Source organism: Pedobacter cryoconitis (assembly GCF_014200605.1).
Classification (GTDB): domain Bacteria; phylum Bacteroidota; class Bacteroidia; order Sphingobacteriales; family Sphingobacteriaceae; genus Pedobacter; species Pedobacter cryoconitis_B.
The window spans coordinates 173,014-288,356 of sequence record NZ_JACHCE010000007.1; the positions used below are offsets into that span (position 1 = coordinate 173,014).

Annotated in this window: 106 protein-coding genes, 1 tRNA gene and 1 riboswitch (1 of these 108 running past the window's edge); of the genes, 55 read left to right on the forward strand and 52 right to left on the reverse strand. The window is 38.7% G+C overall.

The window, feature by feature from the left end; all coding sequences use genetic code 11:
* Positions 1 to 87 precede the first annotated feature (87 nt).
* The 3 genes from HDE68_RS19770 to HDE68_RS19780 all read right to left on the reverse strand — a co-directional run bounded on the left by HDE68_RS19770 (position 88) and on the right by HDE68_RS19780 (position 1,665).
* Positions 88 to 630 (reverse strand): hypothetical protein, encoded by a 543-nt coding sequence (locus tag HDE68_RS19770; RefSeq protein WP_183883961.1) that lies wholly within the window; start codon positions 628 to 630, stop codon positions 88 to 90.
* Positions 631 to 697: 67 nt separating this feature from the next.
* Complete coding sequence (locus HDE68_RS19775) at positions 698 to 1,249, reverse strand: AAA family ATPase (RefSeq protein ID WP_221300824.1); 552 nt, start codon at positions 1,247 to 1,249, stop codon at positions 698 to 700.
* A gap of 11 nt (positions 1,250 to 1,260) precedes the next feature.
* A complete protein-coding gene (locus HDE68_RS19780; protein WP_183883962.1) occupies positions 1,261 to 1,665 on the reverse strand; it encodes a hypothetical protein in 405 nt (134 codons plus the stop codon).
* A gap of 121 nt (positions 1,666 to 1,786) precedes the next feature.
* Here HDE68_RS19780 and HDE68_RS19785 point away from each other — a divergent pair, with 121 nt between their 5' ends.
* Positions 1,787 to 2,767, forward strand: a complete 981-nt coding sequence (locus HDE68_RS19785) for a helix-turn-helix transcriptional regulator (protein ID WP_183883963.1) — start codon at positions 1,787 to 1,789, stop codon at positions 2,765 to 2,767.
* A 2-nt stretch (positions 2,768 to 2,769) separates the two neighbouring features.
* Positions 2,770 to 3,792: a helix-turn-helix domain-containing protein gene (locus tag HDE68_RS19790; RefSeq protein WP_183883964.1), complete on the forward strand. Its 1,023-nt coding sequence runs from the start codon at positions 2,770 to 2,772 to the stop codon at positions 3,790 to 3,792.
* A gap of 58 nt (positions 3,793 to 3,850) precedes the next feature.
* Here the strand turns inward: HDE68_RS19790 and HDE68_RS19795 are convergent, their stop codons facing one another.
* Positions 3,851 to 4,306 (reverse strand): hypothetical protein, encoded by a 456-nt coding sequence (locus HDE68_RS19795; RefSeq protein ID WP_183883965.1) that lies wholly within the window; start codon positions 4,304 to 4,306, stop codon positions 3,851 to 3,853.
* Between the two features lie 209 nt (positions 4,307 to 4,515).
* Between HDE68_RS19795 and HDE68_RS19800 the strand changes: the two genes are divergently transcribed.
* Complete coding sequence (locus HDE68_RS19800; RefSeq protein ID WP_260171815.1) at positions 4,516 to 4,965, forward strand: VOC family protein; 450 nt, start codon at positions 4,516 to 4,518, stop codon at positions 4,963 to 4,965.
* Here HDE68_RS19800 and HDE68_RS19805 read toward each other — a convergent pair.
* Positions 4,960 to 5,484 (reverse strand): GNAT family N-acetyltransferase, encoded by a 525-nt coding sequence (locus HDE68_RS19805; RefSeq protein WP_183883966.1) that lies wholly within the window; start codon positions 5,482 to 5,484, stop codon positions 4,960 to 4,962. The two genes, HDE68_RS19800 and HDE68_RS19805, sit on opposite strands and share 6 nt — an antisense overlap.
* A 111-nt stretch (positions 5,485 to 5,595) precedes the next feature.
* Here HDE68_RS19805 and HDE68_RS19810 point away from each other — a divergent pair, with 111 nt between their 5' ends.
* Both HDE68_RS19810 and HDE68_RS19815 read left to right on the forward strand, forming a co-directional pair.
* A complete protein-coding gene (locus tag HDE68_RS19810) occupies positions 5,596 to 6,288 on the forward strand; it encodes an alpha/beta fold hydrolase (protein ID WP_183883967.1) in 693 nt (230 codons plus the stop codon).
* Positions 6,289 to 6,432: 144 nt separating this feature from the next.
* Positions 6,433 to 6,897, forward strand: a complete 465-nt coding sequence (locus tag HDE68_RS19815) for a ferritin-like domain-containing protein (RefSeq protein WP_183883968.1) — start codon at positions 6,433 to 6,435, stop codon at positions 6,895 to 6,897.
* Positions 6,898 to 7,261: 364 nt separating this feature from the next.
* Here the strand turns inward: HDE68_RS19815 and HDE68_RS19820 are convergent, their stop codons facing one another.
* Together HDE68_RS19820 and HDE68_RS19825 are read right to left on the reverse strand one after the other, a co-directional pair.
* Positions 7,262 to 8,989 (reverse strand): FAD/NAD(P)-binding protein, encoded by a 1,728-nt coding sequence (locus HDE68_RS19820; RefSeq protein ID WP_183883969.1) that lies wholly within the window; start codon positions 8,987 to 8,989, stop codon positions 7,262 to 7,264.
* A gap of 72 nt (positions 8,990 to 9,061) precedes the next feature.
* Positions 9,062 to 9,556, reverse strand: coding sequence for a DUF1003 domain-containing protein (locus HDE68_RS19825; RefSeq protein WP_183883970.1), 495 nt, complete (start codon positions 9,554 to 9,556; stop codon positions 9,062 to 9,064).
* Between the two features lie 113 nt (positions 9,557 to 9,669).
* On the opposite strand from HDE68_RS19825, the gene HDE68_RS19830 reads away from it, so the two are divergent.
* Positions 9,670 to 12,261: an ATP-binding protein gene (locus HDE68_RS19830; RefSeq protein WP_183883971.1), complete on the forward strand. Its 2,592-nt coding sequence runs from the start codon at positions 9,670 to 9,672 to the stop codon at positions 12,259 to 12,261.
* 1 nt (position 12,262) lies between these two features.
* Here HDE68_RS19830 and HDE68_RS19835 read toward each other — a convergent pair whose 3' ends face one another.
* The 6 genes from HDE68_RS19835 to HDE68_RS19860 form a co-directional block, all read right to left on the reverse strand.
* Positions 12,263 to 13,162, reverse strand: a complete 900-nt coding sequence (locus tag HDE68_RS19835; RefSeq protein ID WP_183883972.1) for a helix-turn-helix domain-containing protein — start codon at positions 13,160 to 13,162, stop codon at positions 12,263 to 12,265.
* 67 nt (positions 13,163 to 13,229) lie between these two features.
* Positions 13,230 to 13,979 (reverse strand): SDR family oxidoreductase, encoded by a 750-nt coding sequence (locus HDE68_RS19840; RefSeq protein WP_183883973.1) that lies wholly within the window; start codon positions 13,977 to 13,979, stop codon positions 13,230 to 13,232.
* A 6-nt stretch (positions 13,980 to 13,985) separates the two neighbouring features.
* Positions 13,986 to 14,816, reverse strand: coding sequence for an SDR family oxidoreductase (locus tag HDE68_RS19845; protein ID WP_183883974.1), 831 nt, complete (start codon positions 14,814 to 14,816; stop codon positions 13,986 to 13,988).
* A gap of 25 nt (positions 14,817 to 14,841) precedes the next feature.
* Positions 14,842 to 15,132, reverse strand: coding sequence for a putative quinol monooxygenase (locus HDE68_RS19850; protein WP_183883975.1), 291 nt, complete (start codon positions 15,130 to 15,132; stop codon positions 14,842 to 14,844).
* Positions 15,133 to 15,660: 528 nt separating this feature from the next.
* Positions 15,661 to 16,608, reverse strand: coding sequence for a ketopantoate reductase family protein (locus tag HDE68_RS19855; protein WP_183883976.1), 948 nt, complete (start codon positions 16,606 to 16,608; stop codon positions 15,661 to 15,663).
* A gap of 31 nt (positions 16,609 to 16,639) precedes the next feature.
* On the reverse strand, positions 16,640 to 17,149 hold the full coding sequence (locus HDE68_RS19860; RefSeq protein ID WP_183883977.1) for a MarR family winged helix-turn-helix transcriptional regulator: 510 nt from the start codon (positions 17,147 to 17,149) through the stop codon (positions 16,640 to 16,642).
* 180 nt (positions 17,150 to 17,329) lie between these two features.
* Between HDE68_RS19860 and HDE68_RS19865 the strand changes: the two genes are divergently transcribed.
* Together HDE68_RS19865 and HDE68_RS19870 are read left to right on the forward strand one after the other, a co-directional pair.
* On the forward strand, positions 17,330 to 18,079 hold the full coding sequence (locus tag HDE68_RS19865; protein WP_183883978.1) for an SDR family oxidoreductase: 750 nt from the start codon (positions 17,330 to 17,332) through the stop codon (positions 18,077 to 18,079).
* Positions 18,080 to 18,111: 32 nt separating this feature from the next.
* A complete protein-coding gene (locus tag HDE68_RS19870) occupies positions 18,112 to 19,029 on the forward strand; it encodes a helix-turn-helix domain-containing protein (RefSeq protein WP_183883979.1) in 918 nt (305 codons plus the stop codon).
* A 9-nt stretch (positions 19,030 to 19,038) separates the two neighbouring features.
* Here HDE68_RS19870 and HDE68_RS19875 read toward each other — a convergent pair whose 3' ends face one another.
* Positions 19,039 to 21,426, reverse strand: coding sequence for an outer membrane beta-barrel family protein (locus HDE68_RS19875; protein WP_183883980.1), 2,388 nt, complete (start codon positions 21,424 to 21,426; stop codon positions 19,039 to 19,041).
* Between the two features lie 107 nt (positions 21,427 to 21,533).
* Here HDE68_RS19875 and HDE68_RS19880 point away from each other — a divergent pair, with 107 nt between their 5' ends.
* Both HDE68_RS19880 and HDE68_RS19885 read left to right on the forward strand, forming a co-directional pair.
* Positions 21,534 to 22,991 carry a sensor histidine kinase gene (locus HDE68_RS19880; protein WP_183883981.1) on the forward strand — a complete coding sequence of 486 codons (1,458 nt, stop codon included), beginning with the start codon at positions 21,534 to 21,536 and terminating at the stop codon, positions 22,989 to 22,991.
* Positions 22,988 to 23,680: a response regulator transcription factor gene (locus HDE68_RS19885; protein WP_221300828.1), complete on the forward strand. Its 693-nt coding sequence runs from the start codon at positions 22,988 to 22,990 to the stop codon at positions 23,678 to 23,680. The genes HDE68_RS19880 and HDE68_RS19885 overlap by 4 nt, the downstream gene beginning before the upstream one ends.
* Here HDE68_RS19885 and HDE68_RS19890 read toward each other — a convergent pair.
* The 3 genes from HDE68_RS19890 to HDE68_RS19900 all read right to left on the reverse strand — a co-directional run bounded on the left by HDE68_RS19890 (position 23,669) and on the right by HDE68_RS19900 (position 26,430).
* The gene (locus HDE68_RS19890; protein WP_183883982.1) at positions 23,669 to 24,580 is read right to left on the reverse strand and encodes a helix-turn-helix domain-containing protein; all 912 of its coding nucleotides are present in this window, start codon (positions 24,578 to 24,580) and stop codon (positions 23,669 to 23,671) included. The two genes, HDE68_RS19885 and HDE68_RS19890, sit on opposite strands and share 12 nt — an antisense overlap.
* A gap of 59 nt (positions 24,581 to 24,639) precedes the next feature.
* The gene (locus tag HDE68_RS19895) at positions 24,640 to 25,461 is read right to left on the reverse strand and encodes an SDR family NAD(P)-dependent oxidoreductase (RefSeq protein ID WP_183883983.1); all 822 of its coding nucleotides are present in this window, start codon (positions 25,459 to 25,461) and stop codon (positions 24,640 to 24,642) included.
* A 114-nt stretch (positions 25,462 to 25,575) separates the two neighbouring features.
* Complete coding sequence (locus HDE68_RS19900; protein ID WP_183883984.1) at positions 25,576 to 26,430, reverse strand: enoyl-CoA hydratase/isomerase family protein; 855 nt, start codon at positions 26,428 to 26,430, stop codon at positions 25,576 to 25,578.
* A 101-nt stretch (positions 26,431 to 26,531) separates the two neighbouring features.
* Between HDE68_RS19900 and HDE68_RS19905 the strand changes: the two genes are divergently transcribed.
* On the forward strand, positions 26,532 to 26,954 hold the full coding sequence (locus tag HDE68_RS19905; RefSeq protein ID WP_183883985.1) for a winged helix-turn-helix transcriptional regulator: 423 nt from the start codon (positions 26,532 to 26,534) through the stop codon (positions 26,952 to 26,954).
* Between the two features lie 16 nt (positions 26,955 to 26,970).
* On the opposite strand, the gene HDE68_RS19910 is transcribed toward HDE68_RS19905, so the two are convergent.
* From HDE68_RS19910 to HDE68_RS19920, 3 genes are all read right to left on the reverse strand, one after another.
* A tRNA-Arg gene (locus HDE68_RS19910) sits at positions 26,971 to 27,044 on the reverse strand.
* A 134-nt stretch (positions 27,045 to 27,178) separates the two neighbouring features.
* The gene (locus HDE68_RS19915; RefSeq protein ID WP_183883986.1) at positions 27,179 to 27,793 is read right to left on the reverse strand and encodes an SMI1/KNR4 family protein; all 615 of its coding nucleotides are present in this window, start codon (positions 27,791 to 27,793) and stop codon (positions 27,179 to 27,181) included.
* Positions 27,794 to 27,847: 54 nt separating this feature from the next.
* Complete coding sequence (locus tag HDE68_RS19920) at positions 27,848 to 28,216, reverse strand: YccF domain-containing protein (protein WP_183883987.1); 369 nt, start codon at positions 28,214 to 28,216, stop codon at positions 27,848 to 27,850.
* 180 nt (positions 28,217 to 28,396) lie between these two features.
* Between HDE68_RS19920 and HDE68_RS19925 the strand changes: the two genes are divergently transcribed.
* Positions 28,397 to 29,668, forward strand: coding sequence for an OmpA family protein (locus tag HDE68_RS19925; protein WP_183883988.1), 1,272 nt, complete (start codon positions 28,397 to 28,399; stop codon positions 29,666 to 29,668).
* A 52-nt stretch (positions 29,669 to 29,720) separates the two neighbouring features.
* Here HDE68_RS19925 and HDE68_RS19930 read toward each other — a convergent pair whose 3' ends face one another.
* The 6 genes from HDE68_RS19930 to HDE68_RS19955 form a co-directional block, all read right to left on the reverse strand.
* Positions 29,721 to 30,257, reverse strand: coding sequence for a MepB family protein (locus HDE68_RS19930; RefSeq protein ID WP_183883989.1), 537 nt, complete (start codon positions 30,255 to 30,257; stop codon positions 29,721 to 29,723).
* 14 nt (positions 30,258 to 30,271) lie between these two features.
* Positions 30,272 to 31,612: a TIGR00341 family protein gene (locus HDE68_RS19935; protein ID WP_183883990.1), complete on the reverse strand. Its 1,341-nt coding sequence runs from the start codon at positions 31,610 to 31,612 to the stop codon at positions 30,272 to 30,274.
* 152 nt (positions 31,613 to 31,764) lie between these two features.
* On the reverse strand, positions 31,765 to 33,639 hold the full coding sequence (locus HDE68_RS19940) for a sensor histidine kinase (RefSeq protein WP_183883991.1): 1,875 nt from the start codon (positions 33,637 to 33,639) through the stop codon (positions 31,765 to 31,767).
* Between the two features lie 67 nt (positions 33,640 to 33,706).
* Positions 33,707 to 34,219 (reverse strand): hypothetical protein, encoded by a 513-nt coding sequence (locus HDE68_RS19945; RefSeq protein ID WP_183883992.1) that lies wholly within the window; start codon positions 34,217 to 34,219, stop codon positions 33,707 to 33,709.
* Positions 34,195 to 36,756, reverse strand: a complete 2,562-nt coding sequence (uvrA, locus tag HDE68_RS19950) for an excinuclease ABC subunit UvrA (RefSeq protein ID WP_183883993.1) — start codon at positions 36,754 to 36,756, stop codon at positions 34,195 to 34,197. Before uvrA ends, HDE68_RS19945 begins: the two co-directional genes overlap by 25 nt.
* Positions 36,757 to 36,815: 59 nt before the next feature.
* The gene (locus HDE68_RS19955; protein ID WP_183883994.1) at positions 36,816 to 39,254 is read right to left on the reverse strand and encodes an outer membrane beta-barrel family protein; all 2,439 of its coding nucleotides are present in this window, start codon (positions 39,252 to 39,254) and stop codon (positions 36,816 to 36,818) included.
* A 461-nt stretch (positions 39,255 to 39,715) separates the two neighbouring features.
* On the opposite strand from HDE68_RS19955, the gene HDE68_RS19960 reads away from it, so the two are divergent.
* The 4 genes from HDE68_RS19960 to HDE68_RS19975 all read left to right on the forward strand — a co-directional run bounded on the left by HDE68_RS19960 (position 39,716) and on the right by HDE68_RS19975 (position 44,052).
* Entirely contained in the window at positions 39,716 to 41,563 is a 1,848-nt protein-coding gene (locus HDE68_RS19960; RefSeq protein ID WP_183883995.1) for a glycoside hydrolase family 30 beta sandwich domain-containing protein, read from the forward strand.
* A 29-nt stretch (positions 41,564 to 41,592) separates the two neighbouring features.
* On the forward strand, positions 41,593 to 42,414 hold the full coding sequence (locus HDE68_RS19965; protein WP_221300830.1) for a family 16 glycosylhydrolase: 822 nt from the start codon (positions 41,593 to 41,595) through the stop codon (positions 42,412 to 42,414).
* Positions 42,415 to 42,540: 126 nt separating this feature from the next.
* A complete protein-coding gene (locus HDE68_RS19970; protein WP_183883996.1) occupies positions 42,541 to 43,386 on the forward strand; it encodes a hypothetical protein in 846 nt (281 codons plus the stop codon).
* A 54-nt stretch (positions 43,387 to 43,440) separates the two neighbouring features.
* Positions 43,441 to 44,052, forward strand: a complete 612-nt coding sequence (locus HDE68_RS19975) for a class I SAM-dependent methyltransferase (protein ID WP_183883997.1) — start codon at positions 43,441 to 43,443, stop codon at positions 44,050 to 44,052.
* 52 nt (positions 44,053 to 44,104) lie between these two features.
* On the opposite strand, the gene HDE68_RS19980 is transcribed toward HDE68_RS19975, so the two are convergent.
* On the reverse strand, positions 44,105 to 44,686 hold the full coding sequence (locus HDE68_RS19980) for a hypothetical protein (RefSeq protein ID WP_183883998.1): 582 nt from the start codon (positions 44,684 to 44,686) through the stop codon (positions 44,105 to 44,107).
* A 522-nt stretch (positions 44,687 to 45,208) separates the two neighbouring features.
* Here HDE68_RS19980 and HDE68_RS19985 point away from each other — a divergent pair.
* The 4 genes from HDE68_RS19985 to HDE68_RS20000 are packed head-to-tail and all read left to right on the forward strand — an operon-like array spanning position 45,209 to position 48,601.
* Positions 45,209 to 45,574, forward strand: a complete 366-nt coding sequence (locus HDE68_RS19985) for a hypothetical protein (protein WP_183883999.1) — start codon at positions 45,209 to 45,211, stop codon at positions 45,572 to 45,574.
* A gap of 4 nt (positions 45,575 to 45,578) precedes the next feature.
* A complete protein-coding gene (locus HDE68_RS19990) occupies positions 45,579 to 46,655 on the forward strand; it encodes a hypothetical protein (RefSeq protein WP_183884000.1) in 1,077 nt (358 codons plus the stop codon).
* A gap of 32 nt (positions 46,656 to 46,687) precedes the next feature.
* Entirely contained in the window at positions 46,688 to 47,062 is a 375-nt protein-coding gene (locus HDE68_RS19995) for a hypothetical protein (RefSeq protein ID WP_183884001.1), read from the forward strand.
* 30 nt (positions 47,063 to 47,092) lie between these two features.
* On the forward strand, positions 47,093 to 48,601 hold the full coding sequence (locus tag HDE68_RS20000) for a S8 family peptidase (RefSeq protein WP_183884002.1): 1,509 nt from the start codon (positions 47,093 to 47,095) through the stop codon (positions 48,599 to 48,601).
* Positions 48,602 to 48,647: 46 nt separating this feature from the next.
* On the opposite strand, the gene HDE68_RS20005 is transcribed toward HDE68_RS20000, so the two are convergent.
* The gene (locus HDE68_RS20005; RefSeq protein ID WP_183884003.1) at positions 48,648 to 48,884 is read right to left on the reverse strand and encodes a hypothetical protein; all 237 of its coding nucleotides are present in this window, start codon (positions 48,882 to 48,884) and stop codon (positions 48,648 to 48,650) included.
* A gap of 216 nt (positions 48,885 to 49,100) precedes the next feature.
* On the opposite strand from HDE68_RS20005, the gene HDE68_RS20010 reads away from it, so the two are divergent.
* Positions 49,101 to 49,340: a hypothetical protein gene (locus HDE68_RS20010; RefSeq protein ID WP_183884004.1), complete on the forward strand. Its 240-nt coding sequence runs from the start codon at positions 49,101 to 49,103 to the stop codon at positions 49,338 to 49,340.
* Positions 49,341 to 49,442: 102 nt separating this feature from the next.
* Positions 49,443 to 49,745, forward strand: a complete 303-nt coding sequence (locus HDE68_RS20015) for a hypothetical protein (RefSeq protein ID WP_183884005.1) — start codon at positions 49,443 to 49,445, stop codon at positions 49,743 to 49,745.
* A 66-nt stretch (positions 49,746 to 49,811) separates the two neighbouring features.
* On the opposite strand, the gene HDE68_RS20020 is transcribed toward HDE68_RS20015, so the two are convergent.
* The 11 genes from HDE68_RS20020 to HDE68_RS20070 all read right to left on the reverse strand — a co-directional run bounded on the left by HDE68_RS20020 (position 49,812) and on the right by HDE68_RS20070 (position 64,595).
* Positions 49,812 to 50,612, reverse strand: a complete 801-nt coding sequence (locus HDE68_RS20020) for a DUF475 domain-containing protein (protein ID WP_183884006.1) — start codon at positions 50,610 to 50,612, stop codon at positions 49,812 to 49,814.
* Positions 50,613 to 50,718: 106 nt separating this feature from the next.
* On the reverse strand, positions 50,719 to 51,648 hold the full coding sequence (locus HDE68_RS20025) for a hydroxypyruvate isomerase family protein (protein ID WP_183884007.1): 930 nt from the start codon (positions 51,646 to 51,648) through the stop codon (positions 50,719 to 50,721).
* Between the two features lie 42 nt (positions 51,649 to 51,690).
* Positions 51,691 to 52,701 carry an FAD:protein FMN transferase gene (locus tag HDE68_RS20030; protein ID WP_317617715.1) on the reverse strand — a complete coding sequence of 337 codons (1,011 nt, stop codon included), beginning with the start codon at positions 52,699 to 52,701 and terminating at the stop codon, positions 51,691 to 51,693.
* A 10-nt stretch (positions 52,702 to 52,711) separates the two neighbouring features.
* The gene (locus HDE68_RS20035; protein ID WP_183884008.1) at positions 52,712 to 54,034 is read right to left on the reverse strand and encodes a Gfo/Idh/MocA family protein; all 1,323 of its coding nucleotides are present in this window, start codon (positions 54,032 to 54,034) and stop codon (positions 52,712 to 52,714) included.
* A gap of 77 nt (positions 54,035 to 54,111) precedes the next feature.
* Positions 54,112 to 55,071 (reverse strand): formylglycine-generating enzyme family protein, encoded by a 960-nt coding sequence (locus HDE68_RS20040; RefSeq protein ID WP_183884009.1) that lies wholly within the window; start codon positions 55,069 to 55,071, stop codon positions 54,112 to 54,114.
* 6 nt (positions 55,072 to 55,077) lie between these two features.
* The gene (locus HDE68_RS20045; RefSeq protein ID WP_183884010.1) at positions 55,078 to 56,964 is read right to left on the reverse strand and encodes a RagB/SusD family nutrient uptake outer membrane protein; all 1,887 of its coding nucleotides are present in this window, start codon (positions 56,962 to 56,964) and stop codon (positions 55,078 to 55,080) included.
* A 33-nt stretch (positions 56,965 to 56,997) separates the two neighbouring features.
* Entirely contained in the window at positions 56,998 to 60,444 is a 3,447-nt protein-coding gene (locus HDE68_RS20050) for a SusC/RagA family TonB-linked outer membrane protein (RefSeq protein WP_183884011.1), read from the reverse strand.
* A gap of 169 nt (positions 60,445 to 60,613) precedes the next feature.
* On the reverse strand, positions 60,614 to 61,666 hold the full coding sequence (locus tag HDE68_RS20055) for a FecR family protein (protein WP_183884012.1): 1,053 nt from the start codon (positions 61,664 to 61,666) through the stop codon (positions 60,614 to 60,616).
* A gap of 95 nt (positions 61,667 to 61,761) precedes the next feature.
* A complete protein-coding gene (locus tag HDE68_RS20060) occupies positions 61,762 to 62,328 on the reverse strand; it encodes an RNA polymerase sigma factor (protein WP_183884013.1) in 567 nt (188 codons plus the stop codon).
* 156 nt (positions 62,329 to 62,484) lie between these two features.
* Complete coding sequence (locus HDE68_RS20065) at positions 62,485 to 63,003, reverse strand: hypothetical protein (protein WP_183884014.1); 519 nt, start codon at positions 63,001 to 63,003, stop codon at positions 62,485 to 62,487.
* Between the two features lie 170 nt (positions 63,004 to 63,173).
* Complete coding sequence (locus HDE68_RS20070; RefSeq protein ID WP_183884015.1) at positions 63,174 to 64,595, reverse strand: MFS transporter; 1,422 nt, start codon at positions 64,593 to 64,595, stop codon at positions 63,174 to 63,176.
* Positions 64,596 to 64,708: 113 nt separating this feature from the next.
* Here HDE68_RS20070 and HDE68_RS20075 point away from each other — a divergent pair, with 113 nt between their 5' ends.
* From HDE68_RS20075 to HDE68_RS20110, 8 genes are all read left to right on the forward strand, one after another.
* Complete coding sequence (locus HDE68_RS20075) at positions 64,709 to 65,086, forward strand: winged helix-turn-helix transcriptional regulator (protein WP_183884016.1); 378 nt, start codon at positions 64,709 to 64,711, stop codon at positions 65,084 to 65,086.
* A gap of 71 nt (positions 65,087 to 65,157) precedes the next feature.
* Positions 65,158 to 66,411, forward strand: coding sequence for an MFS transporter (locus HDE68_RS20080; protein WP_183884017.1), 1,254 nt, complete (start codon positions 65,158 to 65,160; stop codon positions 66,409 to 66,411).
* A 121-nt stretch (positions 66,412 to 66,532) separates the two neighbouring features.
* Positions 66,533 to 67,924 carry a DNA/RNA non-specific endonuclease gene (locus tag HDE68_RS20085; protein ID WP_183884018.1) on the forward strand — a complete coding sequence of 464 codons (1,392 nt, stop codon included), beginning with the start codon at positions 66,533 to 66,535 and terminating at the stop codon, positions 67,922 to 67,924.
* A gap of 158 nt (positions 67,925 to 68,082) precedes the next feature.
* Positions 68,083 to 69,237, forward strand: a complete 1,155-nt coding sequence (gene dinB / locus HDE68_RS20090; RefSeq protein ID WP_183884019.1) for a DNA polymerase IV — start codon at positions 68,083 to 68,085, stop codon at positions 69,235 to 69,237.
* 2 nt (positions 69,238 to 69,239) lie between these two features.
* Entirely contained in the window at positions 69,240 to 72,185 is a 2,946-nt protein-coding gene (locus HDE68_RS20095) for a DNA polymerase III subunit alpha (protein WP_183884020.1), read from the forward strand.
* A 58-nt stretch (positions 72,186 to 72,243) separates the two neighbouring features.
* A complete protein-coding gene (locus tag HDE68_RS20100; protein WP_183884021.1) occupies positions 72,244 to 72,921 on the forward strand; it encodes a hypothetical protein in 678 nt (225 codons plus the stop codon).
* Between the two features lie 28 nt (positions 72,922 to 72,949).
* Entirely contained in the window at positions 72,950 to 74,977 is a 2,028-nt protein-coding gene (locus tag HDE68_RS20105; RefSeq protein ID WP_183884022.1) for a hypothetical protein, read from the forward strand.
* Between the two features lie 2 nt (positions 74,978 to 74,979).
* Positions 74,980 to 76,245, forward strand: coding sequence for a hypothetical protein (locus HDE68_RS20110; protein ID WP_183884023.1), 1,266 nt, complete (start codon positions 74,980 to 74,982; stop codon positions 76,243 to 76,245).
* On the opposite strand, the gene HDE68_RS20115 is transcribed toward HDE68_RS20110, so the two are convergent.
* Positions 76,240 to 77,706, reverse strand: a complete 1,467-nt coding sequence (locus HDE68_RS20115) for a PLP-dependent aminotransferase family protein (RefSeq protein ID WP_221300833.1) — start codon at positions 77,704 to 77,706, stop codon at positions 76,240 to 76,242. The two genes, HDE68_RS20110 and HDE68_RS20115, sit on opposite strands and share 6 nt — an antisense overlap.
* A 90-nt stretch (positions 77,707 to 77,796) precedes the next feature.
* Here HDE68_RS20115 and HDE68_RS20120 point away from each other — a divergent pair, with 90 nt between their 5' ends.
* From HDE68_RS20120 to HDE68_RS20165, 10 genes are all read left to right on the forward strand, one after another.
* Complete coding sequence (locus HDE68_RS20120; protein ID WP_183884024.1) at positions 77,797 to 78,267, forward strand: cupin domain-containing protein; 471 nt, start codon at positions 77,797 to 77,799, stop codon at positions 78,265 to 78,267.
* A gap of 57 nt (positions 78,268 to 78,324) precedes the next feature.
* A complete protein-coding gene (locus HDE68_RS20125; protein WP_183884025.1) occupies positions 78,325 to 79,218 on the forward strand; it encodes a dihydrodipicolinate synthase family protein in 894 nt (297 codons plus the stop codon).
* A 102-nt stretch (positions 79,219 to 79,320) separates the two neighbouring features.
* On the forward strand, positions 79,321 to 79,869 hold the full coding sequence (locus HDE68_RS20130) for an NADPH-dependent FMN reductase (RefSeq protein WP_221300834.1): 549 nt from the start codon (positions 79,321 to 79,323) through the stop codon (positions 79,867 to 79,869).
* Positions 79,870 to 80,160: 291 nt separating this feature from the next.
* Positions 80,161 to 80,430: a hypothetical protein gene (locus HDE68_RS20135; RefSeq protein WP_183884027.1), complete on the forward strand. Its 270-nt coding sequence runs from the start codon at positions 80,161 to 80,163 to the stop codon at positions 80,428 to 80,430.
* 666 nt (positions 80,431 to 81,096) lie between these two features.
* Entirely contained in the window at positions 81,097 to 81,903 is an 807-nt protein-coding gene (locus HDE68_RS20140; protein WP_183884028.1) for a sensor histidine kinase, read from the forward strand.
* Positions 81,896 to 82,543 carry a response regulator transcription factor gene (locus tag HDE68_RS20145; protein WP_183884029.1) on the forward strand — a complete coding sequence of 216 codons (648 nt, stop codon included), beginning with the start codon at positions 81,896 to 81,898 and terminating at the stop codon, positions 82,541 to 82,543. The genes HDE68_RS20140 and HDE68_RS20145 overlap by 8 nt, the downstream gene beginning before the upstream one ends.
* A gap of 147 nt (positions 82,544 to 82,690) precedes the next feature.
* A complete protein-coding gene (locus HDE68_RS20150) occupies positions 82,691 to 83,005 on the forward strand; it encodes a hypothetical protein (protein ID WP_183884030.1) in 315 nt (104 codons plus the stop codon).
* Between the two features lie 57 nt (positions 83,006 to 83,062).
* Positions 83,063 to 83,611 carry a hypothetical protein gene (locus tag HDE68_RS20155; RefSeq protein WP_183884031.1) on the forward strand — a complete coding sequence of 183 codons (549 nt, stop codon included), beginning with the start codon at positions 83,063 to 83,065 and terminating at the stop codon, positions 83,609 to 83,611.
* Between the two features lie 9 nt (positions 83,612 to 83,620).
* Positions 83,621 to 84,439 (forward strand): hypothetical protein, encoded by an 819-nt coding sequence (locus HDE68_RS20160; protein ID WP_183884032.1) that lies wholly within the window; start codon positions 83,621 to 83,623, stop codon positions 84,437 to 84,439.
* A gap of 16 nt (positions 84,440 to 84,455) precedes the next feature.
* Positions 84,456 to 84,866: a thiol-disulfide oxidoreductase DCC family protein gene (locus HDE68_RS20165; protein WP_183884033.1), complete on the forward strand. Its 411-nt coding sequence runs from the start codon at positions 84,456 to 84,458 to the stop codon at positions 84,864 to 84,866.
* Position 84,867: 1 nt separating this feature from the next.
* Here the strand turns inward: HDE68_RS20165 and HDE68_RS20170 are convergent, their stop codons facing one another.
* A complete protein-coding gene (locus HDE68_RS20170) occupies positions 84,868 to 85,014 on the reverse strand; it encodes a hypothetical protein (protein WP_183884034.1) in 147 nt (48 codons plus the stop codon).
* A gap of 10 nt (positions 85,015 to 85,024) precedes the next feature.
* Positions 85,025 to 85,708 carry a pseudouridine synthase gene (locus HDE68_RS20175; RefSeq protein WP_183884035.1) on the reverse strand — a complete coding sequence of 228 codons (684 nt, stop codon included), beginning with the start codon at positions 85,706 to 85,708 and terminating at the stop codon, positions 85,025 to 85,027.
* A 412-nt stretch (positions 85,709 to 86,120) separates the two neighbouring features.
* On the opposite strand from HDE68_RS20175, the gene HDE68_RS20180 reads away from it, so the two are divergent.
* Positions 86,121 to 86,858 (forward strand): NUDIX hydrolase, encoded by a 738-nt coding sequence (locus HDE68_RS20180; RefSeq protein WP_183884036.1) that lies wholly within the window; start codon positions 86,121 to 86,123, stop codon positions 86,856 to 86,858.
* 3 nt (positions 86,859 to 86,861) lie between these two features.
* On the opposite strand, the gene HDE68_RS20185 is transcribed toward HDE68_RS20180, so the two are convergent.
* From HDE68_RS20185 to HDE68_RS20205, 5 genes are all read right to left on the reverse strand, one after another.
* The gene (locus HDE68_RS20185; protein ID WP_183884037.1) at positions 86,862 to 88,268 is read right to left on the reverse strand and encodes an efflux transporter outer membrane subunit; all 1,407 of its coding nucleotides are present in this window, start codon (positions 88,266 to 88,268) and stop codon (positions 86,862 to 86,864) included.
* 28 nt (positions 88,269 to 88,296) lie between these two features.
* A complete protein-coding gene (locus tag HDE68_RS20190) occupies positions 88,297 to 91,509 on the reverse strand; it encodes an efflux RND transporter permease subunit (protein ID WP_183884038.1) in 3,213 nt (1,070 codons plus the stop codon).
* A gap of 6 nt (positions 91,510 to 91,515) precedes the next feature.
* Positions 91,516 to 92,679 (reverse strand): efflux RND transporter periplasmic adaptor subunit, encoded by a 1,164-nt coding sequence (locus tag HDE68_RS20195; RefSeq protein ID WP_183884039.1) that lies wholly within the window; start codon positions 92,677 to 92,679, stop codon positions 91,516 to 91,518.
* Positions 92,680 to 92,735: 56 nt separating this feature from the next.
* Positions 92,736 to 93,326, reverse strand: a complete 591-nt coding sequence (locus HDE68_RS20200) for a TetR/AcrR family transcriptional regulator (RefSeq protein WP_183884040.1) — start codon at positions 93,324 to 93,326, stop codon at positions 92,736 to 92,738.
* Between the two features lie 218 nt (positions 93,327 to 93,544).
* Entirely contained in the window at positions 93,545 to 94,342 is a 798-nt protein-coding gene (locus HDE68_RS20205; protein WP_183884041.1) for an AraC family ligand binding domain-containing protein, read from the reverse strand.
* A 70-nt stretch (positions 94,343 to 94,412) separates the two neighbouring features.
* Here HDE68_RS20205 and HDE68_RS20210 point away from each other — a divergent pair, with 70 nt between their 5' ends.
* Both HDE68_RS20210 and HDE68_RS20215 read left to right on the forward strand, forming a co-directional pair.
* The gene (locus HDE68_RS20210; protein ID WP_183884042.1) at positions 94,413 to 94,814 is read left to right on the forward strand and encodes a DoxX family membrane protein; all 402 of its coding nucleotides are present in this window, start codon (positions 94,413 to 94,415) and stop codon (positions 94,812 to 94,814) included.
* A 1-nt stretch (position 94,815) separates the two neighbouring features.
* The gene (locus HDE68_RS20215; protein WP_183884043.1) at positions 94,816 to 95,790 is read left to right on the forward strand and encodes a polysaccharide deacetylase family protein; all 975 of its coding nucleotides are present in this window, start codon (positions 94,816 to 94,818) and stop codon (positions 95,788 to 95,790) included.
* Between the two features lie 79 nt (positions 95,791 to 95,869).
* Here HDE68_RS20215 and HDE68_RS20220 read toward each other — a convergent pair whose 3' ends face one another.
* Both HDE68_RS20220 and HDE68_RS20225 read right to left on the reverse strand, forming a co-directional pair.
* Entirely contained in the window at positions 95,870 to 96,541 is a 672-nt protein-coding gene (locus HDE68_RS20220) for a GDSL-type esterase/lipase family protein (protein ID WP_183884044.1), read from the reverse strand.
* Positions 96,542 to 96,582: 41 nt separating this feature from the next.
* Positions 96,583 to 97,473 carry a LysR family transcriptional regulator gene (locus tag HDE68_RS20225; RefSeq protein WP_183884045.1) on the reverse strand — a complete coding sequence of 297 codons (891 nt, stop codon included), beginning with the start codon at positions 97,471 to 97,473 and terminating at the stop codon, positions 96,583 to 96,585.
* A 75-nt stretch (positions 97,474 to 97,548) separates the two neighbouring features.
* On the opposite strand from HDE68_RS20225, the gene HDE68_RS20230 reads away from it, so the two are divergent.
* The 7 genes from HDE68_RS20230 to HDE68_RS20260 all read left to right on the forward strand — a co-directional run bounded on the left by HDE68_RS20230 (position 97,549) and on the right by HDE68_RS20260 (position 106,863).
* Positions 97,549 to 98,652, forward strand: a complete 1,104-nt coding sequence (locus HDE68_RS20230; RefSeq protein ID WP_183884046.1) for a saccharopine dehydrogenase family protein — start codon at positions 97,549 to 97,551, stop codon at positions 98,650 to 98,652.
* Positions 98,636 to 99,541, forward strand: a complete 906-nt coding sequence (locus HDE68_RS20235; RefSeq protein ID WP_183884047.1) for a DUF1338 domain-containing protein — start codon at positions 98,636 to 98,638, stop codon at positions 99,539 to 99,541. Before HDE68_RS20230 ends, HDE68_RS20235 begins: the two co-directional genes overlap by 17 nt.
* Before the next feature lie 13 nt (positions 99,542 to 99,554).
* Positions 99,555 to 101,084 carry an aldehyde dehydrogenase family protein gene (locus tag HDE68_RS20240; protein ID WP_183884048.1) on the forward strand — a complete coding sequence of 510 codons (1,530 nt, stop codon included), beginning with the start codon at positions 99,555 to 99,557 and terminating at the stop codon, positions 101,082 to 101,084.
* 12 nt (positions 101,085 to 101,096) lie between these two features.
* Positions 101,097 to 104,036, forward strand: coding sequence for an FAD-binding and (Fe-S)-binding domain-containing protein (locus tag HDE68_RS20245; protein ID WP_183884049.1), 2,940 nt, complete (start codon positions 101,097 to 101,099; stop codon positions 104,034 to 104,036).
* Positions 104,037 to 104,275: 239 nt separating this feature from the next.
* Positions 104,276 to 105,082 (forward strand): MlaE family ABC transporter permease, encoded by an 807-nt coding sequence (locus tag HDE68_RS20250; protein WP_183884050.1) that lies wholly within the window; start codon positions 104,276 to 104,278, stop codon positions 105,080 to 105,082.
* A gap of 2 nt (positions 105,083 to 105,084) precedes the next feature.
* Positions 105,085 to 105,858: an ABC transporter ATP-binding protein gene (locus tag HDE68_RS20255; protein ID WP_183884051.1), complete on the forward strand. Its 774-nt coding sequence runs from the start codon at positions 105,085 to 105,087 to the stop codon at positions 105,856 to 105,858.
* On the forward strand, positions 105,859 to 106,863 hold the full coding sequence (locus HDE68_RS20260) for an MlaD family protein (protein ID WP_183884052.1): 1,005 nt from the start codon (positions 105,859 to 105,861) through the stop codon (positions 106,861 to 106,863).
* A gap of 51 nt (positions 106,864 to 106,914) precedes the next feature.
* Here the strand turns inward: HDE68_RS20260 and HDE68_RS20265 are convergent, their stop codons facing one another.
* Complete coding sequence (locus HDE68_RS20265) at positions 106,915 to 108,387, reverse strand: PLP-dependent aminotransferase family protein (protein WP_183884053.1); 1,473 nt, start codon at positions 108,385 to 108,387, stop codon at positions 106,915 to 106,917.
* A 227-nt stretch (positions 108,388 to 108,614) separates the two neighbouring features.
* On the opposite strand from HDE68_RS20265, the gene HDE68_RS20270 reads away from it, so the two are divergent.
* Positions 108,615 to 109,061, forward strand: a complete 447-nt coding sequence (locus HDE68_RS20270; RefSeq protein WP_183884054.1) for a DoxX family protein — start codon at positions 108,615 to 108,617, stop codon at positions 109,059 to 109,061.
* 38 nt (positions 109,062 to 109,099) lie between these two features.
* The gene (locus HDE68_RS20275; protein WP_221300835.1) at positions 109,100 to 109,522 is read left to right on the forward strand and encodes a GNAT family N-acetyltransferase; all 423 of its coding nucleotides are present in this window, start codon (positions 109,100 to 109,102) and stop codon (positions 109,520 to 109,522) included.
* A gap of 80 nt (positions 109,523 to 109,602) precedes the next feature.
* Here the strand turns inward: HDE68_RS20275 and msrB are convergent, their stop codons facing one another.
* Together msrB and HDE68_RS20285 are read right to left on the reverse strand one after the other, a co-directional pair.
* Positions 109,603 to 110,106: a peptide-methionine (R)-S-oxide reductase MsrB gene (gene msrB / locus HDE68_RS20280; RefSeq protein WP_183884055.1), complete on the reverse strand. Its 504-nt coding sequence runs from the start codon at positions 110,104 to 110,106 to the stop codon at positions 109,603 to 109,605.
* Positions 110,107 to 110,224: 118 nt separating this feature from the next.
* Positions 110,225 to 110,803 carry a fasciclin domain-containing protein gene (locus tag HDE68_RS20285; RefSeq protein ID WP_183884056.1) on the reverse strand — a complete coding sequence of 193 codons (579 nt, stop codon included), beginning with the start codon at positions 110,801 to 110,803 and terminating at the stop codon, positions 110,225 to 110,227.
* A 382-nt stretch (positions 110,804 to 111,185) separates the two neighbouring features.
* Here HDE68_RS20285 and HDE68_RS20290 point away from each other — a divergent pair, with 382 nt between their 5' ends.
* From HDE68_RS20290 to HDE68_RS20300, 3 genes are all read left to right on the forward strand, one after another.
* On the forward strand, positions 111,186 to 111,722 hold the full coding sequence (locus HDE68_RS20290) for a DUF4303 domain-containing protein (RefSeq protein ID WP_183884057.1): 537 nt from the start codon (positions 111,186 to 111,188) through the stop codon (positions 111,720 to 111,722).
* 68 nt (positions 111,723 to 111,790) lie between these two features.
* On the forward strand, positions 111,791 to 112,921 hold the full coding sequence (locus HDE68_RS20295) for a TlpA disulfide reductase family protein (RefSeq protein WP_183884058.1): 1,131 nt from the start codon (positions 111,791 to 111,793) through the stop codon (positions 112,919 to 112,921).
* 150 nt (positions 112,922 to 113,071) lie between these two features.
* Positions 113,072 to 113,171, forward strand: a riboswitch (SAM riboswitch).
* Positions 113,172 to 113,609: 438 nt separating this feature from the next.
* Positions 113,610 to 115,343: the 5' portion of a SusC/RagA family TonB-linked outer membrane protein gene (locus HDE68_RS20300; protein ID WP_183884059.1), read on the forward strand. 1,365 nt of this gene lie beyond the right edge of the window; only the first 1,734 of its 3,099 coding nucleotides appear in the window; its start codon is at positions 113,610 to 113,612; its stop codon lies beyond the right edge, outside the window.

Here is a 115,343-nt window from a genome sequence, read left to right on the forward strand (position 1 = left end):
GGCAGGCACACTGCTATGTACCTACCCTATCTGCCTATTTAAAACACTGAATGAATTCTTCTTTTAAAAGCGGGCCCTATCCGGAAACTAATCTCCTGTCATATCCTTGATTACGGTATCCAGCTCTTCTGCTGATTTGCCTAAAAAGGGTATCATTTCCTTTAAGTTCTTTACTGAAATATGATCATCTCCCATAATCTCTACGATTTTAACAATATTGGCCACCGGGTTTCTGACTCTGTGTGAAGTGACGAAGATTACCTCTTCCAGCGTCTCTGTATATTCTATTCTCTCTTTTAATAGTTTCTCCTGTAGAATTTTATAATTTAAGGCTACTGTTGTCGTTACCCATAGTCCAATAATGGATATCAGGCGGTTAACAGGGAATACCCAATGAGAAAAAGCCGCAATAGCATTAAAGTATACGAAATTGATAATGATTAACAGCGTTGCTATAATCGTGAGCAAAAGGATAGTTTTCTTAGTTTCCCTAAGTGCAATAAGTATAATTGAAGTATATAAAATACCTATTGCAACATCTAACGGTGTGAAGTAATCCAGGACACAAACAAATAAAAGGCAAAATATTGCAAGGAGCAAATACTTAGATTTTTCTACTGATTTTATCATGGTATGAATCTCGGGGTAAAATTCAATACTGCATATCTCTATCAGACATTTTGATAGTCTTATCAGACTAAATGCTATAGTCCAGTTTTTCCAGTACAAATGCTGTACGTTCTTCAACCGAAACCAGCGGAAGAATGATCAGTGTATAGCCATAGGATGAATAAGTCTCAAACATGAATTCGAAAGTCTGAAGGGCTTCTTCAAAAGTTTGTTTTCGCTCGGCATCCCGCTCAAATATCTCCGGCCAGGGTGGTGCAATAAAAACTTTTCTGTTATAGCGCAAATTTCTGGCAGCATAGTCCATATAACCGGGAACCGGTAAATTCATCAGGCGCAGATAACCGGTTACATCTGGTATCCCGCGGTCAAAGATGATAACTTCATTGGCTTCAATGGCTTTGTAATATTCAAGTTTTTCAAGGTTAAACATCAACCCGGCAAAAGCAGCCGGATCTAACCAGGGCAAGGCATTGCCGTTACCGGATACCTGGTCCTGTATAATTTTACGCCCGGATTCTGCAGTGGTTTTTATTCCATGGCTATTCAATGCATTAATTAAGGTCGTTTTGCCAGATCCGGGACCCCCGGTGATGACAGATAAGAGATTGGTATGATTCACAATAATTTAAATTATAAGTCTAAAATGGATAGGTCTTCCTCTTTACCAGGTTGTTTTTCTGCTTTGCTTAGTCTTTTACTGTCATCAAATTTATCCTTTTCTATTTTGTATTTGAAAATTACGAATGTGGTGGTGCCTATTCCAAAAAGGACAATGATAGAATTGATGAGATAAAGAGGGCAAAAAGAGGCGTGTTTTTGAGTAAAGTAAATAAAATTTGCAATACTCATCAGGCAGGCGATAATTAAAAAGAAGAGAATGGTTTTCCTGGTTTCATGGATCACCAGTATAATTGCTGGAATATATAAGATACCTGTAATGATATCTGGCGGGGTTAAAAAATCCAGGACACAAACTATTAAAAGACAGGCTATAGCGGAGAGCAAAAATCTGATGTTTTTAATATATTTTATCATGTTGCGAAAAACGCTTAATTTCTGTAAAACATGTTACTCCAATCAGACCTTTGATTACTCCCTTCAGATCTGATTTTTTATTACATTTGATATACACGAAAATTTAATTACAACATAAACTATGAGAGAAGTGATTCATCAATATGGTGTTGAGCTGGACTGGGTTGCAGATATTGCACCTAAACTGGGTGGCTATGTGGATGGAAATCATATTATTGTTCCCGGAGAAGAACGTCCGGGAACGCGGTATGTGCTTCGGGTTAATGACAATATATCTGTATTTGTGATTGATGTAAGCTATACTGAAGATGTTGTTTACAGATTGAGAAATACCCGGGACGATTTTGTTGGGATCTATTTTAACCTGACTGAAGGTGATGCCGTGCATGTTTATGACAATGTGACCAGGCTAGTAGGCCGATGGGCCAGTAACCTTGCTGTATTTGATGCAGATTTAAAAGGGGATTATTTTGTTAAAAGGGGTTCTACAACTTTCAAAATGGCAGTTTTTGTCAAGAAGACCGCGCTTAAAGATTATTTTTCTAAAGAAGAGCATTATGCTCAGGTACTGGATGCAGTTTTCGATCCGGCACAAAATACGATTGTTAAATATGACCGGATGAGTAATCATGCCTGGTGGCTGATGAATGAATTGAAAAATACAACAGCTACAGGCCTGCTTTACGAAGTCATGGTGAGGGGCACTGTCTATGGTATTTTAAGTGACTACCTGGATCAGACAATGAACCAGGAGATTATACTTGAAAAGGTTGTTCAGGAAGATATAGTCAGTATTATTGGCTCTCAATATCATTTAATAGAACATATTACTGAACCTTTTCCCGGAATATCTACGCTGGCTGCTGCCGCTTTAATGTCCGAAACTAAATATAAAAAGCTTTTTAAAAAAATTACGGGAACTACCCCGAATGCTTTCTTTCTGACAAACAAACTTTCTTTTGCTAAAGAGAAAATAGCAACAGGCAATTTTACGGTTGGAGAGATAGCGGATCAGTTCAATTTCACTGATGCCTCACATCTGATCGAACAATTCAAAACAGCCTATGGGATTACCCCTAAAGAGTACTTAACGTTATTATAATAATGACCAGCACAAAGATTAAATCTCTCTATTATTATTATACTTTAACGCCGCAGTGGCAGGAACAGATCGTTAAAAATTTAGGTGCCAGGTTAATTGATAATAAGTTATTAATTCTTCCTGAGGATATTGCATCAGGAGGTTCTATCTTTCTGGAGGTTGCTCCCGGACTATCGGTACACCTGCTGGATATGACATTCCATGTACAGGTTGCGATTACAAGGGTTCCGAAAGATCATAATTATTATATGATCTATTATGATATCGGCGATGAGATAACGACTCATATTTTAGGTGATACCATCCATAAAGCCGGCTATCATTCAAAATTAGGTATGGGTTTTATGGATTGCGGAATCAAAGGGGTGATCATCCCTCCTGTTGGTGAGCGCACTTTTAGTTTAAGATTGCTGGTTGATAAAACTTATTATAAATCACTGGCGGCTACCAACAGAAGTGCTGATGTGACCGATATGCTTTTTGATGAGTCGAAAAATACGCTGTTTTTTTACAGCCATATCGATAGCAGAAGCAAGGTGTTATTAAACGAGTTAAAAGAAGCGCATCACTTTTCGGGTACTTCTTTTGAATTGAAGCTGAAACATACTGCGTTGTATCTTTTAAATTATGTGGTGGAGCGTACTGCACGTTTTGAACCGATTATCAATAAGTTATCGCAGTCTGATATTGATAATGTATTAAAAACATCAGCATATATGCTGGCTAATCTTTTAACTGAATTTCCGGGTTTACCTGCAATGGCCGAAATGGCCGGGATGTCTGGTACAAAGTATAAGGGGCTCTTTAAAAAGATTTTGAAAGAAAGCCCTCTTAATTTTTTCTCGAATGAGAAATTGCTGCTTGGTCAGAAACTATTGCAAAGCGGCAATTTTCAAAATGTGAATGAGGTAGCTTATGAACTGGGGTATAGTAATCCGGGTTATTTTACTAAAATGTATAAGAAACTTTTTGAGGTATCTCCCGGCGAAGTATTAGTGAAAAAGAATTCATCTTCTAAAGAATGAACACTACCTGGCATAAAACCAGTGTAGTGTTTCATCAGCTTGTGGTGTGTAATTGGGTTTACTTTTGTGCACTGAATACTAAAAAGCCTTTGTCTTTAGCTTTTATAGTTACCGTTGCTCCTTTGGCTTCATAAGAATCGCCTGTTTTTAAAAGATTCAATACTACAGCATCATTTGCTGTTGGAGGGGCGATTCCAGGAGTTGTAAAAACGGCATCTGTTAATACATTATTTGCTTTAACGTTATAACCGCCTGTGATTTGAATTGATTCTGGTTTGCCTGCAATGTTTGCTGTTTGTTTTGCCTGATCAAATGACAGGCTAAGATCACTTAATGGGAATTTAAGGGTATCTGCTTTACCTGTGCTGTCATAATTAATAGATTGTACCAGTTTGTAAGTTCCAATTGGAAGTTGCGTATCACCCGGGTTTGGTGCCGGAGCATCTTTATCTTTTTTACATGCTGCTAATGATGTCGCTCCGGCTAATAATAATACTAAAAATTTGATTTTCATTTTTGTGTGTTTTAATGAGTTTAAAATATACTTCACTTGTTTTGAAGTTGATGATACAAATTTATGTGCTGCGAAAATTGCCGGATGGTCGGATAAGACTTTATAATATCCGAATAAGACCAAAGCTGTGTTTTTATGTCTTATTGGGTTAGTTATAAGTCTTTTATGCAGTGATATTAAAAAAGAAGATTTGTAAAACAGATTTGCTAATGTCCGGAAATAGATGGAAATTGTTTAAAAGACTGAGCAATATGAAAAAAGTAACGGGCATTGGCGGTGTGTTTTTTAAATGCGATAATCCGCAGAATATGAACGAATGGTATGCTAAAAACCTTGGATTGGCTACTACTGCATATGGAACAACGTTTGAGTGGCGTGAGGCCGGTGATCCGGCTAAAAAAGGGTCTACAACCTGGTCAGCGTTTCCGAAAGATACGACCTATTTCAATCCTTCTGCCAAACCATTTATGATTAATTACCGGGTAGAAAATCTGGTTTTACTGGTAGAGGAACTCAAAAAAGAAAACGTAACCATTGTTGATGAGATTGCGGAATATGAATATGGCAAATTTGTCCATATACTCGATCCTGAAGGAAATATCATTGAGCTGTGGGAACCAATAGATGAGGTGGACCAGGAAAACGCCTCTTCACTATGATGCGGAAAACTCCTTTTTCATTTCAACCAGTATAATTTCTTTTAAGGGTTTACCGTATTTATGGTATTCTATGGGAAAGGGAAAGGATTCACCCGTCAGACTATATCCTCTTCTTTGATAATAGGCAATCAATTCAACTCTGTCCCTGATTACAGTCATGTCAATTCTATGACAGTTGATTTGTTTTGCATGCTCTTCTGCAGCCTGGAGCAAAAGCCGCCCGATACCACCAGATTGATATTCAGGATTGACTGCAAGCATCCCTAAATAGAGTTTTTCTTCTTTTTGCTCTAAATAAACGCAACCAATAAGCTGATCTGCTGAATTCGTATATTTTAATACAGTTATTGCCGGGTTGGTCAGATAAGCTGTCAGCATTTCTTCATCTATGCGGATATCTCCTGCTAATAATAAAATTTCGGACGTCCAGCCCTTTGCAGAGGTCTCTCCTCTGTAGGTAGTATTGACCAGGGTGAGTAATTCTGATAGATCAGAAAGGCTTGCTTTTGAAACTGACATGATAGGATAAAAATCAAAGATACCTGAAATTCTGAACAGCAAACAATCGGGTTTATATAACTGTTGTCAAAATAAGCTCTTAAATTTAAGAAACCTATTTATTTAAACAAGATGGCAAACAAAGATTTAACTATTATCCTTGTTCATGGAGCATGGGGTGACGGATCACACTGGAGGCATGTTATTCCTGCCTTAACTAAAGCAGGATACCGGGTAAGAGCAGTTCAGAATCCATTAACCTCTCTGCAGGATGATGTGAACAGAACCCTGGATTTAATTGACGCGCAGGATGGAAATGTTTTACTGGTAGGACATTCTTATGGAGGTGCAGTAATTACTAATGCTGGTAACCACGAAAAAGTGGTTGGTTTAGTATATATCGCTGCTTTTGCTCCTGATGAGGGTGAAAATGTAGGTGGCATATTTGCCAGAAGGCAGCCACCGCTTGGGGCAGGCAGTATTTATCCGGATGCAAAAGGACTCTTATGGATTAAGTATGATGAGTTCCATAAATCCTTCTGTGAAGATCTTGACGCAGAAGAGGCACTGGTTATGTCTTTAGCTCAAAAACCAATAAGTCCAAAAATATTTTCTGATCAAACTACCGAACCTGCCTGGAAGACTAAACCAAGCTGGTACCAGGTATCAGATCGTGACAACATGATTCCGCCAGAGACACAAAAAGAAATGGCTGCACATATTAATGCAAAAGGAATAATTCATCTGGATACAGGTCATGCATCAATGGCTTCTCATCCGGTAGAAATTACTGCATTGATTTTAGAGGCAGCGCAATCGGTATAGCAACTTATTATGCGGTAGAATCTGCTGCTACATCAAACCATTCTGGAAATAATCCAGAATGGTTTTTTTATTTCAGATTAAAATTATTTTTTCAAAACTACTTCTGTTTCTGGTTGTTCTTCCAGCTCAAAAACAACTATTATTATGAGTGTATCAGAAAAATCAATATCAATTTTAAACGATCTTACAGAAATTAACAATGACCGCGTAGCGGGATTTGAAAAAGCAATTGCGGATATTAATGATGAAAATATTGACTTGAAAGCCATCTTTCAGCAATATAGCGCACAAAGCCGCAAATTTAGTCAGGAGCTGACTGCGATTGTTGCCGGTTACGGAGAAGATGTAGAAACAGGTACCAGTGTGTCAGGAACGCTGCACCGTGCCTGGATTGATGTCAAATCATTATTTGGCGGCAGCGATCGTGTCAGCATCCTTTCTGAAGCAGAGCGTGGTGAAGATGCCATAAAAGCGGCCTATAAATTGGCGCTTGAAGATGGAAACCTGAGTACTGATGCATTAGAAACAGTAAGCAAACAAGCTCAGGAAATTAAATCTGCACATGATGCTATCAAAGCTTTACGTGATGCCGCGAAAATTGCGAATTAATAATTAATCAAAGAAATCGTTAATGTAAGTCCTCAAAAATCTACACAATTTTTGGGGCATTTTAATGGATATACAGTACTTCTTATGTTGTTATATTCTAAATGTTTTTCTAAATTTGGTTAAACCAGAAGAATTTATAGCTTATGAAACTTCGTTTTGGAAAATATTTCTATTTGATCCCATTAGGATTACTAGTAAGTTCTGTAAGTCAAATACTTTTTAGGTTTATAGAAGTATCTGATTCAGTTAAGGGTTTATCTATAGGGGCAGGTATTGGAATAACGCTTTTGGCTTTTATCAAAAGATATAATTACTCAAAAAATTAAGCCGCTTCCAGATGAAATGAGCCCAATTTATACCGGACTCATTCGTCTGAATAATTTATACGCTTCATTACTTCCAGTGATGCGGCTTCACTAAAATCTATACCTGAATAATCAGGATTATAACCTCCTATATAAGGTACTGCCATAATATAGATTCGCTCATTGGCAATTCCATCCTGATTAGTTACCTGAAAACTATCGTTAATAGTGATACCCGGAACTTTCATAAAATACTGCCCGTTTCTATCTTTCCCAACTAATTCATTACCCTTTTTGATTTCATCCTCACCCTTTTCCTTTGAACGAAATCTGAGAACTGCCGGACTAACTGTACCATGATCAATCAATCCCTGGAAAGGAAATTCTGTAAATGACAGGTGTGGCTGTCCAACACAGTCAATAAAAGTCTGAAAATACTGACTCACTTTCTTGTTATCCTCATCGGTATAGTTGTACTCCGCTCCTCCTGCCTTTACAGGAACAACTTCGCTCTCATCTCCTACAGCTAATAAAGACAATAATCCAGCATCATGCAATGCCATTAAATCTCTGCAGGATCTTTGAGGTACAAATGCAATTACAATCGAAATAAGTGGCATCAGGACTTTCTGCAAACGCTGCATATCCTCAGCAGAAAGATACTTGGCAGGATAATTCATAGCGAAGCTGAGTACTGCGAGCATTTCTTTCCAGTAAATTGACTCTCTTTTTTTAATAGACTTTTCTGCTTCTTCATACTCCTTTTTAAACAAGTCAAAGGCATCTGCTTTTTCCCGTTTATTCATCATCGCTTCTACAAAAGTTTCCAGGCTCATATCTTTAATTTGCGCGTAGAATTCCGGTTCTTTTTCAACGAACATCTCTTTAAAGTTTTTCTCAAATACAAAGTCTAAAGAGATAAATCCGCCATTTTCTTTAAGATGACAGCTTAGTTCAGTTTTGCTCAGTAAACCATTTTTGCCTAAATGAGAATCTTCCAGATGAAACCTTACTGCTGGTAATAAACCATTTCTGGAATGCATCACAATTTTAAAATCAGGGCTGTCTGCATTCAATGTAAATATTAATTTTCCGTTGGTATTTTCTGTGAATTTTCCATTGTTTCTTGCCAGTGTTCTGATCGCATCAATTGCTGTAAGTGAAGATCCTTTAATGGCAATAGCATGGTTTAATTTTTGGGCAAGCTTAGCAGGTGGATATGGGGAATCATAATATCCGGGGATTTCTCCTTCAAATTTCTTTGGCCAGTTGTGACCTGTACAGATAATCACATGGTCAAAGCTGCTTAAATTTTTGTGCGCAGTTTCGACCTTAACTTCACATTTTTCAGGATGATCGAATAAATTGGTCACTTCCGTATCCAGGTGTATATAGGTTAAAATACCCTCTTTTTTTGCCTTTTCACGCAGTAACTTAAACTGTGCAGATAAATAGGCACCAAAAAAAAGTCTTGGAAGGACTTTATATTCATTGAATTTTTCAGGAATAATTTTAAACCTGCTTAGCAAATCTTCTGGCGCGGTTTTAACCCATTCTGAAATAGAATTAAAGATCTCGGGTATTTCATTGTCCGAAACGTTGGTAATGTGTTCATCATTAGCGCCTTCAGGGCTATATGGCATACCTGCTCCAAGATAGCCTTTACGTTCAAAAATATGGATTTCCAGGTCTTTATTTTCCGATTCGATTAATCTTTTATACATAAAAAGGCCACCCGGCCCTCCGCCAAGGATGGCAATTCTCTTCTTTGCTGTTTTGTTTTTCATATAAGGCATTCAGGATAGCGTGCAGCTATAACAGGTATAAATGCTTAAAACAGGAAATTGTTTTGAATGAAATTAATCTTTGCCACCTTGTTTTGCCTGTTCATGGAGTTTCTCAATGTCCAGCTCTTCTTTCATCCGTTCAAGCTGTTCGGTATCATTGTGATCAATACCTAACTTTTTCTGAATGTCATGAAGCATTTCCAGCATTTTGGTGATCTCTTTTTCTGCATGTATATTCACTTCGAATTCTACCTGTTGCCGGATGCTTTCCATTCTTGCCTGCCTTTTCTGACTAATTAAAACGGTTACAGAAAGTATAACGGCGAAGATAGATACAACCATTTCCAGGGCCTGAAAGGGAAAAGGATCAAAGACTTTCAGAGAAGGTAAAAGACCCAGATTCCAGCAAATCCAGATGACGAAAAATAAGATACATATAAACAGAAAAACAATACTCCCAAAGGTATTGGTGATCAAAAAGGAGAATCTGTCGCTTTTCTTTTTGGATATCATCTGATCATTCTGGAAGTTTTTCAGATCAGGTTTTTCTTTAGTTAATTTATCCATTGTTTTCAGACTGATGTATTTAGCAGTATAATAACAATGATAATGCCGGAATTCGGGTAAAGGTTCTGCGAATAGTTTATATTTACAGGCTGCTCCTATCTTTGAGGTTACCTATGATTGAAAATACTTTTGGAATAAATATCATCCCGGATAATGATTCCGGGAGACTGCTTGCATTGAAACGTTACCGGATTATGGATACCCCTTCTGAGGCGTCCTTTGATAATATAGCAGATCTATGCACCAAAATATTTAAAGTCCCAATTTCTCTGATATCACTTGTGGATGCGGAAAGGGTCTTCTTTAAGGCTAATGTTGGGATGGGAAAAGTTAAAGAAGCCAACCGCGGTAAGAGCCTTTGTGCACTGGCGGTCTTAGATCCTGAAGTTACAATTTTCGAAGATGCATTGAAAGAACCTTGTTTAATTGCAAATCCAAATGTTGCAGGAGAGTTTGGTTTAAGATTTTATGCAGGAGCCCCATTGATTACCTATGATGGCTTTTTAATAGGTACTTTATGTATTATTGATCAGCAGCCGCGTGTATTTTCTAAAGAAGAAGAAATCATCTTAAAAGGTTTGGCAACAGCCGTTATGGATCAGATTGAACTCCGGTTATCAGCTTTGGAAGAGATTGGTAAACAGCAGACAACTAATGAAGAGCTGATTCAGCAAAAGGAAGAAGTACAAAGCATTAATGAAGAATTGACGGTAATTAATGAAGAGCTGAACGAGTCAAGGCAAAACCTGCAGGTGTTGAATGAGAATTTAAAGAAAAGTGAAAAACGCTTTCGTGAACTCATAGAACAGGCCCCGGTAGCAATTTCAATTTATAGTGGAGAAGAACTGATTATTGAAGCAGCCAATGCACGTATGCTTGATTTGCTTGGCAGAACTGCAGAAATTATTGGCCAGCCTTTATTAAAAGCCAGACCTGAACTGATCACTCATCCCTATCTGCAAGTGATCCGTGGGGTATTGGGATCAGGAAAAGATCATATGGGTTTAGCGGTAAAAGCTCCTGTTTTGCGCCTGGGCAAAGTTGTTGAACGATATTATGATGTGAATTACAGGGCTATTAAAGATGAATGGGGAAAAGTAACCGGAGTGATTGCTGTAGGGATAGATGTTAGCGAAAAGATAGCAAGCAGTCTGCGTGAAACAGAAATGGCTGAGGAACTGGCAGTAATGAATGAAGAGTTGCTGGCTACAAATGAAGACCTGATCAGTTCTAAGGATTACCTGATGCTCATTAATGAGCACCTGAATAAAAGTGAATCCAGGTTCCGCGGGATATTGCAGCAGGCTACAGCTGGAATTATGGTTTGTTATGGAAAGGCACTAATTATTGAGTCGGTGAATGATATGATGCTGACTATCATTAGTAAATCAAAAGATATAATTCAAAGACCTTTTGCAGATGCAATGCCCGAATTGAAGGGACAGCCCTTTTTAAAATTACTGGATGACGTATATACCTCTGGCTTAACTTATATTGCTAATGAAACTAAAGCAATTGTAAATAGAAATGGTGAGCTTGTTGAAGGGTATTTTAATATATCTTATCAGGCAATTAAAAGTGACAATGAACTCATTACGGGAATTTTAATTGTAGCTACTGATGTTACACAACAGGTGGCTTCAAAAAAAGCAGTGCAAAAAGCTGAAGATATGCTCCGGTTCTCTATAGAGGCGGCCAATATTGGTACTTTTATAATCAACCAGACTACCCGTGTAATGGTAGCCTCTCCCCGGCTGAAAGAAATATTTGGTTACTATCCTGATGAGGAGATGCCTTATGATGCTGCGGTAGTACAAATTTCTGAAGAGCACCGGGAACGCGTGGTTGCTTCTGTAGAAGCTGCTTTTGAGAAAGGTGAAGATTATTTTCTGGAATATTCTTTAATTGGGTTTCATGATCAGCAATTACGCTGGGTAAGAGCAGTTGGAAAACTGAACCAGTACACAGCAGATGGAGAAATGTATTTTTCGGGGGCTATTATTGATATTACAGAGCAAAAACAGGATGAACAACGTAAAAATGATTTTATCGCGATGGTAAGTCATGAACTCAAAACCCCGTTGACGTCGCTTAAGGGCTATTTACAGATTCTGGAACAAAAGGCAAAAAAAGCTCAGGAAAGCTCTGCAATACTGATGCACGATAAAGCCAGCACACAGGTGAAGAGGATGATTAGCATGATTAATGGTTTCTTAAATGTATCTCGTCTGGATTCTGGTAAGATCCATATCGCAAAGGAATGTTTTAATATGACTTCACTGTTTAAAGAGGCTGATGAAGAAGCTTGTTCAACGATATCTACTCATCAGGTGGTTTTCTCCCAGATAGAATCAGCAATGCTGAATGCTGACCGGGATAAAATAGGCCAGGTTATTAATAATTTTATCAGTAATGCAGTGAAATACTCCCCTTCTGGCAGTCTGGTTATTGTAAACAGCAAAATAATTGGGAGACAGCTTTTGGTAGAGGTTAAAGATCAGGGAAGAGGTATTAAACCTGAGGATAAGGATAAATTATTTGATCGCTTTTACCGGGTAGTCAATGATGATGTGATCTCTGGCTTTGGTATTGGCCTTTATTTATGTGCAGAGATTATAGAAAGGCATGAGGGTGAAATTGGTGTAGAAAGTAAGTTTGGTGAGGGCAGCACATTTTGGTTTAGCCTGCCCATATATGAGAACTAATTTAATTGGTGGATCTATAAGATGATGGAGCTTGTTTAGTTTGTTTTTTGAAGAAATGATTAAAGTGTGATAAATCGACGAAGCCAAGACTATTGCTGATTTCTGAAATATTCCAGTCCGAATGTTTAAGCAGTGTAATCGCTTCGCTAGTAATTCTTTCTGTAATATGTGCAGTTGTTGTCTTACCGCTAACGGATTTAACAGCACGGTTAAGGTAATTAATATGGAGCCCCATTTTCCCGGCATAATTACCTGCAGAACGCATTTCGAATTCTTCGTTTGGTGATTCAACAGGAAATTGTCTGTCAAGGAGCTCCAGAAATACGTTAGTGATTCGTGTTTTGGAATCTATGTTTTGGTAGATTTTTTCGGAAGGCATTAATTGCTGTGCAATATGGATAAGTTCAAGAATTTGATGGCGTATCAAATCATGCTTGTATGCGTAATTTGTGGCCATCTCCTGATGTACTCTTTTAAATATATTGTCAACAACCTTTTCCTGAACTTTATTGAGCAGGTAAACGGGTTTTGTTCCGTTCGTAAATAAAGGAAAATCGCGTATGTTACTCCTTAAATAGTCATTAATATAGGCTTCGCTGAAAATGAAATAACCACCGTAATTGGTTTCTTCAAGCATCTCAACAGTATAGGGGACATCAGGATTAAAAAATACCAAAGCAATTCCATCAATTTCCAGACTTTTATCACCATAATGCAGAAGTACTCTCCCTTTGAATAAAGATACTTTATAAAAGTCCCTTCGACGATATTTCATACTTGCTCCATTTATGCATTCTTCATTAGTCAATATTGCAAATTGCGGGGTTTTAATACTCAGTTCGGAAAGGGATATATTGAGTTTTTCTTTATAGAAATCTTCAAGCATTTCTGTTTTCTCCATATACTAAGTTACAATAAATAAGCTCAAACGACCGGTTCTTTCAAACCAGTCGTTTAAACTAGCAGGTTTATCCAGTTACACTATTAATAAATTTCAAGGCTTCCTGTGTAGATTTTCTTGATAATTCAGCTATTTGCTGTGTTAATCCAACATGAAGTTCAAAATCATCTTTTTCCAGTCCAGCGATCAGCTCTTTAATAATCTGGTTAGCTGGCATTTTGAGATCGGACTTCACTGCTTTTGAAAATGGTGTATCTACCAATGGTGCCATAAGTTCAAAAACCTTGATAGTCGATTCCTTTTTTTGCAGTACCAGGCGCAGCCCCAATGCATATGAATGTAATGCAGCCTTTGTTGCACTGTAAGTTGGGTGCAGCAAATCAGGAACAAAAGCTACCCCGGATGTAGTGAGGATCATTGCCGATTCAGGCTTATCTGCAAGTAAGCCTTCAAGTTCATTGGTCAGCAGTACTGCAGAATGGAAATTGGTGATCATTTCTGCTTTACTGATTTCATAGGCATTTTCTCCTTCTAAAAGCCCATAATTTGTAGCAATCCCTGCATTCAGGAAGATCATGTTTAAATCACTATGGTCTCTTTTTAAAATGTACACCAGGTTTCTGAGCTCATCTTCATTGGAAAGGTCACAGGGAATTGCAGTGGTATTGGCCAGTTTTGCTGCTTCTTCGCGGAGCCTTTCTGCATTACGGGCTACAATAATTACTTTATTACCCAGTTCACTGAAATGTTTTGCTGCCTCCAGCCCCATACCTGTCCCCCCGCCGGTTACAAGAATTGTGTTATTTGTAGTTCTCATAGCGTCTTATTTATTTTGTTTCTCTAATATTTCCGGGATATAGGCTTTTCTCATATAGTTCACATAATGCTGATCCTGCTCATTTCTGATTCCAAAATATAGTTCTGTATCCCTACCGGCCATATAACGAAGCTGATCTTTATTGTCAGTAGCGGCTTTATATATAACTGCTGCAATTTCCTCTGTAGTTGAGGTCATAATATCATTCTTATTCCAGTTATCGAGTGCGATTTTATCAAATTCTTCATAAGCAGTTATACTTTGATCTGCTGCCATTCCTACTGCATTAAAGAAATTACTTTCAGTAGAACCCGGTTCTACAATTTTTACTATAATATTCTGTGAGAGTAATTCATAAGATAATGATTCTGAAAAACCTTCAATGGCGAATTTGGTGGAATGGTACAAGCTGCAGGTCGGGAAGGTCACTCTGCCCCCCTGCGAAGTAATATTGATGATTGTTCCGTCTTGTTTTTCCCTGAAATGCGGAAGAATTGCCCTGATGACATCCATGACACCAAATACATTAACACTGAACTGGTTTTGTATCTGTTCATCTGTGGATTTTTCAAAAGCACCCAGAATACCAAAACCGGCATTATTGACTACCGTATCAATCGTACCAAATTTTTCTATTCCTGATTTTATAGCTTCCTGAATACTTGCTTTGTCCTGAACGTCAAGTTTGGTGACAAGTACATTCTTTAATTGTGATAATTCGTTTTCTTTTTCGGGTGAGCGCATTGTTGCGATAACATTCCAGCCTTCAATGGCAAATTTCTTTGCGGTTGCTTTTCCTATACCTGATGATGCGCCTGTGATTAAAATAGTTTTCATCTTGTTTTTATTTAATGGTTAATAATTAATTGAATTCCAGTAGTTTGATTGATTCAATAGCTTCTGTGATATATTCTGATGCTTTTTCAATATAACTGCCGGCCCTGATTACTTCCAGATGTCCTTCAAAGTCTTGTTGGGATTGCCATTTTTCCAGGATGTAGAAAAGATCGGGGTGGTTTTCTGTTGTGTAAACCTGATAGCTGATACATCCTGGTTCAAGTGGTGTGTTCTTTTGTAGTTCTGCGAAGATGGATTTCAGTGCTGCTGAACTTTCTGCTCCGTCAGATTGGAATTTAGTTATGTAGGTGATCATAGTTTTAAGATTTCGAATGATTAAATGATTTGATGATACAAAATTACCTGGGATTGGCAGGCCGGGTTTGTTTTATACAAACCGATATTTGTATAATTCAAACCTTATGTTTTTAGGGGGGGTAAAAACAAGATGTATATCAATAGCAAAGTCCCTGATTTTAATCAGGGACTTTGCTATTGATATTATAAAATTGAGGGAAATTAAATCAAGTAAATTACTGGAAACATTTACATATCCACAGATTACTTCTTAATAAACGGTTTATGGAATATAATGGCTTTATTCATAGTCTGTTGAATTTTATAGAGACGCGTAGCCATTTCAAAACGTTCTTTATAACTACATTTTAAACCTTCTTTCAAAAGTTCTAATTCTGCCTGATCAAATGTCTGTTTTATGTTTTCCATTATTTCCTGCTCTTTTGACTATACTCAAAATTAAGTAAAAAGTCGGACTTTATTATACATCTTGATCATGGGCATAAAGAATCATGGAAAAGCAGACAATAACATCAAGCTGATAACATTATTTCCTGGATAATTCGGACTTTATTTTTGTCAATTCACCTAACAGAGTCGTAACGGGCACCGGAATATTTCCATTTACTCCGGCAGCCCTGGCTATAGCAAAATTCAGCGTTTCAATCTCTGTTTCCCGCTTATTGAGTATATCCTGATAGGTTGATATTTTCTGTCCGTCTGACATTTTACTTATAGCCAGTACATTTTGTAATACCTCATCTGCAGTTAATTGAATGCCATTTCCTTTTGCAACTGTTAAACACTCACTTATCACCGTTTTTGCAATTTTCAGTGCTCCAGCATCCCGCTGAAATATCCCATTATCTATTTCTAATAAAGGGCAGATGGAATTAAACACGCAGTTGCTGATTACTTTTTTCCAGATTACTTTCTGTATATCTGCTTCCGAACGAAAAGAAAAGATATCGGTATTCAGCTCATCGGTTATGTATTGAAGAACATCAACTGAACCTTTAATTACTCCTATAGGAGATGCTGCAACTAATCTGAATTTAACTTTACTATTGGTAACTGATTGGCTCGTTGCGAGTAATACACATCTATACAATTCAGTATAACCCCGGTCAATAAAGCTATTTTCTATATGCAGTCCGTTTTGAAGAAATACAATCGGTGAATCTTTTGCCTTTAGTTTGAGTTTGCCTGCCAGCTCATCGTTTCCAAATGATTTGTTGGTCAATAATATAATTCCGTCAAGCTCCTCATGGTTATTTAAAGTGCTGATTTTTATATCCGTCTGCAAGACTTTACCCTCTGTTTCTACCTGTATGTTTTCTAAAGATAGCGGCAGTTCATCAATACTGCCCCTGATTATAGTTACACTTTTTCCTTTCAGGGTCAAGGCAACTGCTAAAGCTTTTGCAATGACGCCATTTCCAATAATGTATATTTCTTTAGAAAGATTTGGCTCATTTTTATTTATGTGTTTCATTTGAATTGATTCTGGTTGTTATTTTATTTACTTATTGGTGTGGCCTTTTGTTGTTGTCTTCTCGCAGTTGCTTTTGTTCCTGAACTCTTTTAAGCAATGATTTCTGGTCCAGTAAGAGTTCCCACTCCCCGATCGCTTCCCAAAGGTTGTATCTGGCTTCTGAAATAGCACATTCAATTGCGGCATCGACGTCTAAACACTGTATCCTGATCCGATCAGAAATTTTGAATCCCTTTTTAGTTAATGCGACTACATTCTTTCGCTTATCTGGTGATTCCATATTTTCCTGAACTAAACCTGCAAGTTTCATTTCCTGAATGAGCTTGCTAACTGAGGGCTGTGAATGCCCTATTTCATTTGCGATTTCTGTAATGGTCTTTTCTCCATCTTCTGAAAGAACAAAGAAAGCAGGGAACCATTTAGGTGAAAACTCTACTTCATATAGCTCGTAAATACGGGCGGCGTCATCTGTTATTTTTGTGGTTAATAGCCTTAATCTACTACCTAATGCCATTTTTCCTGTTTTCTCAAATAATTTCATGTTGCATAATCAGTTATATAACTGGTTATGCAAATGTATTATATTAAAACAATATTCAAACATATTTATCACTTATAATAGTTTGAGAATGCCTATGTTTTACTGGCTACATCTTTTGCGGTTTTGGCTAATTTCAGTTTAATCATATTGATGACCTTTATGTGATCAAATACAAAGACAATGAAGAACATAGAAAACCGGATTGAAGGGAAGGTAATTGCCATTACAGGTGCAAGCAGTGGTATTGGTGAAGCCATAGCGATAATGCTCGCAGCACATGGTGCAAAAGTTGTTTTAGGAGCAAGAAGATCAGATCGTTTAGAAGAATTGAATAACCGGATTAAGGCATCCGGGGGGGATTCCATTTATCGGGTTACAGATGTCAAAAAAAAGGCCCATGTTGATAGTTTGGTTCAATTGGCCTGCGTACATTATGGCCGGCTTGACGTCATGATCAATAATGCAGGAATCAGTCATCTTTCCCGTATTGATGAATTGCAAATAGAAGATTGGGAAGATATGATTGATGTAAATCTCAAAGGGGTGTTGTATGGAATTGCTGCCGGGCTTTCGGTTTTTAAAAACCAGGGATCTGGTCATATTATCAATATTATTTCTACATCTGGTATTAAGATCGTACCCTTACAGGGCGTATATGCCGGTACAAAAAATGCGGTTCGCACTATTGCTGAGGCACTGCGTCAGGAATCGCAGGGCAGATATAAGGTAACTGGTATTTCTCCGGGTTTTGTACAAACTGAATTAGCAGACCATATTAAAGATCCAATTGCAAGAGCAGCGGTTAAAGAGAAATCAGCTAAGATTGCTATATCATCAAATGATATTGCCAGTGGCGTTGTATACGCCCTTAGTCAACCTGATCATGTTGATGTTGGCGAAATTGTGATCCGCCCGACCGTACAAGATTAAACTCTTTTTTATTGTTATCTTTAAATCCGGATATGAGAGCGATTAAACAACAAACGCTGATCTTTAAAAGTATTTCGGAGTTAATGTATGCTTTAGGACAGCCCAAACCTCAGCATCCACTGATCGCACTGATCCGGTATGATCAGGCAAAGGCTAATCTGGAGCATGCCGGAAAGAATTTCCTGATAGACTTCTACAAAGTCTCCTTTAAAAGGGATTTTAAAGGGCAGGTCAGGTATGGGCAGGGATATTACGATTTCGAAGAAGGCGGTCTCGCCTTTTTAGGTCCGAATCAATTAGTTACCATGTCTGGTGATGAAAAGGTTTATAATGGTTACACGCTTTATTTCCATGCCGATCTGATCAGGAATTATCAATTGGGTAAAAATATCCAGCAGTATGGTTTCTTTTCTTATGCGGTCTGTGAAGCTTTATTCCTTTCCGAAAAGGAAAAAGAGGTGCTGCTTGGTGTATTTAGAAGTATCTCAAGTGAACTGGGCAATAACATTGATGCTTTTAGTCAGGATGTATTGGTATCACAGTTAGAACTATTATTAAATCATAGTAATCGTTTTTACAACCGTCAGTTCATTACCCGTAAAGCAGTTTATAGCGATCTGATCTATGAAATGAATACTTATCTGGATGGGCGTTTTGATGCTGACCGGTCCTCTTCGGCCGGTTTGCCCAATGTGCAGGAAGTTGCAGATCATCTTCATGTTTCAGTAAGATATTTAACAGATTTACTTAAATCATTAACAGGTCTGAATACCCGGCAGCATATCCATAATAAACTGATTGAAAAGGCAAAAGATAGTTTGGGCAACAGCCGTCTCAGCATTGCAGAGATTGCTTATCAGTTAGGGTTTGAGCATCCGCAGTCATTTAGTAAACTCTTCAAAAGGTTTACGCATGTATCTCCGAATGCTTATCGCCAATCCTTTAATTGAACTTCTGATTTATTGTGCCCTTTCTTTTTCTTTATCAATTCCAGTGTTATGTTTACGGGCTGCAGCAACATTTTTGCCAAAGCGATAGCTAAAGCTTAAGGCCCCGTAACGTGTGTCATTTCTCTTGAAAAAGCCGTTATTCTGGTTCAGGTAATTCACACTGACATGATAATTGTTGCTATTAAAAATATCGCTGGCAGAGAGTTTAACAATACCCTGGCCGTTTAATATTGTTGCCTTTATTCCTGCATCAACATTATAGACATGGCCAATTTTATATATTCCCTGTATGTCAGAAGAATTATACATCACAGAGATTTCTGCTTTAATACCATGCGTTTGATCAATAGTGAAAGACTGGGTGGTATTCCCTTCATAAGAGAATTGATGATAGTCATAACTGCCTTGCTGATAAGCAGACTTTTCACGCTGCTCATAGAAATCCAGCATGACATTCATCTCCCACCAATCGTTTACATGAAATGGTGCTGACAGGCGAAGGCCAGTAATTAAGCTTAAGCCCAGATTCTGTTGCGTGTTATAAAATACTTTATTCAGGTTATCCTGTACGGTAATATTACTAAACATATCGTGAGTTGCAGTATAATAAGCAGTCAGGTTATATTGTTTATTGTAGGTATACCCCAACTCTATATTTTGTACAAAAGCGGGCTGTAAAGAAGGATTACCAACCAGATAACTGTATGGATTTGAATATTGCCTTGCGGGATTAAGCCGGTTATATTCCGGACGTTCGATGCGGTAGCCATAAGTAAACTGCAATTCGTTCCTGTCGTCCAGTTTATAAAGCGCAAACAACGTTGGGAAAAGCTTAAAATACTGTCGTTTATTCAATGAATCAATCGTGATTGAATAACCTTTGATACGGGTGTACTCACCGCGTAAACCGGCCTGTAAACTCCATTTGCCTATCGTAGTACGCACACTGGTATAAGCGGCGGCTGTGTTCTCTACATAGTCAAAGTGATTACTATTGGCCGGCACAAATACGGATTGCTCACCTTCATTATTGTAAAAGTCGAAATTGTTCTCACTTTGAACGCTGCTGTATTTCAGGCCCGATGTGAAGTTCCAGTTTTTACCTGTTTTATAATTGTAATCTATTTTACCTGAGTAAATGGCTATATGCTGAATAGTGGGTGTGTAAATATGATATGGCTTAGAAGCCGGACTACCATCGGCTAAAAAAGACAGGCTATTGATGTATTGCTGACGATCAGTTTGATAAGGTGAATAATCCAGATCGACATTAAGATTTTGACCACTGGTATCCAGTTGAATGTTATAATTGAGATTATATGCATACTGGCTATTATGAAGCCTGGTATTACCATTGGTTTGCAACGTAGAATCAGGAGTTGTATTAAAATTATTGGTAATCATAGTCTGGGTATTGGTCATGGTGCTGCCAGTTCTGTTATTACCGGTTATTAAAAATCCAAGAATCTGTTTATCAGTTAACTGGTAATCTGCACCTAAACGATAATTATTTGTTTTCGATTGAACAATGCTATAACCAGGGCTATCCCAGTATGAATAGCCATCAGGGTTATTATAAATCACGTAATCGTGGCGATCGTATCCGTTTTTACGTGAGGTAAAACTATAGCCGCCATAAATATTCAATTTATCTTTACGGTAATTAAAGCTGTTACTGGCAGTATAGCTGCCATAGATAGCCTGGGTAAAACCACCGTTCATTGTCGCGTTAAACCCCTGCCCTTTTGATTTTTTAGTGATGATATTAACCACTGCCGATCCTTCTGCTTCAAAACTGGCAGGCGGATTAGAAAACACTTCTATTTTAATTATAAGCTCAGAAGGGATACCTTGCAGATAACCTGACAGATCATCACCTGATAAATGAAGCGGCTTACCGTCTAAATAAATCTGAACATCTTTTTTATTGGCAGTAATAGTCCCGCCTGATGTTAACTGTACTCCGGGGGCCTTGTTCAATGCATCCCAGGCAGTACCCCCACTGGCTACGATGCTTTGTTCTACATTGAAGGTTACCCGGTCTGTTTTTCTTTCAATAATGGGCTTACTAAAAGAAATAGTTACTTCTTTTAAAACTTTGCTATCGCCTTGCATCACTATTTTAAGACTGTCTTTAGGAATAGTGATTGTACGTATAACGGGTTTATAGCCTATTAAAGTGGCGGATAGCTGGTAAGTACCCTGTTGAACCTGGTTTAAGACGAAATCTCCCATACTGGTTAATCTGGTTACACCATTTTCGTTATTTGTGCTTAAAGTAATGGTAACACCATCCAGCAGATTTCCTGCTTCATCTGTAACTATTCCTTTTACAGATTGCTGAGCTTTTAAGGCGAATGGTATTAAAATCAGTAGGTTAATAATTAGCTTTTTCATGGAAGCAAACCTACACTGAAGTAATATTATGGCTCATTAAGAAACATTAAATAACATTAAATTTCATCCGGCCACTATTTACTTAAGATTTTTATGATCAACTTCGTATGATGAAATGGCTGTCTAACCGATATGCTTACCCACTGGTGGTGCTAGCAATTACTGTAAGTTTTGTTTTACAACTGGCCTGGCTTAACCAGCTTTTTGTTGCACAACGTAAGCAAATAAAGGTAGATCTGGAGCAAGTAGTAATGAATGCAGCAAAAATGAGCACTTATCTTAGTGTTGCTGAGGGACATGAAGGAAACGAGAATTTTAAAAAGTTTTTCCTGTCATCCGATTGGCTCCAATTCAGTCATGCCTATCAGAATATGCGTTTTAACCAGGTTGCAACCCATCTCCGGTCTGATTTTAAAGGCGATAGTACCATTGTAGATATTCGTTTACGATTTGCTAATGGTAAATCTAACCATAAACCTATACAACGCAGGATAACTGTTGATGACGGAACAACATTAGAGAAAGAGCTTTCGCTGGACAATGTAGCGCTCAAAAGAATGGATAGTCTTGTTCACCATTTACTAAATCAGGCGGGGATTGCTGTTAAAGCTGATAGTGTTGTTTATAGTTATAATAAGGAGACTTTATCCAGCCGGCTATCTAAGGAAGATATTCTTAAAGCAGCATTCACCAGTAAACAGTATGCTTATAATTTTATCTTTTTCCGTACCTATCAGTTAGCTGTACCTTCATTAACCTGGGCGGTATTGTACCGGATGCGGTACTATATCTTATCTTCTTGTTTTATGTTGTTGCTTACAGGGGCTGTATTTGTATTTATCCTGCGGCTGATGCATAACCAACGGCTTTATACCCAGGCCCGGGTCTCATTTACCAGTAATATGACGCATGAGCTGAAGACGCCTGTCTCGACGGTAGCGCTCGCTCTGGAGTCAATCATAGAAAACCATCTGGAGGATAAACCTGAAATTCTGAGAAACTATCTTGAAATAAGCAGGGACGAAATAAAACGTTTAAATTTAATGATTGATAAAGTATTAAATCTTGAACAACTGGACAATGCCGAAGCACGTTTACGCAGTGAGCTATATGATGTGCAGCACGGTTTGCAAGAGGTCGTTATTGCGATGAAACTCCAGATTGACAATGCCGGTGCAACTATAGATTTGCAGCCAATTTCTGCGCCGTGTTTTGTATATGCAGACCCTGTACATCTTACCAATGTATTTTATAACCTGATTGAAAATGCGATAAAGTATGGCGGCAAGGGTGTCAATATAAAATTAAGCTGTACTTGCGGTCCTGATGAAGTTCTCATTAGTTTTAAAGATAGCGGTCCTGGCATTGCTTCTATTTATCAGAACCGTGTTTTTGATCGTTATTTCAGGGTTCCGGCAATAACACCGGATACGCATAATATTCAAGGCTCCGGACTTGGCCTGAATTACGTCAAAAACATTCTGGAAAAACAAGGTGGTTTTATCCTGTTAACCAGTGAACCGGGCGAAGGAAGTAATTTTATCATTCATTTACCAGCAGCATGATAAAGCAAAAGATATTATATGCAGAAGATGAGCCCTTTTTGGCTCAGATTGTAAGCGACAATCTGAAAGCTAAAGGATACGAGGTCATCTATGCTCAAGACGGGCGGACAGCACTCGGATTATTTAAGACCAGTAAACCTGATTTGTGTTTGCTGGATATCATGATGCCTTTGAAAGATGGTTATAGTTTAGCGGAGGATATCAGGAAATCAAATACTGGCATACCTATTATATTTTTAAGTGCCAAATCACTGGATGAAGATGTGGTTAAAGGTTTTAAAACCGGAGGTAATGATTATATGCGCAAGCCTTTCAGTATCGTAGAGCTTTTGGTTCGTATAGAAGCTTTATTAGTACGTTTTGATACAAACCAGCCCGTACCTGATCAAACTGCTGCTGTAGTGCAATTTGGTAAATGCAGGTTAGATACTATAAATCAGCAGCTTAAAACCCCTATTGCTACTTACGATTTGTCCTATAAAGAAATGCTGTTACTGCAATTGCTCTTAAATCATAAAAATGATATTTTAGAGCGTCAGGAGGCGCTTATTAAAATATGGGGTGATGATAACCTTTATAACGGTAATAGTATGAACGTTTTCATGACACATTTGCGCAAAATGTTAAAGGACGATACTTCTATTCAGGTAATGAGCTTACGCGGTATAGGCTATAAACTAATTTGTTAGCATTGTTAATGCTTTCTGCTTACGATAAGCTACTGGATTAATACCTGTTTCTTTTCTGAAAAGCCTGGAAAAATATGGCGGATTTTCGAATCCAAGCTGGTAGGCAATCTGTGCAACAGTAAGATCATTACCAATTAATAAATTCTTTGCTTCTGAAATCAGATAGCTGTGGATATGATCTATGGCCGATCTGCCTGTTTCCTGTCTTAACAAGTCACTCATATAACCCGGGGACATTTTAAGCTGTGCGGCAATAGCTGCAACGGTCGGTAAACCATTGGCCTGTAAAGCGCTGTTCTCAAAATATTGCCGGATTGCTGTGTTAAATTTGGAAATTATAGTACCTGTCAATTCATTCCTGTTCATAAATTGACGCTTATAAAACCGCTGTGAATATTTGAGGATAGCTTCAATGTGATCAAGAATGATTTCCTTACTATATTCATCCTGACTGCTGTTATATTCTGTCTCAATCTTCCGGAATAGTTCCCACATAATTTCTTCTTCACGGGGTGAAACGTGGAGAGCCTCATTGGTTTCGTAGTCGAAGAAACTATATTTTTTGATGGTCTGGTGCAATGATTCACCATTCAGGAAATCAGGGTGAAACATAATTGTAAATCCACTTCCTTCCAGTTTGAGGTTTTTCAGCTCAACAACCTGACCCGGTTTAACATAGGTCATAGAACCTTCGTTGTGATCGTATTTTGTACGGCCATAATAGAAATTACCTGATAAGACTTTCTTAAATGCAATAGTATAGAAATCAGTTGTGTATTTCTTTTCGGCAATGCCACAGGTATCCGGGCATCTGTCTATACAGGTAATCAGTTTAAATAAGGGGTTTTCTGACAGTGGCAGACTGTTCGATAGCTCACTTAAACTTTTAAAATGTTTCATCTTCATAAAGATACAGTATCTATATGATGAGATACTGTATCTTTATTCAATTTAACTTATTAATGACCATGTGCTGCCACTGAAACTTCTTTCCAGGAATCCCAAACTGCTAGTCTATCTGCATAAACCTGTTGAACGCGTGATAAAGCGTGTTTTCCTAAGAGTAAGCGTAAAGGCGGTTTTTCACTGTCCACCAATTTTAGAATGGCCGGCGCAGTGGTTTCCGGATTACCGGTCATTCCCGGTTTAAAATAACCGTTTAATGCCTCCTTAATATCATCATAAAATGCGATAGGTTCTGTTTTAACTGCCGAACCCCCACTCCAGTCTGTACCAAATGCATTAGGTTCAACAATACTGACATTTATGCCAAATCTCTTTACTTCGGCCGCCAGGCTCTCGCTTAATCCTTCCATTGCCCATTTTGAGGCATTATAAATTCCTAAAACAGGTGTTGCTGCGATACCCAGTACACTTGAGATCTGAATGATATGTCCATGATGTTGTCTGCGCATAACCGGGATGATCGCCTGCGTCATCCATAATAAACCAAATACATTCGTTTCAATCTGATCTCTGGCTTCCTGTTCTGTAGTTTCTTCAATAGCGCCAAACAAACCATAACCAGCGTTATTAATCAAAACGTCAATCCCTCCAAAATGCTGATCCACCTGATGAATAATATCAAAACATTGATCACGGTCATTTACATTCAATTTGACCGGTAATACAGCCTCTCCATAAGTAGCTACCAGATCATTTAAAGAATCGATGTTTCTTGCTGTGGCAACCACTTTGTCACCGCGTTTTAGAAATGCTTCGGCCCATATTCTTCCAAGTCCTCTGGAGGCGCCTGTTATTAAAATTACTTTTGATTTCATACTCATTTATTTTATAAACAAAATTACAAGTGATGAGAATCGCAGCGTTATACATATCGCTGAATATCGGATACATATTTTTTCAGCAGGCAGATAAATAGCTGTAAGGATTATTTATTTCAAAGCTCTGAGGGTCTCTTCGAGTTTTAATTCACCCGCTACTGTCTGTGCTCCATTTTGCATGACCCCTGCCATGATCCGTGCTGTCTCTGGATTGAACACCAACGCGGCCCAACCCTCATTTTCCAATTGAAAACCTTGTACGTTTCTGATCGGTGGCAATACTTTTTTTGTTGTTTCTATTACACCTTCAGGTAAGTTTGCAATATTCTGAGCCAGGCAATCAACAAATGTGTCTATTTCTGCATCAGGTATGGCGCGATTAATCCAGCCATAACGTTCGGCAGTAGCAGCGTCGAATAAATCGGCACCTAAAATAACTTCTAAAGCACGGCCACGCGTCATTTTCGAAGAAAGATATTGAGTAGCCCCACCTCCGGGAATAATACCCATTAGCGCTTCACATTGAGACAATTTTCCTTTTTCCAAAGAGGCAAAGCTCATATCAGCAGCTGCAACAAATTCGGCACCACCACCACGTGCTATACCTTTCAATTTTACGATGGTTATTTGAGGTTGTTCTCTGAGCATTTCGCCAACTGCCTGGAAGATATTTAGCCCTTCTGGTGCAACTTTGCCCAATTCTTCTAATATAGCTTGTTCTTCCAAAATATTGATATCTACATGAGCGATGAAAAAATCAGGATTTATACTGTCAAATATGATCACTTTAATGTTCTTATCAGTAGATAAGTCATGGAGTAACTGTTTCAATTCTTTGATCAGTTTGCCACTCAATGCATTTACGGGGGCATTGTCTAAGGTTATATTTGCTACACCATTTTTGATGTTGAGATATAACATTTGATAGTCATTCTCTTTAAATTTTACTGTGCTAATCTGCGTCATTTTTTTCTTGTTAAGATTTTCGTTCCTGTTTTTATAGTTACTTTAGTAAAGGTAAGAGCCGCATTTTTAATTTTTGAAAATGCTATAACAGACTATAGCACATGGTAGATGAAGGAAATAAAGAGAAACCGTATATCTGTACGATTAAAAACCAGGAAGAAATCAAGTATGCCCAGGATGCACTTTATGTATTAAGTGGCAAATGGCGTATGCCAATCATCATCGCTTTATACAATGGTTTATCCCGTTATCGTGACATTGCACGAAATATACCAGGTATAACATTTACTATGCTCTCTAAGGATTTGCAACTGATGGAACTCAACAAATTGGTCCTTAGAATTGAAGATCCTGATTTCCCGAAAACTGTAGAATATATGCTGACGGATTATTGCAGGTCTTTGTACCCCATTGTCGAAAATCTGATAGATTGGGGAAAGCAACATCGGCAAGTTATCAGAATGGTTAACCCGGCAGATGGTGTTAGTGATGTTCTTAAACTGAAAAAAGCTCCTGACAATTAAGTTAAGAGCTTCTTTGTACACCCAATAGGATTCGAACCTATGACCTACGGTTTAGAAAACCGTTGCTCTATCCAGCTGAGCTATGGATGCATTCCTGTTAAGGGTCGCAATGATAGGAGAAAAAAACATAAATCACAAATCTGGTATATGATTTTCTGAAAGAAAAACATAACTGCTTTGCAATCAGACTAGATAATTTTCGCCTAAAATGCGGTATTTGTGCCTTAATGATTATCTAATGGGGCGCACCAGACTTCGTAATACTCCCCTGCCCAATTTTTCATCTTTGGGAAATACCATTTTGCAGCATCTTCTGTAAGATTAAATCCATTTTCATCATCAATGATCGGGTCTTCTTCAAAATTTGTCAGCGCGTGATGCTGGGCGGCGGCACAAAGAAGGAACCGGGCAAAATTATCAGCTAACTTATCCCCGTAGTCCCAGCTGCCGGCTCCATGCTCCAGCCTCTCTATTCCTGTCTCTATATTTTCCAGGTTGACGATCAGCGGGTCTGCCCCCTCATCTCCAAAAATGAAAGAATTCCTGTTCCAGTCTTCAATATCAGATTTAGTAAGAGAATTATAATTATAACCGTCTTGTTTATATTTTAAATTATCTACCCCATAAATATAGAGTGGATTACCTACCGAAACAAAGTAAAATCCTTCTGCAGGTGCATAGTTAGCTATATAATTTCTTAATTCTTCTGGCAGGGTAACTCCAAATTCTTTTTCTATTCTATCTATATGTGCACTGTTGTCAGATTCACCGAATAGGAATGGCTCTTCTTCAGTATTCCAGAATTTCCTGATCTCTTGTATTGCTTCTTTAATAGTCATTGTCTTTAGGCTTGTTATCTTAACAGTTAACTTGTTTTTTTAGAAAAGATATAGTTAATTTATTGATTTTCCAAAGGGCGAAAATGCCAGGTTCATTAGTTTAAAGTGTTGTCTTCCGAATGGAATCCCTACAATAGTGAGACATAATAATAGACCAAAAAACAAATGAGTAAGTGCAATCCATACTCCACCGCATAAAAACCAGATAATGTTCATAATGGTTGACAGGCAGCCTGTATTAGATGAAGTATCTGTGATTTTAACACCAAAAGGTGCCAGGCCTACAAAGGCGAATTTAAAACACTGCAGACCGAATGGGATACCTATAATGGTGAGGCATAAGATTAATCCACCAATAATATATTCGAAAAAGATGAATATCCCGCCGAAGATAATCCATATGATATTGCCTAATAAGTTCATGTTCTAATGTTTGTTTGTAATTAAGATAAAAACTTGTTGGAATAGTTACAAATTATCTGTTGCTTATCAGTAGCAGATCTTTAATATATTATTAGCTGTTAAATAAATTATTCATCATGATGATACAATTCCATTTTTTTCGTAGAAATTAGCTGCAAATTATACTTCATTAACCTAACCATGAAAAAAATAGTTATCGTTCTCGTAGCCTGTTTCTTAAGTACTCAGGTCAGGGCTCAGTTTTTTGATCGTCTGAAAAACAAAGTACAGCAAAAAGTAAATGATGCAGTCGATAAAACAATCGATAATGCAACCACTGGCAAGAAGAAAAAAGAGGAGGCCGGAGCTGGCACTTCAGTGAATGGCAACGCTGCTTCTACAGTAAGTACTACTGTGCAGAACACGGCGCAGGAAGATGTAAAAGCGTATTCGAAATTTGACTTTGTTCCCGGTGAAAAAATCATTGTAGAAGAGAATTTTGCCAGTGATGCTATTGGTGAATTTCCTGCAAAATGGAATACAAAGACGAATGCAGAAGTAGTGACATTAAGTAACAGGCCAGGGAAATGGTTAGCTATGAAGCAGGACGGTGTTTTCTATCCAGAATATATTCATAATCTGCCTGATAACTTTACACTACAGGTAGATGTTTTAGTTAATAATGATATTAGCCAGATCGGTACTTTAACAGTGGCATTAATTGCTGCAAAAACGGACTATGAGAAATTTACGAGTGGTGAAAATGGTGGATTGCCTGTACCAGGTATAAAGCTGGATATCAGACCGCAATCCGGAGAATATTCGGGTAGTATGGATTATATCTCAAAAGCATTAGGTTCAGCATCTGTTAATGAGCTGAAAAATATATTCCACGCCCCTGATAAATCTTTTGCTACAATTTCAGTATGGAGACAGAAACAAAGAATAAGAGTTTATATCAACAGTACTAAATTACTGGATTTACCAAGGGCAATAGAGTCTGATGCGGTCCTCAATTCATTGGTTTTTGGAGCTTACTCACCAGACTTTGAAAAAAAAGGGGGCGCATTTTATTTAAGTAATATCAGACTGGCTGTTGGTGCTCCTGATACACGTAATAAATTAATCACTCAGGGTAAATTTGTGACGCATGGTATTTTGTTTGATTTCAATTCAGCTCAGATAAAACCTGAATCTAATGGCGCTTTAATGGATATTGCCAATGTATTAAAAGAAGATGCAAAAATCCATGTAAAAATTGTTGGTCATACAGATAGTGACGGTGATGCGCAAGTCAATCTGGATCTTTCTAAAAAAAGAGCTGAAGCTGTAAAAGCAATACTGGCTTCTGATTTTGGTATTGATGCAGCCAGAATGGTCACTGATGGCAAAGGAAAAATACAGCCTATAGATAATAACACTACAGCCGTAGGGAAAGCCAATAACAGGCGGGTAGAGTTTATCAAATTATAAATAAAGTAGCCCTTTCTTTTCCGGAAAGGGCTACTTTATTTAATGGTCAATGTTATTTTGTTTGACCATATAACTGGTTGGCTCTTGTATAATCTATTGGCTGGCCGGCATCCATTTTCAGAAAATAAGCTATTTGCCACTGTTGTGTTTTTTTTGCCTGTTTACTGTTTGTAATATCCCATGGAGGATAAACCCTGATGGCCCGTTTACCTTCTTTGTTAGGAGTAGTTATAATCCCTTTTTCCTGCAATATATTTTTCGGAAAGATAAACTGCCCAAAATTTTCTCCGCTCCTGACGCTGATGATGAATAAATCTATATCATCAGAACTATCAAAAGGTTGAATCGGCCCATTCCCTGCCCTCTTCCATAAAGTAACAAACTGCCCGGTTTTGGTTGGGGTGATCTTAGCAATCCGGTATCTGACTGATAGTTGGTTGATACTAAATATATAAGCTCCATAATCAGTGCTTTCTGCTTCTGCTACAGGTTCTGTATAATTAACAGAAAGATTTGTAATTAATTTTTGAGCTGTGATAAGGTCTTTGGGGAGTTCTTTTAAACTTTCCCGGGCATCTGCTAATAACATCTCTTTTTTTATTCTTATTTAATGATAACCTGTACAGAGTCTGCCTTGAGCCTGCTTTTTAGCCAGAGTCTCAATTTACTCTGCGCTGATATACTTGTTTTTTTACTAAAATCTGCAACCATTAAAGTAAGTGTGTCATTCGCCGCTGCATCTAATTTGTGCAGCACAACGTTTGATATAACATAGGTTTTCATATCCGGATATAACGCTTTCAACTCCTGACTGATATCGGGTATTGGCTTCTCCAATAAAGATATATTTCTGTTCTGAGTGAGTGAGTCTTTTTTAAACACATCTTCAAGGATACTAGCTTTAATCTGTGAAAAATCAATTTCCTGTTTAGCGTTAAGTCCCTGGCGAATTTGCAATTTTGTATTTTTTAATTTGTATTTTGATAGCTGACCGGAAATGGAATCTATTGCTTTTTGCGGGAGTTCATAACCAATTAGTAAAAGGTCTATCTCATTTCCTTTAGTACTATATTTAAAGTTTTTATTGACAACCTGGGTATTTTTAAACTGAAATTGTTCGTTGACAAACTTCTGTGCATTATTTTCAAAAATGCTCTTATCAACGATTCCGTAAGCGAGATAAATACTTGGGACTACAGCTATAATTACCGTAATCAGAATATAACGGGACACCTTTTTTTCATAGTTTTTATCTTCAAAATGTTTCTTCTTGAATCTTAGAAAACGTACAATAAGAAAAGTACTGATACAAATAAAGACACTATTGATAAAATACAAATAAATTGCCCCGATAAAGAAGTAAAAATTGCCTGTAGCAAGACCAAAACCTGCGGTACATAAGGGGGGCATTAATGCAGTAGCAATTGCTACTCCGGGTATCACATTGCTTTTCTCTTTTCTTGTTCCGGCTACTATACCTGCCAGCCCTCCAAAGAATGCAATAAATACATCCCATATAGATGGCGTTGTTCTGGCTAACAATTCACTTTGGGCATCATGTAGTGGAGTAATATAAAAATAGATAGTAGAAGCAACAATACTGATCAAAGTAGCTATTAAAAGGTTTCTCAAGCCCTTTTTAACCAGTTCAAAATCATTAGTGCCAATACCAAGCCCTATTCCCATAATAGGTCCCATTAAAGGAGAGATCAGCATGGCCCCGATAATTACAGCGGTTGAATTGACGTTCAGACCAATTGAAGCAATAAAGATGGCAAAAATCAATGTCCAGAGGTTTGCACCTACGAAATCTGAATTCTTTTTGATAGAAAGAACTACATCGTCTTCATCAGCTTTATCCAGGTGAAGATTAAATCTCTTATGTATCGAAAGTTTAACGATACGGAACAATTTATTTTGCTGTTTTTGATTCGGTTCTGCCAAGATAAATAGGTTGTTTAAACCCCAATATAAGCAATCCACTGCAAATAGCTGGAAAAGAAAGGATCTGGGATCCTTGTTTTTTTTATGTATTGATATCTTTATATAATTATTCTGACCGGGTAAAATATACTTACAATCATTTTTCCAATAAGTTATTCTTTTGAAATCCAGGAGATATAAAAAGTGGTCCCTTCACCTACAGCACTGGTTGCCCATATGTTCACTCCCATCATCAATGCCATTTCATAAGAAATATTCAATGCTAAACCGGCGCCCTGATCTTTGGTGTTTTCCCAGTCATTAAAATTAGCTTTAAAAAGCTGATCGACTTTTTCCTGGTTCATGCCGGGCCCCTGATCTTTAATAGCAATTACAATATTCTGATCTGTTAAATCAGATGAAATATGGATAATCCCGTATTCTGGCGAATATTTGGTGGCATTGTTAAGAATATTGCGGATAATAAAAAGCAGCATCTGTTGATGTGCACGTATTTCAGTTTGTTCTGGTATATCCAGAATTAGCTGAATATTCCTTTTTGCCTGTGCTATTTTAAAAAAAGCATTTGCTTCGTCAATCAGATCTTTAAGAATGAGTTTTGAAGGATGGTATATAAAACTATTTTTTTGCGATTTAATCCATTCCAGTAAGCCATCCATAAATGAAAGGCTTTTTTGTGAGGTTTCACTAAGTTCTGCCATTACCTCTATTTTCTCTTGTTCTGTTAACAGGTCTATATCGGTATTGAAAATACTTGAAAGCATAACTATATTACTGAATGGCTGTCTGATATCGTGTGCGATTACAGAGATCAGCATGGTGTTAAAACGATTGGTATGCTGTAGTTCAGTGTTTTGCTTTAATGCGATTTCATGTAATTTGTGTTGCGCCTCTCCATACTGTTTTTTGATTCTCAGCGAACGGTAAATCAGAAATACAAGGGCCATACTTAAGGTAAATAAGCACCCCAATAAGGTAATTGTTTTCAGATTTGAGCTCTCTTTAATTCTAAGCTGTTCATTCTCATTTTCATTCAGGGCAAAATTCATATAATTGTATCCGGACTTATTAGTCGCTTTATTAATTGTATCGCGCTTAGCGAGTAAAAGTGACATATAATAATAAGCCTTATCCAGTTGTTGGTGTGATTTGTAGACATTGTACAGTTTTTCTGCTGAGACGATATAGAGTTCCGGATAGCCGTATTTACGGGACGTGTCCAATGCTTTTTTATAATAGTCTGTACTTGTTTCAATATTCCCCAAATCCAAAAATGTATCCCCTAATCCGATATAGATATCTACTTTTGAATTCTGCAGGCCTAAACTATCAGCTTTATTTAATGTTTGTATTTGTACGGCTATTCCACGTTGCTTTTCTCCAGCATTGTACAGCTCTATTCCGCGTGTGTTTTCATAAAACAAGAGTAATCTTTCATCTTTATACTTCTCAGCAATTGCTTTGCCCTGAGCAAATAATTCCTTTAACTTCGATTTACTGAGGCTTGGATCAATAAAAATAAGATTACTGATAATCAATGAACGTATGGAATCATGCTTCAGAGATTTACTTTTTTCATATGCCATGTATATATACCTGATTGCTTCCTTTTCGTCTTTATCAACGTCCATCATCAATCCGATATTCATCAGTAACTGGCAAACATTTTCCTGATCATCGATTGATTTATATATACGGAGAGCATCATTAAAATATTTCGCTGACAAATAGTTGTTAACAGAAATATTGGATATGCCTTCGCAGTTGTAAGCATCTGCTATGCCTTTACTATAATTGAGTCTGACTGCTATTTCTTTAGCCTTTTGGGCATAATATCCACATGAATCCCGATAATTCATATGTGACAGCATTGCTATACGGTTCAATGCGTCTATGTATTTTATACTGTCCTTAATTGAAGGAAGACTTGATTCAAGTCTGTTAATTTCGTGAGTTTGTGAAAATACAGGGGTGCAATTCAGTAAAGAAATACTGATGAAATAAAAAATAACAAAATATCCAGACATATGAAAGACAGTGAGTTGTTGTGTAAAAACTCATATGTCCACGGGATAATCAAATATCCGGCCATGTTTATAACACCACACCTTCTTGTATAGGTATTTTATTCCGTTGAATAAAGGTGTGGAATACAGGGCTGAAAGAAATCAGCTGATCCTGGCAATTTTTATCGACCGACATATTGATGCTATTGAAATGATGACCTTCTTTAAACGTAAAACGGAATTCCGGATGCTGGATTTTTATAAATACAATATCCTTTGCAGGATAGTTTTTAATTATCTTTTTATTTTCAATACTGGTAATTGTTAAATGGTCTTTAAATAAGCTCAGAAGACCATAATGTGCAAATTTTCTAATCAGCAGCGAGGCAATAATTATCCAGGGAATAGCAAGTACAATCATGATGGTCACTATAGAAATCTGCGCCAGGCTAATGCCTGCCAGGCCTTCAATCTGATCCTGATATTCAAAACATAATATCATACTGGCAACAAATCCAATGAATAATAAAACTCCTGCAAATAAAGCTTTTCCCATAGGTAGTGGCAATCTCATTCTTATCGTTGCATCTGGTGTTTCCATGTGTTTTCGGGATTGAAGAATTTGTTTAAATATGGAGCTGTACGGCTATTTTTTGCATTTACTATGGTAGTAGGCGGTCCAAATGCAACTACTGTTCCACCCCCTTCGCCTGCTCCGGGCCCGATATCAATTATCCAGTCACTTTTTGCAATAACATGCATATCATGTTCCACTACAATAACTGTATTTCCCTGTTCTACAAGTTTGTCCAGCTGAGCCATGAGCTTCTCTACATCAGATGGATGAAGACCTGTAGTCGGTTCATCCAGAATATAAAGTGTATTGCCATGCTGCAAACGCTGTAGCTCAGTCGCAAGCTTGATTCGTTGTGCTTCTCCACCAGAAAGTTCTGTCGCTGGCTGGCCTAACCGCAAATAGCCTAAGCCCACCTGTCTGACTACATCCAGTGCCCTGAATACCTGTGGCTCGGCGCTAAAGAAATTGCAGGCAGCATCTACGGTCATACCTAATACTTCTGCAATATTCTTGTCTTTATATTTAATTTCCAGTGTCTTATTGTTATATCGTGTGCCATGACAAGTTGGGCATGGTGTATATACACTGGGCAGAAACAAGAGTTCTACCATCACAAAACCTTCTCCCTCACAATGCGGACAACGGCCTTTTACTACATTGAAAGAAAAACGCCCGGCATCGTAACGGCGGGTTTTAGCCATTTCTGTTGCTGCAAAAAGCTTTCTTACATGGTCAAAAAGGCCTGTATAAGTGGCCAGATTAGAACGCGGAGTTCTGCCGATTGGTTTTTGATCTACGCGTACCAGACGCTTAATCGAGTCCATGCCTTCGGTGATCTTTCCAGCTCTGGTCATTATTTTTTCAGTTTCTAATGTTTCTGTTTCATCCTCTGAATTCAGGTCTGCCTGCTGCCCTAGTTGTGCAGCAACCAGTTCAACCAATACCTGGCTAACCAGACTGCTTTTCCCTGAACCTGAAATGCCGGTTACACTGGTAAATACACCTATTGGAAAAGAAACTGCCAGGTTATCAAGGTTATTTCGGGTAACATTTTCTAACCGGAGCCACGATTGGGGAGTTCTTGTTTTTTCAGGTGTAATTTTCTGATCTCCGAAGATGTAATTTCTGGTCTGTGAATTCCCGATTTGACTAAGGCCAGCCGGGGGGCCGCTATATAAGATATGACCGCCTCTTTCACCTGCAAAGGGGCCAACATCTACAATCCAGTCTGCGTGACGGATCACATCAACTTCATGTTCAACAACAAAGAGTGAATTTCCGGAAGCTTTTAATCTGTCCATTGCCCGGAGTAAGGCTTCTGTATCAGCGGGATGTAATCCTGCTGAGGGTTCATCCAGTACATAAACCACACCAAAAAGATTGGAGCGGACCTGAGTTGCCAGCCTCAGGCGCTGTAGTTCACCAGGTGAAAGCGTTGGTGTACTTCTTTCCAGGTTCAGATAGCCAAGCCCCAGATCCAGTATAACCTGGATACGGGCAATCAGATCCTGAGCAATCCGCTGTGTCACCATTGCCTTTTCTGGATGTTCTTTTTCCGATTTGGTTGATTTTGTGGTTTTTTCTTCCGTATAAGTGCTGAAAATATCATTTAAGCGGGATAATGTTAGTCTGGACATATCAGCAATATCAAGACCTGCAAATTTCACGGAAAGAGATTCTTTACGTAAACGCTTACCATGACACAGCGGACATTCTCCACTGAGCATATATTTGGAAACCCGCTTTTTCATCAGCTGGCTTTGTGTATTTGCGAAAGTATGCAATACGTATTTTTTAGCTCCTGTAAAAGTCCCCATGTAACTGGGTTCTGATTTATTTTTAAGGGCTTCCTTTACCTGTACAGGGCTAAATCCGGCATAAACTGGCACTACAGGCTTTTCCTCTGTAAAAAGAATCCAGTCACGTTCTTTCTGTGGGAGGTCACGCCAGGGAACGTCAACATCATAACCCAGGGTGGTCAGTATATCGCGGAAATTTTGCCCTAACCAGGCAGTTGGCCAGGCAGCAATTGCACGCTCTCTTATGGTCAGAGAATCATCAGGAACCATTGATTTTTCAGTAACTTCATATACCCTGCCTAATCCATGACATTCAGGACATGCTCCTTCGGGGGTATTAGAAGAAAAAGCTTCTGCATAAATAATGGATTGACCAGCAGGATAATCGCCGGCCCTGGAATAGAGCATCCGGAGTAAATTGGATAAAGTAGTCACACTGCCTACTGATGAGCGGGTTGTACCCGATCCGCGTTGCTGCTGTAAGGCAATGGCTGGCGGCAAGCCTTCAATTTCATCTACTTCGGGGATGGCCATCTGATTAAATAATCTTCTGGCATAAGGTGATACCGATTCCAGATAACGCCGCTGAGCTTCTGCGTACAGCGTGCCAAAAGCAAGTGATGATTTACCAGAACCTGAAACCCCTGTGAATACCACTAAGGCATCACGGGGGATTTCAAGATCTATATTTTTGAGGTTATGTTCGCGGGCTCCGCTTACTTTAACAAAGCCAGTGAATGTTTGTTCTTTCTTATTTGTCATTCGGTAATTCGGTACGGATTGCTAATCTAAACAACAGTTGAATACCCGAATTGATTTAATTAACTTCCCGAAGTACTGCTTTTTTTCACGTCACTGTTATCAATACCACGCTGATTCTTTTTGATAGAATCCTTCAATTTTCCAAAACGCCAGTTTAAACTCACATTGTATGCACGGTAGAAATTTTGAGAACGGTAGTTCTGTGTGAAATTGCTTCCTTCTGTAAAGTTTGTATAATACCTGAATTTTGCAAAAGGGTTATTTATCCCGGCAGAAAGCGTCAGCTTATCCTTAATGATCTCTTTACTTCCGCTAAAAGATGAAAAGACATAAGAACTGTTTTGTCCTTGCAGCTGTATTTGGGCTGCATTATAGTTGAAACTTGCGTTTGCTTTCCATCCGTGTTCAAATTTATATCCGGTGTTGATATATAAATAACCTGTTAACCCATCATTTTTAGTAATCTGACCATCTATAGATCCCTGCAGCCACATATAACCAATGTTTCCACCCAGTGTGGCATTCCATTTTTCAGTAATCGGATAATTGACATTCAGGTTTGTAGTCAGTGCTTTGTCCTTACCAATGTTATAATAAGTAGATCTTGTAATCTGGTCTGTTTCGTTGTAAACAGAGACTTGTTGGATAGTATTATTCGCGAACCTATAGCTTAACCCGATATTTACTGATCCTTTTTTGAATTTACTGTAAGTCAAATCAAAGTTATTGCTAAGAACAGCTTTAAGGTCTGGATTACCAGTACTTAAGAAATTAGGATTGGAACGGTCTACAAATGGGTTCAGGTTATCAATTCCCGGTCTTTCTATTCTTTGGGTATAACCGAAGTTTAAACTGCTCATATCTTTAAACTTTCGATTAACAGATAAAGTGGGTATCAAATTGAAATAATTTGTATTCACGTTCGAACCAGAACTGATGAAGTCGGCTTTTACAAAAGTTCCTTCGGCACGGACACCAGCTTTAAAACCCCAGTCTTTTAAATTGTAAGCATAAGAATTATAAGCACCAATGACATCCTGATCGTTATTGAATTTATTTGTACGTGTCGGGTCAGTCTGGAACTGTCCGGTTACCGGATCAAGGCTTTCGTATTCGAAATTACTTTTGTTAGTTCTTAATATTCCTTTAATACCACCCTCAATAGTAAATTTTGCTAAAGGATGAATATAATCGAGTTGTAGAGTTTGCTCTTTAGTGCGGCTGTTATTTTTCTGATTATAATCAGGATCAGTAAAATTCTGTCTATTGATAAAACTCAGCCCGTTTTCCTGCGGGTTACCTGAGTTTCCATTTTTGTAGGAAAATGTCAGTAAACGATCTTTATGCCCTTTAAAACCTAACTGGTAATTCAGGGTAGCATCAAAACCATTCCATCCAAATCTATTTGTTCCAATCTGGTTATAACCAATTTGCTGAGTGCCGTCAAACAAGCTGAACAACTGTCTGGTATGTGATTTATTATATCCTCCGTATGGATTTAATTCTATAGTGATTAAATTAAGTGTGTCAATTTCATAACTTAACTCAGTGCCGCCATAGCGATAGTTGTTATTGAATTTACGAAATCCGGTACTTAAGAGGTTGGTTGGCAAGCCGCCGGTTGTTGTTCTGGTGGTTGATGATTCTGTTTCTGGCGAACTGAAGAAACCTGTCCCTCCATACGCTGTCATACCGAATTTGCCTTGCTTAACTGTTACAAACCCACCCATACCAGGTCCGCCTATAGGTCCCTGATAACGCAGATTCAAACTCCCGTTATACCCGTTATCAATTTTCTTTGAAGTAATAATATTGATAATACCTGACAAGCCTTCGCTATCATATTTTGCTGGTGGAGTTGTAATTACTTCTATCCTGAGAATAGAAGATGCCGGCATACTGCGCAATACATCTTTAGGACTTCTGGCTACCATAGTTGAAGGTTTACCATTGATCAGTATTTTATAATTCCCGCTCCCTTTCAGTTTGATATTATCATCAGCATCTAACGATAACAAAGGTACTTTGCGCATCATATCCAGCACAGTCAGGCCTTTACTTTCAGGATCTGCCTGTATATCATAGCTAATCCTGTCAATTTCCTGCTTAATTAGAGGACGGTCTGCAGTCACAGAGACTTCCTTCAGATTATTAGATTGAGAAGCGATAAGTATATTACCTAAATCGGCAGGGCCATTTGCCGGATTAAGTACAACAGGAATGTTTTTGACATTATATCCGATAGCTATAGCGGTCACTGTATAATGACCAGGAGCCATCTTTTCAAAACTGAAACTACCAGTATTATTTACGACTACAGATTTAATTACTGCATTATCCCTTTTGAGGGCTACAGTCATAAAATCTATTGGTTTGTTCGTTGCCGAATCAATTACCGCTCCTTTAATGGTGCCAGTTGCAGACTGTGCAAGAGCAGTTGAATGGAGAAAAATGGAGAAACAGGATAAAAAAATCAGGGTTACGTAGTTCTTGGTCATTGGCTTTTAAGTTGGTATTTGTTCATAAGACACAACTACCTTTTAAATGTTGCACCTGTTGTGTAATAAACTTGTTTCATGATAAAATTTATACCAAAGGAGAACTTAAAGTTAAATATTAAAACAAAGTAAAATATCAGTGGTAAATATATGATAATTTAATAGATAATATTTATCTGCTAAATAGTTTAATTATTTTTCATAGTGTAAATTAAACGCAAGCTCAGATGCATGTTTAAGGGCTCATGCCGTAATATATGAAGAAATTTTATTTACCAGAAAACACAGTTTATTCGCTAAAAAGCTTGATTTTGATATTTTATTAAATTAATTAGCAAATTATTATAAAATAATGCATTATATTGTATCTACATTTTACCTGCCGCTCTCCTTTTTTTCTTACGTATAACCTTACGGGCGTTTCCTCAATAAAAAAAACCAAATATTATTAATCTAAACCGATGAACAAAAACGTGTCTTTATTAGGCTGTGCATTATGTTGTGCAGTTTTATTCTCCTGTAAAAAGGATGTCAGCTCCGCTGGTGCAGCGGCAAACTCTACAATCGTTCGTGCCAACGAATCTGTAAGTGTCTGGGTAACAACTTCCGATAAGAGCAAGTTATTACAATCACAATCAAACGTTACTTTCGCGACTGATGCGGGTACCAATCCTACAACAATCAATATTGATGAGGGTAGTTCTTATCAGGGTATTGATGGTTTTGGTTTTACCTTAACCGGCGCAAGTGCATCGTTAATTAATGGCCTTGGCTCGGCTCAAAAAAATGCCCTGCTCCAGGAATTATTTGCTACTACAGGTTCAAACATTGGTATCAGTTATTTAAGGATCTCCATTGGTGCATCCGATTTAAGTGCTGCGCCATTTACTTATAATGAACTTCCTGCTGGTCAAACCGATAATAATCTGAATAATTTCAGTATCAGCCAGGAAATGACCGATCTGGTTCCTGTATTGAAAAGTATTCTGGCTATCAACCCAAACATTAAGATCCTTGGCTCGCCATGGACTGCACCCAGGTGGATGAAAACCAATGGTGCTTATGTAAATGGAAGTTTGAAAGCAGAATATTACGATGTCTATGCCAGGTATTTAGTTAAATATATTCAGGCTATGCGTGCTCAGGGAATCATTATTGATGCAATTACCCCACAAAACGAGCCATTAAATCCTTATAATAACCCGAGCATGGTTATGCAGGCTACGGAACAGGCAAATTTCATCAAAAACAATCTTGGACCACAGTTTAGATCAAATCAGATCAACACGAAAATTATTGCGTATGATCATAATACAGACCGCACCGATTATCCGCTTACTATTTTAAACGATGCTTCTGCAAACGCTTATGTAGATGGTTCTGCTTTTCATTTGTACAGCGGTAATATTAATGCACTGAGTGATGTTCATAATGCTTACCCTAATAAAAACATTTATTTCACAGAGCAATGGGTTGGCGGACCAAGTAATTTTGCAGGAGATCTTCAGTGGCATGTAAATACACTGATCATTGGAGCTACAAGAAACTGGAGCCGTAATGTTCTGGAGTGGAACCTCGCTGCTGATCAGAATTACGGACCACATACACAAGGTGGCTGTAGTACATGTGAAGGTGCTTTGACGGTTAATGGAGGTAATGTTTCCAGAAATGTATCTTATTATATCATTGCGCATGCATCAAAATTTGTAAGACCAGGTGCAGTAAGAATTGCATCTAATATCGCTGGAGGTATACAGAACGTTGCTTTCAAAAATTCGGATGGCACTAAAGTTCTGGTAGCTTCAAACAGCGGTTCTTCGAGCAATACTTTTAAAGTTAAATGGGGTTCACAATCTTTTACTTATACGCTTCCAGCAGGTGCTGTAGCTACATTTAAATGGTCTGGTTCTACAACAGGAAATCCAACCACTGCTCCTATTGGTCAGGTAGTAAGTTTAAAAGGATTTAATAACCAGTATGTAAGTGGTGAAAATGGAACTAAAGCCATGTGGTGTAACAGAGCCACTCCAGGCGACTGGGAAAAATTTACAATCGTAGACGCAGGTGGCGGTAAAGTTGCTCTGATGGCTATGAACAAATATGTTTCCTCAGAGAATGGTCTGGCTGCGATTACTTGCAGCAGGACCACGATCAGTGACTGGGAGAAATTTGACTGGGTTGTAAACGCGGATGGAAAGATCTCTTTCCGCGGTAACAATGGTTTTTATATTTCTTCAGAAAATGGTGCAAATGAAATGACCTGTACCAGGGCAACTATCTCCGGGTGGGAAGCTTTCAGCTTAAATTAATCTAACCTCAATACCTAATCTAATCACCTATGAAAACAATTAAATTAATGATCTGCCTGCTAGCAGGCACACAGCTGTTAATTTCCTGTAAAAAGGATGTAAATCAGACAGCGACAAACGATTCTACGGACAATGCTACTGCCCCGCGTGCAGTCAATTATGAACTTGTGTGGGCTGACGAGTTTAATGGAAACGCTGTAAACACAGCAAACTGGAGCTTTGAAACCGGTGGCGGCGGATGGGGAAACAATGAAAAACAATTTTACCAGGCTGAGAATGCTACTGTAGCAGATGGAAATCTGATCATTACAGCGAAAAAACAGAGTGCCGGAGGTTTACCTTATACTTCTGCAAGAATGATCACCAGAGGTAAAAAAGAGTTTACTTATGGCAGGTTCGAAGCCAGGATTAAATTGCCTCAGGGACAAGGGCAATGGCCTGCATTCTGGATGCTGGGTGCAAATATTGGCAGTGTAGGATGGCCTAAATGCGGAGAGATTGACATTATGGAAAATGTGAATACTTCTAATGATGTATTAGGCACAATGCACTGGTTTGATCAGGCTTATGCTTATTATGGTGGCCATACCAGTACCAGCCCTACAAATTATCATGTTTATCGTGTAGACTGGACGCCAACTGCAATCACTTGGTACGTAGATGGTGTACAGTTCCATGTAGGTAATATTACCAATAGCATTAATGGTACTGATGAATTCCATCGTCCGTTTTTCTTGTTACTGAATCTGGCTGTAGGTGGAAATCTTCCGGGACAAACCATTGATGAAAGCAGATTACCTGCAAAAATGTATGTTGATTATGTCAGGGCATACAAAATTACAGGTTCATAAATTTTAAAGGAATAGCTTTATATATCAATCATTAGAATGAACCTGAAAATCTCTTTGTTTCTTTTCTTGTTAGCTATTGCGTTTTCTGTAAGATCACAGTCAACAGCTGTATATTCAGAAAGATCAATGGAATACAAAAATAATAACCTGGAAATTAATGCTTATGGAGATTATCGTTCTGAAGATTTTCACTGGTCTATTGCAGGTAACAGCATGGGACAAAATCCAAATGTGTTGTCAGAAGTAAAGTGGAAGGATATAAAAGGCGCAGGTACGGGACTGGATATTCGTTTGAATATCTGGTCTCCTATCTTTTTCAAAGGAAGTTATCATCGTACTTTTATAAAGAAAGGTAAAGTAACGGATACTGATTACTCTTCCGATAACCGTAAAAATCCAGGTTATCATGCAGATTTAAATAGTAATGAAGGCTTTATCTATACCTATACATTAGCGATGGGTTATGAATTTAAAATCTCCGGGATATTGAAAATCAGCCCTTATGCCGGTTATGTTAAAAATTCGCAGCAATTGCATCTGAAAGATTTCAGCGAAGAAACAGATCCTGCAGTAAAAACATTAAACAGTATTTATCAGGCAAACTGGACTGGTCCGCTGATTGGCCTGGAAACAAATATTATCCTCACTGATCAGTTTTCAATTAGGGGATTAATCAATTATCAGCAATTGAAATACAGATCGGTTGCAGATTGGAACCTGATTGATGCATTTGCGCATCCTGTTAGCTTCAAACATACAGCTAACGGATATGGTACTGAGGGTTTAATACAAGCTGGTTTTCGCTTTAGTCCTGTGTTTTCTGTCTTTCTCAGAGGTAATTATTATTATGCCAATACTGGTAAAGGTACGGATGATTTGTTTTTAGCAGATGGCAGGCAATTACAATCTCAATTTAACGGAGCTACCAGGCATGGCGGCGGCTTAGGTATAGGGATTAGTTTAAATCTTTAAAAAGACAAAATATGATTAGTTTAGAGGTGCTGATTTTTTTTAAAAAATAATACTATGCACTCCTCTTTGAGACATCTCTATGGAAATATTGATATTTATCTTTTTGATCAGTTACTTAAAGGCCGTTACGAAGATTGCCACAAAGTAATTGATGTAGGTTGTGGCGGAGGCCGTAATCTCGTGTACTTTCTGAACAATGGTTTTGAAGTGTACGGGATCGATCCTAATCCTGCTGCTATAAATACTGCCAAAACTTTATCAGAAAGTCTTTCCCCTAATAATCCTTTAATAAATTTCAGGGTTTCAACCGCAGAAGACATGCCTTTTGGAGCAGAATATTTTGATCTGTTAATTTGCAGTGCAGTTCTGCATTTTGCTAAAAATGAGATACATTTCAGGGAAATGCTGCTGGCTATGTGGAAAGTGATTAAGCCGGGTGGCTATTTTTTTTCCAGACTAGCCTCTGATATCGGAATAGAAAACCTTGTGGAAGATCAGGGCAACGGCCGGTATTTATTACCCGATGGTACAGAACGTTTTTTGGTTAATGAACAGGTTTTGCTGGATTATACGGAAGAGTTTAATGGTTATTTATATGAGCCCATTAAAACTACAAACGTTCAGAATCAGCGCTGTATGACTACGTGGTGTCTGCAGAAATTATAAAATAAAAAGCCCCATTGCCATAAGCAACGGGGCCTCTTACCATAGGATTTAATTATCTTACATCACTTTTAACTTTGTTGATTGTACGTTGGCCAGGCAAATAGATCTGGAAACCAAAAGATAAGCTTAGGTTATTCTGGTATCCTGTATTTCCGAAACCTGCTACTCCATTGTATTTTAACAAAGTCTCTAGACCAATGTTAGGTGTAATGAAATAAGCAAAACCAGGACCGAAACTAAAAGCCAGACCATTCGTGTTACCGCCACCTCTGCTTGTGTTAGTACCGCCGAAACCTAATGTAGCTTCACCGAATAAACGGCCATGCTTAAGTACTTCAGCATCTTTGCCAGTATAATAACGACCTAATGCACCTAAACCGTAATTTGTTGTAGTTGCCTGGTCCTTAGCAGTCTTTAGTCCGATATTAGCGTAACCTCCTAAAGCCACATTGTCTTCGATAAACCAGGCTGCTTTTGGAGTGATGTCCAGGCTAAAAACTTTAGAACCACTCAAACCTAAATTTAAATCAGCGAAATTACCTCCAACCAATACGTTACCTTTTTGAATTTGTGCGTTTGCAGACAAGCCAACTCCTAAGATTGCAGTTAGCAGGCATAAAGTAAATTTTTTCATAAGATATTTGTTTTTAAATGTTAAATATTACCAGGCTATTCTTGCCTGAATACCCTAAAAACCCAATGATTGAATAAATGTTTTAATTTTTTTGTTTTTTTTAACATTTGTTTATTAGTCGGTCGGTCGGGTTCATGTGTTGTTTTAAATTTATAACCAATGGTTTAATTGATAAGCTGTAATGTTAAGTTTGTTTAATTAAAAATGCTGTTTTTACGTAAAAATTTAGCTTAATAATTTTTGAGACTGATATTTATGGTTATAATATTTACAAATTATAATGATAAGTTTCAGATAAGCAATATTGATTTTCCTTTTAAATTGTTTATTAGCGTAAAGTTCTTGTGAAGGCATTATACTTTGAAATGTTTTGTTTGTTGCTAATAGGATTTGTCTGTGAATCTTATGTTTAGGCTGTAATTTTGTTTATAACCCGGTAAATAAGTGGAGAAAAATATTTCTAAATAGTTTAATCCGTATTTTTATTTCCCTAAATTGATACTGATTACTAATCAATACTTTATGAAGTTTTTCAAGCTTTCTCATACGGCAAAAGGTAAGACAGGAAAAATCGTAGCTGTAACTTACAGTCTTAAAAAATCAGCCAGCGTAACCTTTCTGGATAACGGTTTCAATATAGGATATACCACTATTGATCTTCCCGGGGATCAGGACAGCAATCCCAATAACTTTTCCACCAAGGGCGGGCAAAAATATCTGTGCCTGCAGGAAGATGGCGGTTTACAGGTCACTTTATATGCAGGTGGTATGGCTGGCGATTTCTGGACCTTAGATATCCAGGTAGATGGTATTCCATTGGCTGCCAATACAATTAAGGTATATACAGATGAAAAAGGTAATCTGGATTATAATAAACTTACTAAATAATGTTATGAAAACGGTTTACCTGATATTCCTGTTCAGTGCTATCTTTTTTAGTATAGCCCAGGCGCAGATTGTTGCTGAGGATGCAAAAGGGGAATCCTCTATTATCACTAAAAATTCAAATGTCTCATTTAACCTGAGCGAAGCTGCGCTTTCAGCATCATGGAATAATTTTAGAAAACTGGCTATCGAAAAGCCGTCTCAGGTAGTTTGGGGAGTATCTGCCAGCGGAAATAACAAAGAAGGTCTTTCTGATCTCTTTAATGGTGGAAAACTGACCCCGCAATCAAAATTAGGCGTTTTCATAGGATTAAGAAAAAGTTATCAGACCACTGTCCTTGAATTATTAAAACGGATTAAGGAAATAGAAAATGCGAATCCTGATAAGAATGAAGCTGCTATACATGCGGTCAAACAATTAAATAAACAAATTGAAGCTAACCGGAATACCAGGCATACGCAATCTTTAACCACTTATATCAACGCAGGTTTGAATGCTGATAATTTTAAACACTATAAAGCAGAGGATGCTTCTTCCCTATCCAAAAGGTTTGAGAAGGTTAATTTTCGTGGTGGTTTTATAGACCTTGGTTTGAATTATGAATATGCGCCACGATGGATATTTGGAATTTCACTTGGTTACCAGCGATATAATAACCTGGATTCTCTGGCATATACAAATTACACGCTAAAGAATACAACCACTATGAATAACGCAGAACTAATCACAGAATCTAAAATCAGTGCTTATCAGGGGCCATATAAAGCCTACAACAGGGTCAATATTAAAACTGATGCTTTATACTTTGGCCGTATCAGTGAAGATTACCGTCTGGTCTGGAATACCTTATATACCAGGGTGATTTTACCTTTGCAGGAAAAAGAGATCAATCAGGTTTTTCAGGCTGGTACTGCTATCAATTTTTATAAAAGTGAAGGTAAGTTTGCTGGCGGACTTTATTTACAGTCTAACGATGTTTTTAATAGTCTGCATAGCACTGACCGGTTCCATGAACGGATTTCTTTCGGTATTGCAGCCAAATACACATTTAGTTCTATTATGTCCAGGGACTTTTCTAAATAAAATTATCAATGTTTATTTAATCAGCCAATCTTATGCAAGAGCTTCATTCATCAGCTATACCAGGAGATTTTTTTACAGCAGCAAGTCTGGGAACTTTAGCTGGGGCTACCGGTGCAGTCTATATCATTTGCAGTACCATACAGAAAGTTTTCAATTTTAATCCTAAATGGCTTGCTTTACTGGTTTCTGTACTCATCTCTTTTTCGGCAGCATTCCTTACACAAACTAATGAAAATGATATTTCCAGATATTTTATCGCTTTGCTAAATGGTTTTCTGATTTATGCATCAGCTACAGGTACAAACCAGGTATTTGGTTCAAAACCTGATCAAAATAGCCATTCTGCAGGTTTCAGACAAGCTATTAAATCTAACAGACGCTTCAATACCACCTGGTGGTCATATTAATCTACTCACCTATTTTAAATCTTCCTCCCTATGAAAAAGAACAACACTGCTTCGAAAAATTACATTCTGCTCCCTGTATTCCGTACAAATATCAGTAAGCAGGAAAGCCCTAACGTGGCAAGATTTCTCACTATGTTAAGCAATTCAGTTGAGCAGGCTTCTGCAGTAAGTCTTGCAAGCAGGAATATGCATCAAAAGGCGAGTGATGATATTCCTGTAGTTGTACTGGATTCTATTGAAGCAGAGGGTGCAAAACTGATCAGGATTAATGCCGATGAATTAGCCAATTTCCGTTTCTCCTATCCGGGATTAAGGCTGATTAAAGAGAAATTTTACAAACCTGCTGTTTGTTCGCCTCAAAGAATACAGGTACAGATTGAACAGGCTGAAATAAAAACAGCAGTTACAGTAAATATCACGGATACTAAAGGAATAGCTGTAGCTGATGTCACTGTTGTTATTTTTACCGATTTCCAGGGCAGGAAAGGTGCATCTGGTGTTACTGATCTTAAAGGCTCTATTGCTTTAAGTCTGGACCGCAACACTGCCGAAAGGATCTATATTTACCCTAACCATAGTTATTGGGGATATTTTAATAAAGCCGTGCAACTGACTGCTGCACTGAATATTCAACTTGAGCCCATCGTGCTTAGTTTTAAAGATAGCCTGAGATATTTTTATGATACGGCTAAATTTCCTAAAATAACTCAGAAAGTGAGGATTGGAATTATTGATACAGGCGTTGGTCCACATCAGGATTTAAAGGTTGCTGGTGGTAAAAACCTGGTCAGGGGTGAAAATGAAACCGATTATCAGGACAATGGCGAAGGTCATGGAACTCATGTTGGTGGTATTATTGGTGCTTATGGACAATTGAATGGTGTGGCTGCCGGTGTAGAGATCATGAGTTACCGTGTTTTTCCAAAAGATAGCGGAGCTTCAAATTTTGATATTATGAAAGCTATCAATGAGGCGATTACCGATCAATGTGACCTGATTAATATGAGTCTTGGAGAATCACAGGTTGATGAAGGAATTACCAGTTATATCAAAGAAGCCTATAATGCTGGGATCGTTTGTTTTGCTGCGAATGGCAATGATAACAGAGCAGCCGTGAGTTTTCCTGCGAATGATAGTTTATCTATTGCAGTTTCTGCTATGGGCAGATTAAATACCTTTCCGCCAAATAGTGTTGAAAGCGGTTCTGTTGAAGAACCATATGGTACAGATAAAGATAATTTCATAGCAGACTTTTCTAATATCGGGCCTGAGACGGCTTTAACTGCGCCCGGTGTGGGGATTATTTCTACTTATCCTAACAATTTATATGCGGTAATGGATGGAACCAGTATGGCTTGTCCGGCAGCTACAGGCATGGCAGCCAGAATATTAGCAGGCAATCCTGAGCTGCTTAATTTACCGAGAAATCAAACCAGGGCAGACGAGATCGTTAAATATCTGTCTGTCAACATAAAATCCATGGGTTTTGGAAACCTATATGAGGGCAAGGGTATGTTACAACCGCCAGCTTCGAAGTAAGTCGAAAAGGATCATATCAGCAACATATGATCCTTTTTTATTTTTTCTAATGAGAAAATTCGTCAGTTCTTCTGATAAAATCACCAAGTTCCAGGGCAAGCTCCTGAGTGAATGCTGTCGTGCCACTCCAAATCGGGCCCTGCTCCTGAGTCTCCTTAAGGAGGCATCCAATTAATTTTCCTGCTGTAAAAACCTGGTAAAGTGGAACAACTGCCGTTGCTGAATGAATTGTTAAAGTAACTTTGGTTTCATTAACCTTAGTTATATAAGTGTATTTTTGCATGATACTAAAGTATTCGTTAGTAATCACTACATCAATAGGTATAAATAACGGTTTTTATTTACGTATTTAACCAGCGTTATGATGAATATACGCAGTGGTCAATTAACACATAAAAATATTGATTTTATATTTAACCAATATTTTGATTAAATTTAACATAGGCTTATAAAAGCTCAAAATTCTGTAGTTGAAGAAAAGACATGTTATATCTCAAAAATGAACTTCATTCTAAAGTATCAGGGAACTGACCAACCGGACCTTGATCAGGTATGCGCAATTCTGGACACTTACCATGTTCAGCTGCTGGATAATAGCCTTTGGCCTGAGACCGCATTGGTTAATATGGAAGTATCGGTATTAGCCAGTTTGCAGAAGGTGCTGAACCAGTGGCATATTTATCCGGAAGAAGAATATCAGCTGCCATCTCCCAGAAAAACCATAAAGAAGTCTCATTAGCCGCATTCTGTTTAAAACTTATCATTTTATTTGCAATTGTTACATAATTAATTTTTAAGAGAGTTATTTAATTACATATATTTAGGTATCTATCTCTCAAAAATGAAAAGCTTAAAAATCCTCAAACTCTTACTCACGTTCTACTTGAGTATCCTGGTAACCACCATCGCACTATTTTTAATTGGTCTGCTTGCCTACCATTTTATGGGGGTAGAATTCCTTCCCGTAATTATCTGGTTTAAAGTAATTACACTGGGAATTATCGGTTACTACATCAGTAACTATAAAAAAAGGGAAGTTTACTGTTATCAAAATTCAGGATTGCCCAAAATATTTTTGTGGGTATGTACCTTTAGTTTTGATTTAAGTTTATTTGTAGCCCTGTTAATTCTGATGAAAAGCTAAAAATGCCATAATCTTCTGATCACAGCATTTTTAGGTGTCAATATCCAGGGTTTTCTTCTGAAAAGATTAATCGTTCTTTTCTGTACTCTCCTCCTGTATTTTATGTTGTTTAGGGAAGTTAAACAGTAAGGAAGAAACAATAGGCAGAATGAAAATTGCTACAGTAAATACAGACACAAAAAGATCTGTCTTTTCACCCTCAATAGCATGAGAAATTGGTGATTCGGGATAAAAATGAGTGACAAGCGAAGAGGTAAGTTTAAGTCCTAAAACCCCGATAACAGTAAATGCAGCAGTTTCCAGAAAAGTAAATTTCTCCATGAGTTTAACAAATGCCTGAGCCACAAAACGCATTGCGAGTATTCCAATAAAAATCCCGATATAAATCAGATAGATATGATTAGTAAATGCAACAGCAGCAAACACATTATCAATTGAAAAGGCCAAATCCATAACTTCTACAAGGGCTACAGTTGCCCAGAAGGTTCCAACAAGGCCTACTGTAGATCTATAGAACCAGCTTTTAGACTTATCAATCTTTTCTTCTTCATGGACATTATTTTTATTACGTTTCTTTCTGAAATAATCAAAGGCAAGATAAAGTAAATACAAGCCGCCAAGAGGTTTAAGCCACCAAATCTTCACCAGCCAGGCGGCAAGAAACAAACAGATTCCACGGAATACATAAGCACCGATTATTCCATATTTCAATGCTCTTTTGCGCTGATCTTTTGGTAAATCCATTACCATAGTGGCCAGCACTGCGGCATTATCTACAGAGAGCAGACTTTCTATGACAATTAAGTTTAAAATGATGAGTAATCCAGCTTTTATATCGTCGCCAAGAATCGTGTGTAAAAAGTCCATTATTTGTTTTTCTTTTATTTCAGAGGTATGATTTCAATCTCAAAAATAGTTATCTAAATCCAATATCTGTTAATCCATGCTCATTTGTTAACAGGTATTGTAAGATTTAAAGAAAATTATCGGCTTCTCTATAAGCTTGAATGACCCTTAACTCTCCATCTTTTCCTTTGATTGAATTCCCATGCTCCATCCCCATTACCCCTTTATAGCCTTTCTGATGCAGGTGCTTAAATAAGTTCCTGTAATTAATCTCACCTGTTCCGGGTTCATTTCTGCCTGGGTTATCACCAATCTGAATATAAGCAATCTCTTCCCAGCAGCGATCCATATTGATCATCAGGTTACCTTCTGTCCGCTGCATATGATAGATGTCAAAAAGTATTTTGCAAGATGGGCTATTCACGGCTTTACAAACACTATAAGTTTCATGTGTCTGTTGCAGAAATAGTTCTGGCGTATCACTTAAAGTTTCCAATACCATGATTAAACCATGAGGCTCAAAGATCTCAGCCCCTGCACGCATCGCATCCACAACATTGGCCATCTGAATTCCATAAGGTAATTTACGCTCATAAAATCCAGGGACAACCGTTAGCCATTTTGCATTACAGCGTTTTGCAGCTTCTACAGAGCGATGACAGGTTTCTATAAATTTGTCCTTAAACTCTTTCTTTCCGGTAGTCAATGAGGTTTTCCAATTCTCACCGCCATCCACTACAAATACGCCCATTCTCATACCAAGTCTGGCCAGCAGCTCTCCGATTTTGGTTTGTTCAGCTATTGGCCTGCCTAAAAAACCATTGTCTTCTATAGACCTGAAACCCTGATCATACATGAACTGAATCTGGTCCAGGAAGCTTTTTCCGGCTTGTCCGGCAAACATTCCCTCATGAGGCGCATAGTCCAGGTTAAATGTTTTTCCTGCTAAAGCTTCAGGAGCTGTTTGCAAAGGACTGGCAGCAGTGTTCATTGCACTACCTGTAAGCACTGCACCTGTTGCAATTGCCGTATTTCTTAAAAACTCTATTCTATTCATATAAAATTGGTTTTGTTGTTTTATGATGATTTAGAAAACATGTTAATTTACGATCATTTTTCTAAAACCAGTAGTCAGTGTATCTGTAACCGACCCGTCCCTGCGGTGATAGATAATGTAAGCCTCCATGTTTTTTCTGGCTGAGACAAAGGCCAGGGCCTCTTCTACATCCATAGCCATAACCGCATTGTCATAGCCATCTGCTGTGATCGCATCTTTTGCATAAATAGTTACGCTGATTAGCTGATTGTCCAAAGGATAACCTGTTTTAGGGTTAATCAGATGAGATATCTTCTTACCCCCTGTTTTAAGGTACTTCCGGTAATTTCCCGAAGTCGTTACTGCACCTTCATTGAAACTGATCACATGCCTGATCTGTGGCTCTGTATTCTCATTTAAAGCAGGTCCTTCGATACCTATTCTCCTGACAGAGCCATCAGGTTTAGTCCCTTTCATCCTGATCTCGCCACCTATTTCTACAACAAAAGATTTTACCCCTTTACGCAAAAGATAGTCAGCGACTACATCTACACTATAGCCCTGGGCTATACCATTTAAATCAATAGTTATACCCGGTCTTGTCTTGATCAGCTCCTTTCCTTTAAGCTGCAGGAGATTCATCCCCACATCTTTCAGCAGTTCTTTAATCTTTGCACTGTCAGGAAACAGCGTGATTGGTTTTGGGCCGAAACCCCATGCCTGAACCAGTGGCGCTACCGTTACATCAAACTTGCCCTTTGTATCTTTATAAATTTCAAAAGACTTGTTCATCACGATCCTGAAATGCTCATCTATACTTAAACTTTTTGTTGAGGTATTGAATTTACTAATCAATGAATAAGGCTTATACAATGACATAGATGAATCTATTTGAATTAAAATACTATCCACTTCACTTCCACTCACTATCGCAGAATCTGCGGAATATTTAATCGTATAATCTGTTCCCTGTGCATAACCATGCAGTGTATACTGGTGCTGATCTTTTCCTTTAAAAAAGAAATTAATCAGCATCAGTAAGGATAAAATAATAGTTTTATTGATCAAAATCACAGCAGGATAATTAAATTACCTTAGTTTTCCCGGGTGTAGGTATTGGGTATAGCCCATTGGCGTCAGGCATTAGTTTAGGATTAGCAGTCCAGCTCAACTGATCCGGGAACAAACTATTGTCTGCTTTTAAAGCATCATCCCATTTAATAGTCTGGCCAGAATAAGTTGCATATCTGCCAATAATTGCTGTAAAACAACTTTTGGCACCACGTTCGGCATCACTGAATTTAAATTCTCCTTTAGAGATTGCAGCGAACAATTCGTCATGTTCTGTTTGATACGGGTTTTTATTTCCCTTGGTTGGATGACTGAATATTTCTTTTCCTTTATGGTCCCAAAGTACGCCATGATTTCCAGCCGATAAATAGGTACGGCCTTTAGTGCCCTGGAAAGATTCATCCACACGGTTTTCTGTACCTTCAAAGTGGCGGCACTGACTGTAAATCACAGCACCATCCGCATAGGTTAACTCTACGGCATGGTTATCATAGATCTCTCCATAATCTTTTCCCGTTCTCCAGGCACGGCTGCCCGTTCCCTGTACAGAAACAGGATAAGCCCCTTTAACCCAGTTAGCAATATCGATATTATGAACATGCTGTTCTACAATGTGATCGCCGCATAACCAGTTGAAATAATACCAGTTACGCATTTGATATTCCATTTCAGTTTGTTCAGGCTGACGTTTTTTAACCCATACCCCTCCACTATTCCAATAAACCTGTCCGCTATAGATCTCACCGATCGCACCATCCTGGATGCGTTTCATAGTTTCCCTGTAATTAGTTTGATATCTGCGCTGTAAACCAACCACAACATTCAATTTTTTCTGTTTGGCAATTTCTGCCGCTGCCAGAACCCTGCGTATTCCAGGAGCATCGACAGCTACTGGTTTTTCCATAAACACATGTTTTCCTTGTTTAACGGCCTCTTCAAAATGAGTTGGCCTGAAACCCGGTGGAGTCACCAGTAAAACAACATCTGCCAGTGCGATTGCTTTCTGATAAGCATCAAATCCAATAAAACGACGTTCCTTAGGCACATCAACTTTATCTTTAAACTTATCAGATAGTACTTTATAACTATTATCCATTCTATCCTGGAAAGCATCTGCCATAGCCACCAGTTTGACATTAGCAGTAGTACTCAGCGCCTGGAAAGCAGCACCCGTTCCGCGATCCCCACAGCCTATCAGGGCAATTTTAATCGTGTCATCAGTAGAAGAGTGTCCGCCGGCAAAGGCGAATTGATTTAACAATACTCCTCCTGCAATCAGTGCAGAAGATTTTAAAAATTCACGGCGTTTATCACGCAATTCTTCCTTGTTTATCATATCATCAGGTTTAATTTGGTTGTCGGTTTGTTTGTTTAATGCGTTGTGATCGTCAGCTTAATTGCTGTCAAAGGGGTTTAATAATCTGCAATAACAGGCTGATCATAATAAGCCATTATTTCAGCTTTGGATGGTGTATTCAGGGGTCTGACTAAACGCATCCCAATGAATGGTGCTTCGGGGAACCACCAGTTACTCTTTGGAATTTGCGGGTCCAGTTGTTTCCATGCCGGGTCAGAAGCCAGTCTGGCCGCAGAACGTAAATCCTGTGGGGCATCTTCATAAGAGCCCCCACGGATTACATGTGCATATAATTTAGCCGGAGCGGCCACAGGATTGATTACTGTCTGGTCTTTCTTCCGGGCATAGAAATCTGCTTCATACTGATCGTAAGTCCATTCTCCAACATTACCATAAAGATCAAACAGACCCCATTTATTTGGTTTCTTCTGGCCTGCAGGATGTGTTTTACCTCCGCTATTTCCTTTGAACCAGCCATAATCAGCAAGTAATGCAAGGTCATCCCCAAAACTATATTCACCAGTACTTCCCGCTCTGCAGGCATACTCCCATTCAGCTTCAGTTGGCAGGCGGTAAAATACTCCTGTTCTGGCGTATAACCATTTACAATATTGTATTGCATTGTAATGTGTCATGGCCAGGGCCGGATGATTTTCCTTACCCATTCCAAAAGTCATATCCAGATAAGGTTTGGTAGGCCTGGTTACCGCATCTACATTTGCAGGTACCGGGCCGGTACTGTGTGAAGTTTCATAATCCTTATACAAAAACGGTTCATACAGATCCCAGGTAAGCTCATAAGTCCCCATCCAGAAAGCATCCAGTTTCACCCGGTGCAAAGGCTGTTCATCAGCTTTCCCTTTTTTACTTCCCATCAGGAATTCTCCTGCAGGAATAGCCTGCATCGTAAAACTCAATTTGGTTCCTTCGATTTGCTGTGTATAGGATTGCTGCTGCGCAAATGAAAAAAAAGCAGCAATTAACAATGGAACGGTCAGTAGTATTTTAACTTTCATGAGCACTTAGTATCCAGGATTTTGTATCAGTTCTTTGTTCTTAAAAACCTCATCACGTTCAAAAGGTCTGAAATAAACCTTCTCTGCCCATAGACGGTTCTCTTGTGCCGTTTCAGTTGTCGGCGTATAGGTATAGTCATAAACCGAAGGGTCATAATGATAAGGCTGGGACATAGATTTACCAGATTTAAACTTGCCATTCACCTTAATATAAGTAGTTTGTCTGCCTAAAGTTTCTTCCGCAATCATCCAGCGGCGGGCATCATGGTAACGCTGTTCTTCATAAACCATTTCTATTCTGCGTTCGTGACGATAAATATCCCGCATTTCTGCCTGTGAAGCCATATTAACAGCAGGCATACCCGATCTGAAACGGATTCTGTTCAGCCATAAAACAGCCTGATCTACCTGTCCAAGTTCAATACTGGCCTCAATATAGTTAAGAACAGCTTCTGTATACCTGAAAAAAGGCCAGGGCACAAATTGCGGCATTGAAGCATCTACAATCGCAGGGTCCGGATCAATAAATTTTTGGGTATAATAGCCAGTCCAGCTTCCGTTCCAGTTTTCAATAGAACTTCCGCGGGTGTCCAGACCTTTAAAATTAATCACATTGCTGCCCTGTGTCAGATCATATTCGCCCGTTTGGATCTGATTTGCAGGATCTACATTTCCTGAAACTTTATCACGTGGTTTCCAGCCTGCACCATCATAAAGTACAGTCGCGTAAAAGCGCGGATCGCGGTTTTGATAAGGGGCAGCTTTCTGAGCAGAATTTGTCCAGCTGAATTTCGTTCCGTCAACCATTTCATAATCATCCACCAAAAGGCCTATAGGTGTATTACCTGACCAATTATGATAACCATTAGGTCCGTTAGCTCTGCCATAGCGGTTATCACTGCGGTCAATAAAATAGCGGGCAAAAATCAATTCTGAATTTGCCGAAGCATCTATTCCCGGAGCCTTGCTTTCGCCACCCATGGCTATACTTTTATAATTGTTTCGGCCATCCTGCGCAGACACAGGAGCGCTTAAATTCAGCTTATAACCATTGCCTGCATCCATTACAGCTTTAGCTGCATCCTGTGCTAATTTCCAGCGCTGACTGCGGTCACCAGATACATAACCCAGGTATTCCGGATGCGCATATCCTGAAATAACCCCTGTCTTAGATTTTGACTTTGCAGTATTTGCATCGTGTAAATCGCTGGCTGCATAAAGCAGTACCCTCGATTTTAAAGCCATTGCTGCTAATGAAGAAGTTCTTCCCTTTTGAACGCCCTTTCCACTCAGCTCCTTAATTGCATTGTCACAGTCTTTGATAATAAAATTCACACATTCTTCGTAGGTTGCGCGTTTTGCAGCATAGTCTTCATTCAGTGCATAAACTTTAGTAATCAGGGGTACACTGCCATAAAAACGAAGCAATTGCTGATAAAAATAAGCTCTTAGGAAATGAGCTTCACCCAACAGCTGATCTTTTACATTCTGGTCACTAATTCCATTATCCGTGCCGGTTAACTTTTCTATAGTAATATTACAAGAGCGGATACGGTTATACATTTTGCTGTATGCCCAGGTATCATCTACCCAGCCCAGTGTTGTTGGATTAATAATACCCGAATTAATCAGATCTATCCCTCTGTTTGGATGTGTAAACAAAGATTCATCCGAAACTGATGACAGCATTTGCTCAGAAAACCCGCCGTTTCCTAAACCATTGTAAATTTCGGTTACAAAAGCCTGTGCCAGCGCAGGATCTTTCCAGACCAGTTCTGAAGGAATCTGGGTTGGCGGGTTAACATTAAGGAAGTCTTTTTTGCATCCGCCAGAAAACGAGGCCGTCAATGCAACTGTAAGTAATATATAGGTATTTCTGAATATAGGTTTCATATGAAATATTTATAATGTCTATAGATAATGAGCTTAGAAAGTAACTTTAACACCCATATTGATAACTCTCGCCTGCGGATAATACTGCGCACTGGAATTGGTCGATTCCGGGTCCCAGATACCAATTTTATCCAGCGTAATCAGATTTAAACCGTTCGTATAAACCCTTAAGGCGCCGATGCCAAGTTTTTTAGACAATTCACCGGGCAGCGTATAACCAATTTCTATATTTTTCAATCTGACATAGTTATTGCTGCGCAGCCAGTAGGTATTACGTCCGGCGTTGTTAAAATCCGTATAATACGTTTTACCCCGATTAGACAAGCGTGGAAATTCACTGCTTGGGTTCTCAATAGTCCAGCGGTTGTTATAAGACCATTCCAGGAAATTACCTATATCACCCGATTCCGTAAGCCCTACAATCTGCACACCTCCCGAAGCCCCCTGGATCAGTGCAGAAAAGTCCCAGTTTTTATATTGCAGGCTCAGGTTTATCCCTCCCGTAAAAGTAGGCGTACTTGTCTTATCAGATCTGATCCGGTCATTACCGTCAATTTTACCATCCCCATTGACATCTCTGAATTTCATATCACCTGGCTGCAGGTTATTGGTTAATGCACTATAATTAACCTTATTTGCATTGATCTCTGCCTGATCCTTAAATACTCCTATATATTCATAAATTAAGTCTGTACCTGTTGGCATACCCGTAGATTGCTGCCATGAAGGTGCTCCCGGAGTTTCATCCCAGAAAATGATCTTATTTTTAGAATATCCGCCATTTACACTAATCCCATAACCCAATTCCCCGGCGCGGTCATTATAACTCAGTTTAAATTCAAACCCTTTGTTATTTACCTTTCCCAGGTTAACCGGAGGCAATTTGTCAGTAATACCTGAACTTCCAGGAATAGAACTTCCTCTGCTGATCAGGATTTTAGTCCGTTTATTATAGAAATAATCAAATTCAAAACTTAACCTGTTATTCAGAAAAGAGGCATCCAGACCAATATTTGCATTATTAGCTACTTCCCATCCAAAATCTAAATTAGGAACACGGTTTTCTGCTAGCGTCTGACTATACTGATTGTTGATGATGTAATTTCCAAAACCCATCGTACTTAAATACTGGTATTCTGCAAGGGCATCGCCAAAATAAGCCTCTGCTCCCATCTGTCCCCACGAAGCTCTTATTTTCAGGTTATTAATGAACTTCACATTGTCTTTAAAAAACGATTCTTCTGAAACGCGCCATCCTGCTGAAACACCAGGGAAAAAGCCAAAGCGTCTGTCTTCAGGGAAAATATAAGATCCATCCACCCGCCATAAAAACTCAGCAAGATATTTCTCTTTATAATTGTAACCTGCTCTTCCAAAATAACTTAAGCGTGCTCTGTTGAACAGATTATTAGGGCCGTCTGTTGGATTACCAACTGTTTGTTCCCTGTCACTTCCTGCAACCAATTGCTGCAATGCTGTTGAGAGGAAATATCTGCGGGTAGCATTAAAACCATCATTGTTAACTTTTTCTCTGGTTACCCCAGCCATCAGGTTAAAAGTATGGTCTCCTATCTTTTTATCATAATTAGCCATACCCATCAGGTTGATAGCAAGTTGTGCTCCTGCAGTTTCAGATAAACTGGCATCCGTACGTTCAGAACGTACAGTTCCGGTTAATAAAGGAGTTACCCCATCAGCTTCAAAAGATTTCTTGTCCCAAAAATAAAGTGTCCAGGGTGTTTGCCATCTTTTCTGTCTTCCTGCAAACTTATCAATAGAAGCCGTACCCGTAATTTTCAATCCCTCAACACCTGGCACCTTGATGTCAATTTTACCAGTAGACTGAAAATAATCACGCTGATCTCTGTTATAGCCAGTTTGATCTGTAGTCACCAGATAAGGATTATAACCAAACTCAATATCTGGTCCTGGCAGTCCGTTTGGCCATACTGCCTGTTCTGTAGGTTTACCACGCATCAGCATTCTGAAAATATCACCCGCACCAACTGTCGAGTAATTGCGTGCTTCTTCACGGCCGGTAATCCCTAAAGTCAAGGTCACATATTTACTCACTGCTGCTTCCAGGTTAATCCTCAAATCATATTGTTTATAGCCTGTAGCCGATTTTTTATAATATCCGTCCTGATCTAAATAACCTAAAGAGATCAGATATTTAATATTCTCCGCTCCTCCTGTGAGCTGTAAATTGTGTCTTTGCTGTGGAGACCATGTTTTTAAAGTCGTTTTGAACCAATCTGTATTTGGATAACGCAGCGGATCAGAACCATCCCTGAATTTCTGCATTTCTTCGGGGCGATAAAAAGCAGTGACTGTATTTCCATTATCTGGTCTTTTATAAATACCTGTCTCCTTGAATGCCTGTGAGGCAGCTGCCCATTGATCAGCAGGCAGATCAGAACTAAATATGTTCAGCTCATTCAAGATCTCTGCATACTGCGTTGAATTAGCCATTTTAGGCGTTCTTGTCGGTTGCTGCAGGCCATAACTAAAATCATAGGAAAGCTGAGGTTTACCTGATTTACCCTGCTTGGTCGTAATTAAAATAACACCATTGGCTGCGCGCGATCCATATATAGCCGCAGAAGCGTCCTTTAAGACAGAAATACTTTCTACATCATTCGGATTGATACGCTCCAGACCACCGGCCCTGTTTGGAACCCCGTCAATCACAATCAGTGCATCGTTATTTCCTAATGAATTTACCCCGCGGATACGGATTGTTGAACCATCTGCACCCGGTTCGCCGCTTGCCTGTAAAGCAGTTACCCCAGGTAAACGCCCTGCCAGGGAATTGGAAAGATTGGCTGTGGGTGTTTTTGCCAGTTCAGAACCTTTAACTGATGTTACCGCCCCGGAAACTACGGCTTTCTTTTGTGTACCATAACCAACAACAACAATTTCTGTAAGTGCCTGGCTGTTCTCCTGTAGTTTTACATTAATTACAGGGCGGTTACTGACTGCGATTTCCTGGCTGTTATAGCCCAGATAAGAAAAAATAAGTGTCCCATTTCCAGGAACTTTGATTGAATATTTTCCTGAAGGATCTGTCGTTGTAGCTGCGGCAGATTCCTTTAGTTTAATACTAACCCCGGGTATGCCCGATCCTTTCTCGTCTGTGACCGTACCTCTGACTAATATATCAGCTACAGCTCCATTTTTAGGTCTGATGACCACCAGGTCATCATCCATCGCCTGAAACTTCAGGTCAGTACCTTTTAAAAATGAAGTCAGTGCATCGAAGACCAGAATGTCCTTTTGCATCAGGGTGATCTCCTTATTAAGCGGAAGGTCATCTTCGCTGTATAACAGACGAAAATTCCCTTTATTCTCCAGAATAACCAAAGCGTCCTTTAGTTTTACCTTCCGGATATTTAAATCAATCTTTTTGTTCTGAGAGTAACTGCTGGCAGATACCTGGAAACAAAAAACGAAAGATAAAACGAAGATCCAGTTTAACATTAATAATAGTTTTTTTTTGGAAAAATGGACGCATAGAACTTTATTGCACAGTTCTTTTTTTTTCATAGATTTGTGAATTTCAAAGTTAAAAATCTGATAAACTGTAGTATTACACTACGGACTGGAAGGTTGAAAAGGGAGGGAATGTTGGCGCATTTACTCCCTTTTTTTAGTAGATGATCACGTCATGCGCTTTAAGATTAAAAGTGAAGGGTTTAATTAACTGCATTGCCGTCAAAGCTTCTTTAATATTCTCATTTTTAAAGACTCCTGTAAAACGATAAGATTTTGCTTTCTCTGAATTAAGGTGTACCCTGATATTAAACCAGCGTTCCATTCTTGGTTTTAAATCTTCGAATGTTTCATTATGAAATACCAGCGTATTATTTTTCCAGGATACTTCTTCGATATATTCATAATTACCAATTCTGACAGGAACAATATGTTCTATCATTAAGGACATGTCCTGTTCGTCCATTTTCATCACCCCTTGCTTATCGTCGTCCAGCACAAATTTCTCTAAAGGATTTAAGATGATTTTTTGTGAAGAATTCTTATTGACCGAAAGCTCAATAGAGCCGCGTAATAAAGTAGCCACAGATTTCTCATCCACAGGATAAGCCTTAACATTAAATGCAGTGCCCAGTACTTTGATGGAGATTTTGTCTGTACGTACAATAAAAGGATGTGATTGACGGTGCGCTACATCAAAAAAGGCTTCACCGGTTAAGTGTACAACACGCACATCTTTATGGTTAATAGCTGTATTATAAGATAGTTTGCTGTCTGCATTGAGCCATACGACAGTCCCATCTGGAAGTTTTACGTTTTTACGTACGCCTTTGCCCGCAATAATCTGCGTATTAAATACCTCATTATCTTTATGGCCTAAATAAAATATCCCTATAAAGAACAGGATACATAAAGCCAGCAGGGCTCCTGACAGTTTTTTATACTGGCTGAGGACAGGAACAGGATTCTCTTGTTCGGGGGTAACCAGTTCATCATAAAATTTAAGCTTGTGACATTGATAAATACGATCTATATCCGGGCAGCTATCGGGTCCCTCGTCACTATTTAACCAGATTTGCTGGAGTACTTCATCATAATAAACAGCATCAGGGAAGCTATTAATCAGCTCAGTCAGCTCCTCCAACTCGCGTTGGGTAGCCTCACCAGCCATTTTACGAGCTAATAGTTCTATAATTCTGCTTCTTTTCATAAAGACCGCCTTAAGCGTTTATATTGGTTAGTGTATATAGGACAATATATATCCGCAAACTCCCTAGTCCATTATGAAATAAAAAAAATAAAGATTTACATCAGGTTAAATTCGACCTTAAGAACTGCTGTAAGTTTTTTTACCGCAGTGACCAGATGAGCGTCCACGGTCTTGGTAGAAATGTTCAGGATATCGGCAGTTTGTTTATAGCTCAATCCATCTTCTTTAATGAGTTTAAAGACTAATTTACAGCGATTTGGCAGCGATTCTGTAGCCTGTTCCAGTTTCTTTTTCAGCTCATCATTGATTAAGATCTGCTCTGGGTTCAGGGTGTCCAGTACAATCTGGACTTCAATATCTTCTAAAAAAATCAGCTCTTTTCTGGCGTGTTTATTTAAAGAATTTAAGCAAAGGTTACGTGCAATTACAAATGCATAAACTTTAATATTTTGTACTTCGGGTAATTTTTTTCTGTTTTTCCACAGGGTAATCATCACATCGTTTGCAACCTCTTCGGCTAGTTCCCTTGACTTTAATAAACAATTGCAAAAACGATACAAAGCAGGAAATAAGCTCTTAAAAAGCTTTTCATAGGCATTTTCACTGTCGTATAGAGCTATATCACAAATCAGGCTGGTTAAGTCTGGAGAAGGTTTAGGCATCAGGATATATTTGGTTAATTCAAATTTAACAATTTAACCATACCATCCAAATCTCAATTCCAAACAACAAAGCCTTATTGCCGGAAATAAAAACTGACTCGTTTTGCTTAATAGCCTGTAAGCTGTAAAAACTTAAAATTTCTTAAGGGCACAAAATTAATTATAGCAAGGCTCAGTAAACTCTTTTTGCTTTGTGTTTTGATCCTTTCTTTGCTGGATACATTCAAAATAATAGAAAAACATAGCCTTTACATCCTGGCTCAGCGGTTGTGTACCATTAATCCATGAAGATAAATTGAGTTTGTCAATTCCTGTATCCTTATGGATATCTTTAAGGGTAGCCCCCAGATTCAGCATTTTATCACTGATCCATTCGGGCTCCACATCATCTACCACAGCAGGTGTATAAGCGATAGGATGAACAGTAACCGGTAAATTCAGAAATCTTCCAAAAAGATCCTGAGTCAATGAAATGAGCATGGGTATTTCGGCATGATTTCCAGAGTTGCATTTCCACTGACGGGTTTTAACCTTTAATGCAGATGATTTGGCGGTAATTATTTCAAAGCTAATATTAAGCTGGTTCAAATATTGTTTAGCACTTTCTTCCAATCTCAACAGATCAATATGCCTTACAATTCCCACTAACTTATAAATATTCTTAATTATCTCCATCTCTTATAATTCGCAAAGGGATTTTAGCCCCTCCTCCCACCGTTAACTATTTTTATTATTTGTTAATGGCAAACTACTTTAATTTTCTCATTTTAGCAAGCATAAAACCGCGCACATTTGATTAACAAATGCATCATCTATTTGTTCTGTAGTTTCTTCAAAAAAAATAATCAGCTTATTTTCACTCCTTTATCCTGATCTGGCAGCAGCCAGAGAAAGAAACTTACCAATAACAACATCCCAATATTCGCAAGGGTAGCCATTTGATAGGCAGCTAAATAAGCCTGAGTGTTTTCGGCCTTTCCTAATTTATAAAAGAAGATCCCGCCTATAATACCTATTCCAAATGCAATTGCAGTTTGCTGAAACGTTGAAAAAGTCCCCGAAGCTGCCCCTGCAAATTTGGTTGGGATACTTTTCAAAGCCATAGTCAGTAAAGAAGGTAATACAGAACCACAGCCGGTACCATAGATAAATAAAACAGGCAATAAAACAACCCGGTTTACAGCACCGGATTTAAAGAAAATAATATGAAAAATCAGTGATACAATCATAATCAGTACACCAGTCTGTAAAACTTTTTTCCCATAAACAGGGATTAATTTGATCGATATCACAGCCGCAGTCACATATCCGGCACCCTGGAAGACAAAGAAAATACCCGTTTCAGAAGAACTGATCCCGAACCCCGTTTGAAATAAGACCGCATTGATCAGAAAATAAGAATCCTGTGCCATAAAATAAAACAAGACGGCACATAATCCAATATTGAAATCTTTATAATTGAACAGGTTCAAATTGATCAGCGGTTCTTTTCCCTTCAAAAGCTTCTTCTTTTGATCATACAGAAAGATAAACAACAAAACAATTGATAATCCCATTGCGATCACACTCCATAATGGCCATCCTAATTCAGCGCCACGGATTAAAGGATAAATCAAGCCAACCAGGCCCAGTGTGAGCAGCAGCACACCAGCATAATCAAATCTGCCGGTTTTTTCGGCAGCAGCAGGTGGATTGTCCTTCAGAAATCTTGCAGCCAGAAAAGCGAATAATAAACCTAATGGCAGGTTAATCAGGAAAATTAAACGCCATCCTGCAACAGAGAAATGCGTATCAGGTAAGATGCCACCTAAAAACTGACCAATTACAGAAGCAGCCCCTGCGATACTCCCATAAATACCCAAAGCTTTAATCCTTTCCTTAGAAGAAGGAAAAAGTACTTGTATATAGGTAATTCCCTGTGGAACCATAAATGCGGCACTGATCCCCTGTAAAAAGCGGGCTGTATTGAGCTGAAAAGCTGTCTGAGCCATACCACAACATAACGAAGCCAGGGTAAATGTGAGCATAGCTATAATAAACACCTTCTTTTTCCCATAATGATCTCCTGCCCTGCCCCCGGTAATCAGAAAGGATGCATAACCAAGAAGATATAAAGCGATAACTAATTGTATATCACCATCTGTTCCCTGAATTCCCTTTTTGATAGATGGAATGGCTACATTAACTATAAAAATATCAATGACAGATAAAAAGATGGATGAAGAGAGGATAATTAATAATATCCATTTAGAGGTTTGTTTGCTCATAGCTATTTTTTATGCGTTTCTTCCCTTTGCTTAACCGATTATGGTTAACTTTACGATCCAAAGATGGGGGTGCTTTTTTTGCGGAACAAGTAGTTTGCCGGACAGTACTAAGTATGGAAAACAATACTAACAATGACCGTCAGGCGGTTATAAAACAAGAAATTTACGGGCAGCCGGAAGATAACTGTTCCATGACAAATGCATGGAAGATTATTGGTGGAAAATGGAAGCTTCTAATCCTGAATGCGATCAGTCAGCAGTGCCCTGCAAGGTTCGGTGAACTGAGAAAAAAGATGCAGGATATTACCCAAACCACACTAACCGCACAATTGCGTGAACTGGAACGTGATGGTATCCTGTCCAGAAAAGTCTATGCAGAATCACCCCCTAAAGTAGAATATCAATTAACCGAATTAGGAAAGACGCTGGTCCCTGTGATGAAGGTCTTGTCAGACTGGGGCGATAATTATTGCCAGGTTACCAAAGGTTAATTTCAACAAACCCAAAGCTCAGAAGGCTTTTAAAAGCCCTGTATTAAATTCTAATCACACGTAAAATCCATATGGATAATTCCAATAAATCATCTGCTACAAAATATTACGTTATTGCCTGGGTTTTCGGCCTCCTTTTTTACTTTCTTGATTATGTGGTAAGATCGGCTCCAGCAGTCATGATCCCCGAATTATCTGCTGTTTTCAATGTATCTACCATTGGTCTGGTATCTATTATCGGCACTTATTATTATACTTATTCTACCTGCAGTCTGATTGCCGGAATAGCACTGGACAGATTTGGTGCCAGATACTCACTCTTTGCCGGTGCATTAATCCTTGGTATTGGTTGTTTACTTTTTATTATTTCGAGCGAATTTGCCGGTAATACAGGCCGTTTACTACAGGGAGCTGGTTGTGCATTTGCTTTTCCAGGCTGTGTTTACCTGGCCAGCAAAGGCTTTTCTCCAAAATCACTGGCTACAGCCATTGGTTTTACCCAGTGTTTAGGGATGCTTGGCGGTTCTGCCGGGCAATTTGTAGTTGGCCCCTGGATAGAAAGAGGAGTTGATCAGAAACTGTTCTGGATTGGGTCCGGAGTTTTAACCATTATAGTCGCTATAGGTTTACTGCTCATTACACCCAACCCTAAAGCAGAACAACAGTCTGCACAACAGCTACATTCAAAAGGCTTTTTAAGTCCTTATAAAGTTGTTTTCTCCAATTTGCAGTCCTGGCTTTGCGGTATTATCTCAGGACTTCTATTTGCCCCTACAACTATTTTTGCCATGACCTGGGGAGTGGCATTTTTTAAAGAAGACAGATCTTTTAGTTTCCACGATGCCACAATAGCCTGTGCAATGGTGCCTATGGGCTGGGTATTTGGCTGCCCTCTTTTAGGTTATCTGACCGATAAAATTGGAAAACGCATCCCTGTGCTGATTGGTGGTGCGGTACTGATGATTTTAAGTCTTTTACAATTGTTGTTTTTGCCAGACCTGGTACCAGCTTATGTAAGTACATTTATGTTAGGTGTTGCATCGGGCGCAGCCATGATCCCCTACTCGATTATCAAAGAATCAAATCCTGACCATGTAAAGGGAAGTGCGACGGGAGCCATAAACTTCATCACCTTTAGTGTAACCACATTACTGAGCCCTTTGTTTAGCCGCTTCTTTGGCAAAACACTAACCGGGGCCGTAGATAAAACCAGTCATTTTCAAGCTGCAGGATTATTCTGGATTGGTGGGATAGTCATTGCGGTTTTAGTCAGTCTGCTGCTTAAAGAAACGGGGAGAAATAAGCGGTTGACCCCCGCTTCTTAAAAGAATTTCTGCCCTTGTTTCTTTTTTTTCATATCAATTGATATTTTTTTAATTAAATAACACTCAAATAATATAGCTTTAATATAGCTTGAGTCTATTTACTTAATTATTAAATCAACCTATGAAATTTAGAAATCTACTATTTGCCGGCTGTTTATCGCTGGCATTTGCATCCTGCTCTAAAGACACGATGCAAGAATCGAACCCTGTAAACCCAATACAGGCAAGTTCCAATCAAAAAGCCAATCAGGCTACCACTACAATCACTGAAGACTTTGAAGCAGGAAGTAAAGCTTCTTATGCTGCCGGCGATGTAACCCTGACTACAGGTTCATGGAATCTGGACGATGCACTGATCGGTTCCACATCAGCAGATGTAAAATCCGGTTCAAAATCGGTACGTATCCGTAACACAGGTACCTTAACCACAAACTTTACACTAAGCAGTCCATCATCAGTATCCGTTAAACATGCTGTCTATGGAACTGACAACTCTTCTAACTGGCAATTATGGGTATCAGCTGATAACGGCAGTACCTATACACAAGTTGGGGCTACAGTGGCTACTTCTTCCAATCAGCTGGCAACCGCAACATTTACGGTAACCAAAACTGGTAACCTTACCTTTCAGATCCGTAAAACCTCGGGTGGCAGTGCACGTATTAACATTGATGATATCAGTTTTATCACCGGTGGTACTCCTCCTACTGATCCGGGTACAGATCCTGGAACTGGCACACCGGGTAGCGGCAACACCGCTGATAACAACAATTTGTTATTAGGAAACCCAACTAATGCACAGCCAAGTATTAATTCAACAGCCAACTACCTGATGGATCAGACTTATTTTACTGAATCTTATAACAGAGATAAAGGTACACCAAACTGGGTATCATGGCATATCAGCAGTACTGACCTGGGCAGCGCTTCGCGTTCTGATAATTTCAGAGCAGATGTTAATTTGCCTTCCGGCTGGTATGCAGTAGGTAACTCAAGTTACTCTGGTTCTGGTTTTGACCGTGGTCATAACTGTCCTTCAGGCGACAGAACTTCAAATAGTACAGCAAACTCAGCTACATTTTTAATGACGAACATGATCCCTCAGGCGCCTAAAAACAATCAGCAAACCTGGGCTAACCTGGAGAACTATACCCGTTCACTGGTAACTGCCGGTAATGAAGTATATATCGTGATGGGCTCTTACGGATCGGGCGGAACAGGTACAAACGGTTATCAGACTACTATTGATGGCGGCCGTGTCAATGTACCTTCCCGTGTATGGAAAGTTATCGTGGTTATTCCTAATGGCAATAACGACCTTTCCCGTATCACGACCTCAACACGTGTAATCGCTGTGAATACCCCTAACGATCAAAGCACAGTAAATGCAGACTGGAAACAATATCTGACTACGGTAAGATCTATTGAAGCAGCTGCAGGAGTTAACATTATGTCTAACGTAAGCCAAAGCATACAGGATGTAATTGAAAACCGTACCGATTCAGGTTCTTAATTTACCTGATAAATATTTTAGAAAAGGAGGATACAGCTATCAGGCTGTTATCCTCCTTTTTTTGTTTAAAAACAGTTTATGTATTACTAATATATTTAGCAAAATATTTGTTATAACTACTATTTTTAACATACATTTGTGTAATACTAAAACAGTTTATGTCCGACAAACACATTATCCACATGGATCAGGACTCCTTCTTCGTCTCTGTAGAAGTGCGTAAAGATCCCACCCTGGCTGGTAAACCTGTAATTATAGGTGGAACTTCTGACCGTGGTGTTGTGGCCTCATGCAGTTATGAAGCCCGTAAATTTGGTGTACATGCAGCTATGTCTTCGCGCATGGCGAAAATGCTTTGTCCGCATGCTATTTTTATCAGAGGAAACATGGATGCTTACTCTGAAGCTTCACATGAAGTCACCGAAATATTAAAATCACGTGTTCCGCTCATTGAGAAAGCAAGTATCGATGAGCATTACATAGATATGACCGGGATGGACCGTTTTCATGGCACCCGTCAATATGCCCATGAACTCCGCCAGACCGTGATCAAAGAAACTGGTCTGCCAATTTCTTTTGGTTTATCAGTCAATAAAACGGTCTCCAAAATGGCTACCAATGAATGTAAGCCCAATGGAGAGCTTGATGTGAAACAACATGAAGTCAAAGATTTCCTTGATCCTTTATCGATCAAAAAGATTCCCGGGCTGGGCGAGAAAACCTTTATGAAGCTCAGCGATATGGGCATCAAGAAGATTTTCACCTTAACACAGATCCATCCTGATCAAATGGTGAGCCTGCTGGGCAAAAATGGGCTTTCCCTCTTGCAAAAAGCCAAAGGGATTGACCAGTCTTTAGTAATCCCCTATCAGGAACAGAAAAGTATAGGCACACAATGCACCTTCAAAGCAGATACCATTGACATAGAAACCATTGGTAACCTGATTACCTCAATGGTCATGGATCTGGGTTTTGAATTGCGGCAGAAAAAGAAAATTGCAGCCTGTATTACAGTTACTATCCGGTATTCCAATTTTGAGGATGTCACTAAACAGGCCACAATTTCCTATACCTCGATGGATGCAGTATTGATCCGGAAAGCAAAAGAACTCTTCAAACAGCTTTATCAGAAAAGAATGCTGATCCGTTTAGTAGGTGTACGGTTGTCTAACCTGGTGAATGGTTTTGAGCAGATCGATCTTTATGAAAATTCACAGGAGCAATATAATTTATGCCAGGCGATGGATAAAATCCGGCAGCGTTTTGGAGGAAAAGCTATTACAATGGCTTCAGTATTAGATTTAAAGCTTTAAACATGTACCTGAATGTCCACTCCCATTACAGTCTTCGCTATGGTACTATAGCTATCCCGGATCTGGTTAAAGAAGCTGCCAGGCAGGGTGTTACTCAAATGGTACTGACCGATCTGAATAATTCTACAGGAGTAATGGAGTTTATGAGGGCCTGCCATGCTCATGGGATCAAACCTGTCGGTGGATTAGAATTCAGAAAAAATAACAAGCTGCTTTATATTGGTATCGCCCAGAATAAAGAAGGCATGAAAGAACTCAATGATTTCCTGACTTTTCATAACCTGAAACAGCGGGAACTGCCCGACCGGCCTCCGGTATTCAAAAACTGCTATGTGCTTTACCCCTATATGGCCAATGAGACGGATCTGGAAGAAAATGAATATATAGGCATACGATCCGATGAATTACACTTTTTATACAAGAAAGACTTAAGCCGTTTTCAACATAAACTGGTGATCTTACAACCCGTTGTATTTATCGGGAAAATCGGATATCGTTTACATGAATACCTGCGCAGCGTTGACTTAAATACGCTGCTTAGTAAAACAAGCACAGCCGATAAATGCAGTCCTGCAGATACCTTTCTCCCTCCCGGTGAACTCGAAAACAGATTCAGTAAATATCCCTTTATACTGGCAAACACAATTAAACTGCTGGATAATTGTGTGATGGATTACCAGCAGGGAAAGATTAAACTGAACCGTAAAACCTTCACCGGGAGTAAAGAAAAAGATAAAGCACTGCTGGAAGAACTGGCCATGAAAGGAATGGCAGAACGTTATGGCGCAGCTCATCAAAAAGCGCTGGAGAAGATAAAATATGAGCTTGAAATTATCCAGGAGATGGATTTCTGCGCCTATTTTCTCATCACCTGGGATATCATTCAGTACTCCACCGCCAAAGGATATTATCATGTAGGACGTGGCTCGGGAGCCAATAGTACGGTAGCTTACTGTATGAGGATCACAGATGTTGACCCACTTGAACTGGATCTTTACTTTGACCGTTTTCTGAACGCCCGGCGTTCCTCACCACCCGATTTTGATATTGATTATTCTTGGGATGAGCGCGAAGATGTACAGCGGTATATCTTTAAAAAATACGGTGCAGAACATACTGCTTTATTAGGTACAATGTCTACGTTCAAAGACCGGTCGGTGATCCGGGAGATCGGTAAAGTAATGGGTTTACCTAAAGCAGAAATTGATAGTTTTACCGATCGTACACAAGATGCGGCCAACCGGGGCAATCCTACTTTCCAAAAAATAATGGCTGTTTCCGAATTGATGAGCAGCATGCCTAACCAGCGGAGTATCCATGCAGGCGGGGTTTTAATTTCTGAAGAGCCGATCACCTATTATACCGCACTCGATTTACCACCTAAAGGCATGGCAACCGTACAGTGGGATATGTACGAAGCAGAGCTGATTGGTTATGATAAATATGATATTCTGAGTCAGCGGGGTATTGGCCATATCAAAGAAGCTGCAAGACTTGTAGAAGAAAACCAGCAGATAAAAATAGATGTCCATCAGGTGAGGGACTTTATGAAAGACCCCTTGCTCAATGCCCGTTTGCAGTCTGGCGATACCATAGGCTGTTTTTATATTGAATCACCAGCTATGAGACAGCTCTTAACCAAGCTGAAATGTAATAATTATCTTACCCTGGTAGCAGCCAGTTCCATTATCCGGCCCGGCGTAGCACAATCTGGTATGATGAAAACCTATATTCAGAATTACCACCAGCCCGAAAGCGTCAGATACCTCCACCCGGTTATGAAAGAGCAAATGCAGGAAACCTATGGTGTAATGGTTTACCAGGAAGATGTGATTAAAGTCTGTATCCATTATGGAGGGATGAATGGCAGTGATGCCGATATATTACGCAGAGGGATGAGTGGTAAATACCGTTCCCGAATGGAATTTGATAAACTGGTAGATAAATTCTTTGAAGGATCAAAAAAACTGGGCCGTGAAGAAGCGGTCACCAGAGAAGTATGGCGTCAGGTTTCTTCTTTTGCAGGTTATAGTTTCTCTAAAGCACATTCTGCCAGTTTTGCTGTAGAAAGTTATCAGAGTTTATATCTGAAAACCTATCATCCAATAGAATTTATGGTGGCCGTACTCAACAATTATGGTGGTTTCTATACCCGCTGGTTATATGTTCATGAACTCCGTAAAGCAGGTGCAACCGTACATTTGCCCTGCGTCAATCACAGTATACCGGTTGTTTCCCTGCGTGGAAAAGATGCCTATCTCGGTTTTATCGGAATCCAGGGGCTTACCCTGAAATTAATGGAAGAAATACCTTTAGAACGCATCCGGAACGGGAACTATCTGGATCTGTATGATTTTGTAAAACGTACCGCTATTAGCCTTGATCAGGCTATTATATTAATCCGTACCGGGGCATTGCGTTTTACCGGACGCAGTAAAAAAGAATTGCTGTGGAATATCCATTCTCTGCTGGGTACTAAAGTGAAATCCTTTGTGCATACCCGGTTATTTGAGACAGAAGCTAAACATTATCAGCTTCCCGAACTCGTCAATACAGAACTGGAAAACGCTTACCATGAACTCGAATTATTAGGTTTTCCACTAAGCCTTTCCTTTTTTGACCTGTTGCAAACCAGTTATCGCGGTGATATCAGGACGAAAGAATTAATCAGTTATGTAGGCCAGACCGTTAAAATGGTTGGTCTTTATGTCTGTGAAAAAACGGTGCATACCAAAAACAATAAAAAGATGTGGTTCGGGACTTTTCTCGATGCAGATGGCAATTTCTTTGATACCACACATTTCTCCAGCTCTGCCCCTGTCTATCCTTTTAGGGGAAGCGGCTGTTACCTGATCCTTGGCAAAGTAGTAGAAGATTTTGGCTTTCCAAGTATAGAAGTCATCAAATTTGCGAAATTACCAATCGCCCCTAATCCTGTATTAGCATAAACCGGATAAAAAATTCTACCTTTAGAAAATATTAAATAATGACCATCCTACCTGTTAAATGCAAAATAAAGCGCTCAGATACCTGTTACTACTGGTAACAGTATGTTGTTTTTCCTCCTGTTTTCAAATCATTGAAGAAATCAATATCGCCGGCAATGGCTCGGGTACAGTAGATCTTACCGTAAACCTGAGTGCAAGCAAAGCTAAAGTTGCCTCTATCATGCTTTTAGATAGTATAAATGGATATAAAGTACCTACCAGGCAAACTATTCAGAAAGAAATGGATGAGCTCGTTGTCCATCTCAAAAACTCCAAAGGAATCAGTAACGTTAAAAAGAAAATAGATTTTCAAAATTACATTGTGAGCGTGAGTTTTGCTTTTGAGAACGTTTCCAATATCAATAACATCAACCAGAGTGTCCTTAAGAAATTGAAAATTAATACGGCTAACAACTCCTCCTATCTTTATAATACGGCCAATAATACGTTTCAACGTAATTATACGCATACCAAAGAAGCTATTATTCAATATAATAAGTTAAAACCGGAGGTCAGAAACATCTTTAAAGAAGCTACTTACACCAGTATTTACAGATTTGAAAAACCAATAGTGACTGCCGAAAACCCATTGGCTAAAATATCAAAAACCAGGAAAGCTATCTTACTGAATACAGACATCCTGGGTTTGATCAATGGTAAAACCAATATATCCAATAAAATTACCCTGTCTAAATAACATCCATTAGCATCTTAACCATTTTCCCATGAATCTTTATAAATATACAATAACTGCTATTTTTTCCATCACAGCCTTAGGGGTCAGCGCACAGGATCTGGTACATCACATTCCTGCCGAAGCAAAAGCCGTTGTCACCTTAAAAGGAGGTAATTTAATTCAGTTAATGTCTGTAAAAGAATTCAATAACACATTTGCAGGAAAAAAGATCACAGAAGAGCTCGCTAAAGCCGCAAAAGGAGATTTAAGAACGATAGAAGATTTCGGCTTTAACTTGTCTTCTACCTTTTATTATTACAACCAAAGCAATGACAGCGTAAGTTATAATTGTTTGCTTGCTCCGGTTAAAAATGCAGCCCAGGTAGATGAATTGTTTAAAAAAGCAGATAAGAAATTCACTTTAAATGATAAATTAAGAGCTTACCATAACTATAACTCTACAGAAGTTGTGTACTGGAATGATGAAATGTTCCTTTTTGTAAAGAGCGCAGGAAAAGAAGCTTATTTTTTAAAACCAGAAGTGAGTAAACGTTTAGGCTTACCTGTAGTCAAAGAGTTTGGGTTGGCTGACACAACAGCTACTGCCAGTCCGGCTTACAATGAGGCTACTGATTATGTGGTAGAAGTAGAATCACCTCCCTATATGGAAGTGCCTCAGCCTGTAAAAAGAAAAAAGACTGTCGTTCGTAAACATAAAAATGGAAAGGTAAAGATCAATCGTCAAAAATATAAAACAGCAAAAAAATACCCGAAAAGAAAGCCGGTAAAGAAAATCGTCATAATTGATGAAGAGCTGCCAAAAGAAGAAAATTATGAAACAGGTGATAGCACAGCCTATGCAGGTACAAACGGTTATATGAAAGAAATTGATACTGCTGTAGTCAATGCAGACCACAGGATCAGAGAAATCAAGGATGCTAAAGTAGAGAGCTGGACCAGAGAAATGGTAGCAGGATTTTTTGCCGGAGACAATCATAAATCGATACTCAGCAATAAAGATTTTGTTAAAAGCAGAGATGAAAAAGCAGAGATCAGTGCATGGATTCCGAGTACGGAACATGCTTTGCTTTCATTTCTTCCTGTTTCTATATTTAAAGGACTTAACGTCTTTAAAGGATATGGAAGCGCCAGCATGAACCTTTATCTGGAAAAAAATGACATCCGAATCGGTTCATCACTGACCTTAAGTGATGAAATGGCCACGGCTTTCGCAAAAATAAATAAGAGAAAAGTAAACAAGAAGTTTCTGAATTATGTTAACGAAGACAAATTTATAGGGTATATGGCCTATGCAATGGACAGTAAGGCCTATCTGGAAGAATACCCAAAACTGATGAATAAAATGTATGGATCAGTTTATAAAGATGAAGTGAGTATGGCTTCAGATCTGTTTAGCCTGTTACTGGACGAAGAAGCTGTAAGTAAAGTGATCAAAGGAGACGGTTTGCTTATTTTTAACGGTTTAACGCAAAAAGAAGTTACCTACAAAACTTACGAGTATAACGAAGATAACTTCGAAAGAGACACCGTAACCAAAACTAAAATGGAAACCAGACCTGATTTTCTGTTCATGCTGTCTACCGGAGATACCCGTTTACTCGATAAATTAATAGCCTACGGGGTAAAGAAAAATGTAGTGAAAGACATGCACAACTATTATGAACTGATTACTCCTAAAAACCCGATGCCCGTTTATTTTGCTATCCACAACGGGATTATCTTTATGGGTTCTGATGGTCAGGAAATCGGGCAGATTGTAAACAACAAATACCAGGGTAAAATTTCTTCCAGACATAAAAACGAAATCCTGAAAAACAACTTTGCTGCTTATTTCAATTCAAAAAGAATGGCAGGGAAAATACCTTACAGTGAATTAGGCAGTCCTCAAAAATTAGAAAAGACAAATAAAATTTTAAATTCATTAGGTGATATCTATATTAAGTCTGCTCCGGTTAAAGGAAACGTTTTTTCGGGCGAAATAAGTATGGATATTCCTGCTAAAGAACAGAATGCTTTAAAATATCTGTTCTCTATCATTGAAGATGTAGAAAAATAATTATGAAGAAGATATTAATAGCAGCAACATCTTTAATCTTATTGTTGCTGCTGGCTGTTTATGGCTTATTCCGGTACAGACAATATAGTTCTTATAAAAACAGGGTTCATCAGCATGCTTCCCTTATTTTTAAGATCAATATAGACGAAATTGTAAAGAAAAGAGGATTAAGTTCTATTAAAAGTGATACCCGTGGTTTCGGGGTACCAGCTAATATCTTCGTTTACACCGTGAGCAATAAATCGGCACATACTTTTTTCTGTTCCCTGCCTGTTACCGATACCTCAGAATTAAAACAATACCTGATCAGGACATTTAAAATCAATCATTTTGAAAAAAACGGGCAGGGAATTGTATGGGGAAATAATGCAGATCAAAGATTAAAAGTAGCTTATAATGCAGAAAATGTAGCGATCTCCTACTCTTTAACCAAAGAGAGCGTAAATGATGTTTTAAATGAGCTGCTCGAAGAGAAAAGCTTTTTAGCAGTTACTGATCCCCGTATTGAGCAATTGAAGGAAGAAGATGCCCCTGTGGTTTACAATTATAAAACCTATTCTGGACAGGCCAGCTTTACTGACCATAGCTTTACCTTAAAAGGCACATTTCCACTGGAAGGCCTGAACGTACCGGATCAATCTTATTGTCCTGCTGATTTAGCTAAAGGACTCAGTATAAATGCCTGGATAAATGCAGACCTCAAAGGTTTACTGAAAGAAGATATTCACTTTAAAAATTACGTACTTAAAAAAGACACTTTATTAAAGTATTACCATGGTTATGCGGCCATAGAATCAGGTAATCTGATTAATCAATACCAGCCTGTGGTTACTTATGAGTATAATGATGAATTTGAAAAAGTAGAACGCATTCAGCAAAAAGAAGTCAAAGTACCTGACATTACCTTATCGCTTAAAGGAAATGCACCTGCATTGCTCAGCTATTTACAAAAACAAGCAGTGATCAGTCCTGATGAACAATTGAACAAAGATCTATTTCCCCTATATGAAGTTTACAGCAATAACAATACAGGACTTTTACAATTAAGCACCAGCGAAGAAAGGATACTTTCTCATAACCAGGCTGCCAGTCCGTATTTCCTGTTTACGGAGATTGACTTTGATAAAATCAGAAAACAGAATCAATTTCCTCTTTTGAATAACTGTATAGGATATTTTAGTAAACTTGAAATCAAAGGCACTAAAAAGGATGCAAAGACGGGGAAAATCGAACTGGAGCTGAAATTCAACAAAGATTTGAAACTATAATTCCTTTGCAATCAGCTTTAAGCCCATTTCCATCTCGTCTTTAGTTAAAGAAGCATAACCCAGTCTCAAGGCATTCAATGCATCAGAATGAAAAGAGAAAGGCTCAGTTGGAATTATGGAAACCCCTTTTTCTAATAAACGGGCAGCCAGCTCAACCGTATTTCTATTTTCGTTAAACCTGATCCAGTAAGCCAGTCCACCTTCGGGTTTCTTAAAAGAAATATGGCTTCCAAGGTACGTATTGAGCATTCCTTCCATATTGTCTCTCCTGTCCTTATAAACAGCATAGGCTTTTTTTGCATGTTTCTTAACAGCCCCCTCTTCCATTAATTCTGCTACTGCATGTTCCATTACATTATCGCCCTGCACATCAATCATCTTTCTTAAGGCAGCCAGTGCTGCTATAAATTTCTGAGAAGCCCTGACATAACCTATTCTTAAAGCAGGAGCCACAATTTTACTCAATGAGCCAATATAAATTACATTTAATGCATTCTGATGGCTGGCTAGCGGGAATAAACTCTTTGAACTAAAATGGAATTCATGGTCATAATCATCTTCAATAATTGCAAAGCCATATTGATTTGAAAGTTCAATCAGTCTTAAACGCCGGTCAATCTTCATACTTACCGTGGTTGGAAACTGATGATGAGGTGTCACATAAACTGCTTTAACCTTAGTTTGAGTACAAAGAACTTCCAGACTATCCACACAAATGCCATTTTCATCTACCGCTACCGGAATCAGTTTTGCCCCTGCACGTTCAAATACCTTCCAGGCAGGTGCATAACCCGGGTTCTCTATCGCAATATGGTCCCCTTTTTCTATCAGAACATTTGCAATCAGGTATAAAGCCATTTGACTGCCCCGGGTGATGCAAAGCTGTCCGGGCTCTACACTGACACCTCTATCGTGGATCAGCATACTTGCAATAGCTTCTCGTATCCTGTCTGTACCCCTTGGATCACCATAGCCCATCATTCTCCATTTGGCATTTTGCTGGAATATCCTTTTATAAGCCCTCATCAGCTCATTCATTGGTGCCAGCCTTACATCTGGCAAACCATCATTGAAAACAACCAGACTGTTCTCCTGTACAAGAGAAGAATTGACCTGCTGTTCACGATAGCTGAAAGGAATACTTTGAACTGCTATAATGGTTTTATGATCCCTGTAAAGCTTTATGTTCTGTGGAAGTTTATCAGAAACAAATGTTCCCTGTTTATAAGCACTGGTTAACCAGCCTTCGGCAATTAAACTATCATAGGCCAGAATAACCGTCTTCCTGTTTAATTTCAGATCGAGCGCCAGTGGTCTGGTTCCAGGCAGTGCCATGCCCGGTTTAAACCGGCCTCTTTTAATTTCTTCAATAATTCCTTTAGCAATCTGACGGTATACGGCCTCATCGCTATCCAAAACGACAGGCAAGATTGTTTTCCAGGGACGTAATATCTGGACCATGTGTTTGTGTAAATTCTGGAGTATTCCTGGGGGTCCAATATAGCCTATTTTTGCCTTATAAATAATTAATCACATTAAATAAATAAGGAAATGGAAAACCAGGAAAAAAGCAAATCAGCATTTACATCAAAAGATTTTCATCAGACTTTCGCCAGACCAACCTTTATCATGCCTGATAAATTAATTCATAGAAATGTGGAGCAGGCTGGTGAACATAATCAGTTCTCGACCGAAAGAAAACATCCTGTTTTCTTTGTGGATCTGCCTACTAAAAATGTAAGTATGACCATCGGGGGGCTGCTTCCGGGGCAGCTAACCAATAAACACAGGCATACTTACGAGACCGTACTTTATGTATTAGAAGGTCAGGGTTACACAGAAGTCGAAGGCGTAAAAGTAGAATGGAAAGCAGGTGACGCGGTCTATATACCAAGCTGGGCGTGGCACTGCCATCAGAATTTAAGTGAAAGCGGGCCGGCAAAATATCTTGCCTGTGAGAACGCACCACAACTGCAAAACCTGGGGGTAGCCTTACGCGAAGAAGAAGGAAGAGATCTTTAAGATAAGGGGCTTTTGAGCCCTTTATTTATCCATTTAAACAATTAAATCAGCATATACATGAGTCAAAATATAATCAAAGGCATTATTGCCTATCCCATTACCCCGTTTAACGCGCAGGAGCAGGTCGATATCAATCTGTTTAAAGTGCTGGTAGAAAGACTGGTAGTCTCAGGTTCACATGGGATTGCACCTTTAGGCAGTACAGGGGTACTGCCTTATTTAACAGACGAAGAAAAAGAAGCGGTTACCGAAGCGACGATTCAACAGGTCGCAGCCAGAGTACCCGTAATTACAGGGGTTTCTGCACTGACTACAGAAAGGACACTTCATCATGCCCGTTTTGCTGAAAAAGCAGGCTCTGCAGCGGTGATGATCCTGCCAATGTCTTATTGGAAATTAACAGATGATGAAATTTTTACGCATTATGAAAAAGTAGCCAATGCCATTTCTATTCCGATCATGGCCTATAATAATCCGGCAACAGGCGGCGTGGATATGTCTCCTGCCCTGCTCAAAAGATTATTGGAAATTCCGAATGTGACCATGATCAAAGAAAGTACGGGTGATTTACAAAGGATGCACTATTTACGCAGAGAATTAGGCGAAGAAGTGGCTTTCTTTAATGGGTCTAATCCAATTGCTTTAGCTGCCTTTGCTGCCGGAGCAACAGGCTGGTGTACGGCAGCGCCAAATTTGATTCCCGAACTGACCACAGATTTATATCATGCTGTTCAGAATAACAATTATGAGCTGGCCAGAGATGTGTTTTATAAACAAGTTGATTTATTGCAGTTTATTGTCAGCAAAGGCCTCCCAAGGGCAATCCAGGCAGGATTAGAACTCACAGGTATACCAGCTGGTTATTTAAGATCACCATTGAAACCATTGGACAAAGCCGATAAAGATCAGTTACAGGTTATCTTAAAGGAATGTTCCCTCTTACAGGTTTAGAAATTATCAGCTTAAAATCAGTAAATACAATGGAGCATAAGAAAGCTCCATTGTATTATTTTGCTTCATTGTATTTGTTATTTCATTCCGTATTATTGCGTGATGGAAGTATTAATCAAAAAGAATATCGTTGCTATTTCAGGAAGCACCAGAAAAGGTTCTACCAATCATTTGCTTATCAATGCAATTAAAGAGTTGACTGCAGATATTTTTAATATGACCTATTTTGAAGGATTAATAGACTTACCGGCATTTAATCCTGATGAAAGTTTTGAGCATACACCCGGTTCAGTACTTTTTTTCAGAGCATTACTCAAAAATGCTGATGGAATATTGATCTGTACACCAGAATATGCACATGGTGTGCCTGGAACATTAAAAAATGCAATTGACTGGACTGTTTCCAGCGCCGAATTTTCGGGTAAACCGACCGTCTTAATCACAGCTGCTACAGAAGGGCAATATGCACACAGCTCATTACTGGAAACTTTAAAAGTTATTGAAGCCAGGAACATTGAAAATCTGCAATTGCTTATCCCCTTTGCTAAATCAAAAATCAATACAGCAGGTGAAATTACAGAAGAGAAAATATTGCGTGAAATTGAAAGTCTGATGATCCGGTTTAAGGATACTATAGCTGTTCAGGACTAAAAACTAAACACTCCTTTTTTTAAATTTTTATAGCCGCAATTACCGTGAGCTGGCAAACCTGTCAGATAGCTATTGCTAATCCGATAAAGGCGATTAAACATAATTAGAGGCTGCTTTAAATTAACAACCGTAAAAATACGTAACCTGAAATATGCGTATTTTTACGCAAGGTAATCCATATTTTTCTATTCTATATTTGGGTCATATTTTACAATAACACACTGGAAACTGCTGTAATTTTAATCAAAAAACAGGGTGTAACCTGTGTGAAATTAAAACCTAAACAATGATATGGAAGAATCTCAAACGCTCAGATTTTATTGGTTAAAGTACGAAGTTAGCGCTATACAGGAGTTAATTCAAAACTCTAATGGAATAGATAGCTTTGTTTTTTCCTATTACTTTCCTAAATCTCCTAAAGAAAGTAAACCACTGCAATTAGTTGCATATGCCCATATGTTAAATCCAGCTCATCCTGACGGTGTGTACAGTAAACATTATGATATTTTATCCGTTTACAATAATCCCAATGAAACCAATCCATCGCCACCTGCTACCTGATTATAGAGAAGCGATGTGATATGCTGCATGTTTTACAGACAATTTTAGACTGGTCAGAAATCTGGGCACTTTTTATTCCAGCTGCCGCCCTGCTTTATATCAAACAACCGGTTATTTTTAAGCCGGTTGTTTTGTATATATGGCTTGCATTGGTGATCAATAAATTGATTGATGTGATCTGGAAATTCAAAACGATACTTCCTGCAAGTCTGAATTCTAATAATTCTTTATATAATCTACACTCTGTATTTACATTCTTTTTGTTCAGTTCATTTTTTATTTACCTTAAACAACCATTTATTTTAAGGATAAAAAAAATTATACCTTTTATATTTCTGTTTTTTGTTATTATTAATTTTACTTTTTATGAAAACTTTTTTTATTATTAGAGATTTAGCAGCCGGTTATTGTCTGTTGAGGCAATTTCTCTCCTTTTCTACTCCCTTAGCTATTTTCTATTTAAGGTTCACGAAAATGTGAACGTGAACATATTCACTGCAGACTTCTGGATTGCCACAGGTCTGGGTTTGTATGTGGCAGTTAATTTTTTTATTTTTCTATTGTACAACGAACTTACGATACATATGATAAATTTTGCTATTAACCTCTGGAACGTCCACAATATATCTTATATCATTTTTAACCTTTTTATGGCTAAAGGATTTTATGAATCTGGTAAATATTGACATCAGACTTTTCGTTGTGGTTAGTATTGCCGCAATGCTGCTGTTGTTCATAAGTTTTCTGTTGATTTTTATATTCACACAACGTAAAAAACTGCACTATCAAAATTCCATTCAGTCCTTAAATGAACATCAGAAAAATCAACTTATAGAAGCTGCAATAAAAAGTGAAGAAACTGAAAGACATCGTATTGCAGATGAGCTGCACGATGAGGTTGGTGCTATTCTCGCTTCTTCAAAATTGCATTTTCATAGTATCAAATTAGGTGCTGGCGAATATAACGAGAGCATTTATAATAAAGCGCGGGAGCTGCTTGACGAAGGCATTAAAAAAGTAAGGAACATATCTCATAGCCTGCACTCAGCAATTTTACAGGAATTTGGCTTAAATGAAGCGATCAGTCATTTTGCAAGTAAAATTGCGCACGAATCTTTGGTTGAGGTAACTACTACAATGGACCCTAAGTATCATTGCCCCATGGAAAATGATATCAGCATTTACCGGATCATTCAAGAATTACTTCATAATATTTTAACCCATGCAAAGGCTACTAAAATCCATATTATATCTGAATATACAAGTCAGAAATACCTATTGAAAATATCTCATAACGGTGATGGACTTACACAACAGCGTTTTGAAGAACTTCGGTTTAAGAGAAATGGTCTGGGTCTTAAAAATATCCAGAACAGAGTCATATTTATCAAGGGAGAACTTCTCTTTTCACAACAGGGTCCTGACTATCATATAGACATTCAGGTTCCTATAAATCAGATAAAAAATGAGTAAAATAAAAGTTGCTATAGCAGATGATTATGCAATTTTCCGCGACGGTTTAAAAGTTGGTCTAAACCTGGATGAAAATATGGAAGTTGTTGCAGAAGCCGGAAATGGAGATGAATTACTGGAAAGACTAGAGCAAATTCCGGCAGATGTAATTCTGATGGATTTAAGGATGCCCGGAATGGATGGTATGGAAGCCACCAGGCAAATCAAAAAGAAATTTGAGCAAACCAAGATTATAGCTGTCACTTTGCACGATGAAGATAGCTTTATCGTGCATCTCATGGAAATTGGGGCAAATGCTTATCTGTTAAAAGATGCCAATCCTCTGGAAATCAGGGAGGCCATTTATGCAGTACATTTACACGGTTATTATTTTAACGACCTGGTCAATAAGGCGCTTTTAAAGAAGTTGATCACTAAAGGGAATTTCAAACCTTCATTCCATCAAAAAGTCGAACTTTCGGAACGTGAGCTTGAAGTATTACAATTAATTTGTGATGAGAAGACAGCCACTGAGATCGGTACGGAAATCTTTTTAAGTCCCCGCTCTGTAGAAGGTATTAAGCAACGTCTCATTGATAAGATAGGTGTGCGCAATACCGCCGGCCTGGTTCTGTTTGCCGTAAAGAACGGGCTGATATAGCTCTCCTGCTGTGCTGAGTATAATTACGTAGTTTTTCTTTAGCGTATATCTACTATGGCTATAATTCTCTGATGTTCCGTTCTTTATGCTGTGCAATGAAGCTTCAACAAATGCACCTAAAAAACAACTTATTTAAAAAATTAAATTATGGCAAAGTTAAAATTATCTCAAGCGGAATTAGCAGCACTTGATGCACTTATCGCAGAGATGCAAGGAGACCACAAAGGCATAGAAGCTGAGGTTGGTGATGTTAAAGCTTTCATTACTGCGGTAGGAAGAGTTGTAGTACAGGCTACAAAAGTTACAGTTAAAGCAACTCCATATGTTACTGACATTGTTGAAGTAGCTACTGCTATTTTAGGAAAAGAAGCACATGATGAAGCTTCAAAAAGCCTTGCATCACATGCTAAAGCAGGTATCAATGTTCAGCAACTGATAGAACTTCGTAAAAAGTTTAATTAATTACTGTTTTAAAGGCGGGCCTGATTGCACCCGCCTTTAGAATTTAATCTTTAAAAAATGGCTTCTCCTACAGACATCAGCACTATTTATGAATCAATAATAGCAAGCATATTGGGCATATGGTTTCTGCTAACTATTTTGTGCCAGTTCAGATACACTAAATTTTCGGGCTATATCAGGCATACGGTTGACGTTTTCGGACTCATTCCACTATGGACATTCTTCGCCCCTAATCCTGGAAAAAGTGATTACCATTTATTATACAGAGATAAAATTGACGAGGATATTCATGGTGATTGGGAAGAAATGGACATCACAGAAGAACGTTCATTATGGTCATGGTGCTGGAATCCGGACAAGAGAGATAAAAAAATACTGGCCGATGTAATCCAGAGCCTGGTTGCCAGTATCCCACATTATAAAGGTGATAAAGGCTATGATCTGCTCATGTTCTCTATGCCTTATTTGATTGTATTGCATGCGGTAAGTCATTGCAAATGTAATTCGGGTTCAGTGCAAAGACAATTTATGCTGGCCGAAACTTCAGGATACCTTAAAGAGACCTCTCCTTCTGTGATCTTATTATCAGTATTCCACCAAATATAAATTTGACATATGACTTCTATTATAGAAACCAATCAGCTCATTCTAATGATTTTAAGTGTTGGGTTATTTATCTCAACCCTAGAGTATATTAAAAAAATACAGATCTTTTCTCCAACAGGGTTACTTTCCTGGAATGTGATGCAGCTGCGCTGGGAGAAAAAAGATCATAATTCATTCTTCAGTCCGATGTTTAAGCTGTTTAATGAAAAAGGTTTAGCTATCATTTTCGGATTAAGATGTCTTATTATTTTGGGTTTGCTATTCTATCCACTCGAAACCACTTATGGCTGGATCCTGGTTGGCCTTTTAGGGTGTAGTCTTTTAGCCAGTTCAATGATCACCTTTTACGGAAGTGATGGTTCCGATCAAATGAATATGCTGATTATTATTACGCTTTTCCTGTGCCATTCCCCCCTGGTTGAAGGTACGCGTCTGGCCACTTTAGGACTTTGGTTTATTGGTTTGCAAACCTGTCTTTCTTATACCGTTGCGGGGATTGCTAAATTAGTATCTAAAGAATGGCGTGCTTCTACTGCGATTAAAGATGTATTTTCTACTAAAACCTATGGTTCCAGATGGGCAGCAGTACTGTTAAAGAAATATCCTGGAATTAACGTTTTCTTATGCTGGAACGTCATGATTATGGAAACCCTGTTTCCGTTGTGCCTGATATTACCTTTCAATTATGCGCTGATTTTTATCATCTGGGGATTTATATTTCATCTTTTAACTGCTATCATCATGGGCTTAAATTCATTTTTCTGGTCTTTTATGGCAGCCTACCCCGCTCTTTTCTATATCAATCATCAAATACAGCATCTTTTCTAAGATTCAACCTAGCGCAATGGTAACCGGGAAAAAAGATATTATACTATTTGACGGAATATGTAATTTCTGCAATAGCTATATCAATTATGTGATCAGTCACGATGAACAGAACAGATTCGTTTTTGCATCTCTGCAGAGTGATGTTGCAAAAGAGTTATCTGTAGTTCATCAAATTGATCTGCAGAATTTAAACAGTATTATAGTCATACACAATCAAAAGATCTTTACCCGGTCTGACGGTATTATCCATATCGGAAAACACCTGAAAAGTAAATGGTCATGGGTTTTGCTGATGATCAGCTTTATTCCGCGTTTTATCAGAAACTATGGATATACACTGATTGCCAGAAGACGATACAGCTGGTTTGGACAAATGGATAGCTGTATGGTTCCCACACAAGAGATCAGGGATAAATTTCTGACCTGAATTAGTTAGCGAAAAACCCTAATATTAACTTGTTCATCAGTGAAATCACTTTATCCACTAATTTTGGATATTCAGTGGCAAAAAGCATCACCATGTCTTCTGCAGTGGCAAAATGTGTAGGATTACCTTTCAAACAAGCTGTCATCATTGGTGAATTATTAAAGTGACCAGCTCATCAGGTCCATTACTCTTTTGAATTCTTCATTTACTGGTGCTTTGAGATGAATATCTTCCTTTGTAACAGGGTGTTTAAATAATAATTCTGAGGCGTGCAGCAACATTGTAGTCATTTCCCACTGTTCTTTGAAGAACTTGTTTTGTTTGTTACAACCATGTTTACGATCCCCTATAATCGGATAAAAGATATGTGCAAAATGTTTGCGGAGCTGATGCATCCTACCGGTTGTAGGCGTAGCTTCTACCAAAGAGTATCTTGATGTAGGATGTTTGCCAAAAGCGATATCAAGCTCTGCCCTTTTAAGGGTGACAAAAGCAGTAAAAGCTTCCTGCATGGTTCCATTTTCTTTGGCTAAAGGATAATCTATCTCTTCGCTGTCAGGGGCATAGCCTCTTACAATGGCCAGATATTTCTTTTGCACTTCACTATTCTGGAATTGCTGATGCATAGCAATCTCCACATCCTTTTCAAAAGCAAATAGCAAAAGGCCTCCGGTTTTACGGTCTAAACGGTGTACTGGACTTACACGTCTGTTTACCTGGTCTCTTAAGAGCTGTAAAGCAAATTCTTTTGCATCTGTTGCAATAGATGAACGGTGTACTAGTAGTCCGTGTGGTTTATTGATCGCAATTAAATGATCATCCTGATATACAATTTCAAGCATTAATTTTTTTCGCGAATATAAGTTTTTATAAATTCTTTGGGAGAGTTTTATAGATTTCCTGATTCAAAAGCCTGCTGTTTCCCTAATTTATGTTTATTACTCCTGTTCTTTAAAAGACGGTTAGCGATCGAAACTGTTTTCATGGGAATGGAGAATAAATATAACAAAATATACAAAAAAGGCGATTAGATTGCCGCTGAAAATGAGGTGTTCTGCCCATTTTTTTAAGCAATATAAAGGTATTTCAAGTGGCACTTTTGTAGAGGTACTGTAGGGGTTGTGTTATCCGGTGAAAAAGAGAAAGCAGAACAGATCATGAATGAAATACTAAAAACTACCGAATTCAAATAAACAACCGCTGACAGGGTTTTTACAGCTGATATTTTTAAACAGATGCTTATATTGCCCTTCAATGGAACTAGATCAGCGAATCATCGAAAAAAGTAAATGGATGTGGGAAAAATGTTTGCCCCACATCTCTGTAGACAGTGTAGTATTCGGTTTCCATGAAAACCAGCTCAAAGTCCTTTTAGTCAAAACCAATTCTGTTCAGAGCTGGTTATTGCCAGGAGGTTACGTCCTGAAAAATGAAAACTTACAGGATGCAGCGCAGCGTGTGCTCTTTGAAAGAACCGGCGCCGAACGTATTTATTTACAGGAATTTGGTGTATTTGGTGCGCTAAACCGTTCCGAAGAATTCTTTGCAGCCTATCAGGATGATCTCTGGTACAAACAGCGTTTCATCTCTGCCGGATTTTACGCTCTTGTTGACTATACCGAAGTAAATGTAACCGCCGATGAATTCAGCGAAAGTTGTGAATGGAGAAGCATTGATGATTTGCCGGAACTGGCGATGGACCATCAATTAATCTATACCAATGCTTTAACCGTATTAAGACAACAGTTAAGTTATAAGCCAATTGGACAAAATCTGCTTCCCGAAAGATTTACTTTACCGGAACTGCAAAAATTATATGAAACTATACTGGGAAAGCCACTGAACAGGGGCAATTTTTATCGCCGTATTATGCGGTTTGACATCCTGGTTAAACATGAAGACCTGCGTAAAGGAGGGGCGCATAAAGCACCCTTCCTTTACAGCTTCGATCCTCTGAAATATCATGAATCCCTGCAGGGATTCGATTGGTAATGGCTATTTCCAGCCACCACCCAGTGCACGGTAAAGATTAACCACAGCCTGCAGTTTCTGCAGATGGTCACTGACACCGCTTAATTGTGCTGCCAGTAAACTCTGTTCTGAGGTTAGTACATCCGTATAATTTGTAGCAGAACTGTAACGCAATAAATCTTGTGTATAGTCAACTGCTTTAACCAGGGCGGCAATCTGTTTAGCTCTGGAATCCTGTTTTTCTACAGCAGTCTCATAAGCATAAAGCGCGTTAGAAACCTCCTGTCCTGCAACCAGCAGACTTTGCTGGAAATTATTCATCGCCTGCAATTGCAACGATTGTGCAGTTTTTAAACGGGCTTTATTCAAACCCTGATTAAAAATAGGCTGTGTCAACCCTCCTACTAAATTATAAAAGATAGAATGATCAAAAAAGTCCTTTAAAGTCAGGTTTGAGAAACCAGCAGAAGCGGTTACAGTTAAACTTGGATAGAAATAAGTCCTGGCTAAATTTGTATTCTCAAAAGCCCCTCTGAAAGCCATTTCAGCTTGTTGTACATCAGGGCGGTTTTGCAATAACTGAGCAGGCACACCAGTTGCTAAAGTTGAAGGAACCGTTTGTGCATCCATCGTACTTCTGTCTATCGTACCAGGGCTTTGGGCCAGCAGGATACTCATTGCATTTTCAGTTTCCCGGATACTTCTTTTCAAATCAGGTATAGTTACTTCAGTTGCATAACGGCTCGCCTCACTTTGTACCACAGCAGCTCCATTCACTACAGCCCCCTCTTTTAAATCCTTCATCGTTGCTACATTGGTAATCCTGCTTTTTAGGGTTTCCTTTGTAATAACCAATTGCTGATCTAAAGCAAGCAAGCTATAATAGTTATTTGCAATATCAGCGATCAACTGCGTCTGAACGGCTTTTTTAGCGGCATCTGTTTCCAGGTATTTTGCTAAAGCTGCACGTTTAGTACTGCTCAGTTTGCCCCAGATATCAGCCTCCCACGAAGTGCTTAAGGATAACTTATAAGTAGTAGTCAGCGTATTGATATCAATTCCCGGAGGAAAATTCAGGCCCGCAGAAGACTGTTTGCTTCTTGTCGCATTGGCATCAGCACTCAAAGTTGGCAAATAAGCCAGTTTAGCCTGTTGTAAGGAAGCTTGTGCCTGCAATATATTCTGAATCGCATTTTTCAGGTTCACATTCTGATCAAGGCCTTTCTGAATCAGCACTTTTAGCTTCTCATCTGTGAAAAGCGTCTGCCATGGCTGTGAAGCCATGGTAGCAGAATCTGTTACATTTTGTCCGCGATACAAACCGTCAGTCTGCATTTTGGGTGTTTCGTAGGTTTTTGTGACCGAGCATGCGCTGAAAAAGGCAGCGGAGACCAGTAAGGCAAAAACCTGTTTGTTATATCTATGGGTCATCTTATTCTGTTCTAAAATTTAAAATCAACTAAGCGGTTGGTGGTTCAGGCAACTTATGTTCATCAGCACCATCTATTCTTTTAGTTTCATGTATTTTCTCCTCTTCTTCATCCTCCTCTTCATAATCATAACTTGGTTTGGCCGGGCCACTGATTTTCTCCTGTAAACCCTGGAAGATGATAAACAATACCGGGATCACGAAAACCCCAAGAATAGTTCCGATCAGCATCCCGCCTACAGCGCCTGTTCCAATAGATTTATTACCAATCGCACCAGCACCACTAGAGAACATCAAAGGCATCAAACCGAAGATAAATGCAAATGAGGTCATCAAAATAGGTCTTAAACGGGCAACAGCACCTTCAATAGCAGACTGTATAATCGGCATTCCTTTTCTTCTTCTTTCCAAAGCAAACTCTACAATCAAAATACCATTCTTCGCTAATAAACCGATCAGCATGATCAGGGAAATCTGCAAGTAGATATTACTGTTCAGTTTAAAAATAATAGAGAACAGATAAGCTCCTGCCAAACCAAACGGAATGGATAACAAGACCGCAAAAGGAAGGATATAACTCTCATACTGTGCACTTAGTAAGAAATAAACGAAAACCAGGCACAGAATAAATATAAACACAGTTTCACTTCCCGAAGCCAGCTCTTCGCGGGTAAGGCCAGAGAAATCAAACCCATAACCCTGTGGTAAAGATTGCGCAGCTACTTCCTGAATTGCTTTAATTGCATCTCCAGAGCTAAAACCTGGATTTGGGGCACCCGTAATAGCGATCGAACTAAATAAGTTGAATCTGGAAATAGACTCAGGACCATATACTCTGTTCATTTTTATAAACTCAGTAATTGGCGCCATTCCACCTGCACTGTTTCTCACAAAGATCTTATTCAGCCCTTCAGGGTTTGCACGGAACTGGTCAGCTGCCTGAACCATTACCCTGTACTGCTTTCCGAATTTATTAAAGTTCGAAGCGTATAAACCACCATAATAGCCCTGCATCGTTTGCAGAATCGTGTTTACACTCACCCCGGCATCTTTAGCTTTCTCCAAATTCACATCCATCATATATTGAGGGAAATTAGGGTTGAAAGACGTAGTTGCATACTGGATTTCCGGACGCTGACTTAACTTAGCCAGAAACTCATTGTTGATTTTAAAGAAATCGGCTGTGCTATGCCCGCCTTTATCCTGTAACTGGAATTCAAACCCGCCGCTTTGTCCAAAACCCTGAATCGTTGGCGGAGAGATAAAGAAGATACTCGCTTCCCTGATCCCTGCAGTTTTACCAAATAATTCTTTAACCACATCATCTACAGTACGTTTACGCTGATCCCATGTTTTTAATTTCAGGATAACCATACTATAGGCACTACCAGCACCAGCTGTAAAATTTTGTCCGACAATACGTAAAGTATGTTGTACTTCGGGGATCGTATTGGCAATACTATCCACCTTAACTGTCACTGCTGCTGTACGCTCCATCGAAGCTGATGGCGGCAAACTGATATTGGCAAAAATAGTTCCCTGATCTTCTGCCGGAACAAAAGAAGAAGGCGTAGTTTTCATCATATAAAACAAAGCTGCACCAGCAATTACAATCGCACCTAAAACGATCCATTTCTTCACAGAAAAGAACTGTACGGAACGTTTATAGCGGTTAGTCAGACTGTCAAATGCAACGTTAAACCCAGTATAAAAACGTTGTAAAAAGGTTTGGTTATGCTCATCATCTTTATGGGGTTTAAGCAGCAAAGCACATAATGCAGGGCTTAAAGTCAAGGCGTTAATGGCCGATAAGATAATGGCAACCGCCAGTGTAATACCAAATTGCTTATAGAAAACCCCGGTAGAACCAGTAATGAAAGTTACCGGAATAAATACTGCCGCCATCACTAAAGTAATAGAGATAATTGCGCCCGATATCTCATCCATCGCATCAATGGTAGCTTTTCTGGCAGATTTATAACCATGATCCAGTTTCGCATGTACGGCCTCGACGACCACAATCGCATCATCGACCACAATACCAATGGCCAGTACCAAAGCGAAAAGCGTGAGTAAATTGATTGTAAAACCAAATAAATTCAGGAAAAAGAAAGTACCTACAATCGCTACCGGAACCGCAATTGCCGGTACCAAAGTAGATCTGAAATCCTGCAGGAAGATAAATACCACAATAAATACCAGGATAAATGCTTCAATCAGGGTATGGATAACCTTATCAATAGAAGCGTCCAGGTTTTCATTGACATCGACCAGTGTCGCATATTTAATCCCTTTAGGGAATGTTTTAGCCGCTTCATCAATAATCTTTTTAGATTGGTTAATTACATCCCTCGCATTAGATCCTGGTGTCTGGCTAATGGCCATCGCTACCGATTCTTTACCATCGGTTTCAATCGTAGAAGCATAACTTAAAGAACCTAATTCTACTTTAGCTACATCTTTCAAACGCAGTAACTGTCCGTTACCCGCCGATTTAACAACTATATTTTCGAACTCATTTACCTGCGTTAAACGACCTTTATAGCGGATAACATACTGGAAAGACTGATTGCTGTTCTCTCCGAATTTACCTGGGGCAGCTTCAATATTCTGTTCTGCCAATGCAGTAGTAATATCACTTGGAATTAAGCCATATTGCTGCATTAAATCTGGTTTTAACCAGATACGCATCGAATAATCTTTAGCTCCAAAAACTGAGGCATTACCTACACCTGTAACACGTTGTATTTGTGGAACCAGGTTGATCTTAGCATAATTCTGTAAGAAAGTCTGGTCATAAGCCTTATTATCACTGTATAAAGAGAAAATCAAAAGATTACTACTTTGACTTTTTGTGACCGTAACCCCGGCCTGAGTAACCTCAACCGGTAATAAACTGGTTGCTCTTGAAACTCTGTTCTGAACGTTTACAGCTGCTAAATCCGGATCTGTACCTACTTTAAAATAAATACTGATACTCACTGTACCATCATTCGCAGAAGTAGAAGTCATGTAAGTCATGTTTTCTACCCCGTTAATCTGCTCTTCTAAGGGGATTACCACACTTTTTAAAACCACATCGGCACTTGCTCCGGTATAACTTGCTGCAACATTAACAGTTGGCGGCGCAATATCGGGGTACTGGGCTATGGGCAGGGACGTGAGCCCCAATATACCCAGGATAACAATAATCACTGAGATTACTGTCGAGAGAACTGGTCTCTGTATAAATATCTTAAACATCTGCTCTTATTTTAAGTCTGCGTAAACAGTTTCCGGATTTTCGGCATTCGCTTTAATCTGTGTACCATCTTTCAAAGTGGCAACACCTTCTAATACAATTTCATCACCTGCTTTTAAGCCTGTTTCTACCACGAAGAAATTACCGGCTGTATTTTGCATAACCGTTACCGCAACATTTTTAGTTTTACCATCTTTATCTACCACTACCACAAAACGTTTGTCCTGTAATTCAAAAGTTGCACTCTGAGGTACCAATATGGCATCTTTTACCGCATTAGGAATTCTTACCGTTGCACTGCTTCCACTGCGGATAATACCTTTAGGGTTAGGAAAACGTGCCCTGATATTTGCAGAACCAGTTGCAGTATTGATTAATCCGTTTACTGTTTCTATTTTACCCTCTTCTGTATAAGTAGAACCATCCGATAACAACAAAGAAACCTTCGGTAGTTTAGCCAGCTTTTGAGCAAATGTTCCGCTGCCATCTTTGGTGAAATCCAGCAGGATCTTTTCATTCATAGCGAAATAAGCATATACATTACCTATACTTGAAACTGTAGTCATCGGATCTGCTGTCGTGCTGCTAACCAGACTTCCTAAACGGAAAGGAATAGAACCCACCACCCCATTTACCGGACTATTTACAATCGTATAGCCAAGATTTGTTTTAGCATTCACTAAAGCTGCTTTGGCAGTTGCAACTGCGGCCTGAGCCGATTCATAAGAATATTGTGCTGATTCCAGCTCATACTTACTCACAATATCCTTATCGACCAGTGGTTTTACTTTATTTACAGCCAGTTTAGCTGCATTCAATTGTGCCATGGTATTGGCGATACTTGCATTGGCAGTTCTTACATCCTGCTCATATTGCGGCGCATTGATTTTGAACAAAGGCTGACCTGCTTTAACGACAGCACCCTCATCTACAAAGATCTTTTCGATGTAGCCATCTATTCTTGGTCTGATGTCGATATTCTGCTGTCCCTGTATACTTGCAGGATAATCTGTGTTTAAAGTCGCAGATCTGGGTTGCAGTTTCAGGACTTTATATTCCTTCACCTGCCCTGCTGCAGCTGCGGCCTGGGCGGCCTTATTCTTGTCGTTGCCACATGAGGCGAGGGTTAATCCTGATATAAACAGGAGCCCAATCTGTATTGATGCTTTCATAATAATTGTCTTGCTGAGGGGTTTTCTATTTGTGAATTGATATTAAATACGATTTATTACTGTGGATAGATCATTTCAAAAATGAGCTGTTTCCTTTGTTTCATTAGCTTAACATATTCATGGTCAGTTATTTTCATAAATCCTTTACTGAGTTTAGAAGACAGTAAAGGGTAAGCCATTAAAGAGAACAGGTTCATCATAAAATGACGGGGGTCCATTGCTTTGATAGCTCCTTTATCCATTTCTGCTTTGATCTCCGCTAAAAAAGGTTTGGTATGGGTATCATGTACCTCATCTGCATGTTCAGTATCATAGCGGTTAGTTTCGGTAATCAGAAACAGCTCCCGGTAGGGAAAAGCTATTGTCTGATCCATAAAAGCATTAATCAGCTTCTTTAATTTCTCCTGAAAGGTCTGTTTTCCTGTAAAGGCATCACTCATAATATGGCGCAGTTCGTCCATAGCCTCTTCTGTTACCTGTTCAAATAATAACTTCCTGGATCTAAAATAATAGTGTACCAAAGTCCGGTTCACTCCCGCTGCATCGGCAATGTCCTGTGTTGTTGCATGCAACTTCCCTTCTGCAAAAAAGATCTTCTTGGCGGTATCTTTAATGAGTTGTTCTGTCCCTTTATCTTTTACTGACATTATATCTTTATTTTTAATATTAATGTTTGACAATTTTGTTAAGCAAATGCATCAGTAAATAATTGTACAGCATTACAGCCATACAATCAAAGCCAACATTTAATTATATATGAATCGATTATAAGGCCAAACTAGCTAAACACGCGTAGTTAAAAAAGAGAAATTGACCAGCAGGTAAAACACACCGACGAACGGCAGGTTTAACAGGATTTAGCGAATTATGTATTTTGTTTAGTTTTGAGGAGTTTGCTCACATGGCTTTCATCCGTTAGTCCAAATTCCGATACAATCTGTTTCAGACTGTAGTTTCCGCTTGACATCCTTTTTTGAATTAATGTCCGGCGGTAATTACCGATATAATCACGCATTGTCAGGCCCGCATTTCTTTTAAAGAATGGGCCTATATAAGCAGCTGTGGTATGGAAATGTCTGGCCATGACCTCAGCTTTGAGCCGATCGGGCGTATAGATATGTTCATGGATATAGGCGAATACATTTTCCATATCCTTAAGCTGTTTTTGAGTGTTGCTGACCTCAGGAAGATTTCTTCTTAAAATTGTCGCAATAGCCATAATCTGGAGCCAGATTAATCGCTCATTGGTCTGGATATCCGTATTTAAACCGATAATTACCTCGTAAATATGGGCTGTTACAGCCTGGTCTGCGGCATTCAATTTAAATCCTGATAAACGGGTTTCCCTGTTTTTGATCAGGTATTCCATTTCCTGTACCCATTGATCTTTGATCTTTTCATCGCCATGCAGATAGAAGTCAGTAAACTTTAAAAAGATGAAACGGGTACTTTCCCTGATTTCAAAATAATGCTGATCGTCCGGGCCAAGCAGAAATATATCGCCCTGCTTATACGTGATCAATTCTTTATTGAGATGATGAAGCCCGGTTCCGTTTTTGATATAAATCAGCTCGTAATGATTATGGTTATGCACCGGATGCTTCCATACACTGATCTCAAAATCAGAAATAATTACCGGAAGAAACTGGCGAAAACGCTTCATAGTGGAAATATACAAAATCTTATTAGAGTTATACCTATAAGCTGCCGCATTTTACCCTCAGATTTGACTTATGAAAGAGATCAATATAACTTATCTGCTTGCACGTCTGCCTATTGGGATGAGTATGCTGGGTCATGGATTGGTACGTGTACCTAAACTGGCCGTTTTTAGTGAATGGATGGTTAATTCATTCAGCAAATCTGCATTACCAGAATTTATGGTTTTACCATTCAGTTATTTACTTCCTGTTCTGGAGCTTATTACCGGTTTACTCTTATTATCAGGGTTGTTTACCCGTTTTGCGCTGCTGTTGGGCGCTGCAATTATGCTGGCGCTGATTTTCGGTTCCTGTATGATTGAGCAATGGGAAAACGTCTTTATCCAGGTATTGTATGGTGTATACTTTGCCATATTATACCGCTATCTAAACTTTAATAAAATAGCTCTTGATCAATTAATTATCAAAAAATAAAATGAGTACCAGAAAAGATTTTATCCGCCAGTCGGCGATTTTAGGGGCAGGGTCACTCCTGTTGCCATCCACCACATTTTCAGCGCCACAAATTAATCCGTTATCAACTATGGACAATTCAAATCAATCCTCACAATGGGCAGATGGCACCAGGCTTGTCATTTCCATTTCTATGCAATTTGAAGCTGGAGGAGAACCAGAAATAGGTTTTGACAGTCCTTTTCCTTCAAATCTGGAAAAAGGATATACCGATTTACCTGCTAAAACCTGGTTTCAATACGGCTATAAACAGGGTATCCCCCGTTTATTAGACTTATGGGATAAATACAATATCAAAGTGACCAGTCATATGATTGGCGAAGCAGTGCGGCATAGCCCTGAACTGGCGCGTGAAATTGTCAAACGCGGACATGAAGCGGCAGCGCATGGTTTAAACTGGACGCCCCAATACAACCTTTCTTATGAAGAAGAGAAGAAATTCATACAACAAGGGGTTGCAATCATCAAAGAAGTGACGGGTAAAACAACCGTAGGTTATAACTGTAACTGGTTAAGAAGAAGTAAAAATACCCTGCCTATTTTACAGGAACTGGGTTTCACTTATCATATTGATGACCTGAGCAGAGATGAACCATTTCTGATACCCGTCAAAGGAAAGAACTTTGCTGTTGTACCTTATACACTTCGCTGTAATGATATACAATTACTCGAAGGACGCTATTTCTCTTCACAGCAATTTGGTGAACAGCTGAGACTGGAATTTGATCAGCTTTATGAAGAAGGTGCAAAATACCGCAGACAAATGTCAATCAGTACCCATGACAGGATTAGCGGTACGCCCGCCCAGGTCCGGGTGCTGGACCAGTTTTTAGCTTATGCAGCTAAACAGCCAGGGGTTAAATTTATGCGGAAAGACGAAATCGCAAAAATGGCTTTTCAGGATAAAACCACGCTGATTGACAGCGATTACAGATAAATACTAAAAAGGCTGTATAATTTTGAGAATATAATATCCCAATTTATACAGCCTTTCTTATTTTAATTATTTAACAATTTTAGTCCTTTAATAAATGAGGTTTTAATAGTTTATTCCATATCGCATATCCTGCAGCATTCATATGCAGCATATCTTCTTTAAACAACTTAGGCTGCATCTTTCCATCTTTATCAAACATAGGCTGATAAATATCAAGAAATACTGTATTCTTGTCCCCTTTTAAAAAGTCTTTTACCAAAATATTAGCCCTGATACCTTTTGATAAGTACTGAGCTCTGGACGGACTTGCTTTGATAGCTATATATACAATAGGGACAACCGGCAGTTTTGCTCTGATATCACTATATAGCTTTTTGAAATCCTCAAATACAGCGTCTCCGGTAGCTGCTTTGATCAGGTCATTTTCACCTACATAAATAACCAGTTGTTTTGGATGATAAGGAAATACAATATCTTCCAGATAGCGGTCCACATCGGTTGTTACCGCACCACCAATACCCCGGTTCAATACCGTATAATCTTTAAATGTTTTGGTAAAATCGACCCATAACCTGATCGAAGAACTCCCTATAAACAGGATTGGATCTTTTGGGGGCGCATAAACCCGGTCATATTGTTTGATCGCTTGTACATCATCCCAAAACGCAGGCTTATCCTGTGCAAATGAATTGACGTTTGATAAAAAAAGAAATGCAGCGGTGAATGCTGCTGCTTTAAATAGTTTCAACATTCCCAAAAATATCTATTTTTAATCAATAATTAAAGAGAAGATCAATTCAGCATTTCCAGTAAATAAGGCAATGCAGGATTATCATTGACTTTTTTCCATACCGCATACAATTCAGTTTGCTGTGGTATATTCTTCAATTCAATAAACTTAATCCCCGGATTGCCTTCTGTAGCCAATGATGTAGGGATCACAGAAAGTCCCATCCCATTTTCCACAAGTTTAAATATCGTTGGCGCATGGATAGAACGGTGTGAAAGCTTAGGTGTAAAACCCTGATCGGCGCATAAATTAATAATCTGCTGATAATAAAGCTGGCTCTGATCATTTGGAAAAAGAATAAAATACTCATCCTTTAGCTCTCCTATATGATTGAAAGCTGTGGCAGTCATCGGATGGTCTGCAGGCAAGACCAGGGTGAAGGTTTCTTTATAAACGCTTTTGATCACCATATCCTGCCCCACCTGGTTAGAACGCATAAAGCCAAGATCGATATCTCCTTTTTGCAGGGCCAAAAGCTGTTCTTTATTGGTTAACTCTTCGAGATGGAACTTAATATTCGGGCAATCCCTGTTAAACTGCTTAAGCAAAACAGGTAATATAGATTGCATTGCCGAGGCTACAAAACTAATTCCCAGTTGTCCCGTATTTCCTTTTTGAAGCAATTGTACATTATTGATGGCCAGCTGCATTTTTTGGATTACCTGTACAGCATCTTTATAAAAGAGTTTTCCGGCCTCATTTAAAACTACCCGTTTATTATTGCGGTCAAATAAAGAGTGGCCAAGATATTGCTCTAATTGTTTAGTCTGCTGGCTTAATGCCGACTGAGAGATAAATAGCTTTTCGGCTGCCTTTCTATAATGAAGTTCTTCGGCCAGCACCTTAAAATAATTCAGGTGTCTTAGTTCTATTTGATTAGTGATACTTATCATAGTTTAAGTAATCAGTATTATTACTAATGGTAAAACTAATGATATTTGAGACTGTAAACCAAAATAAACTTTAGAATGATCAATAAAATATTAAGTCTGGGCCTTGGAAAGGTAGGTACGTTAGTAGCAACATTACTTAGTGACCAGTTCGAAGTTACCGGAATGGACAAACAAGCGCCGCATTATGATTATGAAATGCCATTTGCAATTACCACAGGAGATGTTTCTGACCTGGTTTTAATGGAAAAAACGATCAGTCAGTTTGATGCAGTTGTTTCTGCCCTGCCATATTTCTTAAATGGTCCGATAGCAAGAATAGCACATCAGCTGGGTAAACATTATTTTGATTTAACTGAAGATGTTCCCACAACAAATGAAATTATAAAACTGAGTGAAACAGCAACCGCAGTCATGGCTCCGCAATGTGGTCTTGCACCAGGACTGATAGGTATTATTGGGGCACACCTGGGCAATGAATTTGAGAAATTAAGATCAATTGATATGCGGGTTGGTGCTTTACCAAAATATCCGAATGGTGCAATGGGTTATGCATTTACATGGTCTGCAGCTGGTGTAGTCAACGAATATATTAACGATGCCGAGGCTATTCACAATGGACAGCGTAAAATGGTTCAGTCCCTACAGGGCAAGGAAACTATCAATATTGATGGCGGTGTATATGAAGCTTTTTATACTTCGGGTGGTTTAGGTACCATGTGCGAAACTTATGCAGGTAAACTGGACAGACTGGATTATAAAACCATTCGTTATCCGGGACATTGTGACCTGATGAATTTCCTTATCCATGAACTGCATATGAAAGATGATAAACAACAGCTGGAAGATATTCTTAAGAATGCAAAACCTCCTGTTGAAGAAGATGTTGTTATTATCTATGCGAACGCCGAAGGATGGAAAAACAAGGAATTAAAGCGTAACGAATTCTGTAAATCCTATGGACCGATTGAGCTGAATGGTAATTCATGGAGAGCAATTTCCTGGACTACAGCCGCAAGTATTGTGGCAGTGGTAGAAATGGTTGCCAATGGGTCATTGCCATCCAAAGGTTTTATCAAACAGGAAGAAATCTCTTTCGAAGCATTATTAAACACGAGATGCGGTAGCCTTTTTAAACAATCGGCATCCCCTTTAAACAAAGAATATGAATTTCAATCATAACAGTCCATTAGATATTTTCCTGACCGAACTTTTTGACCGGTACCGGGAAGCTGTGCCCGAAGTCAATCAGATTACAGCTGCTTTACTTAAAAACGGTGTAGTCAGTTCTCAGGATGAAATCGTAAATGATCATATCGCTTTCAGGACGCTTGGTGTTCCCAATCTGGGCATAAAATCATTTGAGAAGATTTTCCTTTATCATGGTTATCAAAAAAGAGATCATTATTATTTTGAAGAAAAAAAACTGGATGCTTACTGGTATTCCCCTCCTTCTGCAGCCTATCCAAGGATCTTTTTAAGCGAGCTGAAAGTAGATCAGTTAAGCAGCAAGGCGCAGGACATTATCAAAAAATATACAGCAGCTATTCAGTTAGATCCTGTAGATGCTATAAACCTGAATGATGGAGAAGCTATTGCTGCATTTCTGCATCATCCTTTATGGAGTTTACCAGATCTGCACGACTATAACACATTGCTCAAAGAAAGCGAATATGCTGCCTGGGTTATTTACAATCGCTATTATCTCAACCATTATACCATCAGCGTTCATGCCTTAAGCAAAGGTTACCAGTCTTTGCCGGATTTTAATAGATTTGTAGAAGGCCTGGGTATCAAACTCAATGACGCGGGCGGGAAAATTAAGATAAGCGCAGACGGGTTGTTAAGTCAAAGCAGTACAGTTGCGGGTGTACATGAAGTTGAGTTTGCTGATGGGTCAAAGGCACAGATTGCCGGCAGTTACGTAGAATTTGCAGAACGTTCAGTTTTACCTGCTTACAGCCATCTTAAACCTGAAGAAATTCTATCTGTACACCGGAGAGAAGGTTTTGAGACGAGCAATGCTGATAAAATTTTTGAAAGTACTTATACAGGACAAATAAAATCCTGAAAATATTAAAGCTATGGATATCAAAAACGTATTAAAAGAATTAGGGATTACTGAAAATAACAGTGGTACTTCTACCGGATATCAATGGATCGGTTCGGATGCCCGGGTCATTGTTTCTTCTTCGCCGGCAGATGGCAAGGAAATTGCAAAAGTGAGTACAACCACTCCCGAAGATTATGAAAAAGTAATCAGCACAAGTGCAGCGGCATTTTTACAGTGGCGTAATGTGCCAGCACCTAAAAGAGGTGAAATTGTCAGACAGCTTGGTGATGCATTGCGTCAGCATAAAGAAAACCTGGGTACCCTGGTTTCTTATGAAATGGGAAAAAGTTTGCAGGAAGGGCTTGGCGAGGTTCAGGAGATGATAGATATCTGTGATTTTGCTGTCGGACTTTCCAGACAATTATATGGTTTGACCATGCATTCTGAAAGACCGGGTCACAGAATGTATGAGCAGTGGCATCCGCTGGGTATTGTTGGGATCATCTCAGCTTTCAACTTTCCGGTAGCGGTATGGAGCTGGAATGCTGCATTGGCATTAGTTTGCGGAAATGTTTGCGTTTGGAAGCCTTCTTCTAAAACACCGCTTTGTGCAGTTGCCTGTCAGCATATTATTGCTTCGGTGTTAAAAGCGAATGATATGCCCGAAGGCATCAGTTCTTTAATTACCGGAAACCCGGTTGGTGATTTAATCAATAACGATCCAGGAATCCCATTAGTTTCCTTTACAGGCTCTACAAGAGTTGGCCGTTTGGTTTCTTCGGCAGTAGCAGGCCGGTTTGGCAGAACAATTCTGGAACTTGGCGGTAATAACGCCATTATCATTTCTAAAGACGCAGATCTGGATATATCACTGGTTGGTGCTGTATTTGGTGCTGTGGGAACTGCCGGACAAAGATGTACTTCGACCAGACGTTTGATTATTCATGAAGACATTTACGAGGCATTTAAAAATAAATTAGTCAAAGCCTATGCACAGCTGCGTATCGGTGATCCATTGGATCAGAACAACCATGTAGGCCCGCTAATTGACAAGGGAGCCGTTGAAGTTTATCTGGATGCTATTGAAAAAGGTAAAGCTCAGGGTGCAAACTTTATTGTAGAAGGTGGCGTGCTTGCAGGCGGCCCTTACAATTCCGGCTGTTATGTAAGCCCATGTATTGCTGAGGTGAAAAACCATTATCAGATTGTACAGGATGAAACTTTTGCCCCTATCCTGTATATTATGAGCTACAAAACTCTAGAAGAAGCAATTGCGCTGCAAAACGGTGTTCCGCAAGGACTTTCATCCGCTATTATGACATTGAACCTCAGAGAAGCTGAATTATTCCTTTCTGTTAACGGATCTGATTGCGGTATTGCCAATGTGAATATAGGTACTTCGGGTGCTGAAATTGGCGGTGCTTTTGGCGGAGAGAAAGAAACAGGTGGTGGAAGAGAAAGCGGTTCTGATGCCTGGAAAGGATATATGCGCAGACAAACCAATACCATTAATTACGCAGATAAACTGCCATTGGCACAAGGCATTAAATTTGATCTTTAGTCTGATCATGATATGAATGTCAGCAATGATCAACTGAAATCCCTGTACGGTTCACTGGACGGGGATTTCTTTACGGACCAGCAAACCCGTATCCTATATGCTACTGATGCTTCTGCTTATAGAGAAATGCCGCTTGCGGTAGCTATCCCCAAAACTGTTTCCGATCTGGAAAAACTGATACTTTTTGCATCCGGCGAAGGTTTATCCCTGATTCCGCGAACTGCAGGTACCTCACTTGCAGGGCAGGTTGTTGGCAAAGGTATAGTAGTTGATGTTTCTAAATATTTCAACAAAATCCTTGAACTCAATATTGAAGAAAAATGGGTTCGTGTACAACCTGGTGTAGTCCGCGATGAACTGAACCTTTATCTCAAACCATTTGGATTATACTTTGGCCCGGAAACTTCGACAGCTAACAGGGCGATGATCGGCGGCATGGTTGGAAATAATTCATGTGGTTCAAACAGCCTGATCTACGGAAGTACCCGTGAACATACGCTCGAGGTCAAAGCATTGCTTTCTGATGGCTCAACCGCCGATTTTAAAGCACTTGAATTTGAAGAATTCATCAAAAAATGTGAAGGAAATACTTTAGAAAATAAGCTATATAAAAATATCAGGTCTTTATTAGGCAATTATGAAAATCAGCTCAGTATCCGTGAACAATTTCCAGTTAAAACTATTGAGCGTAGAAATACGGGATATGCTGTTGATATTTTACTTGATAGTGCCCCTTTTACAGCTGATACACCAGCATTTAATTTCTGTAAACTGATTGCTGGTTCTGAGGGTACACTGGCCTTTATGACAGAGATTAAGCTTAACCTGGAACCTGTTTTAAAAGAAGAAACAGCATTGCTGTGTATACATTTCAAGAGTATTGATGATGCATTAATGGCCAATCTGATCGCTTTAAAATACAGGCCAAGGGTCAGTGAGCTGATAGATCATCTGATTTTGGAATGTACCAAAGAAAATATAGAACAATCCAGAAACCGGTTTTTCGTATCGGGTGACCCTGCTGCAATCCTTGTTGTAGAATATTCGGGTAAGGACAAACAGGAGATTACAGAAAAAGCTGCCAGAGTTGAGGCAGAAATGAGGTCAAAGGGATTGGGTTATCATTTTCCTTTAGTCTTTGGCCCGGATATGTCCAGGATCTGGTCCTTAAGGAAAGCTGGTTTAGGTCTTTTAAGCAATCTTCCAGGAGATGAAAAAGCGGTAGCCGTAATTGAAGATACCGCTGTAGATGTTAAAGATTTACCTGCGTATATCCGTGATTTCAATGAAATCCTTAAAAAGCATGGTCTATTCTCTGTTCACTATGCCCATGCAGGTTCTGGAGAAATACATCTCCGTCCTATCTTAAATCTGAAAACAGTAGAAGGCAACCGCCTTTTCAGGGTCATTGCCGAAGAGATTGCAAAACTGGTTAAACAATATAACGGTTCACTAAGTGGTGAACATGGTGACGGCAGGTTGCGCGGAGAGTTTATTGAGCAGATGATCGGGCCGCGTAATTATAAAATCCTTAAAGAAATTAAATCAGCCTGGGACCCGAAAAACATCTTTAACCCTGGCAAAATTACGGATACCCCAGCTATGGATACCATGCTGAGGTATGAACCTGGTCAGCAAATACCCGAAATCAAGACTGTATTCCGTTATCATAACCAGAACATCCTGCAGCATGCCGAACAATGTAATGGTTCTGGCGACTGCCGCAAGTCACATTTAGCCGGTGGTACGATGTGCCCGTCTTTTATGGCGACAAGAAATGAGAAAGACACCACAAGGGCAAGGGCTAATATGCTGCGGGAAATGCTGACCCATTCTACCAAAATAAACCGCTTTGATCATCAGGAGCTTAAAGACGTAATGGATTTATGTCTGAGTTGTAAGGGCTGTAAATCTGAATGTCCTTCAAATGTGGATATGGCTAAACTTAAAGCTGAATTTTTGCAGGGATATTATGATGCCAATGGAGTTCCTTTTAATGTGAAAGTTGTTGCCGGGTTTAATCAGATCAATCAGCTGGCCTCTTTAGCCCCTGGTTTATACAATTGGAGTATAGGGAATAAAGCGATCAGTACGTTGATAAAAAAGAGCTGTGGTTTTGCGGCGGAGCGTTCCCTCCCCCCCTTATATCAAACGACTTTGAAAAAATGGTTTGTGCAGCATAAAAAAGAAGCCGGACCAGCGGTGAAGCATGCGGTCAAACAAAAGACGGTATATTTTTTCTGTGATGAATTTACCAATTATTCAGATACAGAAATTGGTATTAAAGCCATCCTTTTATTAGAAAACTTAGGTTATCAGGTCATTATTCCAGAACATCTGGAAAGTGGCAGAACATGGATTTCCAAAGGCCTGCTCCGTAAAGCAAAAAAAATCGCGCAGCATAATGTATTCCAGCTCAGTAAAATAATTACCAAAGAAACCCCTTTAATTGGTATAGAGCCTTCAGCTATTTTGACTTTCAGAGATGAGTATGTTGACCTGGTAGATTTGCCACAATTACCCATGGCACAAGAACTGGCTAAAAACAGCTTATTAATAGATGAATTTATTGCCAGGGAGATTGCCAGTGGAAATATATCAAAAGATAGTTTCAATAAAGAAAGCAGGCTGATCAAACTGCATGGCCATTGCCAGCAGAAGGCATGGGCTGTGCTGGATGCTTCCAAACAGATACTTGCTTTTCCTGAAAACTATCAGGTCGAAGTAATCCCTTCTGGCTGTTGTGGTATGGCTGGTTCATTTGGTTATGAAAAGAAACATTATGAATTATCTATGCAGATTGGAGAATTGGTACTGTTTCCAGAAGTCAGAAAGCAAGCTGAAAACGTTCTCATTGCGGCAACCGGAACAAGCTGCCGGCATCAGATTAAAGATGGTACACATAAAAAAGCCTTACATCCGGTAGAAATACTTTATGAAGCATTGCTTTAAAACATAAATATGGGCTATCTTTATTTACAGGATAGCCCGTATGCCTGTTTATACGCACATCATTGTTTTGTCATTTTAATGTAATCCAACTTGTGAATATTTGCCGAAGTATTACATTTGACCAAAATGCAGCTATAGTCAGCATAAAACAAAAACAATTTGACCGTTTTATTGCTTTCATATAAATAGAACAAATAAAACCCTGATTTAAATTATATTTGGCTGCACAAACCTAACGAATGGATCCTAACACAGAAAATCCGAATATCACGCCTCGCAAATATGTCATTTCCAGAAAACTTGACAGCATGTTCTTCGGTATATATCACGCTTATCAGTTTGTACTGCGCTTTTTCAAAGAAGTATTTGTACCTCCCTACGAATTTAAAGAAATTATACATCAATGTTATGAGGTGGGCTATAAATCGCTGCCCTTAATCTCTCTGACCGGTTTTATTACCGGAGTTGTATTTACCAATCAATCCAGGCCTTCGCTGGCCAACTTCGGGGCCACCTCCTGGTTACCTTCACTGATTTCTATTGCCATTATACGTGCATTGGCCCCATTGGTTACTGCCTTAATTGCTGCCGGAAAAGTAGGTTCCAATATGGGTGCAGAATTGGGATCAATGAAAGTTACTGAACAGATTGATGCCATGGAAGTATCGGCAACAAATCCTTTTAAGTATCTGGTAGTGAGTAGAATATTGGCTACTACCTTTATGATTCCTATATTGGTTATGTATACTGCTTGTGTGGCATTACTGGGTGCTTTTCTAAGTGTTCACAGCAATGAGCAAACAAGTTTCTCTATGTTCTTCTCACAGGTATTCGATACCATTAGCTTTTTAGATATATTTTCAACTACCTTTAAGTCAACCGTTTTTGGTTTTACGATTGGTGTGGTTGGATGTTATCACGGATATAATTCCTCAAAAGGTACTGAGGGTGTTGGAAGAGCAGCCAACTCAGCTGTTGTTGCTGCCATGTTCCTGATCTTTGTAGAAGAGATTATTATTGTTCAAATTGTAAATGCTTTCCGTTAATTATGGTCAAACAACAGAAGGCTATAGACAGAAATAATGCTGTTATTTCCATTAAAGGCTTAAAAAAGGCTTTTGGTGACCTGGAAGTATTAAGAGGTGTAGACCTTGAAGTCTATCAGGGTGAAAATCTGGTTGTACTGGGCCGTTCGGGTACTGGTAAATCAGTATTGATTAAAGTGATCTCAGGTTTACTGCTTCCTGATGCAGGAGATGTAGATGTCCTTGGACAGAGTGTTGAACATCTCAATACTAAAGAATTGATGGCATTAAGGCTTAAAGTGGGGTTCTCTTTTCAGAACAGTGCGTTATATGATAGTATGACTGTACGTCAGAATCTTGAGTTTCCGCTGGTAAGAAATTCCAGGAGCCTGAGACGTAAAGAGATCAATTATGAGGTTGAAAATGTACTGGATGCTGTTGGATTGTCACAGACGATAGAGCAAATGCCTTCAGAACTTTCGGGCGGACAGCGTAAAAGGATCGGTATTGCACGTACCTTAATTTTGAGACCAGAAATTATGCTTTATGATGAGCCTACAGCCGGTCTTGACCCTATTACTTGTATAGAAATTAACAACCTGATCAACGAGGTTCAGGAAAAATATAAAACAACATCTATTATTATTACACACGATTTAACCTGTGCTAAAGAAACTGGCGACAGAATTGCTATGCTTTTGGATGGTCAGTTTGCCATACAGGGAACATTTGATGAAGTCTTTGAAAGTAAAGACGAACGTGTTCAATCTTTTTACAATTATAATTTTACACAATAAATGAGCGCTACAGAAAACAAAAGATCAATAGTTGTAGGAATTTTCATCTTTATCGGACTTGCTATCTTCATTGCCGCGGTACTTACTTTAGGCGGAAAGCAAAAACGATTTGTAAGCAGTATTACCTTAAAAGCAGTTTTCAATAACGTAAATGGTATACAGGCTGGTAATAATATCTTCTTTTCGGGTGTGAAAATCGGAACCGTAAGTAAAATTAACTTTTATGGAAATGCACAGGTAGAAGTAACCATGCATATCGAAGAAGCAGCACAAAAATATATACATAAGAACTCAGTAGCTAAACAGGGCTCTGAAGGTTTTATAGGAAATAAAATGATTGAGATCTTACCTGGTCAGGGTGATGCGCCGCAAGTAGAGGACGGAGACCGTATTAATGTAGCTACGGCTTTAGGTCCGGAAGACATTATGAAAACTTTACAGGCAAACAATAAGAATATCCTGACTATTACCGACGATTTCAAAAAGGTAACTACAGATATGCTTGCCGGAAAAGGAACATTAGGAACTTTATTAGCAGATACAGTAATGGCAGGACGTTTACGTCAAATGACAATTAACCTTGAAAATGCATCTGCAAGTACAGCAAGAGTAACATCGGCAGTTGCTCAATATACTTCTAAACTGAATACCAAAGGTACTTTGACTAATGAATTGCTGACAGACACAACTGTATTTGCAAGTTTAAAAACAGCAGTGAAGAGTTTGCAGAATACGGCAGCATCAGCTTCTGAAATGACAAACAACCTGAAATTGACCAGTAATAAATTGAATTCAGATAAAAATGCAGTAGGTGTGTTACTGAATGATGAGCAGACTGCTGCTAAATTAAAGAATACAGTGAGCAACCTGGAATCGAGTACTAAAAAGCTGGATGAGAATATGGAAGCTTTACAGCATAACTTCCTGTTAAGAGGCTTCTTTAAAAAGAAAGCTAAGGCAGAAGCCGCTGCTGCAAAAGATCAATCGCATCAGGACCCGAAATAATCCGATATATCATTTAATGAAACGGCCGGTATTTTTTATACTGGCCGTTTTTTATTGTGTTGTGATTTTTCGGAAGATTTCAATTGCATGCTGCATTTCAGCTTCCTTTAAAGAAGCAAATCCAAAACGGATACCATTGTGGATCTGATCGGCACCTTCATAATAAGCACTTCCAAGAAGCATTAAACCAAGATTTTGAGCTTTTGGAATGATATCTCCCAAAGGATATGCTGCTTTGAATTTTAGCCAGAGGGCCATCCCTCCTTGTGGTTTGGTAAAATCCAGGACATCAGCAAGCTGATCATTCATCGCGCGGGCAGTTTGATCACAACGTTCACTGTATATCTTATTTGATTTTTTGATATGTCTTTCCAGTTCACCACTGTTGATAATAGATGATAACGCTTCTTCCATCAGCGTATCCCCTCTTAAATCAATTAATCTTTTGAGGTTTGTCGCCTGGGTAATAAAATTAGCAGGGCCTATTAAATATCCGATTCTGCAGGACGGGGCTAGAAGTTTGGTGAAAGAACCAACATACAGCACGTTGCTGCCATGATCAGAACTTGCAAGCGGAAGAACCGGGCTGTTGCTATAGTGAAAATCATAATCGTAATCATCTTCTATCACAGGTAACTGATAGGATCTGATCAATTCCAGCAATTTCGTTCTGCGGGACTGGCTCATAGTTACCGTTGTAGGGTGATGATGATGAGGGATAGTATAAAGCAAATTTATCTTAAAGTTCTTTAAGGCATTCTCTACGGCTTCAACATCCATTCCTTCCTTATCTACAGGAATACGGATAAGGTTCGCTCCTGCCTGCTTAAACACGGCATCTGCCACATAATAGCTTGGATCACTGACCAATACATTGTCGCCGGGTTTAAGAATCATGGCAGCAGCAAGGTATATAGCCATTTGCCCACCTCTGGTAATCAATAGATTATCTTTTGATATATTCAATCCCCGCGAGCCGTTCAGAAAATTAACAGTTGATTCCTTTAATGCGGGTGTACCGCCAAAATCTTTCATTGACATCAATCTTTTGACTTTTGTGCCCTGGAGTAATTTCCTGTATTCTTTGAGCATACTGTCAAAGGGCGTAAGATCTGCATCAGGGAAACCGTCATTCACAAGGATAGATGTGCGTTTCAATAGAGGATGCTGAACAGCTGTACCGGGAACCTGCTTAAAGTAGAATTTAGCAGGGCTGGAATAGGTATGGTTTTTCCCGCCTTCCTGAAAGGATCTCGGTTTGATTAATGGCAGATTAAGTGCTACCCGGATTCCGATTCTGGGTAAAGTTTCAATCCAGTCTTGCGTAATAAGTTCTTCATAAGCGGCGACAATAGTATTGCGGTGTTTATCAAGCATAACGGCAAGCTCCCTGGTGCTTGGCAGAAATGTACCTGGTTGTATCACTCCTTCTGTAATCAGAACAATCAAACGATCAGCAATTTGCCTGTATACAGCTGTAGTACTTCTTTCATCAATTACGATTAAGGTTTTAAAAGGGAGCATCTGATTTATAGGTTTAAAAGACAGTTAATGTAATCGGGTCCAGAATAACAAAGAATAAATTAAAGGATTTTTTTGCTTTCTGCTTCATTTCCTGAAAAAACTGTGTTATGTGTGACTTAAATATCAGTCATCAGCTTTGCGAAATCACTGGACTATTTAATTAGATAAATCTGGCACATCAAACCAGCTAAATCATATGATAATTTTGAACTATCAAATTATTAACTATGAAAAACGAATTTTCAGTGCCTCAATTATTTTTACGTTTAGCCTTAGGTATAGGCTTCATCTTTCCTGTTTTGGATCGTATGGGAACTTTAGGCCCGGCTGGGGCTAACAATATATCGTGGGGCAACTGGGAAAACTTCATAGCTTATACCAATACCCTGCTCCCATTTCTGAGCAGACCTGTCGCAGGCATTATGGGATTTATTGCAACACTTGCAGAAATTGTTTTTGCCATCTTATTGATTACTGGTTATAAAACAAGACAGGCAGCACAAGGCAGTTTCCTTTTAACGCTGACATTTGGCCTTTGTATGGCGTTGTTTTCTGGCATAAAAGCACCATTCAATTATTCTGTATTTGCAGATAGTGCCGCAAGTCTATTACTGGCAGCTGTTCCTATTTACAAATGGAGCCTGGACAATTATTTCTCCAGAGATATATTATAATAAAACATTCATTAATAGCTAAATAATAAATTTACATCGTGGAAATATTAAGATTAAACCCAGCTGATGATCTTTCCGGATTCTGGAATGTTCTGAGCACTTTTCGTACTAATTTATCTATTGATACTTACCAGCAGGTATTATCAGAAATGATAGAAGACGGTTTTCATCTGATTTATATCACAGATAACGGTGAGGTGGCTGGATTTGCCGGATACAGATATATACAAAAGCTTTTCACCGGAAAAACGATATATATCGACGATCTGTTTACTTTGCCTCAATATCGTGGTAAAGGTTATGCAGCAGCTTTATTGGATTATATTCATGAAGAGGCCAAAGCAACGGGCATGAATAAAGTTGAACTTGACAGTGGTCCTACCAGAAATGATGCACATAGATTATATTTAAATCACCGGTATATTATTTCCAGTATGCATTTTTCACGTCCGGTTTCCTGATGATCCGCATCAGCCAAGAGGTGGATCTGATTATTTCAGTCAATTCAAATCAGATCCATCTTTTAACTAATCAGGCGCTTTTATTTTCCAAGGCCATCAGGTACAAAATCAAGAGATACCGAATTCATACAGAAACGTTTATGTGTTGGTTCTGGTCCGTCATCAAAGATATGTCCAAGATGCGAGCCGCAACGTGCACAAAGCACTTCTGTTCTTTCCATGCCCAGAGAATTATCTTCTCTGTAAATTGTACTTTTAGTTCTGATCGGTTCAAAAAAGCTAGGCCACCCGCAGGTACTTGCAAACTTTGCATCAGATTTGAATAATGCATTTCCGCAAACTGCGCAATAATAAGTTCCTTTACGTTCCGAATTCCAAAGACTTCCTGTAAAGGCCTGCTGTGTTGCACCTGTTCTTGCTACTGCATAAAGTTCAGCAGGCAGGATCTTTTTCCAGACCGTATTACTAACCTTTAATACATTCGTGTCTGTTCTGGAATAGTAAGGGTTTGTAGCAGTTTTAGTCTGACTATAGCCAGAGAAACCAATTAGCAGCAGCAATATTGAATTTAATATAGTTTTCATAAAAATTGTTTTTAATGTTAGTCGTAGAATAATGAAAACCTTACAAATAATTTAAATTTTAACAAAGAAAGCCTCCCGAAAATTCAAGAGGCTTTCCTGGTATTCTTATACAATTTAATTATTTTGGCATTAATACAGTATTCACCACGTGAATTACTCCATTTTTCTGATAAACATCAGCAATAGTTACAGTACTTAATCCACCTTTTTCATCTTTCAGGACTAGTTTTTTACCTTCCATCCAGGCCCAAAGTTTTCCACCTTCAACTGTAGTCAATTCTGCTTTACCTTTTCCTTTTTTGATTGCAGCTGCAATAGCTTTGCTGTCCATTTTACCTGCTACCACATGGTAAGTAAGAATTTTAGTTAATGCTGCTTTATTTTCAGGTTTAACTAAACTAGCTACTGTACCTTTTGGCAATTTATCAAAAGCTTCATTAGTTGGTGCGAATACAGTAAATGGTCCTGCACCTTTTAAAGTTTCTACTAAACCTGCTGCTTTAACAGCTGCTACCAAAGTAGTGTGATCTTTAGAATTTACAGCATTGTCAATAATATCTTTTGTAGGATACATTGCAGCACCGCCAACCATTTTAGTTTCACCAGACATCGACATTTTTGATTGTGCCTGAACTTGTGTTTGTGAAGCAAATGCGATAGCTACTAAAGCAAATGCAGATATAAATGTTTTTTTCATTTTGGTTTTGATATTTAACACCACTTACGACAGTTCTTATGTGATTGGTTTTTAAAACCTGCAAGAATAAATGCAACTGACTGATTATTAATGTAATTATTTCATTTAACGGTATAATGCATCTCGTTTTGAAACAAAAATTAACTCAAAGAATTTCATCATAAATTATTGATTTGTTAATATACCGGCTCTTCTCTGATAGAAAATTATAATAACTTGCAATAGCCATCTGTTATTATCTGATAAAAAAGGTCTTATCTGATAAAAAAGAGATGATTATTGCTAAATAAAAAAGATGTCGCCTGTAAAATAAATCAGCGGCGTTACTGTTAAATAAATAAGATAAGTCCCTATTAAATATTATATCAAAAAAATTATCATTATGCAAAAAATAGATTTTGAATCCATAGAAAACGAACTGCTGGAATTTGCAAAAACTGAGGTTATTAAATTCGTTGAAGCACATCCCGGCGAAGTATTTTATGCTTTCGCTTTTGACTGTAACGCAGAATATGCTGAAGTAAATTTATGCTTTAACACCGAAGAAGCTTTCACAAAGACCTTAACAGAATGTCAAAGCGGAAAGTATAAAGATTCTTACCAGACTGAAGAACAAATTTATGATTTACGGTATAATACAGGTGACTGGGACTACCAGTGTTTTTCAACCAAATATGTACTTTCAGAAGATGAATTATTTGGTGATGAAGACCAGGATAACGAGAAAGAGAATGAAGATGATGAGTCAAATAATGAGCTTTCAGATACCCTATTGCTCCTTTTTTCGAAAACATTGCTTGAATTTATAAAAACAGAGGAGTTCAAAAAAATCCCTAAAACAACTGGGTTTAAAGTGTTCTGTGTAGACCATAACGAAGATCTGGAAGAAGCAGAATTGAGGTTGAGTAATTTACTATAAATAAAGTATACTAAATTAGTAGTGTTTATTTATCTTTGTAATACAATCTTTTTTAAACCTACTAATTTATGAAACGTAAATCTATACTACTTGTGGGAGCCCTGCTCCCATTCGCCGTTATGGCGCAGCAGCCATTTAACTTAAAAGGAGAAGTCAAGAGCTTACTTCCGGGAGATAAAGTCTATTTAAGTTACAATGCAGATGGAAAAAGTATTCTCGATTCAGCTATAGCTGAGCAAGGGATATTTGCTTTTAAAGGGAAAATTAAGGACCCGGCAAGAAGTACCTTATATAAAAAATCCAATGTTAAAGGAGTCAAAAATGATGTGTTATCATTTTATATTGAGCCCGCTAATATCAGCATAACTTCGGCCGACTCCCTGAAACACGCAACCGTGAGTGGCTCTCTGGTCAACAAGGATAATGATCAGCTTAAAACCTTATCAAAACCTGTACAGGATCAGCTTGCTGTACTTAATACTGAATATAATCAGCTTACAGCAGAACAGAAAAATGATAAAGCTTTTCTGGATGGCTTTTACAAACGTTATGATACTGTTTCAGAAGGTCTGACTCCGGTCTATCTTGATTTTGCCCGTAAAAACCCTAACTCTTATATCAGTCTGGTGGTGTTATCACAACTGGCTGCAAATGAAAAAGCACAAACAGAGGCAGAACAGCTTTACAGCAGTCTTTCTCCAAAAGTCCGTGAAACCAGTACAGGAAAAAGTATTGCGGGTTTCTTTGAAGCAGCAAAAAAGACAAAAGTCGGTTTGCAGGCTATAGATTTCACCCAAAATGATGTCAATGATAAACCTGTAAAACTATCAGATTTCAAAGGGAAATATGTTCTGGTTGATTTCTGGGCATCATGGTGCGGACCTTGCAGAAAAGAGAACCCAAATGTAGTTGTTGCTTATAATAAGTACAAAAATAAAGGATTTACAGTATTAGGCGTTTCTTTAGATCAGCCGGGTAAAAAAGAGGCCTGGTTAAAAGCAATTGCAGATGATCAGTTAACCTGGACACAGGTATCAGATTTGAAATTCTGGGATAATGCTGTAGCTAAATTATATGGGGTAAGATCTATACCTGCAAATTTCCTGATTGACCCTTCCGGAAAGATTATCGCTAAAGGTTTAAGAGAAGAAGATCTTCAAAATAAACTGGCAGAAATCTTTAATGCACAATCTAAATAGGTTCTATTCTTCTCTCTGTTTATCCAAAAATATGCGTCAAGATTATTAATAACGCGGTTTTATTGCAGAGAGAAAATAAACTATACTAAATTAGTAGTTTTTATTATTAATTGTTACTTTTGCCTCATCAACTAGTTCTTATTATTATAATTCTTATCAAGAAAGACGGAGGGAAAGGCCCATCGATGTCTTAGCAACCTGTTCTTTACAAGGTGCTAATTCCTTATTACATGAGTAATAAAGATAAGTTTGAATGCTCTCAGTTCAATGAAGAATTCATTCCTCCCCGATTTCATCTCTAAAGCTAAATGGCTTTATCAGAAGTAAGAATAACAATTAACGAAATAAAATTAACAAATCTATACTTATAGAAAGGAGTACTATGCAATAAACCGGAGTCTAAAAATTTCAAAAACAAACCGTAAAAAAAATAAGGAGCGGTTAGAGCCCGCTCCCTATTCATATTGCGGTTATGGAACACCAACGCGAATTAATGTTTTTAAACCAACAAACAAATATATGAAAATTACTTTTACCTACCCCGTACCGTCTGATATCCTTAATTGCATATCAATTCATCGCTGTTAGAGAGATAACAAGCAATCCACATCCTTCAAGATTTTATTAACGGGTTATTTAGATTTCTAAACTGACCTGGATAACTATAGCCCAAATTTTCAAATAAACGATGAAAAAGACTTTACTCAAATTCTTTATATTCTTGTTTGTGCTTACAATTTCAACTATTGCCGAAGCACAGCAGGAAAAAACAATTACCGGAACAATCACCTCTAATGAGGATGGCCTGCCCCTGCCCGGGGTGAGTGTCAAATTGAAAAACACGAATACAGGTGCCGTAACAGGCGCAAATGGTAAGTTCTCCTTCACCATTAAAAACTCAGGACCAGAAGATGTTCTGGTGATTACTTTCATTGGATTTAAGCATTACGAGCATAAACTCAATGGAAAAACAAAAGTAGATGTCGCCCTTACTCCTGACAATAATGATTTAAATGAAGTAGTCGTTTCTGCCGGAGGGATACTTCGTAAACCAAAAGAACAAGGTTATACTGCCACCAGGATAACCTCAGATGAGCTCACTAAAGGTAAGGCTCCAACAGTAGCAGGTGGTCTGGTAGGTAAAATTGCCGGTTTACAGGCTAATGCTATTTCCAGTGGGGTGAATCCGAATTACAGATTAGTATTAAGAGGTAACCGCTCCTTAACAGGAGATAACACTGCATTGGTTGTAGTAGATAACGTAGTGGTACCAAGTTCTATACTAGACAATTTAAATCCAGAAGATATAGAAGAAATATCTGTGTTAAATGGTTCGGCCGGAGCTACATTATATGGTTCAGAAGCTTCAAACGGGGTTTTACTGGTCACGACCAAAAAAGGTAAAGATGGAAAACCAACTATCCGTTTTTCAAATACGACAACTTTAGAAAAGATCAGTTTCTTCCCTAAATTGCAAACCCGGTTCGGTGCCGGATCTACAGCCGACTCACAGATTTTCAGTCCTACAGAAAATCAGCAGTTCGGACCTGCATTTGATGGCAGTTTAAGGCCGCTTGGGTTTCCATTAGCTAATGGAGAGCAGCAGCAAATACTTTATTCACCAAGATCAGACAGAAATGATTTCTGGGATACAGGTATAAGCAACCAATCTGATTTCTCAGTTTCATCAGGTGACGACAAATCGACAACCTATGTTGCAGGACAATACCTGAATGGTAAAGGAACAACACCTGGTGATAAATATACCAGGGCTTCTGTCAGGTTTACCGGAACAAGGAAGATCCTCCCATCGCTAAACGTAGATTATTCTGCCAATTATATTGAAAACAATTACGATATCACCAGTACTACTGCCGGGGTATATGCAGATTTGATCAATGTACCTGCAAACATTCCCATATTAGATTATAAAGACTGGAAAGATGGTAAATATTCAAGCCTGGATGGTTTTTACAGTCCATTTTTCGGTAGTCCTTACTGGGATGCAGCAAACAACCGCTTAAAATCGAAGAACTCTTATCTTACAGGAAAACTGGAAGTAAAGTGGACTCCGCTCCAATGGTTGAATTTCACTTTCAGATCTGGTCTGTCTAACCGTTACTATACACAAAAAACAAGTGTAGCAGCAGCTATATATTCTGATTATTCTCAAACTTTAGGCAAAACGAATTCTGCCGGAAGCGTAGCCGATTTAGCCAATCAGACAGCAAGATTTAGTAATGACTTCCTGGTGAACATTAAAAAAGACATCAAAGACTTTTCACTGAATTTGATTCTGGGTGCTTCATCTGTGAACAAGACTGCTAAAAATGTAGGTGTCAGTGCTAACGGCTTAATTATTCCAGGTTTATACAATGTCGGCAACCGTTCTGGGGTAGCTGATGCCACAGAAAGTAATGCT

Bases quoted from the DNA above. Each gene is read 5' to 3' on its own strand.
- HDE68_RS20175 (WP_183884035.1), bottom strand. From the start codon at position 85,708: ATGCTTGAAATTGTATATCAGGATGATCATTTAATTGCGATCAATAAA.
- HDE68_RS19945 (WP_183883992.1), bottom strand. From the start codon at position 34,219: ATGGAAACACCAGATGCAACGATAAGAATGAGATTGCCACTACCTATG.
- HDE68_RS20165 (WP_183884033.1), top strand. From the start codon at position 84,456: ATGGTAACCGGGAAAAAAGATATTATACTATTTGACGGAATATGTAAT.
- HDE68_RS19965 (WP_221300830.1), top strand. From the start codon at position 41,593: ATGAAAACAATTAAATTAATGATCTGCCTGCTAGCAGGCACACAGCTG.
- HDE68_RS20100 (WP_183884021.1), top strand. From the start codon at position 72,244: ATGCAAAATAAAGCGCTCAGATACCTGTTACTACTGGTAACAGTATGT.
- HDE68_RS20180 (WP_183884036.1), top strand. From the start codon at position 86,121: ATGGAACTAGATCAGCGAATCATCGAAAAAAGTAAATGGATGTGGGAA.
- HDE68_RS19835 (WP_183883972.1), bottom strand. From the start codon at position 13,162: ATGGAGAAAACAGAAATGCTTGAAGATTTCTATAAAGAAAAACTCAAT.
- HDE68_RS19930 (WP_183883989.1), bottom strand. From the start codon at position 30,257: ATGTTATTAGCAGATGCCCGGGAAAGTTTAAAAGAACTCCCCAAAGAC.
- HDE68_RS20160 (WP_183884032.1), top strand. From the start codon at position 83,621: ATGACTTCTATTATAGAAACCAATCAGCTCATTCTAATGATTTTAAGT.
- HDE68_RS19915 (WP_183883986.1), bottom strand. From the start codon at position 27,793: ATGACTATTAAAGAAGCAATACAAGAGATCAGGAAATTCTGGAATACT.
- HDE68_RS20085 (WP_183884018.1), top strand. From the start codon at position 66,533: ATGAAATTTAGAAATCTACTATTTGCCGGCTGTTTATCGCTGGCATTT.
- HDE68_RS19890 (WP_183883982.1), bottom strand. From the start codon at position 24,580: ATGAAACATTTTAAAAGTTTAAGTGAGCTATCGAACAGTCTGCCACTG.
- HDE68_RS19980 (WP_183883998.1), bottom strand. From the start codon at position 44,686: ATGAAAAAATTTACTTTATGCCTGCTAACTGCAATCTTAGGAGTTGGC.
- HDE68_RS20035 (WP_183884008.1), bottom strand. From the start codon at position 54,034: ATGATAAACAAGGAAGAATTGCGTGATAAACGCCGTGAATTTTTAAAA.
- HDE68_RS20170 (WP_183884034.1), bottom strand. From the start codon at position 85,014: ATGATGACAGCTTGTTTGAAAGGTAATCCTACACATTTTGCCACTGCA.
- HDE68_RS19865 (WP_183883978.1), top strand. From the start codon at position 17,330: ATGAAGAACATAGAAAACCGGATTGAAGGGAAGGTAATTGCCATTACA.
- HDE68_RS20010 (WP_183884004.1), top strand. From the start codon at position 49,101: ATGAACTTCATTCTAAAGTATCAGGGAACTGACCAACCGGACCTTGAT.
- HDE68_RS19880 (WP_183883981.1), top strand. From the start codon at position 21,534: ATGATGAAATGGCTGTCTAACCGATATGCTTACCCACTGGTGGTGCTA.
- HDE68_RS19875 (WP_183883980.1), bottom strand. From the start codon at position 21,426: ATGAAAAAGCTAATTATTAACCTACTGATTTTAATACCATTCGCCTTA.
- HDE68_RS20140 (WP_183884028.1), top strand. From the start codon at position 81,097: ATGAATCTGGTAAATATTGACATCAGACTTTTCGTTGTGGTTAGTATT.
- HDE68_RS20250 (WP_183884050.1), top strand. From the start codon at position 104,276: ATGGATCCTAACACAGAAAATCCGAATATCACGCCTCGCAAATATGTC.
- HDE68_RS19830 (WP_183883971.1), top strand. From the start codon at position 9,670: ATGATTGAAAATACTTTTGGAATAAATATCATCCCGGATAATGATTCC.
- HDE68_RS19955 (WP_183883994.1), bottom strand. From the start codon at position 39,254: ATGACCAAGAACTACGTAACCCTGATTTTTTTATCCTGTTTCTCCATT.
- HDE68_RS19770 (WP_183883961.1), bottom strand. From the start codon at position 630: ATGATAAAATCAGTAGAAAAATCTAAGTATTTGCTCCTTGCAATATTT.
- HDE68_RS20125 (WP_183884025.1), top strand. From the start codon at position 78,325: ATGAGTCAAAATATAATCAAAGGCATTATTGCCTATCCCATTACCCCG.
- HDE68_RS20255 (WP_183884051.1), top strand. From the start codon at position 105,085: ATGGTCAAACAACAGAAGGCTATAGACAGAAATAATGCTGTTATTTCC.
- HDE68_RS20245 (WP_183884049.1), top strand. From the start codon at position 101,097: ATGAATGTCAGCAATGATCAACTGAAATCCCTGTACGGTTCACTGGAC.
- HDE68_RS20095 (WP_183884020.1), top strand. From the start codon at position 69,240: ATGTACCTGAATGTCCACTCCCATTACAGTCTTCGCTATGGTACTATA.
- HDE68_RS19840 (WP_183883973.1), bottom strand. From the start codon at position 13,979: ATGAGAACTACAAATAACACAATTCTTGTAACCGGCGGGGGGACAGGT.
- HDE68_RS20295 (WP_183884058.1), top strand. From the start codon at position 111,791: ATGAAACGTAAATCTATACTACTTGTGGGAGCCCTGCTCCCATTCGCC.
- HDE68_RS19805 (WP_183883966.1), bottom strand. From the start codon at position 5,484: ATGTCAGTTTCAAAAGCAAGCCTTTCTGATCTATCAGAATTACTCACC.
- HDE68_RS20235 (WP_183884047.1), top strand. From the start codon at position 98,636: ATGAATTTCAATCATAACAGTCCATTAGATATTTTCCTGACCGAACTT.
- HDE68_RS19870 (WP_183883979.1), top strand. From the start codon at position 18,112: ATGAGAGCGATTAAACAACAAACGCTGATCTTTAAAAGTATTTCGGAG.
- HDE68_RS19795 (WP_183883965.1), bottom strand. From the start codon at position 4,306: ATGAAAATCAAATTTTTAGTATTATTATTAGCCGGAGCGACATCATTA.
- HDE68_RS20150 (WP_183884030.1), top strand. From the start codon at position 82,691: ATGGCAAAGTTAAAATTATCTCAAGCGGAATTAGCAGCACTTGATGCA.
- HDE68_RS19820 (WP_183883969.1), bottom strand. From the start codon at position 8,989: ATGAAAAACAAAACAGCAAAGAAGAGAATTGCCATCCTTGGCGGAGGG.
- HDE68_RS19780 (WP_183883962.1), bottom strand. From the start codon at position 1,665: ATGATAAAATATATTAAAAACATCAGATTTTTGCTCTCCGCTATAGCC.
- HDE68_RS19900 (WP_183883984.1), bottom strand. From the start codon at position 26,430: ATGACGCAGATTAGCACAGTAAAATTTAAAGAGAATGACTATCAAATG.
- HDE68_RS20270 (WP_183884054.1), top strand. From the start codon at position 108,615: ATGAAAAACGAATTTTCAGTGCCTCAATTATTTTTACGTTTAGCCTTA.
- HDE68_RS20120 (WP_183884024.1), top strand. From the start codon at position 77,797: ATGGAAAACCAGGAAAAAAGCAAATCAGCATTTACATCAAAAGATTTT.
- HDE68_RS19940 (WP_183883991.1), bottom strand. From the start codon at position 33,639: ATGTCTGGATATTTTGTTATTTTTTATTTCATCAGTATTTCTTTACTG.
- HDE68_RS20290 (WP_183884057.1), top strand. From the start codon at position 111,186: ATGCAAAAAATAGATTTTGAATCCATAGAAAACGAACTGCTGGAATTT.
- HDE68_RS20070 (WP_183884015.1), bottom strand. From the start codon at position 64,595: ATGAGCAAACAAACCTCTAAATGGATATTATTAATTATCCTCTCTTCA.
- HDE68_RS20040 (WP_183884009.1), bottom strand. From the start codon at position 55,071: ATGAAAGTTAAAATACTACTGACCGTTCCATTGTTAATTGCTGCTTTT.
- HDE68_RS19810 (WP_183883967.1), top strand. From the start codon at position 5,596: ATGGCAAACAAAGATTTAACTATTATCCTTGTTCATGGAGCATGGGGT.
- HDE68_RS19800 (WP_260171815.1), top strand. From the start codon at position 4,516: ATGTCCGGAAATAGATGGAAATTGTTTAAAAGACTGAGCAATATGAAA.
- uvrA (WP_183883993.1), bottom strand. From the start codon at position 36,756: ATGACAAATAAGAAAGAACAAACATTCACTGGCTTTGTTAAAGTAAGC.
- HDE68_RS20220 (WP_183884044.1), bottom strand. From the start codon at position 96,541: ATGTTGAAACTATTTAAAGCAGCAGCATTCACCGCTGCATTTCTTTTT.
- HDE68_RS19905 (WP_183883985.1), top strand. From the start codon at position 26,532: ATGGTAGATGAAGGAAATAAAGAGAAACCGTATATCTGTACGATTAAA.
- HDE68_RS19960 (WP_183883995.1), top strand. From the start codon at position 39,716: ATGAACAAAAACGTGTCTTTATTAGGCTGTGCATTATGTTGTGCAGTT.
- HDE68_RS20025 (WP_183884007.1), bottom strand. From the start codon at position 51,648: ATGAATAGAATAGAGTTTTTAAGAAATACGGCAATTGCAACAGGTGCA.
- HDE68_RS19855 (WP_183883976.1), bottom strand. From the start codon at position 16,608: ATGAAACACATAAATAAAAATGAGCCAAATCTTTCTAAAGAAATATAC.
- HDE68_RS19920 (WP_183883987.1), bottom strand. From the start codon at position 28,216: ATGAACTTATTAGGCAATATCATATGGATTATCTTCGGCGGGATATTC.
- HDE68_RS20080 (WP_183884017.1), top strand. From the start codon at position 65,158: ATGGATAATTCCAATAAATCATCTGCTACAAAATATTACGTTATTGCC.
- HDE68_RS19990 (WP_183884000.1), top strand. From the start codon at position 45,579: ATGAAAACGGTTTACCTGATATTCCTGTTCAGTGCTATCTTTTTTAGT.
- HDE68_RS19975 (WP_183883997.1), top strand. From the start codon at position 43,441: ATGCACTCCTCTTTGAGACATCTCTATGGAAATATTGATATTTATCTT.
- HDE68_RS20110 (WP_183884023.1), top strand. From the start codon at position 74,980: ATGAAGAAGATATTAATAGCAGCAACATCTTTAATCTTATTGTTGCTG.
- HDE68_RS19895 (WP_183883983.1), bottom strand. From the start codon at position 25,461: ATGAAATCAAAAGTAATTTTAATAACAGGCGCCTCCAGAGGACTTGGA.
- HDE68_RS20205 (WP_183884041.1), bottom strand. From the start codon at position 94,342: ATGAAGCGTTTTCGCCAGTTTCTTCCGGTAATTATTTCTGATTTTGAG.
- HDE68_RS20145 (WP_183884029.1), top strand. From the start codon at position 81,896: ATGAGTAAAATAAAAGTTGCTATAGCAGATGATTATGCAATTTTCCGC.
- HDE68_RS19825 (WP_183883970.1), bottom strand. From the start codon at position 9,556: ATGGATAAATTAACTAAAGAAAAACCTGATCTGAAAAACTTCCAGAAT.
- HDE68_RS20200 (WP_183884040.1), bottom strand. From the start codon at position 93,326: ATGTCAGTAAAAGATAAAGGGACAGAACAACTCATTAAAGATACCGCC.
- HDE68_RS20065 (WP_183884014.1), bottom strand. From the start codon at position 63,003: ATGGAGATAATTAAGAATATTTATAAGTTAGTGGGAATTGTAAGGCAT.
- HDE68_RS19785 (WP_183883963.1), top strand. From the start codon at position 1,787: ATGAGAGAAGTGATTCATCAATATGGTGTTGAGCTGGACTGGGTTGCA.
- HDE68_RS20135 (WP_183884027.1), top strand. From the start codon at position 80,161: ATGGAAGAATCTCAAACGCTCAGATTTTATTGGTTAAAGTACGAAGTT.
- HDE68_RS19885 (WP_221300828.1), top strand. From the start codon at position 22,988: ATGATAAAGCAAAAGATATTATATGCAGAAGATGAGCCCTTTTTGGCT.
- HDE68_RS20000 (WP_183884002.1), top strand. From the start codon at position 47,093: ATGAAAAAGAACAACACTGCTTCGAAAAATTACATTCTGCTCCCTGTA.
- HDE68_RS20260 (WP_183884052.1), top strand. From the start codon at position 105,859: ATGAGCGCTACAGAAAACAAAAGATCAATAGTTGTAGGAATTTTCATC.
- HDE68_RS20075 (WP_183884016.1), top strand. From the start codon at position 64,709: ATGGAAAACAATACTAACAATGACCGTCAGGCGGTTATAAAACAAGAA.
- HDE68_RS20055 (WP_183884012.1), bottom strand. From the start codon at position 61,666: ATGAAAAGAAGCAGAATTATAGAACTATTAGCTCGTAAAATGGCTGGT.
- HDE68_RS20285 (WP_183884056.1), bottom strand. From the start codon at position 110,803: ATGAAAAAAACATTTATATCTGCATTTGCTTTAGTAGCTATCGCATTT.
- HDE68_RS19970 (WP_183883996.1), top strand. From the start codon at position 42,541: ATGGAATACAAAAATAATAACCTGGAAATTAATGCTTATGGAGATTAT.
- HDE68_RS20005 (WP_183884003.1), bottom strand. From the start codon at position 48,884: ATGCAAAAATACACTTATATAACTAAGGTTAATGAAACCAAAGTTACT.
- HDE68_RS20195 (WP_183884039.1), bottom strand. From the start codon at position 92,679: ATGAAAGCATCAATACAGATTGGGCTCCTGTTTATATCAGGATTAACC.
- HDE68_RS20050 (WP_183884011.1), bottom strand. From the start codon at position 60,444: ATGTTAAACTGGATCTTCGTTTTATCTTTCGTTTTTTGTTTCCAGGTA.
- HDE68_RS20225 (WP_183884045.1), bottom strand. From the start codon at position 97,473: ATGATAAGTATCACTAATCAAATAGAACTAAGACACCTGAATTATTTT.
- HDE68_RS20215 (WP_183884043.1), top strand. From the start codon at position 94,816: ATGAGTACCAGAAAAGATTTTATCCGCCAGTCGGCGATTTTAGGGGCA.
- HDE68_RS19860 (WP_183883977.1), bottom strand. From the start codon at position 17,149: ATGAAATTATTTGAGAAAACAGGAAAAATGGCATTAGGTAGTAGATTA.
- HDE68_RS19790 (WP_183883964.1), top strand. From the start codon at position 2,770: ATGACCAGCACAAAGATTAAATCTCTCTATTATTATTATACTTTAACG.
- HDE68_RS20265 (WP_183884053.1), bottom strand. From the start codon at position 108,387: ATGCTCCCTTTTAAAACCTTAATCGTAATTGATGAAAGAAGTACTACA.
- HDE68_RS19925 (WP_183883988.1), top strand. From the start codon at position 28,397: ATGAAAAAAATAGTTATCGTTCTCGTAGCCTGTTTCTTAAGTACTCAG.
- HDE68_RS20230 (WP_183884046.1), top strand. From the start codon at position 97,549: ATGATCAATAAAATATTAAGTCTGGGCCTTGGAAAGGTAGGTACGTTA.
- dinB (WP_183884019.1), top strand. From the start codon at position 68,083: ATGTCCGACAAACACATTATCCACATGGATCAGGACTCCTTCTTCGTC.
- HDE68_RS19850 (WP_183883975.1), bottom strand. From the start codon at position 15,132: ATGATCACCTACATAACTAAATTCCAATCTGACGGAGCAGAAAGTTCA.
- HDE68_RS20020 (WP_183884006.1), bottom strand. From the start codon at position 50,612: ATGGACTTTTTACACACGATTCTTGGCGACGATATAAAAGCTGGATTA.
- HDE68_RS20240 (WP_183884048.1), top strand. From the start codon at position 99,555: ATGGATATCAAAAACGTATTAAAAGAATTAGGGATTACTGAAAATAAC.
- HDE68_RS20060 (WP_183884013.1), bottom strand. From the start codon at position 62,328: ATGCCTAAACCTTCTCCAGACTTAACCAGCCTGATTTGTGATATAGCT.
- HDE68_RS20155 (WP_183884031.1), top strand. From the start codon at position 83,063: ATGGCTTCTCCTACAGACATCAGCACTATTTATGAATCAATAATAGCA.
- HDE68_RS20185 (WP_183884037.1), bottom strand. From the start codon at position 88,268: ATGACCCATAGATATAACAAACAGGTTTTTGCCTTACTGGTCTCCGCT.
- HDE68_RS19985 (WP_183883999.1), top strand. From the start codon at position 45,209: ATGAAGTTTTTCAAGCTTTCTCATACGGCAAAAGGTAAGACAGGAAAA.
- HDE68_RS19845 (WP_183883974.1), bottom strand. From the start codon at position 14,816: ATGAAAACTATTTTAATCACAGGCGCATCATCAGGTATAGGAAAAGCA.
- HDE68_RS20115 (WP_221300833.1), bottom strand. From the start codon at position 77,706: ATGGTCCAGATATTACGTCCCTGGAAAACAATCTTGCCTGTCGTTTTG.
- HDE68_RS20105 (WP_183884022.1), top strand. From the start codon at position 72,950: ATGAATCTTTATAAATATACAATAACTGCTATTTTTTCCATCACAGCC.
- HDE68_RS19815 (WP_183883968.1), top strand. From the start codon at position 6,433: ATGAGTGTATCAGAAAAATCAATATCAATTTTAAACGATCTTACAGAA.
- HDE68_RS20045 (WP_183884010.1), bottom strand. From the start codon at position 56,964: ATGAAACCTATATTCAGAAATACCTATATATTACTTACAGTTGCATTG.
- msrB (WP_183884055.1), bottom strand. From the start codon at position 110,106: ATGAAAACTATATTAAATTCAATATTGCTGCTGCTAATTGGTTTCTCT.
- HDE68_RS20130 (WP_221300834.1), top strand. From the start codon at position 79,321: ATGGAAGTATTAATCAAAAAGAATATCGTTGCTATTTCAGGAAGCACC.
- HDE68_RS20210 (WP_183884042.1), top strand. From the start codon at position 94,413: ATGAAAGAGATCAATATAACTTATCTGCTTGCACGTCTGCCTATTGGG.
- HDE68_RS20015 (WP_183884005.1), top strand. From the start codon at position 49,443: ATGAAAAGCTTAAAAATCCTCAAACTCTTACTCACGTTCTACTTGAGT.
- HDE68_RS20190 (WP_183884038.1), bottom strand. From the start codon at position 91,509: ATGTTTAAGATATTTATACAGAGACCAGTTCTCTCGACAGTAATCTCA.
- HDE68_RS19995 (WP_183884001.1), top strand. From the start codon at position 46,688: ATGCAAGAGCTTCATTCATCAGCTATACCAGGAGATTTTTTTACAGCA.